The organism is Bittarella sp. HCP28S3_D9, assembly GCF_052065655.1.
Classification (GTDB): domain Bacteria; phylum Bacillota; class Clostridia; order Oscillospirales; family Ruminococcaceae; genus Bittarella; species Bittarella massiliensis.
Genome location: NZ_JBQHTP010000003.1, coordinates 114099 through 206088, shown reverse-complemented (window position 1 = coordinate 206088; position 91990 = coordinate 114099). Strand labels below are relative to the sequence as shown.

At 64.0% G+C, this 91990-nt stretch carries 86 protein-coding genes and 1 pseudogene (1 of these 87 running past the window's edge); 35 read left to right on the top strand and 52 right to left on the bottom strand.

Annotation, left to right across the window (positions count from 1 at the left end):
* Together ACTNAU_RS03745 and ACTNAU_RS03740 are read right to left on the bottom strand one after the other, a co-directional pair.
* Nucleotides 1–1841 (bottom strand): hypothetical protein (locus tag ACTNAU_RS03745; RefSeq protein ID WP_441097578.1); only part of this gene is annotated, 1841 nt, incomplete at its 3' end.
* A 256-nt stretch (nucleotides 1842–2097) separates the two neighbouring features.
* The gene (locus tag ACTNAU_RS03740; RefSeq protein ID WP_441097577.1) at nucleotides 2098–2598 is read right to left on the bottom strand and encodes a hypothetical protein; all 501 of its coding nucleotides are present in this window, start codon (nucleotides 2596–2598) and stop codon (nucleotides 2098–2100) included.
* Here ACTNAU_RS03740 and ACTNAU_RS03735 point away from each other — a divergent pair.
* From ACTNAU_RS03735 to ACTNAU_RS03720, 4 genes are all read left to right on the top strand, one after another.
* The gene (locus ACTNAU_RS03735) at nucleotides 2575–3750 is read left to right on the top strand and encodes an RNA polymerase sigma factor (protein ID WP_441097576.1); all 1176 of its coding nucleotides are present in this window, start codon (nucleotides 2575–2577) and stop codon (nucleotides 3748–3750) included. The two genes, ACTNAU_RS03740 and ACTNAU_RS03735, sit on opposite strands and share 24 nt — an antisense overlap.
* Nucleotides 3751–3909: 159 nt before the next feature.
* Entirely contained in the window at nucleotides 3910–4839 is a 930-nt protein-coding gene (locus tag ACTNAU_RS03730; protein WP_441097575.1) for a DUF1848 domain-containing protein, read from the top strand.
* A gap of 247 nt (nucleotides 4840–5086) precedes the next feature.
* Nucleotides 5087–6055 carry a nucleoside hydrolase gene (locus tag ACTNAU_RS03725; RefSeq protein ID WP_441097574.1) on the top strand — a complete coding sequence of 323 codons (969 nt, stop codon included), beginning with the start codon at nucleotides 5087–5089 and terminating at the stop codon, nucleotides 6053–6055.
* Nucleotides 6056–6073: 18 nt separating this feature from the next.
* The gene (locus ACTNAU_RS03720; RefSeq protein WP_441097572.1) at nucleotides 6074–7018 is read left to right on the top strand and encodes a nucleoside hydrolase; all 945 of its coding nucleotides are present in this window, start codon (nucleotides 6074–6076) and stop codon (nucleotides 7016–7018) included.
* A gap of 78 nt (nucleotides 7019–7096) precedes the next feature.
* Here the strand turns inward: ACTNAU_RS03720 and ACTNAU_RS03715 are convergent, their stop codons facing one another.
* The 10 genes and pseudogenes from ACTNAU_RS03715 to nifJ (ACTNAU_RS03670) form a co-directional block, all read right to left on the bottom strand.
* Nucleotides 7097–7447, bottom strand: a complete 351-nt coding sequence (locus ACTNAU_RS03715; RefSeq protein WP_256135458.1) for a DsrE family protein — start codon at nucleotides 7445–7447, stop codon at nucleotides 7097–7099.
* A 456-nt stretch (nucleotides 7448–7903) separates the two neighbouring features.
* On the bottom strand, nucleotides 7904–10213 hold the full coding sequence (locus ACTNAU_RS03710) for a vitamin B12-dependent ribonucleotide reductase (protein WP_243164325.1): 2310 nt from the start codon (nucleotides 10211–10213) through the stop codon (nucleotides 7904–7906).
* Between the two features lie 587 nt (nucleotides 10214–10800).
* Nucleotides 10801–12195, bottom strand: a complete 1395-nt coding sequence (gltA, locus tag ACTNAU_RS03705; RefSeq protein WP_441097585.1) for an NADPH-dependent glutamate synthase — start codon at nucleotides 12193–12195, stop codon at nucleotides 10801–10803.
* Between the two features lie 2 nt (nucleotides 12196–12197).
* Nucleotides 12198–13040, bottom strand: a complete 843-nt coding sequence (locus tag ACTNAU_RS03700; protein WP_021660107.1) for a sulfide/dihydroorotate dehydrogenase-like FAD/NAD-binding protein — start codon at nucleotides 13038–13040, stop codon at nucleotides 12198–12200.
* 208 nt (nucleotides 13041–13248) lie between these two features.
* Nucleotides 13249–14439 carry an iron-containing alcohol dehydrogenase gene (locus ACTNAU_RS03695; RefSeq protein WP_216400628.1) on the bottom strand — a complete coding sequence of 397 codons (1191 nt, stop codon included), beginning with the start codon at nucleotides 14437–14439 and terminating at the stop codon, nucleotides 13249–13251.
* Between the two features lie 232 nt (nucleotides 14440–14671).
* Nucleotides 14672–15595, bottom strand: coding sequence for a LysR family transcriptional regulator (locus ACTNAU_RS03690; protein WP_256135455.1), 924 nt, complete (start codon nucleotides 15593–15595; stop codon nucleotides 14672–14674).
* A gap of 177 nt (nucleotides 15596–15772) precedes the next feature.
* Nucleotides 15773–16015, bottom strand: a pseudogene (locus ACTNAU_RS03685) (DUF6514 family protein); the annotation flags it as partial.
* Nucleotides 15960–16211: a helix-turn-helix transcriptional regulator gene (locus ACTNAU_RS03680; protein ID WP_368044584.1), complete on the bottom strand. Its 252-nt coding sequence runs from the start codon at nucleotides 16209–16211 to the stop codon at nucleotides 15960–15962. The pseudogene ACTNAU_RS03685 and the gene ACTNAU_RS03680, both read right to left, overlap by 56 nt.
* Nucleotides 16212–16620: 409 nt before the next feature.
* Nucleotides 16621–20166, bottom strand: a complete 3546-nt coding sequence (nifJ, locus tag ACTNAU_RS03675; RefSeq protein WP_441097571.1) for a pyruvate:ferredoxin (flavodoxin) oxidoreductase — start codon at nucleotides 20164–20166, stop codon at nucleotides 16621–16623.
* Nucleotides 20167–21487: 1321 nt separating this feature from the next.
* Nucleotides 21488–25033, bottom strand: a complete 3546-nt coding sequence (gene nifJ, locus ACTNAU_RS03670; RefSeq protein WP_185915352.1) for a pyruvate:ferredoxin (flavodoxin) oxidoreductase — start codon at nucleotides 25031–25033, stop codon at nucleotides 21488–21490.
* Nucleotides 25034–25047: 14 nt separating this feature from the next.
* Here nifJ (ACTNAU_RS03670) and ACTNAU_RS03665 point away from each other — a divergent pair, with 14 nt between their 5' ends.
* The 3 genes from ACTNAU_RS03665 (at nucleotide 25048) to ACTNAU_RS03655 (ending at nucleotide 27371) form a co-directional block, all read left to right on the top strand.
* A complete protein-coding gene (locus ACTNAU_RS03665) occupies nucleotides 25048–25260 on the top strand; it encodes a hypothetical protein (protein ID WP_441097570.1) in 213 nt (70 codons plus the stop codon).
* A 315-nt stretch (nucleotides 25261–25575) separates the two neighbouring features.
* The gene (locus ACTNAU_RS03660; protein WP_441097569.1) at nucleotides 25576–26931 is read left to right on the top strand and encodes a hemolysin family protein; all 1356 of its coding nucleotides are present in this window, start codon (nucleotides 25576–25578) and stop codon (nucleotides 26929–26931) included.
* A 14-nt stretch (nucleotides 26932–26945) separates the two neighbouring features.
* Nucleotides 26946–27371 (top strand): acyl-CoA thioesterase, encoded by a 426-nt coding sequence (locus ACTNAU_RS03655; protein WP_256135452.1) that lies wholly within the window; start codon nucleotides 26946–26948, stop codon nucleotides 27369–27371.
* Nucleotides 27372–27459: 88 nt separating this feature from the next.
* Here the strand turns inward: ACTNAU_RS03655 and ACTNAU_RS03650 are convergent, their stop codons facing one another.
* Nucleotides 27460–27993 carry a methylated-DNA--[protein]-cysteine S-methyltransferase gene (locus ACTNAU_RS03650; protein ID WP_441097568.1) on the bottom strand — a complete coding sequence of 178 codons (534 nt, stop codon included), beginning with the start codon at nucleotides 27991–27993 and terminating at the stop codon, nucleotides 27460–27462.
* A 361-nt stretch (nucleotides 27994–28354) separates the two neighbouring features.
* Between ACTNAU_RS03650 and ACTNAU_RS03645 the strand changes: the two genes are divergently transcribed.
* From ACTNAU_RS03645 to ACTNAU_RS03635, 3 genes are all read left to right on the top strand, one after another.
* Nucleotides 28355–29878 (top strand): hypothetical protein, encoded by a 1524-nt coding sequence (locus ACTNAU_RS03645; protein WP_441097567.1) that lies wholly within the window; start codon nucleotides 28355–28357, stop codon nucleotides 29876–29878.
* Between the two features lie 139 nt (nucleotides 29879–30017).
* Nucleotides 30018–30545 (top strand): GNAT family N-acetyltransferase, encoded by a 528-nt coding sequence (locus ACTNAU_RS03640; RefSeq protein ID WP_216400636.1) that lies wholly within the window; start codon nucleotides 30018–30020, stop codon nucleotides 30543–30545.
* Entirely contained in the window at nucleotides 30529–31332 is an 804-nt protein-coding gene (locus ACTNAU_RS03635) for a GNAT family N-acetyltransferase (RefSeq protein WP_441097566.1), read from the top strand. The genes ACTNAU_RS03640 and ACTNAU_RS03635 overlap by 17 nt, the downstream gene beginning before the upstream one ends.
* A gap of 50 nt (nucleotides 31333–31382) precedes the next feature.
* On the opposite strand, the gene ACTNAU_RS03630 is transcribed toward ACTNAU_RS03635, so the two are convergent.
* Both ACTNAU_RS03630 and ACTNAU_RS03625 read right to left on the bottom strand, forming a co-directional pair.
* Nucleotides 31383–32909, bottom strand: coding sequence for an FGGY-family carbohydrate kinase (locus ACTNAU_RS03630; RefSeq protein ID WP_441097565.1), 1527 nt, complete (start codon nucleotides 32907–32909; stop codon nucleotides 31383–31385).
* A gap of 106 nt (nucleotides 32910–33015) precedes the next feature.
* Nucleotides 33016–33876 (bottom strand): BtpA/SgcQ family protein, encoded by an 861-nt coding sequence (locus ACTNAU_RS03625; RefSeq protein WP_441097564.1) that lies wholly within the window; start codon nucleotides 33874–33876, stop codon nucleotides 33016–33018.
* A 245-nt stretch (nucleotides 33877–34121) separates the two neighbouring features.
* Between ACTNAU_RS03625 and ACTNAU_RS03620 the strand changes: the two genes are divergently transcribed.
* Complete coding sequence (locus tag ACTNAU_RS03620) at nucleotides 34122–35231, top strand: M42 family metallopeptidase (RefSeq protein ID WP_441097563.1); 1110 nt, start codon at nucleotides 34122–34124, stop codon at nucleotides 35229–35231.
* Between the two features lie 83 nt (nucleotides 35232–35314).
* On the opposite strand, the gene ACTNAU_RS03615 is transcribed toward ACTNAU_RS03620, so the two are convergent.
* The 11 genes from ACTNAU_RS03615 to ACTNAU_RS03565 form a co-directional block, all read right to left on the bottom strand.
* Complete coding sequence (locus tag ACTNAU_RS03615) at nucleotides 35315–36232, bottom strand: hypothetical protein (protein ID WP_441097562.1); 918 nt, start codon at nucleotides 36230–36232, stop codon at nucleotides 35315–35317.
* Between the two features lie 5 nt (nucleotides 36233–36237).
* Nucleotides 36238–36945, bottom strand: a complete 708-nt coding sequence (locus ACTNAU_RS03610; protein ID WP_441097561.1) for a hypothetical protein — start codon at nucleotides 36943–36945, stop codon at nucleotides 36238–36240.
* 24 nt (nucleotides 36946–36969) lie between these two features.
* On the bottom strand, nucleotides 36970–37653 hold the full coding sequence (locus ACTNAU_RS03605; protein WP_185915362.1) for a hypothetical protein: 684 nt from the start codon (nucleotides 37651–37653) through the stop codon (nucleotides 36970–36972).
* Nucleotides 37650–38147 (bottom strand): signal peptidase I, encoded by a 498-nt coding sequence (locus ACTNAU_RS03600; RefSeq protein WP_441097560.1) that lies wholly within the window; start codon nucleotides 38145–38147, stop codon nucleotides 37650–37652. The genes ACTNAU_RS03605 and ACTNAU_RS03600 overlap by 4 nt, the downstream gene beginning before the upstream one ends.
* Before the next feature lie 69 nt (nucleotides 38148–38216).
* Nucleotides 38217–38918: a SipW-dependent-type signal peptide-containing protein gene (locus ACTNAU_RS03595; protein WP_216400644.1), complete on the bottom strand. Its 702-nt coding sequence runs from the start codon at nucleotides 38916–38918 to the stop codon at nucleotides 38217–38219.
* Between the two features lie 41 nt (nucleotides 38919–38959).
* Complete coding sequence (locus ACTNAU_RS03590; protein WP_441097559.1) at nucleotides 38960–39571, bottom strand: hypothetical protein; 612 nt, start codon at nucleotides 39569–39571, stop codon at nucleotides 38960–38962.
* 77 nt (nucleotides 39572–39648) lie between these two features.
* Nucleotides 39649–40167 carry a signal peptidase I gene (locus tag ACTNAU_RS03585; RefSeq protein WP_185915365.1) on the bottom strand — a complete coding sequence of 173 codons (519 nt, stop codon included), beginning with the start codon at nucleotides 40165–40167 and terminating at the stop codon, nucleotides 39649–39651.
* 19 nt (nucleotides 40168–40186) lie between these two features.
* The gene (locus tag ACTNAU_RS03580; protein ID WP_256135441.1) at nucleotides 40187–40774 is read right to left on the bottom strand and encodes a hypothetical protein; all 588 of its coding nucleotides are present in this window, start codon (nucleotides 40772–40774) and stop codon (nucleotides 40187–40189) included.
* Nucleotides 40775–40792: 18 nt separating this feature from the next.
* The gene (locus tag ACTNAU_RS03575; RefSeq protein ID WP_441097558.1) at nucleotides 40793–43474 is read right to left on the bottom strand and encodes a DUF7601 domain-containing protein; all 2682 of its coding nucleotides are present in this window, start codon (nucleotides 43472–43474) and stop codon (nucleotides 40793–40795) included.
* Between the two features lie 52 nt (nucleotides 43475–43526).
* Complete coding sequence (locus ACTNAU_RS03570) at nucleotides 43527–43754, bottom strand: hypothetical protein (protein WP_185915685.1); 228 nt, start codon at nucleotides 43752–43754, stop codon at nucleotides 43527–43529.
* Nucleotides 43755–44164: 410 nt separating this feature from the next.
* Entirely contained in the window at nucleotides 44165–45397 is a 1233-nt protein-coding gene (locus ACTNAU_RS03565) for an AfsR/SARP family transcriptional regulator (RefSeq protein WP_441097557.1), read from the bottom strand.
* A 269-nt stretch (nucleotides 45398–45666) separates the two neighbouring features.
* Between ACTNAU_RS03565 and ACTNAU_RS03560 the strand changes: the two genes are divergently transcribed.
* Nucleotides 45667–45912 (top strand): hypothetical protein, encoded by a 246-nt coding sequence (locus ACTNAU_RS03560; protein ID WP_441097556.1) that lies wholly within the window; start codon nucleotides 45667–45669, stop codon nucleotides 45910–45912.
* Here ACTNAU_RS03560 and ACTNAU_RS03555 read toward each other — a convergent pair.
* The 5 genes from ACTNAU_RS03555 to ACTNAU_RS03535 all read right to left on the bottom strand — a co-directional run bounded on the left by ACTNAU_RS03555 (nucleotide 45909) and on the right by ACTNAU_RS03535 (nucleotide 49812).
* The gene (locus ACTNAU_RS03555) at nucleotides 45909–46634 is read right to left on the bottom strand and encodes a PHP domain-containing protein (RefSeq protein ID WP_441097555.1); all 726 of its coding nucleotides are present in this window, start codon (nucleotides 46632–46634) and stop codon (nucleotides 45909–45911) included. The two genes, ACTNAU_RS03560 and ACTNAU_RS03555, sit on opposite strands and share 4 nt — an antisense overlap.
* Nucleotides 46634–46972, bottom strand: a complete 339-nt coding sequence (locus ACTNAU_RS03550) for a hypothetical protein (protein ID WP_441097554.1) — start codon at nucleotides 46970–46972, stop codon at nucleotides 46634–46636. Before ACTNAU_RS03550 ends, ACTNAU_RS03555 begins: the two co-directional genes overlap by 1 nt.
* On the bottom strand, nucleotides 46969–48279 hold the full coding sequence (locus ACTNAU_RS03545) for a [Fe-Fe] hydrogenase large subunit C-terminal domain-containing protein (protein WP_441097553.1): 1311 nt from the start codon (nucleotides 48277–48279) through the stop codon (nucleotides 46969–46971). Before ACTNAU_RS03545 ends, ACTNAU_RS03550 begins: the two co-directional genes overlap by 4 nt.
* Before the next feature lie 56 nt (nucleotides 48280–48335).
* Nucleotides 48336–48758, bottom strand: coding sequence for an ATP-binding protein (locus tag ACTNAU_RS03540; protein ID WP_021659027.1), 423 nt, complete (start codon nucleotides 48756–48758; stop codon nucleotides 48336–48338).
* Between the two features lie 703 nt (nucleotides 48759–49461).
* Nucleotides 49462–49812, bottom strand: coding sequence for a DRTGG domain-containing protein (locus ACTNAU_RS03535; protein ID WP_044992276.1), 351 nt, complete (start codon nucleotides 49810–49812; stop codon nucleotides 49462–49464).
* A gap of 308 nt (nucleotides 49813–50120) precedes the next feature.
* On the opposite strand from ACTNAU_RS03535, the gene ACTNAU_RS03530 reads away from it, so the two are divergent.
* The 7 genes from ACTNAU_RS03530 to ACTNAU_RS03500 all read left to right on the top strand — a co-directional run bounded on the left by ACTNAU_RS03530 (nucleotide 50121) and on the right by ACTNAU_RS03500 (nucleotide 57119).
* Nucleotides 50121–50621 carry an NADH-quinone oxidoreductase subunit NuoE family protein gene (locus ACTNAU_RS03530; protein WP_185915371.1) on the top strand — a complete coding sequence of 167 codons (501 nt, stop codon included), beginning with the start codon at nucleotides 50121–50123 and terminating at the stop codon, nucleotides 50619–50621.
* A 1-nt stretch (nucleotide 50622) separates the two neighbouring features.
* Nucleotides 50623–51177: an ATP-binding protein gene (locus ACTNAU_RS03525; RefSeq protein WP_021659023.1), complete on the top strand. Its 555-nt coding sequence runs from the start codon at nucleotides 50623–50625 to the stop codon at nucleotides 51175–51177.
* The gene (locus ACTNAU_RS03520; protein ID WP_021659022.1) at nucleotides 51174–51548 is read left to right on the top strand and encodes a (2Fe-2S) ferredoxin domain-containing protein; all 375 of its coding nucleotides are present in this window, start codon (nucleotides 51174–51176) and stop codon (nucleotides 51546–51548) included. Before ACTNAU_RS03525 ends, ACTNAU_RS03520 begins: the two co-directional genes overlap by 4 nt.
* A gap of 17 nt (nucleotides 51549–51565) precedes the next feature.
* The gene (gene nuoF / locus ACTNAU_RS03515; protein ID WP_059003068.1) at nucleotides 51566–53353 is read left to right on the top strand and encodes an NADH-quinone oxidoreductase subunit NuoF; all 1788 of its coding nucleotides are present in this window, start codon (nucleotides 51566–51568) and stop codon (nucleotides 53351–53353) included.
* Nucleotides 53354–53371: 18 nt separating this feature from the next.
* A complete protein-coding gene (locus ACTNAU_RS03510) occupies nucleotides 53372–55108 on the top strand; it encodes an NADH-dependent [FeFe] hydrogenase, group A6 (RefSeq protein ID WP_185915373.1) in 1737 nt (578 codons plus the stop codon).
* A 337-nt stretch (nucleotides 55109–55445) separates the two neighbouring features.
* Nucleotides 55446–55646, top strand: a complete 201-nt coding sequence (locus tag ACTNAU_RS03505; protein ID WP_441097552.1) for a hypothetical protein — start codon at nucleotides 55446–55448, stop codon at nucleotides 55644–55646.
* 213 nt (nucleotides 55647–55859) lie between these two features.
* Nucleotides 55860–57119, top strand: coding sequence for an MDR family MFS transporter (locus ACTNAU_RS03500; RefSeq protein ID WP_441097551.1), 1260 nt, complete (start codon nucleotides 55860–55862; stop codon nucleotides 57117–57119).
* 148 nt (nucleotides 57120–57267) lie between these two features.
* On the opposite strand, the gene ACTNAU_RS03495 is transcribed toward ACTNAU_RS03500, so the two are convergent.
* The gene (locus ACTNAU_RS03495) at nucleotides 57268–57810 is read right to left on the bottom strand and encodes a hypothetical protein (RefSeq protein WP_441097550.1); all 543 of its coding nucleotides are present in this window, start codon (nucleotides 57808–57810) and stop codon (nucleotides 57268–57270) included.
* Nucleotides 57811–57914: 104 nt separating this feature from the next.
* On the opposite strand from ACTNAU_RS03495, the gene ACTNAU_RS03490 reads away from it, so the two are divergent.
* Nucleotides 57915–58601 (top strand): Crp/Fnr family transcriptional regulator, encoded by a 687-nt coding sequence (locus ACTNAU_RS03490; RefSeq protein WP_441097549.1) that lies wholly within the window; start codon nucleotides 57915–57917, stop codon nucleotides 58599–58601.
* 165 nt (nucleotides 58602–58766) lie between these two features.
* Here ACTNAU_RS03490 and ACTNAU_RS03485 read toward each other — a convergent pair whose 3' ends face one another.
* Nucleotides 58767–59480 (bottom strand): tRNA 2-thiocytidine biosynthesis TtcA family protein, encoded by a 714-nt coding sequence (locus tag ACTNAU_RS03485; RefSeq protein WP_216400655.1) that lies wholly within the window; start codon nucleotides 59478–59480, stop codon nucleotides 58767–58769.
* Nucleotides 59481–60106: 626 nt separating this feature from the next.
* Here ACTNAU_RS03485 and rplM point away from each other — a divergent pair.
* The 3 genes from rplM to ACTNAU_RS03470 all read left to right on the top strand — a co-directional run bounded on the left by rplM (nucleotide 60107) and on the right by ACTNAU_RS03470 (nucleotide 62488).
* A complete protein-coding gene (gene rplM, locus ACTNAU_RS03480; RefSeq protein WP_044992274.1) occupies nucleotides 60107–60535 on the top strand; it encodes a 50S ribosomal protein L13 in 429 nt (142 codons plus the stop codon).
* 17 nt (nucleotides 60536–60552) lie between these two features.
* Nucleotides 60553–60954, top strand: coding sequence for a 30S ribosomal protein S9 (gene rpsI, locus ACTNAU_RS03475; RefSeq protein WP_021659011.1), 402 nt, complete (start codon nucleotides 60553–60555; stop codon nucleotides 60952–60954).
* Between the two features lie 481 nt (nucleotides 60955–61435).
* Nucleotides 61436–62488 carry a ubiquitin-like domain-containing protein gene (locus ACTNAU_RS03470; RefSeq protein ID WP_441097548.1) on the top strand — a complete coding sequence of 351 codons (1053 nt, stop codon included), beginning with the start codon at nucleotides 61436–61438 and terminating at the stop codon, nucleotides 62486–62488.
* Nucleotides 62489–62611: 123 nt separating this feature from the next.
* Here the strand turns inward: ACTNAU_RS03470 and ACTNAU_RS03465 are convergent, their stop codons facing one another.
* Both ACTNAU_RS03465 and ACTNAU_RS03460 read right to left on the bottom strand, forming a co-directional pair.
* Entirely contained in the window at nucleotides 62612–63316 is a 705-nt protein-coding gene (locus ACTNAU_RS03465) for an ATP-binding cassette domain-containing protein (RefSeq protein ID WP_441097547.1), read from the bottom strand.
* Nucleotides 63317–63385: 69 nt separating this feature from the next.
* Nucleotides 63386–64498, bottom strand: coding sequence for a DUF3048 domain-containing protein (locus ACTNAU_RS03460; protein WP_185915381.1), 1113 nt, complete (start codon nucleotides 64496–64498; stop codon nucleotides 63386–63388).
* Nucleotides 64499–64723: 225 nt separating this feature from the next.
* Between ACTNAU_RS03460 and ACTNAU_RS03455 the strand changes: the two genes are divergently transcribed.
* Both ACTNAU_RS03455 and ACTNAU_RS03450 read left to right on the top strand, forming a co-directional pair.
* Nucleotides 64724–65452: an ABC transporter ATP-binding protein gene (locus ACTNAU_RS03455; protein ID WP_185915382.1), complete on the top strand. Its 729-nt coding sequence runs from the start codon at nucleotides 64724–64726 to the stop codon at nucleotides 65450–65452.
* On the top strand, nucleotides 65449–66774 hold the full coding sequence (locus ACTNAU_RS03450) for an ABC transporter permease (protein WP_441097546.1): 1326 nt from the start codon (nucleotides 65449–65451) through the stop codon (nucleotides 66772–66774). Before ACTNAU_RS03455 ends, ACTNAU_RS03450 begins: the two co-directional genes overlap by 4 nt.
* A 73-nt stretch (nucleotides 66775–66847) precedes the next feature.
* On the opposite strand, the gene ACTNAU_RS03445 is transcribed toward ACTNAU_RS03450, so the two are convergent.
* Nucleotides 66848–67837: a 3-oxoacyl-ACP synthase III family protein gene (locus ACTNAU_RS03445; RefSeq protein ID WP_216400659.1), complete on the bottom strand. Its 990-nt coding sequence runs from the start codon at nucleotides 67835–67837 to the stop codon at nucleotides 66848–66850.
* Between the two features lie 35 nt (nucleotides 67838–67872).
* Nucleotides 67873–68706 carry a phosphatase PAP2 family protein gene (locus ACTNAU_RS03440; protein WP_441097545.1) on the bottom strand — a complete coding sequence of 278 codons (834 nt, stop codon included), beginning with the start codon at nucleotides 68704–68706 and terminating at the stop codon, nucleotides 67873–67875.
* 399 nt (nucleotides 68707–69105) lie between these two features.
* Between ACTNAU_RS03440 and ACTNAU_RS03435 the strand changes: the two genes are divergently transcribed.
* The 3 genes from ACTNAU_RS03435 (at nucleotide 69106) to ACTNAU_RS03425 (ending at nucleotide 71079) form a co-directional block, all read left to right on the top strand.
* Nucleotides 69106–70245: an iron-containing alcohol dehydrogenase gene (locus ACTNAU_RS03435; protein WP_441097583.1), complete on the top strand. Its 1140-nt coding sequence runs from the start codon at nucleotides 69106–69108 to the stop codon at nucleotides 70243–70245.
* Between the two features lie 176 nt (nucleotides 70246–70421).
* The gene (locus tag ACTNAU_RS03430; RefSeq protein ID WP_441097544.1) at nucleotides 70422–70685 is read left to right on the top strand and encodes a helix-turn-helix transcriptional regulator; all 264 of its coding nucleotides are present in this window, start codon (nucleotides 70422–70424) and stop codon (nucleotides 70683–70685) included.
* Entirely contained in the window at nucleotides 70675–71079 is a 405-nt protein-coding gene (locus ACTNAU_RS03425) for a hypothetical protein (protein ID WP_441097543.1), read from the top strand. Before ACTNAU_RS03430 ends, ACTNAU_RS03425 begins: the two co-directional genes overlap by 11 nt.
* Nucleotides 71080–71406: 327 nt before the next feature.
* On the opposite strand, the gene ACTNAU_RS03420 is transcribed toward ACTNAU_RS03425, so the two are convergent.
* Nucleotides 71407–72159: a MerR family transcriptional regulator gene (locus tag ACTNAU_RS03420; RefSeq protein ID WP_441097542.1), complete on the bottom strand. Its 753-nt coding sequence runs from the start codon at nucleotides 72157–72159 to the stop codon at nucleotides 71407–71409.
* A 217-nt stretch (nucleotides 72160–72376) separates the two neighbouring features.
* On the opposite strand from ACTNAU_RS03420, the gene ACTNAU_RS03415 reads away from it, so the two are divergent.
* A complete protein-coding gene (locus tag ACTNAU_RS03415; RefSeq protein ID WP_441097541.1) occupies nucleotides 72377–73525 on the top strand; it encodes a diguanylate cyclase domain-containing protein in 1149 nt (382 codons plus the stop codon).
* Between the two features lie 56 nt (nucleotides 73526–73581).
* Here the strand turns inward: ACTNAU_RS03415 and aspS are convergent, their stop codons facing one another.
* The 13 genes from aspS to ACTNAU_RS03350 all read right to left on the bottom strand — a co-directional run bounded on the left by aspS (nucleotide 73582) and on the right by ACTNAU_RS03350 (nucleotide 87926).
* Nucleotides 73582–75366 carry an aspartate--tRNA ligase gene (aspS, locus tag ACTNAU_RS03410; protein WP_441097540.1) on the bottom strand — a complete coding sequence of 595 codons (1785 nt, stop codon included), beginning with the start codon at nucleotides 75364–75366 and terminating at the stop codon, nucleotides 73582–73584.
* Nucleotides 75367–75378: 12 nt separating this feature from the next.
* A complete protein-coding gene (gene hisS, locus ACTNAU_RS03405; protein ID WP_441097582.1) occupies nucleotides 75379–76635 on the bottom strand; it encodes a histidine--tRNA ligase in 1257 nt (418 codons plus the stop codon).
* A 395-nt stretch (nucleotides 76636–77030) separates the two neighbouring features.
* On the bottom strand, nucleotides 77031–77432 hold the full coding sequence (locus ACTNAU_RS03400; protein WP_185915391.1) for a methylglyoxal synthase: 402 nt from the start codon (nucleotides 77430–77432) through the stop codon (nucleotides 77031–77033).
* A 26-nt stretch (nucleotides 77433–77458) separates the two neighbouring features.
* Nucleotides 77459–78190 (bottom strand): nucleotide-binding protein, encoded by a 732-nt coding sequence (locus ACTNAU_RS03395; protein WP_185915392.1) that lies wholly within the window; start codon nucleotides 78188–78190, stop codon nucleotides 77459–77461.
* A 147-nt stretch (nucleotides 78191–78337) separates the two neighbouring features.
* Nucleotides 78338–80419, bottom strand: a complete 2082-nt coding sequence (locus tag ACTNAU_RS03390; RefSeq protein ID WP_185915393.1) for a penicillin-binding transpeptidase domain-containing protein — start codon at nucleotides 80417–80419, stop codon at nucleotides 78338–78340.
* Nucleotides 80420–80461: 42 nt separating this feature from the next.
* Nucleotides 80462–80980, bottom strand: a complete 519-nt coding sequence (locus ACTNAU_RS03385; RefSeq protein WP_441097539.1) for a hypothetical protein — start codon at nucleotides 80978–80980, stop codon at nucleotides 80462–80464.
* A 60-nt stretch (nucleotides 80981–81040) separates the two neighbouring features.
* On the bottom strand, nucleotides 81041–81868 hold the full coding sequence (mreC, locus tag ACTNAU_RS03380) for a rod shape-determining protein MreC (protein WP_185915395.1): 828 nt from the start codon (nucleotides 81866–81868) through the stop codon (nucleotides 81041–81043).
* A 160-nt stretch (nucleotides 81869–82028) separates the two neighbouring features.
* Nucleotides 82029–83048: a rod shape-determining protein gene (locus ACTNAU_RS03375; protein ID WP_441097538.1), complete on the bottom strand. Its 1020-nt coding sequence runs from the start codon at nucleotides 83046–83048 to the stop codon at nucleotides 82029–82031.
* A gap of 242 nt (nucleotides 83049–83290) precedes the next feature.
* Nucleotides 83291–83875, bottom strand: coding sequence for a Maf family protein (locus ACTNAU_RS03370; protein WP_441097537.1), 585 nt, complete (start codon nucleotides 83873–83875; stop codon nucleotides 83291–83293).
* 24 nt (nucleotides 83876–83899) lie between these two features.
* Nucleotides 83900–84349 carry a dUTP diphosphatase gene (dut, locus tag ACTNAU_RS03365; protein ID WP_441097536.1) on the bottom strand — a complete coding sequence of 150 codons (450 nt, stop codon included), beginning with the start codon at nucleotides 84347–84349 and terminating at the stop codon, nucleotides 83900–83902.
* 28 nt (nucleotides 84350–84377) lie between these two features.
* Nucleotides 84378–86489 carry a DUF3656 domain-containing U32 family peptidase gene (locus tag ACTNAU_RS03360; protein WP_441097535.1) on the bottom strand — a complete coding sequence of 704 codons (2112 nt, stop codon included), beginning with the start codon at nucleotides 86487–86489 and terminating at the stop codon, nucleotides 84378–84380.
* Nucleotides 86489–86833 carry a cell division protein ZapA gene (locus ACTNAU_RS03355; protein WP_059003115.1) on the bottom strand — a complete coding sequence of 115 codons (345 nt, stop codon included), beginning with the start codon at nucleotides 86831–86833 and terminating at the stop codon, nucleotides 86489–86491. Before ACTNAU_RS03355 ends, ACTNAU_RS03360 begins: the two co-directional genes overlap by 1 nt.
* 190 nt (nucleotides 86834–87023) lie before the next feature.
* Nucleotides 87024–87926 carry a M14 family zinc carboxypeptidase gene (locus ACTNAU_RS03350; RefSeq protein WP_059003117.1) on the bottom strand — a complete coding sequence of 301 codons (903 nt, stop codon included), beginning with the start codon at nucleotides 87924–87926 and terminating at the stop codon, nucleotides 87024–87026.
* Between the two features lie 98 nt (nucleotides 87927–88024).
* Between ACTNAU_RS03350 and ACTNAU_RS03345 the strand changes: the two genes are divergently transcribed.
* The 3 genes from ACTNAU_RS03345 to ACTNAU_RS03335 all read left to right on the top strand — a co-directional run bounded on the left by ACTNAU_RS03345 (nucleotide 88025) and on the right by ACTNAU_RS03335 (nucleotide 89751).
* Nucleotides 88025–88576: an NUDIX domain-containing protein gene (locus ACTNAU_RS03345; protein WP_441097534.1), complete on the top strand. Its 552-nt coding sequence runs from the start codon at nucleotides 88025–88027 to the stop codon at nucleotides 88574–88576.
* A complete protein-coding gene (locus tag ACTNAU_RS03340) occupies nucleotides 88573–89244 on the top strand; it encodes a hypothetical protein (RefSeq protein ID WP_185915401.1) in 672 nt (223 codons plus the stop codon). Before ACTNAU_RS03345 ends, ACTNAU_RS03340 begins: the two co-directional genes overlap by 4 nt.
* A 348-nt stretch (nucleotides 89245–89592) precedes the next feature.
* Complete coding sequence (locus ACTNAU_RS03335) at nucleotides 89593–89751, top strand: hypothetical protein (RefSeq protein WP_441097533.1); 159 nt, start codon at nucleotides 89593–89595, stop codon at nucleotides 89749–89751.
* Nucleotides 89752–90289: 538 nt separating this feature from the next.
* Here the strand turns inward: ACTNAU_RS03335 and ACTNAU_RS03330 are convergent.
* On the bottom strand, nucleotides 90290–90670 hold the full coding sequence (locus ACTNAU_RS03330; RefSeq protein ID WP_185915403.1) for a RidA family protein: 381 nt from the start codon (nucleotides 90668–90670) through the stop codon (nucleotides 90290–90292).
* A gap of 100 nt (nucleotides 90671–90770) precedes the next feature.
* Between ACTNAU_RS03330 and ACTNAU_RS03325 the strand changes: the two genes are divergently transcribed.
* The 3 genes in view from ACTNAU_RS03325 to deoD (ACTNAU_RS03315) are tightly spaced (at most 28 nt apart) and all read left to right on the top strand, a layout consistent with a single transcriptional unit that may run on beyond the window.
* Nucleotides 90771–91283, top strand: a complete 513-nt coding sequence (locus ACTNAU_RS03325; protein WP_441097587.1) for a hypothetical protein — start codon at nucleotides 90771–90773, stop codon at nucleotides 91281–91283.
* Nucleotides 91255–91959: a purine-nucleoside phosphorylase gene (deoD, locus tag ACTNAU_RS03320; protein ID WP_044991917.1), complete on the top strand. Its 705-nt coding sequence runs from the start codon at nucleotides 91255–91257 to the stop codon at nucleotides 91957–91959. Before ACTNAU_RS03325 ends, deoD (ACTNAU_RS03320) begins: the two co-directional genes overlap by 29 nt.
* A 28-nt stretch (nucleotides 91960–91987) precedes the next feature.
* Nucleotides 91988–91990: the 5' end (the start) of a purine-nucleoside phosphorylase gene (deoD, locus tag ACTNAU_RS03315; protein WP_185915404.1), read on the top strand. The gene runs 702 nt beyond the window's last position; the window shows 3 of its 705 coding nt (coding positions 1–3); its start codon is at nucleotides 91988–91990; the stop codon falls past the right edge of the window.

Genomic DNA, 91990 nt, shown 5'->3' with positions numbered 1-91990 from the left:
CTGTCTTTGTAGACGGCCTTCACCGGCCCCTCTGGGTCGTCCGGGTCGATGGGGTCCACCTCCGGCTCGGGCAGGGGCGCGTCTGGGTCGACGGGGTCCACCTGGGGCGGGCGGGCCTTGACCAGCCGGTAGTGGAGGATGATCTCGGTGGTGTTGCCGTCCCCGTCGGTGAGGGTGTAGAAGATGTCCACCCCGCCGGGCTTGGTGGTGTCCAAATACTGATTCTGGGCGGTGATATCTGTCCCCTTGCTGTCCTTCACCACCACCTGGGCGGTACAGCCGGCGGGCACAGCGTAGCGGTAGGCCAGCATCCCGTCCACCACTGCGCGGTCAAAGCTGCCGCCGTAGAGGGGCGGATTGACAGAGATGACCTCGGTCACCGTCTCCTCGATGGTGCGGTGGAGAAGGCCGGTCTCCGGGTCGAGGGCGGGCTCCTCCCCCTCCGGCACCGGCTCCCCGCCCGGGTCAAGGGGCGGGCCCACCGGCGGGGTGTCCGGATTTTCGGGCCGCTCCACCACCGGCGGCTCACTTACCTGCACCGCCAGCGGCTGGCTGCGGTTGCCCGCCGCATCCTCCACCAGATAGATGCCGTTTTGGGTGGCGGTGTAGGTCTGGCTGCTGTCGCCCGACTGGTTGCCCGCGGCCCCGGTCAGGGGGAAGGTCTTCACCGGGGCAAACTGGCCGTCCGTCCCCTTTCGGTACAGCCGCCATACCCCCGACAGCCCATCGGCTGCCGTAAGGACACCTGTGTCCTGGTCAAAAGACAGGGTGGGGGCGATCTTGTCGATCTTCACCAGGTCGTTTACCTTGGTGGAGACGGCGCCGGTGCTGGTGTCCTTGGCCTGGTAGGTGGTGGGGCTGTAGATCTGCTCCTGGTCATAGAGCTGGCTCTCCCGGTCCGCCAGGGTGACGGCGGAGCCGGTCTGGGGGGTGATGGTGAACTGGTCGAAGTCCCCGGCGAAAAACTGCACCGTCACGTCGTCTTTGTTCCAGCCGTTTTCGTTGGCTTTGGGCAGCCGGGTGTAGTGGTAGTCGCTGCCGGGGGCCTGGGTGTTCGAGGCGGGGTCGTCCGGGTCCAGCGGCTCCAGGGGCCGCTCGTTGAGGAGGGTCTTGCCCATATAATCCTTGTTTTGGAAGACATCGTCCTCCAACATCTGGCCCAACTTCACCGCCTGGCCGTTGCTCTCGGTGACCTTGACATAGTAGACCACCTTGTACTCGGTGTTCCCCACCATGGTCAGGGGGATGCCGCCGCTGCCGTTGATTGCCTGGCCGACTTTGGTGCCATTGACGGTCACCGGGTAGGTGCTGTCGTTGAGAAAGCTGATGCCCTGGGTGGGGTAGTTTTGGGCGTCGTCCGAGTTCTTGAGGTGCAGGTTGAAGGTCTGTCCGATACAACTGCTGCTCTTGTTTTTGATGACCGATTCCACCCGCAAGACCGTGCCCGGAGCGACCACCGCATTCGGTGTGACCACCGTGTTGCTCTTTCCGTCGTAGAGAATCATATTGACCAACTGGGGGTCAAAATCGTTGTATTGAAATGCGTCAAAGGAGGCCGACATCTGCAGGTTATCGGGCATATCGTTGGTCATGGCAGGGTCCCAGCCGATACTGCCGAGAAAACCCAGGTAGAATGAAGTACCCCCCATGGTGGATTCCATTGTTTGGCGAAACGGCGTTTCCTGAATGGAGTTGCCCCCCACAGTGAACGTTATGGTGTCGCTGGAATAGTCGTATGAGCAGGAGATGCTTTCGCTGTTGGAATTGAGATACCAAGCGGACAGCGATTTTTGGTGTAGCGGCAGATTGTTGCCACTGGTGGGCATATAGTCGCTCATCATGGTGGCCGTCGAAGTATTAAACCCGCGGTGAAAGCGGAACCAGAAATACGGTTTTGTATCACACGGCCCGGGTTTGGAATTGAAAGAAAAGCCACAAGTATAGGCAAAATACCGATTGGAGGGGTCTTGATAGGGAGCGGAGGTGTAATATGTGCCCTCGAGGGTCCAGTCACAGAGGAGAGAGACCTTTTGCTTGCTCTGGATCCCTCCCCAACTCAGGTAGTTTCCGCCGTCTGACCCATAGTAAGAGGAGGAGCTATTTCGCCCAAAAATGATGTTGCTCCCGTTGAATGCCGCCGGACTGCCGCAGCACTGGTGAATATTGAAAATCTTGCTGTAATCGGTGGTCCCTATCGACCGCAGGGGACCCTCGCCCGCCGCTACGCCGGTTACGGCCCCTCGAGGTATCGCGGCCAGTGCGATCACCGCCGCCAGCAGCAGTGCGGATATGCGAATGGATACCCGCCTCTTTTTCTGTCTCATAAAATATACCTCCCTTTATTTGGCACCTTGCACAGTGCAGTTCAATCCTCATCGGCAAAAGTGTGTACAGCTCTACAAATAAAATCCTACTCAAAAGGGTAAGGGTCGCCACCCCAAAAAGTCTGTCATCTTTTTTGGAAATATTTATTTCTCCCAAACATTCGACAAAAAATGCTAAAATACCATTAGATGATACCGCATATTTGCTGTTAAAAGAAGCCCCTTTTGACAGGAAAAAGGAGGAAATTTTGTGCAGCTTTTGCCCCACCAGCAATTGGGAAAGCTCCTCGTGCGCGCCCAACAGGGCGACAGCGCCGCTTTTGACGCCCTCTACCGCGCCACCGCCCCGGTTCAAATGAGCCAGATCTGTCTGTATATGGGCACCTCGCAAGGGGGGGAGGACCTCTTGCAAGAGGTCTACCTCACCCTCTGGAAGCACCTGCCCGAGATCCAGCGCCCCGAAGCGCTGGTGGCCTACCTCAACCGCACCACCTACCACCTCTGCCAAAACCAGCGCCGCCTGCAGGGGCGGCGACAGGCCATTGCCCCCCAATACGCCCTGCGGGAGGACGACCTCCCACCCGCCGAGGACCCGGCCGCCCAAAAGGACTGGGAGATATCTCTGCAAGTGGCCCTGAAAACCCTCTCCCCCGCCCAGAGGCGGGCGGTGGAGCTGCGCTATTTTCAGGGAAAGACCATTCGGGAAATCTGCGAGGAGACCCACCAGTCCGCCAGCACGGTGCACCGCCTTCTCCGGGCGGCGCTGGAAAAACTCCGCCTGACGGTGTTGCCGGCAGTGGTGCCCGTCCTGGCGCTGCCCCATACAGGTGCTTTGCCCGCTGCCGTCGCCCCCCGGAGGCCCCGCCCCGCGCGCCGGGTGGGGGTCGGGGCGGCCGTCACCTGCGCGGCGGCGGTGGCGGCTGTCTCACTGGCTGCCGTGCCGGTGGAGATCGCTGGGGTGGAGGTGGGGACGGAGCCCGCACGGGAGCAGACGATCTCTGTTCGGGTCGAGAGCTCCCTCCCCCTGCGGCAACTCGCCCTCACCGGCCCCGAGGGGGAGGCTGTGGCCCTGGTGAGGGACGGCAAACACTACCGGGGAACGGTCACCCGCAATGGCCTCTACCTGCTCACTGCGGTGGGGGTCACCGGTGCGCGGGCGGAAGAGACCTTTTCGGTGAAGGAGGTGGACCGGGAGGGCCCCGCCCTCGCCCAGTGCCGGCAGGAGGGGGAGTACACCTGGCTGGTGATGGAGGACCCGGCGGGGGTGGCCTCCCTGGTCTGCGGGGAGGAGGGGGCAGAGTATGCCCCCCTCCGGCGGGAGGGGGACGCCTTTGCCTTCTCCCTCCCCGCTGGGAACCACCGCATCCGGGCGGAAGACCGGCTGGGCAACCGCTCCAGCGGCACCGTCGCGGTGGAGGAGCGGTAAAGCGTTCCCCCTCTTTTCTAAAAAAGGAGACTGTTTTCTGTTTTTTCTGGCAAAAGCGCTGGCATCTGTTCCCTTTTTTGCGGTACAATGGGGGTAGAAAATAAACGTTTTGCCGTCGCGGGCTTTTTCCCGCCGCCGGCCGTCAGGAGGTGCAGAGCCGTGATCGTCAGCGCCAGCCGCCGCACCGATATTCCCTGCTATTACAGCCGCTGGTTCATCAACCGCATCAAGGCCGGCTCGGTCTGGGTGCGAAACCCCTTTCACCCCCGCCAAATCAGCGAGATCTCCCTCTCCCCTCAGGTGGTGGACGGGGTGGTGTTTTGGAGCAAAAACCCCGCCCCCCTCCTCCCTTTGTTGGGGCAGGTGCCCTACCCCTTCTACTTTCAGTTCACCCTCACCCCCTACGGCAGGGATCTGGAGCCCGGCCTCCCCGAAAAGCGGCAGCTCATCGACCTGTTTTGGCAGCTCTCCCGGGCCACCTCCCCCAAACAGGTGGTCTGGCGCTACGACCCCATCCTCATAAGCCCCACCTACACGGTGGCCTACCACCTGCGCTCCTTTGACGCCATGGCCCGCCGGCTGGCCGGGGCCGCCGACAGCTGTGTCATCAGCTTTCTCGACTCCTATCAAAAGACCGGCCGCGCCGGCCGCGACCTGGGGCTGCGGGCCCCCAACCGGGCAGAAATCGAGCAGCTGGCCCCCGCTTTTTCGGAGACGGCCGCCGCCTGCGGCTTTGCCCTCTCCACCTGCTGCGAGAGCGTCGACCTCTCCCAATGGGGCATCTCCCACGGCCGCTGTGTGGACGCGGGTCGACTGACCGCCATCTCCGGCATCCCCCTGCGCCACCTGCCCGACCGGGGACAGCGCCCCGGCTGCGGCTGCTGTGAGAGCGTGGATGTGGGCGTCTACGACAGCTGCCTGAACGGCTGCCGCTACTGTTACGCCGGCGGGGGCGGCCAGTCGGCCCTGCGCCGGTACGAGCGCTACGACGAGTACAGCCCCCTGCTCTGCTCCTCCCTTGCCCCGGGCGACCAGGTCGCCAAGAGGGAGGCCGTCTCGCTGGTAGACGACCAGCTGCGGTTTTTCTGACGCCCGACAGCGGGCGCTCTGCCCGCCGTTTTGCCCTGAAACACATCCTTTCAGCCGGCCCGAATGGGTCGGCTCTTTTTATGGTCATTCGCTTTTTCGCGATAACAGGGCAAAGTTTAGCCCCTGGAAATTGTTCACATCTCACAGAAAAAGGGGGAAAACTTCTATTTGCCAACCCCCGGGGGGTAGAGTACAATGATTTTGTAATATGCGGATCTATGTGCAAAACGCCGTATCAAAATAGAAGATGGAGGTATCCGAAGTCATGGAAAACACCAAGAAAATCCCCATTATCATCGACTGTGACCCCGGCATTGACGACGCCATCGCCATCATGCTGGCCCACTCCACCCAGAAGTTCGACATCCTGGGCATCACCCCGGTGGCCGGCAATGTCGAGGCCAAACACACCCGGCGCAACGCCCGCGACCTGTCCGAGTACCTGGGCATCAACTGCCCGGTGGCCTACGGGGCCGAGAAGCCCCTCCTCTCCTACGACATCTATCGCCCCGCCTCCGGCACCCACGGCGTCAACGGCCTGGGCCCGGTCACCCTGCCCCCGGCCAAAAACCCGGTCTACCCCAAGCCCGCCTGGGACTTTATCTATGAAAAGGCAGTCGAGTGCAAGGGCGAACTGGTCATCGTCGCCACCGGCCCCCTGACCAACATCGCCATCGCCCTCCTCAAATACCCCGAGCTGCCCAAGATGATAGGGGGCTTTTACATCATGGGCGGGTCCACCACCACCGGCAACGCCAATCCCACGGCCGAGTTCAACATCCTGGTGGATGTGCACGCCGCCGACATCGTCTTCAAATCCGGCCTGTTGGTCAACATGGCCGGCCTCAACGTCACCCTCAAAACCGGCCTGCCCCTGGACTTTCTGGCCGAGCTCTCCCAGATGGAGAGCCGGGTCAGCGACGTGCTCGCCGGGCTGGTGGAGGGCTACAAGGACGTCAAGCCCGACCGCAACGGCAAACTCTCCAGCATCATCCACGACGCCATCCCCTTCCTGATGCTCATCGACCCCGACATGGTCACCTACAAGCCCTGCCACATCGACATGGAGTGCCAGAGCAAGATGGGCGGCTACGGCGCCACCCTGCCCAACTACGTCATCAGCGAAGAGGCCCCCCACAACTGCAACGACATCCAGGACGTGGATATGGAGAAGTACATGCAGCTGTGCGTGGACATGGTCAAATTCTACAAATAAACGGGAGGGAAAACGAACATGAGCAAGATTCCTGTCATCATTGATTGCGATCCGGGCCACGACGACTTTATCGCCCTGGCCCTGGCCCTGGCCAGCGACAAGCTGGACGTCAAGGGCATTGTCACCGTCGCCGGCAACCAGACGCTGGAGAAGGTCACCGTCAACGCCCTCAAGGCCGTTGAGCTGATGGGCCGCACCGACGTGCCGGTGGTGGCCGGCAGCGCCAAACCCATGCGCAAGGCCCATGTGCCGGTGCCCCAGGTGCACGGCGAGTCGGGGCTGGACGGCCCCTCTCTCCCCGACCCCACCACCCAGGTGCTGGACAAAAACTTCGTCGATTTCTACGCCGACATCCTGCGCGAGAGCAGCGAGAAGGTCACCATCCTCGCCGTCGGCCCCCTGACCAACATCGCCACCCTCTTTTACTGCCACCCCGAGCTGGTGGAAAAGGTGGCCGCCATCAACGTCATGGGCGGGGCCAACCGCGCCGTCGACTTTAAGGACTACCCCTGCAAGGGGGCCGAGTTCAATATCTGGCAGGACGCCGAGAGCGCCCACTACGTCTTTGATTTAGACGTGCCGGTGACCATGTTCGGCCTGGACATGACCTACCAGACCTGCGTCACCCCGGCCGAGTTTGAGCGCTTTGCCGCCGAGGGCGGCAAGGTTGGGAAGGTGGTCTCCCAGCTGCTGACCTTCTTCTACCGCTGCCAGGAGAAAAACGGCATGAAGGCCTGCCCCATCCACGACGCCTGCCCGGTGGCCTACACCATCGCCCCCGAGATGTTCCAGGTGGAGCACCGCGACATCACCGTCGAGTACGAGGGCGAGCACACCTACGGCTTTACCTACGTGGACATGCGGGTCTACAAGGAGCCCGGCAAGAAAAACTACTGGTGCGTCTCCACCGACCGCGACGCCTTTGTCGAGATGCTCATCAAGGCCTGCAAGTCCTACGACTAGGAGAGACGGGCGCTGTACTCAAAGAAAAAAGAGAGCCGCCGGACCGAAGTCCGGCGGCTCTCTGCCGTATATGTAGCCCTAGGGGCGAATGTAGGCGTATCCCTCGCTCTGCCTGCGGGTCAGTTCCAGAGCTGTTGACAGCACCACCACCGCGTAGGAGGGGATGTCTTTGTTCCCCAGTCCCAGGTGACGGAGGGTGTTTTGGCTGACCGCCACATTGACCCCCCGCTTTACCAGGTCCTGCAGGGCGGTCCGTATCGGCTCCCCCGTCTCGTCGTGCAGGTTCAGCGGGGTGACAGCCGGTCCGTTGACCATGAACTCAATGACAATGTCGGTCTTGGTGTCCTTCCCGTAGTTGAGCATGTGGATGGCATTTTTGATTGCCAGTTCCCACTTGGACCCGTCGCTCACATGAAAAATCGTGCGCATACTTTCCTCCTGACCCAATCGATGGATGGCTTCTATCTTTAAGATATATGAACAATATGTCTGTATTTGTGTTATATAGTGAATAATATATAAACACTATTTTTAAATTTTTGTTTTTCAACAGGGTTTTCCACAGGTGTTGAAAACTGCCCTGTTGGGTGTTTGGGGAAAATGGAGAAAAGGGGAAAAAGCCCATGAAAAAAGCGTTTTGACAGCGCGATGAGTCGAAAAGAGAGAAGGCATTTTCAGGGCGTTTGGCAAGAAATCCACATTGGCTATGTGGAAAAGGTTGAAAACCCGGCGTCCCTTGTCCAATTACAGGGAAAAGCGGCCTGCGCACCGATTTCTCGAGTGCGCGGGCCGCTTTTCTTTTGCAGAGGTTTTCTCCCCGCCGTCAGAGGGGGGAAAGGGGCGAAGTTGCCATCACAGCTTCTCCGGCGGTGAAATGCCGCGGCATCAGCCGCACTTGGAGAAGCCGCAGTTGCGGCAGGTTACGCAGCCGCCCTCATGCTCCAGGGCGCTGCCGCACTCGGGGCAGGTGCGCAGGGCGTGGGTGGGCAGGTGGTAGCCGATCCAGGCCTTTTCGGCGTGGGGGGTCTCGGTGCGCTTGGCGGGGGCCTCCGGGTGCCGGGTGGAGCTGGGGATGGTGGCCCCCTGCTCCGCGCCGCCGCTCTTCAAGAAGTCGTCCACCTTCTTGACGATCTTGGCGATGGCGTCCGGGCAGGAGGTGCAGCTCATCCCCTGCTGGCGGATGGTGGAGGGGCAGCGGATCCCCTTGAGCTGGTCGATGATCTCGTCCGCCGAGATGCCGGAGCGCAGGGCGATGGAGGTGAGGCGCGCGGTGGCCTCCGACTGGCTGGGGCAGCCCCCCGCCTTGCCGGTGTTGGTGAATACCTCCACGATCCCCTCTTTGTCGTAGTTGACGGTGATGTAGAGGTTGCCGCAGCCGATCTTCATCCGCTCGGTGAAGCCGTTGACCACCTCCGGCCGGGGCCGGGGCCCGATTTGACGGGTGGGCAGGGCGGGGACCTCCTCCTCTTTGGAGCCGTCGTTGACCTTGCCGATGTTGAGCACCTGGCTGTCCCGGCTGCCGTCGCGGTAGATGGTCACGCCCTTGCAGCCCAGGCGGTAGGCCAGCATGTACACCTGGGAGACGTCCTCCAAAGTGGCGGTGTGGCCGAAGTTGACCGTCTTGGAGACGGCGTTGTCGGTGTACTCCTGGAAGGCGGCCTGCATCTTCACGTGGTATTCAGGGGTCACGTCGTGGGCGCAGACAAACACCCGGCGGATGTCCTCGGGGATCTCCTCGATGTGGGCGATGGTCCCCTCCTTGGAGATGCGCCGCATCAGCTCGTCGGAGTAGAGGCCCCGCTCCTCCAGCAGCTGCTTGAGCACCGGGTTGACCTCGATGAGCTCGGTCCCGTCCATCACGTTGCGGATAAAGACATAGGCGAAGACCGGCTCCACCCCCGAAGAGCACCCGGCGATGATGGAGAGGGTGCCGGTGGGGGCGATGGTGGTGACGGTGCCGTTGCGGCGGGCCGCCCCGTCTTTGAGGATGCTCTCTTCAAACAGGGGGAAAGCGCCCCGCTGTTTGGCCAGCTCCTCGCTGGCCTCGTGCCCCACCCGGTTGATGAAGGACATGATCTCCCGGGCGGCCTCTACCCCCTCGTCGGAGTTGTAGGAGATGCCCCGCAGCAGCAGCATGTCGGCAAAGCCCATCACCCCCAGGCCGATCTTGCGGGTGGCCTTGGTGGTCTCGTCGATCTTGTCCAGGGGGTACTTGTTCACGTCGATGACGTTGTCCAAAAAGTGGACGGCGGTGCGCACCGTCTTCTCGAGCTTCTCCCAGTCCACCTCACAGCCGTTTTTGTCTTTGCCCTGTTTGAGCATCTTCACCAGGTTGATGGAGCCCAGGTTGCAGCTCTCGTAGGGCAGCAGGGGCTGTTCACCGCAGGGGTTGGTGCTCTCGATCGGCCCCTGGCCGGGGACCACGTTGTCCCGGTTGAGCCGGTCCAGGAAGATGATGCCGGGCTCGCCGTTTCTCCAGGCGCCCTCCACGATCTTGTCGTAGACCATCTTCGCCCCCAGGGAGCCCACCACCTTTTTGGTGGAGGGGTCGACCAGGTCGTACTCGCCGTCGGCGATCACCGCGGCCATAAACTCCTCGGTGATGCCCACGCTGATGTTGAAGTTGGTGATGTCGGCGTTGTTCTTCTTGCAGTCGATGAACTCCAGGATGTCCGGGTGGTCCACCCGCAAGATCCCCATGTTGGCCCCCCGCCGGGTGCCGCCCTGCTTCACCGCCTCGGTGGCCATGTTGAACACCCGCATAAAGCTGATGGGGCCGCTGGCCACCCCGCCGGTGGACTTGACGGCGCTGCCGCAGGGGCGCAGCCGGGAGAAGGAGAAGCCGGTGCCGCCGCCCGACTTGTGGATCAGGGCCGCCTGCTTCACCGCCTCGAAGATGTCCTCCATCGAGTCGGCCACCGGCAGCACAAAGCAGGCCGACAGCTGGCCCAGGGGGCGCCCGGCGTTCATCAGGGTGGGGGAGTTGGGCAGGAACTCCAGGTTGGTCATCGCCTCGTAGAATTCCTTTTCCAGCGCCTCGGTGGAGGCGCCGCCGGTATAGGGCTTGTCCGCGCCGGCGATGGAGCCGGCCACCCGGTGAAACAGGCCCTCCACCGTCTCGGTCACCTTCCCGCTCTCGTCGCGTATCAAATACCGCCGCTCCAGGACGGTCTCTGCGTTCTTTGAAACTGGCATCTCGCTTCTCTCCTCTTTTTTCGATCCGGGGCTTTGCCGCCCCGCAGAAAACCGCCGGCCGGCCATAACACCATATATTGTATCACTGCTGGGGTACAGGGGCAATATCTGTTACCGATCTGGCGGTCCGAAAAACAGAGAAGATTCTCTCCCCCTTTTGTGCAGAAGGGAAAATATCCAGTTTCCAATATTTTCTTGACCGGTTTTGCCCGCGGGTGAGGATGGGAAAGAGAGACAGGGCCGCGCCGGTTTGGGCGGGCCGGTGGCGGCGAGGAGGGCGCAAGGGAGGGCAGAAGGGGTGGAGAGAAGCGATGGAAGGGGGTGGCGAGGAGGCGTTCCGGCAAACCCGGTCCCGCGCGGCGTGGGGGTCTCCCCTGAACTGCCCGCCCAACTTCGCCTGTCAATGGCCCGGGGGGGAGGAGAGGCCGCTGGGGGAGAAAGGGGCGCGCTTCCGGCGGCTCCCCTCCAGCCTCTTTTCTCAAAAAGCGCCCTCCCCCCCCCTCTCTGCCCCCTTTTGCGGCAAAAAGAGAGGGCGCGGCCTCCTCTCCCAGGAAGTCGCGCCCTCTCCTATTTTTTGCAGGAGAAACTCAGCTGTTTTTCCCCTGTATGTACTCGTCAATGGCGGTGGCGGCCTTTTTGCCCGCCCCCATGGCCAGGATGACGGTGGCCGCACCGGTCACCGCGTCGCCCCCGGCGTAGACCCCCTCGCGGGAGGTGAGGCCGGTCTCCTCGTCGGCGATGATGCCGCCCCACTTCTGGGTCTCCAGCCCTGCGGTGGTGGACTTGATCAGCGGGTTGGGGGAGGTGCCGATGGCCATGATCACGCAGTCCACGTCCAGCACGAACTCCGAGCCCTCTTTTACCACCGGGCGGCGGCGGCCCGACTCGTCGGGCTCGCCAAGCTCCATCTCCACGCACTCGATGCCGCCCACCAGCTTGTTCTCGTCGGGCAGGATCCGCACCGGGTTGCACAGCAGCTTGAAGATGATGCCCTCTTCCTTGGCGTGCTCCACCTCTTCGCGGCGGGCGGGCAGCTCCACCTCAGAGCGGCGGTAGACGATGTAGACCTCTTCGGCGCCCAGCCGCTTGGCGCAGCGGGCCGCGTCCATGGCCACGTTGCCGCCGCCCACCACGGCCACCTTTTTGGCGTGCTCGATGGGGGTGTCGGCCCCCTCTTTGTAGGCCTTCATCAGGTTGACCCGGGTCAAGAACTCGTTGGCCGAGTAGACCCCCTTCAGGTTTTCCCCGGGGATGCGCATGAACCGGGGCAGCCCCGCGCCCGAGCCGATGAAGACCGACTCGAAGCCCTGCTCGAACAGCTCGTCGATGGAGAGCACCTTGCCGATGACCATGTTGGTCTCCACCTTGCAGCCCAGGGCCTTCAGGCCGTCGATCTCCTTTTGCACGATGGCCTTGGGCAGCCGGAACTCGGGGATGCCGTAGACCAGCACCCCGCCGGCCAGGTGGAGGGCCTCGAACACGGTCACGTCATAGCCCTTTTTCACCAGGTCGCCGGCGCAGGTCAGGCCCGAGGGGCCCGAGCCGATGACGGCCACCTTGTGCCCGTTGGGGGCGGGGCGCTGGGGCGCCTCTGCGCTGTGGCTGTTGTGCCAGTCGGCCACAAACCGCTCCAACCGGCCAATGGCCACCGGCTCCCCCTTGATGCCCCGCACGCATTTCCCCTCGCACTGGGTCTCCTGGGGGCAGACCCGGCCGCAGACGGCGGGGAGGGAGCTCTGCCGGGCGATCACCTGGTAGGCCCCCTCAAAATCCCGCTCCTTCACCTTGTCGATGAAGGCGGGGATGTCGATGGCCACCGGGCAGCCGCCCACGCAGGGGGCGTTTTTGCAGTGCAGGCAGCGATTGGCCTCGTCCACGGCCTGCTCCTCGGTGTAGCCCAGGGCCACCTCCAAGAAGTTTTTGTTGCGCACGTCGGGCGCCTGGGAGGGCATTTCATTTTTCTTTAAAGACATGTTGGGCACGGTCACTGCACCTCCTTGGCAAACAGGTTGCAGGTCTCTTCCCGGGCCTGCTTCTCAAAATCGCGGTACATGCTCGAGCGCTCGATGGCCTCGTCAAAGTCCACCAGGTGGCCGTCAAAGTCGGGCCCGTCCACGCAGGCGAACTTGGTCTCGCCGCCCACCGTCAGCCGGCAGCCGCCGCACATCCCGGTGCCGTCGATCATGATGGGGTTCATGCTCACCACCGTCTTGATGCCGTAGCCTTTGGTGAGGGCGGCGACGAACTTCATCATCACCAGGGGGCCGATGGCGATGACCTCGTCATACTGCTCCCCGCTCTCGATGAGCTCTTTCAGGGCGTCGGTCACCAGCCCCTTGCGGCCGCTGGAGCCGTCGTCGGTCATGATGACCAGCTTGTCGCTGACCGCCTCGAACTCCTCCTGCAAAATCACCAGGTCGGTGTTGCGAAAGCCCACCACCGAGTGGACCTCCGCCCCCTGCTGGTGCAGTTTCTTGGCGATCGGGTAGGCGATGGCGCAGCCCACCCCGCCGCCGATGACGGCGACCTTGTGCAGCCCGTCGGTGTGGGAGGGGGTGCCCAGGGGGCCCACAAAGTCCTGCAGGCACTCGCCCTCTTCCAGGTGGTTCAGCTTTTCGGTGGTGGCCCCCACGATCTGAAAGATGATGGTGACCGTCCCCTTTTCGCGGTCGTAGTCGGCGACCGTCAGGGGGATGCGCTCCCCTTCGGCGTCCACCCGCAGGATGATGAACTGGCCCGGCTGGGCCTTTTTCGCCACCAGCGGCGCGTCGATCTCCATCCGGGTGACGGTGGGGTTGAGCACCTCTTTTTTGACAATTTTGTACATAGGTGTGTCGCTGCTCCTTTCGCGGGCCCCGGCAGTTGGCCGGGCGCGGCAGATTGGTTGGCTCTTCTCACTTCTAATACTATACACGATATCGGCAAAAAAACAAGGTGCGGCCCTCTGAGGCAGCAGGCGAGGGGGACTTTTGCCAAGCCCCCCTCGCGCCAGCGCGCGCCCCGCCGAGGGGCCGCCCTTTTTCTGTGTGCAGTTGTTAGAAGTCGATCTCCAAATCGTAGTAGCAGGCCTTCAGCAGCTTCTCCATCTCCTCCTGGGTGGGGATGCGGGGGTTGGACCCGGTGCAGGCGTCGCTGATGGCCAGGGCCGCCACGTCGGCCAGCTTGTCGTTAAACTCCTTCTCGTCGATGATGCCGCCCTCGTAGTCCTTGATGCAGGTGGGGATGTTCAGAGAGGCGTTCATGGCCTTCAGCTCGGCGATCAGGGCGTCGGTCAGGGCGCAGTCGCTCTCCCCCTGCAGGCCGATGAAGCGGGCGATCTCGGCGTAGCGGGCGCAGGCCTCGGGGTTTTTGGCGTTGTACTTGATGACCTTGGGCAGGTACATGGCGTTGGCGCAGCCGTGGACGATGTGGCCGCCGCTGTAGGCCGCACCGGTCTTGTGGGCCATGGAGTGGACGATCCCCAGCAGGGCGTTGGAGAAGGCCATCCCGGCCAGGCACTGGGCGTCGTGCATCCGATCGCGGGCTTCCATGTCGCCGTCGTAGGACTTTTTCAGGTCCTCGTGGATCATCTTGATGGCGTGCAGGGCCAGGGGGTCGGTGTAGTTGCAGTGCAGGGTGGAGACGTAGGCCTCAATGGCGTGGGTCATGGCGTCCATCCCGGTGTGGGCGGTCAACTTCTGGGGCATGGTCTCGGCCAGATCCGGGTCGACGATGGCCACGTCGGGGGTGATGTTGAAGTCGGCCAGGGGGTATTTGATCCCCTTCTGGTAGTCGGTGATGACGGCGAAGGCGGTCACCTCAGTGGCGGTGCCGGAGGTGGAGGGAATGGCGCAGAAATGCGCTTTCTGCCGCAGGGTGGGGAAGGAGAAGGGGGTGATCAGGTCCTCGAAGGTGATCTCGGGGTACTCGTAAAAGGCCCACATGGCCTTGGCGGCGTCGATGGGGGAACCGCCGCCCATGGCGACGATCCAGTCGGGCTCAAACTCCCGCATCATGGCGGCGCCCTTCATCACCGTCTCCACCGAGGGGTCGGGCTCGACGCCCTCAAAGAGCTTGACCTCCATCCCGGCCTCGTTCAGGTAGGAGACCGCCCTGTCCAAAAAGCCGAAGCGCTTCATGGAGCCGCCGCCGACCACGACGATGGCCTTGTTTCCCTTCAGGTTTTTCAGCTCTTCCAGAGCGCCTTTTCCGTGATACAGGTCCCGGGGCAGTGTAAACCGTGCCATAAAAAATACCTCCTTGAAATAGGTGGATCAAATTGGTTGGTTAAAAGCAAGGAAGAGGGGTGGCCAGGGGTGATGGCCTGCTCCCGGCCGCCCCTTTCTCGCTTCGTTAATAGTTTAACACTCCGCCCCTCAAATGGGAAATGAATTCGTGGCATGGCGGTATGCCTTCCGGTGCATAGGCCCGGGGTGCAAAAAGGCCCCGGCGCGCTCCGCCGAGGCCTGTCTCTCTTTTTCAGTGGTATTCGGTCTCCCCCAGCTCCCGGATGGTGGCGGTGAGCTTGGCGATAAAGGCGCGGTCCAACTCGCTGAAGCGGTAGCCCTTGGCGTAGACGATCAGGTCCTTGTAGCGCTCACTCTTGCGGTGGCAGCGCCGCTGCACCAGGCGGCAGCGGGACAGCACATCCTGGGGGACGGGGGAGGCCCAGATGTAGGAGGAGGGGACGGCCTGCAGCAGGTCAAACTGGCTCCCCCGCTCGTAGAGGGCGATCCGCCGCGCGGGGAGGGGCTCCCCCTCCCTTCCCGCCGACCGGACGGCGGTGGGGTGGCTCAAGTCCCCGTGTTCCAGCAGGATGGAGGAGGCCAGATCCCGCTCGTAGATGGTCTCCTGCCGGGCCAGCGGGTGGTCCTGGGAGAGGAGGAGCAGGGGTTCAAACTCCCAGAGGAGGTGGTGCTGCAGTTCCCGCTCGTAGAGCAGGCGGAGAAAGTACTGCTCCTGCTCCGGCGAGGTGCGCAGGATGCCCAGCCGGTAGTCCCGCCCCGCCACACAGCCGACGGCGTCCAGGGAACCGGTCTCTTTGAAGTCGATCTCCATCCCCCCGGTGCTCCCCAGGGAGTGGACGAACTTGGTGAAGGCGTGGGTGATATAGCTGGCCCGGGGCACTGCTACGCTAAAGGAGATGCGCTCGGTCTCCCCCGGGCGGTAGCGGGCCTCCAACTGGTCCACCTGTTCCAAAATCGAGCGGGCCCGCTCCAAGAAATCGGCCCCCTGCTTGGTGGGGAGCAGCCCTTTGGGGGTGCGCTTGAAGATGGCCATCCCCAGGTCGGCCTCCAACTTTTTCACGGCTTTGCTCAAGTTGGGCTGGGTGGTGTAGAGGTTGTCGGCTGCCTGGGTCATGGAGCCGGTCTTCTCCACCTCGAGCGCATAGCGAAGATGCAGCAGGTTCAGTCAAATCGCCCCCTTCCAGCAGATCGTCTTACCCTACCAGTATACCACAGCCGCCCCGATTTTCACCCGCGTGGGGCCGATATTTTTCCCCGATTTGCCGCTGTGCCCCCGCGCAGAAAATAAAAAGACCCCGGCAGAACCTGCCAGGGAAAGGGAGAGATCGGCCGGTCAGGAGATGGCGTCGAGCACGACGTCATACAGATGACAGGGGTACAGCTGCAACTGGGTGCAGAGCGCGGCCAACTGCTCGACGAACGCCTGCTCACAGGAGACGTCCGAGACAAAGGCCACCTCCTCGCTCCCACTGGAAGAGACCTTCATCGCCCGGATGCCGTAGCCGGTGTAGGGACCGATTTCACAGTGTTGTAGGGTCTCTTTGACCACTGCGTACTGGAACACGCAAACCCACCTCCTCCCGGAACACCTCGACGTCGAGTTGCAAAAACAGAATCAGCCGAAGCAGGATTTCAGAGTTGGGAAGGGCGATCCCCTTTTCAATTTTTTGGTACCACCGCACAGAGATGCAAACGGCCTCTGCGACCTGCGCCTGGGTGAGGCGTCGCTCGCTGCGGGCGTGCAGGATTTGGGTCGAAAAGGCAGATTTCAAAGACAAAACGACGACCTCCCCTATAAAGGAAGTTTATATTTGTTTTTCCGCCTTTACCACGAACTATGCGTTCACCTTGTGAGAAGTGTGCTTTTCCCCTTTCGCCCGTTTTAAGAAATGATGTAATCTGTCTAGCAGGTTTTGTCGAATGGTGTCAAAATAAGCTCTACCGCACTTCTGGTGGAAAAGAATACCCGGCGGGAAAACCCAAAGCCCCTTCCCTTTTATTGTACTTGATGGGTGGAGAAAAGAGACGCGCTCTCAACATATAGAACAGAAAATGTCGAGATACGATCAAGAAAAAAAGGGGAACAATAAATTTTTTTTATTGTAGTCTGGCCTCTGTTTTCTCCCAAAAGCAGAGGGAGCTGCGCCGGTCAGCGCAGCTCCCTCTGTCGGGAAAGACGGTTTAGTTTTTGGGCGCATAGAGCTCTCGCAGCCCCAGCAGGCGGCGGTATTTCTCCCCGGCGGCTGCCCCGGCCCGCTCAAACAGGGCCTCCGCCCGCTCGGGAAAGACTTTTTGCAGGGCAGTGTAGCGGATCTCCCCCTCCAAAAAGTCGCGGTAGGTGAGGGTCGGCTCCTTGCTGTCGAGCGCGAAGGGGTTCTCCCCCGCCGCCCGCCGGCGGGGGTCAAAGCGAAACAGCTGCCAGTACCCGGTCTCCACCGCCCGCTTGATTTCGCTCTGGGCGTTCACCAGCCCGCCCTTGATGCCGTGGCTGATACAGGGGGCGTAGCAGATGACCAGCGAGGGGCCGGGGTAACTCTCCGCCTCCACCAGGGCCTTGACGCACTGGTTGTAGTCGGCCCCCATCCCCACCTGGGCCACGTAGACGCTGCCGTAGCTCATGGCCATGGCCGCCAGATCCTTTTTCTGGGCCTCTTTTCCAGCGGCGGCAAACTGGGCCACCGCCCCGGTGGGGGTCGCCTTGGAGGCCTGGCCGCCGGTGTTGGAATAGACCTCGGTGTCAAAGACCAGCACATTTACATCCGCGCCGGAGGCCAGCAGGTGGTCCAGCCCCCCGAAGCCGATGTCGTAGGCCCAGCCGTCGCCGCCAAAGGCCCAGCAGGACTTTTTGCCCAGAAAATCCCCCTCGGCCAAAATGGCCTTGGCCAGTTCGCTCTCCTCCCCCTGCAGGGCCTTTTGCAGGGCGCGGGCCGCGGCCGCGTTTTCCGCCCCCTGCTCCAGGGTGGACAGATAGCGCTCGCAGGCCTCTGCCAGCGGTCCGGCGGCCTGCTGCCGCAACTGCTCCACCCGGCTGATCTGGCGGCGGCGCACCGTGTCCAGGGCCAGGTAGATGCCGTAGCCGAATTCGGCGTTGTCCTCAAAGAGGGAGTTGGCCCAGGCCGGGCCCCGCCCCTCCTCGGTCACGGTGTAGGGGGTGGCGGGATAGCTGCCGCCCCAGATGGAGGAGCAGCCGGTGGCATTGGCGATCACCATCCGCTCCCCGAAGAGCTGGGTCACCAGCTTGGCGTAGGGGGTCTCCCCACAGCCGCCACAGGCCCCCGAAAACTCCAGCAGAGGGCGCCGGAACTGGCTGCCCTTGACGGTGGTGGGCTTAAACTTCTCCAGCACCTCCGGCTTGGGGGACAGCTCCTGCCCGTAGTCGAAATAGGGCTGCTTTTCCCGCTGGCTGTCCAGGGGGCGCATCACCAGCGCCTTCTCCCCCTTTTTGCCGGGGCAGACGTTGGCGCAGGAGCCGCAGCCGGTGCAGTCCAGCTGGGAGATGGTCACCGCAAAGGAGAGCCCCGGCATCCCCGTCATGGGCACCGCCTCCATCCCCTCGGGGGCCGCTTCCAGCTCCTGGGTGCTCATCACCGCCGGGCGGATGACGGCGTGGGGGCAGACGTAGGAGCAGAAGTTGCACTGGATGCAGTTTTCCGGCACCCAGGTGGAGACGTCCACCGCGATCCCCCGCTTTTCAAAGGCGGCCGACCCCTGAGGCAGGGCGCCGTCCTCCCGTCCGAAGAAGGCCGACACCGGCAGGGAATCCCCCCGCTGGGCGGCAATGGGGTCTTGGATGTCCCGCAGGTAGCGCTCCATCTCCGCCCCGGCGTGGTGGCTGTTTTGGTCCCTCTCCTCCCCTGCGGCCTGTGCCCAGTGGGCGGGAACCTCGACGCGGCGCACCGCAGCAAAGCCCTGGTCGATGGCCGCCTGGTTCATGGCCACCACCTGTTCCCCCTTGCGGCCGTATGAGGCCTCGGCAGCGGCCTTCATGTAGCCGATGGCCTCCTCGGCGGGGATGATTTCGGTCAGCTTGAAAAAGGCCGCCTGCAGGATGGTGTTGATCCGCCCCCCTAGGCCGATTTCCCGGGCGATCTTCACCCCGTCGATGGTGTAGAGGGCGATGTTGTGCGCGGCCATATACCGCCGGTCGGCGGCGGGCAGGTGGCGCTCCAACTCCTCGGGGCCCCAGCTGCAGTTGAGGAGGAAGGTCCCCCCATCCGCCAGGTCCTCCACCATGGGGTAGCGGCCCAGGTAGGCGGGGTTGTGGCAGGCCACAAAATCCGCCTTGCGCACCAGATAGGTGGACTTGATGGGCGCCTTGCCGAAGCGCAGGTTGGAGATGGTCAGCCCGCCCGATTTCTTGGAGTCGTAGCTGAAATAGGCCTGCACCCGCAGGTCGGTGTGGTCGCCGATGATTTTGATGGCATTTTTGTTGGCCCCCACCGTCCCGTCGGAGCCCAGCCCCCAGAACTTGCAGTTGACCGTCCCCTGGGGAGTGGTGTCGGGCAGTTCGATCTCCCGGAGGGAGAGGTGGGTCACGTCGTCCTCAATGCCGATGGTGAAGCGGGGCTTTTCCCCCCGCTTGCCGTTGGCGAACACGGCGGCGATCTGCCCGGGGGTGGTGTCCTTGGAGCCCAGGCCGTAGCGCCCCGAGTAGAGGGGGATGTGGGCAAAGGGGCTTTCCCGCAGGGCGGCGGCCACGTCCAGCCAGAGGGGCTCCCCCACCGAACCGGGCTCCTTGGTGCGGTCCAGCACCGAAATGGCCTTCACCGTCTCCGGGATGGCTGCCACCAGCCGGTCGGGGCAGAAGGGGCGGTAGAGCCGCACCTTCACCACCCCGGTCTTTTCCCCCTGGGCGTTCAGGTAGTCCACCGTCTCCTCGGCGGTGTCGCAGACCGAGCCCATGGCCACGATGACCTGCTCGGCGTCAGGGGCGCCGTAGTAGTCAAAGAGGTGGTAGTCGGTGCCCGCGGCCCGGTTGACCTTTTCCATCTGCGCCTCCACCACCTGGGGGAAGGCGTCGTAAAAGGGGTTGGACGCCTCCCTGTTTTGGAAGAAGACGTCGGGGTTCTGGGCGCTTCCCCGCAGCACCGGCCGCTCGGGGTTGAGGGCCCGGCGGCGAAAGGCGTCCACCGCCTCCCAGTCCACCATCTCCCGCAGGGTCTCCCGCTCCCAGACGGCCACCTTCTGGATCTCGTGGGAGGTGCGAAACCCGTCAAAGAAGTGGATCACCGGCACCCGCCCGGCAATGGCCGAGAGGTGGGCCACCGCCGCCAGGTCCATCACCTCCTGGGGGTTCTGGGCGCAGAGCATGGCCGCCCCGGTCTGGCGGCAGGCGTAGATGTCCGAGTGGTCGCCGAAGATGGAGAGGGCGTGGCTGGCCACCGCCCGGGCAGACACGTGGATCACCCCCGGCAGCAGTTCTCCCGCCATCTTGTAGAGGTTGGGCAGCATCAGCAGCAGCCCCTGGGAGGCGGTGTAGGTGGCCGTCAGTGCCCCCGCCGCCAGGGAGCCGTGCACCGCCCCGGCGGCGCCCCCCTCTGCCTGCATCTCCACCACCCGCACCGGCTGGTCAAAAAAGTTCTCCCGCCCCTCGGCGGCCCAGCGGTCGGTCACCTCCGCCATGGGTGACGAGGGGGTGATGGGGTAGATGGCCGCCACCTCAGTAAAGGGGTAGGCCGCATAGGCCGCGGCGGTGTTCCCGTCCATGGTCATGGTTTTTCTCGCCATATTGGTTCCTCCTTTTGCGGGCCGCACCCTTTGGGGTGTGGCTCTCTTCTAATAGGGAGGATGGCCGTTTTGCCCCCCGTTCAGACCGGCGGGGAGGAAAAAATGCGCCGTTCCGCCTTCCCTGTCTTACTCCGCCTTATCCCGGCTTGGCCGGTGGGCTCTTTTCTCTCTAAGCCCCGCGTTCCCTCCTTTTAAATTGCTCTCTTTTTCTTCTAGTCTGCTTACTTCTTTTCTGGCCTGCTCTCCTCTCATCACTCCCTCCCCTTCCCCGGGCTGCTCTCCTCATTCCCGGCCTGTTTTCCTATTTTTCGGGTTGCTCCTGTCGCCCTCGGCTCGCTTTCGCGCTCTTTCGCCTGTCCTCCTCCTCTCCGGCTCGCCCTCCTCTTCCCCAACTCGCGCCCCCTTCTGCCGCTCTTTCCTTGAGCATCCGCCCCGCAAAGGGAGGGCTCCCGTCCAAAGGGCATAAATATTTGCAGAAAAAGAGGGCTGACACCGACGTCCCCAAAGAGAGAACATCGCCTCCCCAGCTCTGCGCCGTTTTGGGAAAAGGGGGAGGCGAACGGAAACGTGCGCCCTTACAAAAATCACGGGTTCATCAACTGGGCACTGGCGGTTGCCAACAGAGACGCGGCATTTTGCCTTTAACAATACAGCGCGGAGAGGGGGACGGAGAATGTACACTTGTAGGCTCTATTTTGGCAAAGAGGAAAGAGAAGACTTTGCAGGGATTCCTGCTGTCGAGCCGCGCCAGGATGAACAGGCAGAGGATTGCCTCTGCTGTGCCCTCTTTCCATGTGCGCGCCCTGTGAGCATTCAACCTTGCAAAAGCGAGCCTCGTCCGCCGGCGGCGCGGGAATGGTGACCCCCATCTCGCCGCCGCCCTTTGCTTTTTAAGAGGAGATTTTATTCGGGGGAATTTCGACGTCTCTGGTTGCCACCTTTTTTGCGGCAGTCCTTGGCGGGGCAGAGGAGTTTCAAAGGGCGAGGAGGAGGCCAGGCAAGTCTCCTGTATTCGGGTGTGCGGGAGCACTTCTTCGGCAGGCGCTGTGATCCAGGCCATAGCGGAACTGGGCGTGGAAAATCGCTGGCGCGCCTTCTAATACTGGGGGGAGCGAACGCGCGCCCTATTCCGAGCGGCTGGGCAGCCAGGCGGTGCCGGCGGGAGGAGAAAAGCTGTCGGCAGAGGAGCGCCGGGAGCTGGAGGGCTTTCTCGCCGCCGTCGCCCGGGAGCAGTGCCCCCCTCTGCCCCGCCCACTGGCACAAAAAGAGAGCTGCCTCTCGGCAGCTCTCTTTTTTAGCAGTCTATGTAGCTTTGGTGAGCCTACTCGGCCTCGTACATCTTCTGCAGGTTCAGCAGGTGGTTGTACCGCTTGATGGCGTTCTCCGCGGCCTCTTCAAACAGCTTCTCGGCGCGCTCGGGGAAGGAGCGGGTCAGGGAGGAGTAACGGGCCTCGTTCATGATGAACTCCTTGTAATCGGTGGTCGGGGCCTTGCTGTCCAGGATGAAGGGGTTCTTGCCCTGCTCTTTGAGAGCGGGGTTGAAGCGGAACATGTTCCAGTAGCCGCAGTCCACAGCCTTCTTCATCTCGGCCTGGCAGTTGACCATGCCACCCTTGATGGAGTGCATCTCGCAGGGGGCGTAGCCGATGACCAGCGAGGGGCCGGGGTAAGCCTCGGCCTCGGCCAGGGCTTTGATGGTCTGGTTCATGTCGGCGCCCATGGCGATCTGCGCCACGTAGATGTAGCCGTAGGACATGGCGATCTCCGCCAGGCTCTTCTTGGCGATGGCCTTGCCGGCAGCGGCAAACTGGGCCACCTGGCCGATCTGAGAGGCCTTGGAGGCCTGGCCGCCGGTGTTGGAGTAGACCTCGGTGTCGAACACCATGATGTTGATGTCCTCACCGGAAGCCAGCACGTGGTCAACGCCGCCGAAGCCGATGTCGTAGGCCCAGCCGTCGCCGCCAAAGGCCCAAACCGACTTCTTGGCCAGGTACTCTTTCTTCTTCAGGATGTCCTGGCAGTCGGGGCAGGTGGGGTGTTTCTCCAGCTCGGCGATCAGGGCGGCGGTAGCGGCCTTGTTGGCCTTGCCGTTGTCCTTGCTGTCCAGGTAAGCCTTGGCAGCGGCCTTGAAGCCCTCGTCCTCGCTGTTGGCAGCCATCTCGGCGACCTTGGCGATCAGGCTCTCGCGGATGGCCTTCTGGCCCAGGTAGAGGCCAAAGCCGTGCTCGGCATTGTCCTCAAACAGGGAGTTGGCCCAGGCGGGACCGTGCCCCTCTTTGTTCACGGTGTAGGGGGAGGTGGCAGCGGGGCCGCCCCAGATGGAGGAACAGCCGGTGGCGTTGGAGATGTACATCCGGTCGCCAAACAGCTGGGTGATCAGGCGGGCGTAAGAGGTCTCGGCACAGCCGGCGCAGGAGCCGGAGAACTCCAGCAGCGGTTTCTCGAACTGGCTGCCCTTGACGGTCTCGGCAGCGGGCATGCCCTCTTTCTTGCCGACTTTCTCCACCAGGTAGTCAAACACAGGCTGCTGGTCGATCTGGCTCTCCTGAGCGACCATGGTCAGGGCTTTCTCCTTGGCCGGGCAGACGCCGACACAGACGCCACAGCCCATGCAGTCCATGGGGGAGACGGACATGGTGAACTGGTAGTTCTCCATTCCCTTGCCGACCATCTTGGCGCTCTTGAGCCCGGCGGGAGCGGCTTTCACCTCATCCTCGTTCAGGGCGAAGGGGCGGATGGTGGCGTGGGGGCAGACATAGGCGCAGCGGTTGCACTGAATGCACTTGTCCGCATCCCACTGGGGAACGGTCACGGCCACGCCGCGTTTCTCGTAGGCGGAAGCGCCCTGCTCGAAGGTGCCGTCGGCGTGCTCCACGAAGGCGGAGACCGGCAGGCTGTCGCCGTCCATCTTGCCAACGGGCTGGAGGATGTTCTTCACCATGTTGACCAGCTTGCCGTTGGTGCCGGCGAGAACGGTCTCGTCCACCGCGTCGGCGGCGTCGGCCCAGTCGGCGGGCACGTCGATCTTCACGTAGTAGTCAAACCCGGCGTCGATGGCGTCGTGGTTCATCTTAACGATGGCCTCGCCCTTCTTGGAGAAGCTGCGGGTGGCGGCGTCCTTCATGTAGGTGATGGCGTCCTCTTTGGGCAGAACGCCGGCCAGGGCGAAGAAGGCCGACTGCAGGATGGTGTTGGTGCGCTTGCCCAGCCCGATCTCAATGGCCTTGTCGATGGCGTTGATGGTGTAGAGCTGGATGTTGTTCTTGGCGATGTAGCGCTTGGCCTCGGCGGGCATGTGCTGGTTGAGCTCGTCGAAGTCCCACTGGCAGTTGATCAGGAAGACGCCGCCGGGCTTCACGTCCCGCACCATCTTGTAGCCCTTGATGACGTAGGAGGGGTTGTGGCAGGCCACAAAGTCGGCCTTGTTGATGTAGTAGGGGCTCTTGATGGGCTTGTCGCCGAAGCGCAGGTGGGAGATGGTCACGCCGCCGGTCTTCTTGGAGTCGTACTGGAAGTACGCCTGCACGTATTTGTCGGTGTGGTCGCCGATGATCTTGATGGAGTTCTTGTTGGCGCCGACGGTGCCGTCGCCGCCCAGACCCCAGAACTTGCACTCGATGGTGCCCTCAGCCGCGGTGTTGGGGGCCTCGTGCTCGGGCAGGGACAGGTGGGTCACATCGTCGTTGATGCCGATGGTGAAGCGGGCCTTGGGGGCGTCCTTGGACAGCTCCTCATAGACGGCGAAGACGCTGGCCGGGGTGGTGTCCTTGGAGCCCAGACCGTAGCGGCCGCCGACGATGGTGGCCTTGCGGCCGGCCTCGGCCATGGCGCTCATGACGTCCAGGTGCAGGGGCTCGGCGTAGGCGCCGGGCTCTTTGGTGCGGTCGAGAACGGCGATCTTGGTCGCGGTCTCGGGGATGGCGGCCAGCAGGTGCTTGGCGGAGAAGGGCCGGTAGAGGCGGACCTTTACCAGGCCGACCTTCTCGCCCTTGGCGCAGAGGTAGTCGATGACCTCTTCCGCCACGTCGCAGATGGAGCCCATGGCGATGATGACGCGCTCGGCAGCGGGGTCGCCGTAGTAGTCGAACAGGTGGTAGTTGGTGCCCAGCTTCTCGTTGACCTTGCCCATGTACTCCTCGACCACCTCGGGGATGGCGTCGTAGTAGCTGTTGCAGGCCTCGCGGTGCTGGAAGAAGATGTCGCCGTTCTCGTGGGAACCGCGCATGGTGGGATGCTCGGGGTTGAGGGCGCGCTGGCGGAAGGCGGCCACGGCGTCCATGTCCACCATGTCCTTCAGGTCCTCGTAGTCCCAGATGGCGATCTTCTGGATCTCATGGGAGGTGCGGAACCCGTCAAAGAAGTTGATGAAGGGGACCCGGCCCTTGATGGCGGCCAGATGGGCGACAGCGCCCAGGTCCATGACCTCCTGGGGGTTGGTCTCGGCCAGCATGGCAAACCCGGTCTGGCGGCAGGCGTAGACGTCGGAGTGGTCGCCGAAGATGTTCAGCGCGTGGGACGCCACGGTGCGGGCAGACACGTGGAAGACGGCGGGCAGCAGCTCGCCGGCGATCTTGTACATGTTGGGGATCATCAGCAGCAGGCCCTGCGAGGCGGTGTAGGTGGTGGTCAGCGCACCCGCGTTCAGCGAGCCGTGCACGGTGCCGGAAGCGCCGGCCTCCGACTGCATCTCAACGACCTTGACGGTGTCGCCGAAGATGTTCTTCTGGCCCTGGGCAGACCACTGGTCAACGTAGTCGGCCATGGGGCTGGACGGGGTGATGGGGTAAATGCCAGCCACTTCTGTGAACGCATAGGACACATACGCGGCGGCATTGTTGCCGTCCATGGTCTTCATTTTTCTTGCCATTGTGTTTCCTCCTTTTGATTAAAGAGAACCTCTTTGCTTGCTGGGGCACGCCCGCTGGGCCGCCCGGCCCGGACAAGTGCGCAGATGCGCTGCGCCCGGCCCTGGCCCCTCGCAAAGGCGCAAAAGAGCGCGACGAAAAGGCCGGAGAAGGCCTTCTTCTGCGGAAGCTATTGTTTTGGCGGGCAAAAGAAGGGGAATTTTCTCCCCTCTTTACTTCAAAATTCTAACACGTTTATCCCCTATTGTAAAGGAAAAGCGGGACAAATCTTCCCCCCGGCGGAAAAAGAAAATTCCACCTGTGGGGCGGCGGGACAGGCTTTTTTCCCGGCGCTCGCCCCCGTTTGACAAGGGCGGCCGATGCCGGTATGATAAAAGATATATATCTTGCCAAAAATGCTCTCGCTCCCCCCTTTTTTGCCGCGGCGAAAAATCCACACAAATTGAGAGGGAGCCCGCCCCGCCGCGCGAAAGGGGGCGGGGAAACGCGATCACCGCCCCGGCGGGCTACCGCCGAGGGCGCTCATAGAGGAGGATAAAACAGAATGGACCCTGACGGGACTTGTTGGCTATTTCTCGCCCTTGGCTGTGCGCTGGGGGCGGCCCTGCTCACCGCCTTTTACCACGGCGCCCTCGCCGACTGGGATGACCGGCTGCGCAAACAGACCGACCTCACCGGCGCCGACGCGGCCCTGGCCCGGCTGATGCGCGCCCCCCACCGGACGGAGGCGGCGGTGCTCACCGGCACCCTGGCCCTGGGCTTTGGGGGGCTGCTGGCCGCCCTGGCCGCCGCCCGCCCCGCCCAGCGGGCGCTGGAGGCAGTGACCGGTGGCGGGGCCTGGTTTGCCCCGGTCTGGCTGCTGGGGGCCGCCCTTGTCTGGAGCGCCCTCTTCGCCGCCCTCTGCCGCTTCTTCCCCGCCGCCCTGGGGCAGCGGTACAGCCGCGCCTGCGCCAGGGGGTTGCTGCCGGTCTACCGGCTGCTCTCGCTGCTGGCCCTCCCCCTGGGGCTGTTGGCCGCCGGTCTGGGGCGGGCCCTGGCCGCCCTCTTTGGCGCCAGGACCCCCAAGGGGGCCGAGACGGTCACCGAAGAGGAGATTTTGATGATGGTGGACGAGGGGGGCGAGACCGGGGTCATCGAGCAGAGCCAGAAGGACATGATCGCCAACATCTTCGAGTTTGACGACACCACCGCCGAGGACATCATGACCCACCGCACCGAAATCGAGGCGGTGGAGCGGACGGCCACCGTTCACGACCTGGTGGAGGCGGCCATTCGCTCCGGTTTTTCCCGCATCCCCGTCTACGACGGCGACCTGGACAACATCGTCGGGGTGGTGATGGTCAAGGACCTGCTCCCCCTGGTCGAGAAAAACGACGCCGCCGGGCAGCGGGCCGCCGACTATGTCCGCCCGGTGCCCTACGTGCCCGGCTCGGTCAAGTGCCGCGACCTCTTTCAGTCCCTCACCCAAAAACACGCCCAGCTGGCCATCGTGGTGGACGAGTACGGCGGCACCGCCGGGCTGGTCTCGATGGAGGACATCCTGGAGTCGATCGTCGGCAACATCCAGGACGAGTACGACCGCGAGGAGGAGGAGATCCGCCGGGAGGGGGAGGACGCCTACCTGGTGGACGGCTCCACCGATCTCGACGACCTCTGCGAGGAGCTGGGCATCGAGATCGACTACGACGACTCGCTCTACGACACGGTGGCGGGCTTTCTCACCGACCGGCTGGGCTTCATCCCCGACGACGGGGAGACCCCCTTTGTCGACTGCGGGGGCTACCACTTCCAGGTGGCCCGGGTCGAGGAGCGGCGCATCGCCCTGGTGCGCATCACCCGCCTTCCCCCCGAGGGGGAGGCGGGCGGAGGGCCGGCCGGCGCCCCTGCCGGCCAACAGTAGAGGAGGAGTTGCCTGTGCGCTATCGCACCCAAATCGCCGTTCGCTACGCCGAGACCGACCGGATGGGCATTGCCCACCACTCGGTCTACCCCATCTGGTATGAGCAAGCCCGCAGCGAGTTTGTGGCCGCCCTGGGCCTCCCCTACTCCCAGATGGAGGAGGAGGGGGTCCTCACCCCCTTGAGCGCCCTGGAGTGCCACTTCAAGGGCAGTTGCACCTACGAGGACCGCCTCTGTGTCGAGGTCTGGGTCGAACGCCTGACCCCGGCCCGGGTGGTCTTTGCCTACCAGATTTTTAAGGAGGGGGAGGAGCGGCCCATCAACACCGGCAGCACCACCCACGGCTGGACCGGGCCCGACCTGCGCCCCCTCAATTTAAAAAAGCGCCGGCCGGACATCTACCAGCTCGTCCTCTCCGCCATGGAGGGGGAAGAGGGCTGACCGGCCGGCAGACCAGCGCGCAAAAGGGCGGGGCATATCGGAAGATATGCCCCGCCTTTTTTTTGTGCCCGCCCGGAAGGGGCCGCCGTCACAGCGCCGTCCCCCTTTTGGGGAGGAAGAGCCCGCCCATCTCCACCCCCTCCAGGGCCAACAGGGCCGCCTTTTTGGCGATGCCGCCGGCGTACCCCGTCAGGCTGCCATCCCGGCCCACCACCCGGTGACAGGGGATGATGAGGGAGATGGGGTTGTGCCCCACCGCGCCCCCCACCGCCTGGGCGGACATCCGCTCCCGCCCCTGAGCGCGGGCGAGGGCGGCGGCAAGCTCCCCATAGGTGGCGATCTGGCCGCGGGGGATCTGCAGCAATATGTCCCACACCGCCAGGCGGAAGGGCGAGCCGCTGGGGGCCAGGGGCGGAGTGAAGCCCGGAACGCCCCCCTGAAAATACTGGTCGAGCCACCGCCGGGTCTCCTCAAAGACTGGCAGCTCCCGCGGCCGGTGCTCGGCGGCCAGGGTCGCGGCAAAATATTTTCCCCCGTCGAACCAGAGGCCGCAGAGGTGTTCCCCATCGCTTGACAGGGTGATCCCCCCGAGGGGGGATCGATAGGTGGCGGTGTACTGCATAAAGGCCCCTCTCCCAATAGGTGTTTGCGGTGCGATACCCTATTTTACCACATTTTCTCGAGGAGGTCCTTCTCCTTTTCTTTTCTTCTCCCCCTCTTCTTTTCCCACCCGGTCGAGGGGCCTCACAACTGAAAAAACGGCTGTTTTTGGAAGGTTTTTGTCCCATTACGGCGGAAAAAACAGAAAAAATAAGAACAAATTGTGCACAAAACGTGAATATATGTTAAAATAAGGGCAATGAACCCCCTTTCTGCCCGGGAAAACATCACCCTTCGCAGGGCGGGGGCCGAAAGAAAATCAATTTGTTCGGCTGACGGGACCGCCCCGGCGGCCGCTCCCACGCAAGGAGGACATTTTGCAGATGGAAAAATTGAAAAAGTATCTGACGCCGAAGGCCACCGGTTGGCTGGCCATCGGCATGGGCGGCGGCGCTCTGCTCTGCTGGATCGCCCTGGGCATCGTCTACGGCAGCATCAAGAGCTACTTTACCAGCTTTGGCGCAAACGAAAAGGGCTTGGGCCTCATGGTGATCCTGCTGTTGGTGCTGATGGTGGCCTTCTTTATCTCCCTGCTGGCCACCCTCGTGTCCGGCGCGGGCAATGGCATCCGCCTGTTTGCCTGGAAGGACCGCCGCCCCTTCACCATTGCCGCCTTTGCCGTGGCCTGCCTGAACCTGCTCTTTCTCTGCTTCAATTTCCGGGTCATCGGGTTCTGCTTCAGCCTCTTCTCCGGCAATGTCTACGGGGCTTTGGGCAGCGGCGCCAGCCTGATCACCACCCTTTCGCTGCGGCTGGGACTGCTGCAGTTCGGCATGTTCCTGCAGATCGCCCTCGCCGGCTACCAGGTGTTTTTGATGGTCTGGGCGAAGAAGCACCCGGCTGCCGCCCAGGGCTCCAGCGCCGTCGGCGAGATGCCGGCTGCCGCTGCTGCCGGCGCTGTGGCGGGCGCGCCTGTCCCCCCGCAGGGCGGGTACACCGTTCCCCAGGGCGGGTACGCCCCGGCTCCCCAGGCGCCCAAGGGCGAGGGGCTGAAGAAATTTAAAGAATTCGCTAAGAGCAAAGCCGGCAAGCTCACCTTTATCGGGGTGGCGGCGGCGCTGGTCCTCCTCATCGGCGGGGGCATCGCCATCTCGATCCTCACCCAGACCCGGCTGGACCTGGTCTCCAACGTGGAGTACACCCTGGAGGGCGAGTCGGGGGACGCCTACATCCTGCTCGACCGCGCCAATGTGGACTACGACTACAACGACAGCGACGTGGCCAACTTCGTATCCTCCATCAGCTACCAGTTTGAGCCCAGCGACGGCCTGAAAAACGGCGACAAGGTGGTCGTGCGGGCAGTCTACTCCAAAGAGACCGCCAAGCGGATGCGCATCAAAATCAAGGAAGACGTGCGCGAAATCGAGATCACCGGCCTGACCGAGCGCTACGACAGCGCCGCCAGCATCCCCGCCGAGACGGTGAGCGCCGCCAAGAACCAGGCGGAGTCGCTCCTCTCCTCCAAGAAGAGCTCGATCCTCAGCAGCGCCTACGGCTTCTCCTACAAAAAGGACAAAACCATCGCCGGGCAGAAGCTGGTGGGCTCCTACTTCGTCCACGACGAGCCGGGCAGCTACTCCGACGACGAGATCGTGCTGGTTTACGCCATCACCGTCAAGGGTCAGCAGCAGACCTCCTACTACCCCGAGGAGGAGTTTGAGGACATCGAGAAGGTCTACTACTACATGGTGAAGGTCGGCCCCATCAACGACCAGTTCTCGGCCACCGACGCCAGCGTGAGTGGGTCCAACATCTCCTACCGGGTGGAGAGCGACCAGGAGGTCGCCGCCTATGTCAAGAGCAACTTCAGCAGCTACGACAAGGTAGAGGCTCTGCCGGTCCAGTAGGCGAAAAAAGAGAGCATTCCCAGAGGGGGGCGGCCGGTGCCAACCGACTGCCTCCCTCTCTTTGCACCGCCGAGCAAGGGGGGATTTCCCCTGCCTGTGGTATAGTGAAAAAACAAGAAGGAAAGAGGAGGCGCGAGAGATGGATTGGAAGATCGTCAAGGGGCGGGAAGAACAGGTGAAGGAGATCGCCGCCCTCTACGCCAGGACCATCGACGCCCTGGTGGAGGGGGTCAACTACACCGGCTGGCAGCGGGGCGGGTACCCCGGCGAGGGGACCGCCCGCGAGGGAGTCGCCGCCGGGACCCTCTACGTCGCCCAAAAAGAGGGGGTGATCGGGGGGACCGTCATCCTCAACCACCTCTACGAGGGGGCCTATGAAAAGGGCGAGTGGGCTGTCGACTGCCCCTACAGCGAGGTTTTTTGCGTCCACACCCTGGTGGTGGACCCGGCCTGCCGGGGGCAGGGGATCGCCTCTGCCCTGCTGGACTTCGCCGCCGCGGAGGGCCGCCGGGCGGGGATGCGGGCGCTGCGGCTGGACGTCTTTGAAGAAAATGCGCCGGCCATCGCCCTCTACGAAAAGAAGGGGTTTGAGCGCCGCACCCGGGTGGACCTGGGGCTGGGCATCCCGGGGCTCAAGTGGTTTTACCTCTGTGAAAAGCTGCTTTGAGGAGGGGGAGCGGGTGACCAATGAACAGATTTACCAGACGGCCCTGCGCCAGTCGGCCATCGACTGCAGCTGCCGGCCGGAGGACTTTTTGTCGGGGGAGAACCGGATCGTCCCCTCCCGTCCCCACGAGAGGGCGCGGCGGTACCTCACCCTCCCCTTCTCCTGCAACCTGGTCTCCTACGGGGGCGGGGTGGTGGCCTCGGTCAGCGGCGGGTTGGAGGGGCTGGTGGCCGATTACCTGAACCGGTTTGACCCCGTCCACTGCTTTGAGCCCCCCAACCTGTACGTCTTGAACGACGCCCTGGCGCCCCACGGGCAGCAAATCTGCTTTATGGCCGAGTACTTTCTCCCCGACCTGCGGGCGCTGCGGCCCCTCCCCTCCCCCCTGCCCACCCGGCTGTTGGGGCCGGAGGAGTTGGCCCCCCTCTACCTGCCCCGGTGGAGCAACGCCCTCTGCGAAAAGCGGCGGGAGCTGGACGTGTTGGCGGTGGGGGCCTACGACGGGGCGGAACTGGTGGGGCTGGCCGGCTGCTCGGCCGACTGCGAGGAGATGTGGCAGATCGGCATCGACGTGCTGCCCGGCTACCGCCGCCGGGGGATCGCCGCCGCCCTCACCAGCCGGCTGGCGGCAGAGACCCTGCAGCGGGGCAAGGTGCCCTTTTACTGCGCGGCGTGGTCGAACATCCGCTCGGTGAGAAACGCCATCAAGAGCGGGTTTCGCCCCGCCTGGGTGGAGATGACCGCCCGGGAGCGCGCCTTTGTGGAGGCGTGCAACGGCAACCCATGACAAAAAGAGCGCCGGCTTTTTAGCCGGCGCTCTCGCTCCTTCTGTGGGGTTTACTGGCCGTCTGCCGCCAGGGCGGTGGTGTCGTGCATCCAGTCCTTTAACTGGGGGTAGAGCTTGCGGTACTGCTCGAAAAACGCCTGGTAGCGGGCGTGGCGCGCGGGGTCGGGGAGGATCCGCTTTTCCATCGCCACCATGGCCTCCGAGGCGGTGGGCAGGTCGGGGTACGCCCCTAGCCCCACCGCCGCGCAGATGGCCGAACCCAGGCAGGAGGCCTGTTTGTCCCGGGGGACGAGGATCTCCACGTTGCTGATGTCGGCGTGGATCTGCAAGAAGAGGTCGCTCTGGGCGGTGCCGCCGCTGATGTGCAGCCGCTCCACCGCAAAGCCGTTCTCCCGCAGCTGGCAGAGGAGGTTTTCGGTGCCGTAGGCGATCCCCTCCAACAGGGCGCGGTAGAGGTGGGCCCGGGTGTGGTGGAGGGAGAAGCCGTAGACCAGCCCCCGCACGTTCCCGTCCAGGTAGGGGTGCTGGTTGCCCTGCCAGTAATCCAGGGCGATGAGGCCGCCGCTGCCGATGGGCAGGTCCTTTGCCTCCCGGTCCAGCAGGGCGTAGACCGACTCGCCGCTCTCCTCGCAGCGGGCGCTCAAGTCCTTGCAGAACTCGCCGATGAACCACTTGAGGATAGAGCCGGAGCTGACCTGGCCCCGGTAGGCGGTGTAGTAGCCCTCGATGAGGTTGTCCGGCCCGGCGTTGACGGTGGCCTCGCCGAAGGGGGGCGGGTCGGGGGTGAGGACCATGGCCAGGTTGGAGGAGCCGGTGATCAGCGCCACCTGGCCGGGGCGGCAGGCGCCCATCCCCAGAATGCCGATGGAGGCGTCGATCCCCCCCTGGCAGACCAGGGTGCCAGGGCAGAGACCCAACTGGGTCGCCGCCTCCTCGGTGAGCCCGCCGATGGGCTGCCCCACCCGAAAGACGCGTTTGTAGGGGAATTTGTCCAGGGCGTCGGCCAGGCCGATGGCCCGGTAGAAATTCCGGTGAAAGTCCCCCAGCCGGGCGTCGTACCCCCAGTTGCAGCTGCAGTTGACGTTGATGCTCCACAGGCCGGTGAGGCGGTAGGTCATCCAGTCCTGGTACTCGCAGAAGACCTGGGCCCCCTCGTAGTGTTCGGGCTCGTTCTCCTTGAGCCAGAGCAGCTTGGAGGGCATCCACTCGGGGGAGAGGTTTTCCCCCGTCAGCGCGCGGATGCGCTCGGCCTGGGGGGCGCTGCGCACGTCCATCCAGATCAGGCAGTCGCGCACCGGGGTGCCGTCGCGCTGGCAGAGGAGGACGCTGCAGTTGGTGGTGTCCACCCCCAGCGCGGCGATCTGCCGGGGGGAGATGCCGCTTTTCTGCAGCGCCTCCCCCACCGACTGCACCAGCGCCCGCCACCAGTCGGCGGGGGCCTGGTCGGCCCAGCCGGGGTGGAGGTGGGCGGTGGGATAGGGCGTGCTGGCAAAGCAGGCGGGGTTCCCCTGCAGGTCGTAGATGCCCACCCGCATCCCCCCGGTGCCCCCGTCGATGCCCATGACGTACTGTTTCATCAAAGTCCCCCTTTCGCAAGCCCGCCGTGACGCGCGGGCAGAGACCAAAAGGGCCGGCGGCGAACAGCACCTTAGCCGCGGGCCACTTGCGCGCAGGAAGCGAGCTCTATTTCCGGAATGCCTTGACTGTATTCATAAAGTCGACCACCCGGTCGTAGTCGGTGAAGTTGTCAAACTTCCCGTCCTTTTTAAAGGTGGTCCCCACCACCGCGCCGTCGGCGATGGAGAGCTGGGTCTCGATGGTCTCTTTCTTGCAGCCGGTGTTGCAGAAGACCGGGGTGTCGGACAGGGCGTCCTTCACCTTTTTGAGCACCTGGGTGTCGGTGGACTCGCCCGCGGTGAGGCCGGAGACCAATATGGCGTCGGGCTTGTCGTTAAAATTGGTGGAGCGGGCGATGTCGACGATGTCCCGGTCCCCCAGGTAGGCGGCGGCCTCGGGGAAGATGTTGAAGAGGAGTTTGACCTTCCCCCTCAGCCCCAGGTTGCGGTGGTGGCGGACGATTTCGCCGGTGTTGGTGTTCCACAGCCCCAGGTCGCCGGCGTAGACGCCGGACATGACCTCCCGCACAAAGCAGGCGCCGGTGGCGGCGGCCAGGTCGAGGGAGGCGAAGGGGTCCCACAGCATGTTGACCCCAAAGGGGATGTGGATGTCCTTTTTCAGCTCGCCGATGACCCGGGCCATGGCGGCGGTGGTGGCGGGTTTGACGGTGGTCAGGTAGGGCAGGGAGAACTCGTTGGAGAACATGACCGCGTCAACGCCGCCCTCCTGCAGGGCCAGGAAGTCCTCCCGGGCGCGCTCGACGACCCAGTCCATCCCCTTTTCCTCGTCGAAATAGGGGTCGCCCGGCAGGGCGCGGACATGGCACATGGCGATGATCGGCTTTTCGGTGGAAAACAGCTCTTTGACCCAGGACATGAAACTCCTCCTCACAGACAGGCCCCGCAGGGCGTTTGGTTGATTTGTCATTTATTATACTCCTGTAAAAAAGCGGGCGAAACCCTTTTACTGCCTATCAAATCGACGAAATTGCAGGAACAAAAGGCAGCAACTTTCACAGTCTCGGGGAAAAAGAGAGCAAGCGGCCGATTTGTCGAGATTTTGGCCCCGCAATTGGGAATGTTGAAAAAAGAAAACAGGGCAATTGCAAACTGGCGCCAGTTTAGTATAATGGGAGCAGAACCGGCCACGCGAGACTTGAAAGGGGTGCGCACATGCTTGACAAACAAGAGATGAAACCGATCCTGCGGGAGTTCATGGAGACCCCCCGCCTCTCCGGCTTCGAGGGGCCGATGGCCCGCCGCTTCTGCGAGGAGATGAAAAAATACACCGACTCGGTGCAGATCGACCGGCTGGGCAACGCCATCGCCACCTTCCCCGGCACCGACCCCCAAGCGCCCAGCGCCATGGTCCTCTCCCACCTGGACACCATCGGCTTTATCCTTACCCGCATCGACGAGGGGGGCTTTCTCTTCTTCGATCGGATGGGCGGGGTGCCGGAAAAGGTGCTCCCCGGCATCGCCGTCGAGGTGGGGGACGAGGACGGGGGCTTTCACCACGGCATCATCGGCTGCCGGGCCTACCACATCCAGAGCCCCGAGCAAAAGAGCAAGGTCGACCCCATCGGCAACCTCTTCATCGACATCGGCGCCAAGAGCCGGCAGGAGGTGCTGGCGATGGGCATTCAGGTGGGCTGCCCCGCTATCTACGCCCCCCGCTACATCGAGCTGGTGGGCGACCGGATCGCCGGCTCCTACATCGATGCGGCGGCCGGGCTGACCAACCTGGTGCAGATCGCCTCGGCCCTGGCCGAGCAGCCGGCCCGCGCCACCGTCCACCTGGTGGGCACCGTCTGGGAGGAGTTTTCGGCCCGGGGGGCGATGATGGCGGCCCGCACCGTCAAGACCGACCTGGCCTTTTCCCTGCTGGGGCCGGGGGCGGCCGACACTCCCGACCAGCGCGGGGCGGTGAGCAACGTGGCCATGGGCGGCGGCCCCGGGGTCACCCTCTTCAACTTCCACGGAAAAGGGACCCTCAACGGGAACATCGCCCACCGCGGCCTGCTGAAACTGCTGCGGGAGGCGGGCGAGGAGACCGGCATTCCCATCCAGCGGCACGCCGCAAGGGGCGCCCTCTCGGACACCGCCTACCTGCAGTTGGAGGGCGAGGGCATCCCCTGCATCGACCTGGGGGCGCCCGACCGCTACAGCCACTCCCCCATGGAGACGGTGGACCTGGGCGATCTGGAGCAGGTGGGCCGTTTGGTGAGCGCCGCCCTCTACCGGTTGGACAGGGACTTTGACCTGGGCAGATACCCCGTTTGACCCCCTGCAGAGACAGACAAAAAGAGCGCCCGAACGCGGCATTGCCGGTGTTCGGGCGCTCTCTTTTTTGCAAAGGGGTCTTGCTACTGCGCGGCGTCTTTGCGCCCGCGGCGCTTGAAAATCAAGACGACGGCCAGGGTGGTCAGGGCGATGGCACCCACGCCGATCCCCGCGATCGCCACGGGGGAGAGATGGCTGCCGCCAGGGTTCTGGGCCTCGGGGACCTCGGGGTCGGGGATATTCTCCCCCTGGGTCTCATCGCCGGGTCTGGGGGTCAGCGGGGTCTCCTCCTCGGGGATCTCCTCCCCCTCGGGGGCGGCGGGGGTGGTGTCTGGCGTGGTGCCCGGCGTTGTCCCCGGGGTGGTGCCCGGCACCTGCTGGTACTGGGGCACCTCTTCGGTTACGGTGTTGGTGTGCACCACCGAATCGTAGTAGAAGGTGAGGACGTTGGCGCTGCTGTCGGCGCCGATGGTCAGGGTCTGGCTGGCTGCCAGGGCGGTGAACTCGGCCACGGTGGGGGCGCTGAAGGTGACGGTGGCCGCGTTGCTGGCCACCCCCTGCAGGGCGGGGGCCACCTCGGCGCCGGTCTCCCGGTCGACAAAGCGGACGGTGTAGCCGTAGGTGTCGCCCTGCTTGGTCAGCCCATAGCTGGCCACGGTGGTGATGTCGCCGGTGGCCGACTGTCCGTTCTGGTAACCGGGGGCGGCGTCGAGCACCTCATAGCGGGTCTCGGTCAGCTGGATCTCGCTGGGGTTGGGGGCGTCGGGCAGGGCGGCCCCGACCGGCACCAGGATGGAGAGGCTGCCGGTGGCCTTGCTGAGCTGGTAGGAATAGCCGGTGGCCTCGATTTTTTGCAGGTAGCTCTGGGAGAACCGCCCGTACTCGCCGGGGCGGAAGGTCACCACATAGCCCTTGTTGCCGGCGGCGTGAACGGGCAGCGCCATCAGCGACAGCAGAAAGGCCAGCGCCAGGGTGCAGAGCCGCTTGGTCAGGTTGCGCATCTCGTTCACTCCTCTTCTCTGTGTTTCTTTTTCAGGATGATCAGCAGCGGCAGGGCGATGATGGCGGCCGCTGCCAGCAGAAAGATGGGGGCGTAGTCGCCGGTGAAGATGGTTTCGCCCGGCACCCGGTTGACCACCGTCTCGGTCTGGGGGGTCACCTCGGCGGCCTGGAAGGTGAACTGGATCAGCCCTTCACTGGCCTGGTAGGGGTTGCCCAGCGAAGCCGCGTCTGGGAGGAGGGAGAGGGTCACTTCGGCCCGCTCCCCCGCCTTTAGGGTGGCCACCAGGCGGTAGCCCTCCAGCTGGCTGTTGAGCTCTTTTAACTCCTGGCTGTCGCGGCCGCCCACCAGCGCGCCGGTGGTCTCGCCGGTGGCGGGGTCGTAGCCGTAGAGGACGCTGGTGGTCTCGCCGCTCTTGCAGGTGAGGCGGACGGTGTACCCCGCCCCGGCGGCGCCGGCCTTCTCAAGGGTGTTGAGAACGTCGGTCTTCATGTAGAAGTTGGCGGTCGCCCCGCTCTTGTTTTCGAGCAGGAGGGTGTCGCTTGCCTCCACCCCCGGAAGGATGGAGGAGAAGCCGCTCATCTGACCGGTGCAGACCAGCGCGTCGCCGGTGTAGGCGACTTCGCCGCGCTCGGCGGCAAAGCCGGTCGCCGGCGCAGCCACGGCCAGAAGCAGGGAGAGGATAAGGCTCACTGCGCCCATTCGTTTTTTCATCTCTTGTCACCTGTCTTTCTGCCGTTACTGCTCAATGGCTGTGATGTTGCCGCTCTCGTCCAGCTGGGCCAAAACGCCCCAGCTGGTGAGGATGCCCTTCTGGTTGACATCGCCGTGCGCGGCCCCGGCGAACTGGACGCCCTCGGCCACTGCCTCTAAGCGGATGGTCTTGTCGGTGTACTCGTTGCCCAGCGCGGCGTCCACCGCGAGGGACTGGAGAAGGTCCTCGCTCGCCTCCTGGGGGGAGATGGGGCGGCGGAAATAGAAGGTCTGGGTCTCCCCGCTGGAGAAGGGGGGATCCGACTCCAGCCAGCCGCTGTCGGCCGGTGCGCTCACCTGGATGGCCGAGCCGTCCAAATCGGTGCGCTTGCCCTTCCCTTCGCCCTCTTCGTCTGCCCAGTACTTGGTCACTGTGACCCGCACGTAGGCAGCCACCGAGCCGGTGTTTTGCACGCTGTACACCCCGGCTTTGCCGGTGGCGTCTGCCAGGGCGACGGTGTCGCCGGGCATCACCGGCTGGCTCAACTGGTACTCGGCGGCCGGGGATCGGGTCTGGCCGTCGGCCCAGCCGATCTGCAGGGTGGTGGCGGCCAAGGGGGCGCCCACTGCCCGGTCGCCTTCGATCTGGCCGGCGGCCAGAGAGCCGCCGACGGCGGTTGCCGCAACCAGGACCAGCGCCGCACCCATCAGCAAAAATCTCTTTTTCACTTGAAACGCTCCCTCTTCTTGATCTTGTCTGCAAATGCCCACAGCAGGCACGCCAGGGCGAAGATTGCGATGCAGACCGCGATGCCGCCGACGGAGTGTAAAGCCGTGGAGACGGCGCCTAAAAGCGGAATGGAAAACAGGACTTCACCGGTCACCCGGCCGTAGGCGACCGGGGTCACGTCGGGCTGCGCGTTGGCGTCGCCCTTGGTAATGATCTCCCTTTTCTGGGTGTCGTTTTGCACCACCCGGTGCACCTCCACCAGTTCGGTGGCGCTGCCCAGGGAAAAGGTGATGATCGCCCCTTCTTTAAGCCCTTCCGGTGCGCAGGGCTTGGTGTAGATGGCGCTGCCCACCGGAAGGGTCGGCACCATGCTGGGGGTGAGGACCGAGTAGACCTGAAAGCCCAGCAGCCGGGGCAAAACCAGGGGAAGGGTGAGAAGGGAGAGGCCAATCAGCAGCGCCGCTGCCGTGGCGCTGAGAACCTTTGCCTTCACGGCCTTCCCTCCTCTCTCACTTCAATTGGTTTGCTCTGCCCATCCGCGGGGACGGGGCAAAGGGTGGAACTAGTTGAACAGGCCCTGGAGTTGGATCGCCGCGGTGTTGGCGGCGGGGGTGAGGCTGGGGGCCTCCAGGTTCTTTTGCTGCACGGCGGCGGCCGAGACATTCAGGGAGAAACCGGCCTGGGCGTAGTTGTTGTCCCACGCCTCGCCGGGGATGGCGAAGTGCTCAAACAGGGTCACCTGGTTGGCGGGGTTGACGGTCTCGCCGGCGGCGGGGGCGGTGTAGCTGACGGCCTCTTTGTAGTAGCAGAGGAGGGCGTCGCCGTCCCGGCTGACGATCCACTTGTCGGTGTCGATTTCAGCGGCGACCAGGTCCAGCAGCTGGCTGCTCACCGACGCGCTGTTGATGTTGGCGTCTTGGCTGTTCGGGACCTCGGCCTGGGCGGTCACCCGAATGGCCAGGTAACAGGGCTGCGAGCCCTCCTCCACGGTGGCGCCCACCGTCTTGCTGATCAGGTCGCCGGGCATGATGTCGACATAGCCCAGGCCTTTGCCCTCGTTGTCGTTCACGGCGGTGACCATCTCTTTGCCGTCCACCGTGCCGGCGGGCGAGGCGTCGACGATGCCGATGTCCACCTTGCCGGTGGTGAAGACGTTGTCGCGCTGGGCGGTGGTGTCAGTGAAGTAGGCCAGGGTCCCCCCCACGGCAATAACGGCGACCAGCAGCAGGCTGGCAGCGGCAATCAGTGCATTTTTGCGTTTCATCATTCAAACCCCTTTGCTGTTTTGGTGTGGTTGGCCTGGCGTTAGGCCAGGGTGAAGTTGGTGCCGGCCTTGGCGTTGAGGGCGGTCAGGGCCAGGGCGCTGGTGGTGTCGTTGCCGCTCATCCCCTCGGACTGGATGCCGTAGGCGTAGAGGGAGATGGAGGGAATGCTGGCGGGCTTTTCGCTGTAGTTGGCAAAGGTGACCTTGTTGAAGACAGGGGTCAGATCGCCGGTGGCCTTGACGGACTTGTTGTACTTGTAGATGCCGTTGACGCCATCTTCTTTGGTGATTTTGGTCCAGTTGGCTGTGTCGATGTTCAGGCTCATCAGATCGTCGTCCGCCCCGCTGATGATCACAAAGATGTCAGCGCCGGTGGTGGGGACGGTGTCGACCGAGACAAACGGGTCTTTGGGGACGACCTTGTTGGGGTAGATGTCCTTGTAGGTGTTGGCCTTGACCTCGTCGGTGCCCAGCTGGTTGGTGTTCTGAATGTAGTTGTGCTCGTTGAGGTCGATGGCGAGTCCGTCGCTGGCGGAGAAGGCGTTTTCCACCTTGTTGGTGGTGCTGACGAAGTAGGCCAGAGTGGCGCCGATGGCGACCACGGCGACCAGGGCCAGAGAGAGGGTCATGACGAGGATGTTTTTCTTTTTCATATTCGGTTGCTCCTTTTCAAGTTGGCGTTGAAACGGTTTATGTGAGGGGCGCTGGGGCCCCGCGTTCCGATAGGGGATCAGGCGTCGCCCGATTTGGGGGCGCCTGCCTTCTCCGCCTCCCCCGCGGCGATGATGGCGGGGACGAAGTTGAGAAGGATGATGAGGATGACCAGGCCGCAGGCGGCAAAGATGCCGGTGGGGGTCTTGATGCCGGTGGTGAGATAGCCCAGCAGGGGGAGGTGGAAGGCGGCCCGGCCGAACACCTGGGAAAAGGCGATCTCCCCGTCAGGGGCGTCGTTGGCGTCCCCCTGGGTCACCAGGGTGCGGGCCTCGCTGTCCACGCTGAGGACCCGGTGGGTGACGTAGGTGTTGCCGTCGGGCAGCAGGTAGGTGCAGACGTCGCCGGCCTGCAGTTGAGACGCCTCGGTGGGCTTGACACAGACGATGCTGCCCACCGGGATGGCCGGCTCCATGCTGCCGCTGAGGACGGCCATCTCCCGGTAGCCGAGCAGCATGGGGATCAGGATGGCCAGTGCCACCGCCGCCAGGGCGGCCAGCAGCAGGGCGGAGAGGGTGTTGCAGATTTTTTTTGCCATCGGTCTTCTCCCCCGCGCCCTAGAACAGGGCCGCGATGGCGGGCAGGGAGGTCAGGCCGCCGGGCTCTGCGAGGACGCTCTCCTGGTAGATGGTGACCGAAAAGCCGGTCTGCTCCAGAAAGTCGCTTAAAGTCTTGGGCTGCCCCTCGTCCCCGTAGAGGTCTTTGCCGATTTTCACGCTGTACATCAGCGGCGGGGTGGCGCTTCCGGCGGGGAGGGGGGCACAGTAGTAGAAAAAGCCCGATTTCGAGGTGTCGCCGCTCACCCGGCCCCAGTCGGTGCGGTTGATCTCGATGTAGACCTTGCTCTCATCTTCCATCGAGCTGCCCTTGGGGACAAACAGGAGATCGCTCTCGGCCACACCGGAGACCATGATCCGCGCCCGCACATAGGCGGGGGACTTGCCGGTGTTGGCAATGGACACCGTCTTGTTGCCCAGGGAGTCGTCCTCCTCGATCACGGTGCTCATGTCGGCAGGAGAGAAGCGGTTGGTGACAGCGCCGGTGCCCGACGCCTCATAGGCCAAAGTCGAGCCGATGCCAAAGACCAACGCCGCTGTCAGAAGGGAGAGCAGCAGTTTTTTGCGGTTTTTCCAAAACGCCTTCATGGGTTTCTCCTTTCTGCACTAGTTCTCGTCTCGTTCGTCGGGGGAGGGGACCAGGTCGTCCTGCTTGGGGACGATAAAGACCAGTTTCCCGTCCTCCACCTTGAAGACGTTGCGGGTGGCGCTGCTGTCGGTGGGGATGTCTCCGCCGCTGTACCGGTTTTGGAAGGTCACCTCTCGGTCGAGGGCGGCGGCGTTATACTGCTGGCAGCCGCCGTCGTCAAAGCCGATGCAGACGGTGGCGGCGGCGCCGCTGTGGGCAAAGTGGCCGGGGTCATCGGCGGCGATGTCGGCCAGGGTGTAGTTGAGGTTTTCCAGCTCTTCCACCCGGTAGCTGCCGATGGGAAGGGCGATCTCGGCCACCAGCTGGCGGCCGTTGCCGGCGGCGTTTCTCATGTCGATGTGGTAGTAGTGGACCACGCCGTCCCCGCCAGTGAGTTTGAAGCTAAAGACGGGGTCGCCCTTCTCCAACTTCACCTGGTCGAGCTGTTTGTAGATGCGCAGGGTGCCGTGGTTTTGCCGGTAGCTGTTGACCAGGGTGAGGGTGGCGGGTTTGCCGGGGCGAAGGGTGACGGTGGCGTTCGAGGAGTCGACGCTCGCGTCGTATCCCTCCACCTCCTCCCCTGTCTCGGAGAGGGTGTACTGCCCGGGCAGCAGCTGCTGGGTGTAGGTGAAGGTGTTGCCGTCCCAGCGGCCGCTGGGGTTGTCGCTCTTGACGGTGAAGGCGGGCTCGCCGCTGGCGTCGGTGACCACAAAGGTCAGGCGGGACTGGAGGTTCGCCAACTCTTGGGCGCTCAAATCCCCTTCAATCACCTTGCGGATGGTGAGGTCGGCCTTTTTCAGCTGGTTGGTGACGGTGACGGCGCTGACCCGCTCGGTCTGCACCACCCCTTCGGGGATCTTGCCGGCGCCCTTGCCGTCGGTGTCGGTGGAGGTGGCGTTCTTGACCTGGTACTGGGGGGCCAGGTAGTTGTCTCCAGGGGAGACCTCCACCACCTGGAAGCTGCTGCCCCAGACGACCCCGGGGATGACCGCCTTTTCGTCGGCCTTCAGGGGGATGATGCCGTTGGACGTGCTCTTCTTCACCCCGCTGTCCAAATCGAGGCTGCTGTCCTCCCGGCTCATCAGGTAGTACTCGCCCACATAGGCCTTGCCGCCGATCTGCACCTGCATGTCAAAGCTCTCGTCGGAGGGCGCGCCCTGCATCACCTTTTCCACCGAGAGGTTGTAGAGGTTTTGCACCAGGCAGCGGTTTTCAAAGGTGACGGCGGGGTTTTCCTCCACCACCAGGTCCTCTGACTGGTAGACCTGGGTGGAGCCGTCGGGCCCCTCCGCCTTGGCGGTGGTGCTGTTGACGATGACCTCGTACTTGTCGGAGTAGGCGCCGATCTCGCTGGCGCGGTAGACGGTGTTTGCCTTGATGTTGTCGGCCAGGGCGGCGTACTGCCCGTGTTTGAGGGTGAAGGTGCCGTCGCTGGTGGTCCCCTCCCGCACCTTCTGGGCGCTGCCGTTTACATCGGTGTAGACGGTGTAGCTGCCGGTGTAAGGGGCGTAACTGTCGCCGTTTTTCAGCTCGACTTTAAACTGGAAGTCGGCGTCGGCGAAGTCGGCCATGTTGGTCTCGGTGATCTGCTTGCGCACCAGGATGGTCTCGTCGGGGATGGACTGGAGGTTGAACTTGATGCGGCAGTTGGAGCCGCCGGCGCCCCGCTCCATGTAGTAGTAGCGGAAGGAGTGGGAGCTGTAGTTCTGAAATACCCAGTTGCCGTTTTTCTTGACGAAGTTTTTGTCCACATAGTCCTGGCCCTTGGCCTCTCTCATAATTTCGTAGAGGCTCTTGGTGACCACCCGGTTTCCACCCCTACTGGTGTAGACGTGGTCGATGGCGACCTGCCCGGTGGCGAAGTTGATGGAGCCGCTCATGGCGTCGTGGATGCCGCCCATGTCCAGCACCAAAACCCCGTCGATGTAGATCCAGACGTCGTCGTCGCCGGTGAACTCAAAGACCATGTCCCGGCTGCCGATCTTGCCGTTTTTCGGCTGCATGAAGTTGAAGTCCATGGAGAGGCCGAAGTGGTAGTTGGCGTTGCTGTTCAGCGTCTGGCTGTTTTTCAGGTCGTTGAGGGGCAGGAACTTGGGGGTGGAGGGAGCGGTGTCCCCCGGCTTGTAGGGGGTCCTATAGACCTTAAAGTTCTTGTCGTTATTGTCCACGATGGTGGCGAAGTTCTTGGCCGCATCGTAGATGTAGTAACCCTCGCCGTCCTGGTAGAACAGGTGGTTGAGCCCGGTGCGGGCCGAGACCATCCCCTCGCCGTCATTGACGGCCTTGGGGCTAAACAGGTAGCTCAAGCTGGTGCCGTTGACCAGGCGGGGGTAGGCGGTGTTGCTGTTTTGCATGGTGGGCTGCACCACCCCTTGGATCACACCGCGGCCGCTCTTCCAGCCGTTCCAGAGTTTTCTGCCGTCGATGTGGGTGGCATTGGAGCCGACAAAGGAGAGGTAGTTGTCGTATTCGTTGGCCTCGGTGCCGTTGTAATCAAATAAGTTGAGGTGGATCCCCCGCGAGGCGCTGTCCACGGTTTGGATGGTGTCCAGAGAAGGACCGTCGCCGGGGGCGGCCAGAGCGGTGGCGGGCGCCAGATTTGCCAGCATGGCGGTGGCGAGCGCCGCGCTGAGTAAACGGCTGAACAGTTTGCGTTTCATCATTGCTGCCTCCTAAAGGGATGGTGTAGATGGGGCCTTTGGAACGCCGGCTTCAGGAAAAGGCGGCGGAGGGCTTGTCGCTGGGGGGAGAGGTCTCTTCCAGGGCACTGTCCATCAGTTTGATCAGCTCCAGCGCGCTGCGGAAGTGGCTCTGCTTGCCCTCTTCCAGCCAGGTGACGGTTCCCTGCCAGGTGGCGTTTTGCCGGTAGGTGACCTGAACGGTAAAGGTGGCGCGGCCCCCAGCGTGCTCGGACAACCTCTCGATCGGCTGTCTGTCCATACGTGTGTTCCCCCTTTTTGCCGGCCGGGGGGAGAAGCTGCGGGCGAGCAGCCCCGGCTGCGGGTAATTCCAGGTGTCAAAAAGTGATTCTGCGGCGAGGAGCAACTGCTCTGCGCCCGCAAACAAAATGGGGGTGGGCGCGTACCGGTGGTAGAGTCGGCCGCGAAAGGTGCCGCTGCCCACAGCGTCCACGCAGATGCGGATGGCATTTTTTGCGCGGCTGATGTCTGGTGCGGGCATTTCCCCTCTCCCCTTTCTATCTGTATGGTTTTACCATAGCAGCGGCAGGTCAAAAAACGGTTAAAATACAGGGAAAATCGGGGTGACATTTTTCGACCCTTCACCGGCGACAAGGCGACAAAAAGCGCCCCCGCGCACAGGGCGCGGGGGCGCAGAAGGGGCTAAAGAGACTATTTCCAGCCCGGGTCGGCGCCCATCATCTGGGTGCAGCCGGGGCTGCCCACGGGGGTGGATTTGTAGTGGAGAACGACGCCCCTGACCCGTTCGGGTGCGCTTTGAAAGCGGGCGTCGATGCGGTCGCTGATGAGGGTGCAGTTTTCGCGGGTGAGCCCCAGCAGCAGGATGAGGAAGCGCCCGGCGCAGGGCTGGGTGTAGGCGTCCCCCCGCCGCAGGGCGTTTTGAATGGCCGCGCTCACCTGGGGGATGGCCTTTTCCAGGCGGCCCCTATCCCCCAGGGGCTGGCCCTGCCGGTCGGTGAGCCAGCAGAGCATCAAGTAGGCCGACTGGCCGCTGCGCTCGAGCATCCGCCCGACGGCCCGGTAGGTGTCGATAAAGCTGGGAAAGGGGCAGTAGTAGGCCCCGTGGGCGGCGGTGTCCTCGGCGAGGACCGTCTGCAGCTGCTCCATCGAGACCGCCCGCTCAGGGGCCACCTGCTCGATCTTGCGCAGCGCGTCGATGAGCTGTTCTGACGGCTTGACGCCGAAGGTCTCCTCCAGACGGGTGGCGGTCTCCTCGTAGACGTCCTTGGCCTCCTGATAGCGCTCCAGCGCCAGCAGACTTTCGATGCGCAGGGCGTCCCACTCCTCCTGCGGGCAGAGGGCCGAGGCGCGGGTGGCCACCGTCAGCACCTGGGCGTCCTCCCCCTTCGCCCGCAGCAAGTCGGTGAGGGCGCGCACACAGCGGGCGTAGAGCTCCCGGCAGTGGACTGCCACCGCCACCGCCCACTCCTCCCCCTGCAGGTGGGGCAGAAAGTCGCCGGTGTAAAGGGCGCAGGCCCGCCGCAGGGCCTCCTCCCGCCCGGGGCCGGTCTCGGCCAGGGCCGCAGCGGCCTGCCGGTAAAAGCAGTCCACGTCCACCTCGGTGGGCAGGCTGCTCTGCCAGCGGTAGCTGCCGCCGGAAAACTGGATGGTGGTCCCCGGCAGCCCCGCCTGGGCCAGCCGTTTGCGCAGGTTGCTGATGGTGACTTTTAAGTTGTTGGCCGGGTCGGTCACCCGCTCGTCTCGACCGTAGAGCCGGTCCATCAGCACGGCGCGCGAAAGGCCGTGCTCCCGGTCGTACAGAAGCATCTGCAGCGCCTGCATGGCGCGGGTGTTGTTGTTTCGCTCCAACTTGAGGGTGGTTTCCCCGAAGCGAATGGAAAACTGCCCCAACATGGTGACTGTCAGGCACTTTGAAGGTTCCATTGCCATCTGTCCTCCTTGCCGCAATTTGCGCTCCCGCCGGCCGGGAACGGCTGCCAGTGGCGATCCCAGCGGTGACAGGGCAAGACCCATCCCGCCGCTGGGCAAAACGACTGCACAGCGATCTTTAAAGAGATATAGAGTGAACGCGAGAAAAATGCGCTTTCTGTAAAATTACACCCGCCCGAACGCACGGCAAAAGGGCTGGAAAGGCGGGTCTTCACGGGGCCGTACAGCGCCGCCCTTTCCGAACAGCACTGCCGACCCGCTGTGTGCAAGCTGGCTTTTTTGTTGCACAGGCACAAAAAACAGGTCGAAAAGAAAAGGCGTACTCTATTTTCATTATAGAGAAAAAATCCCGAAAGAAAAGCCCTGGCGGGGAATTTTCTTTCGGGAAAAATTCGGCCTATTTTTTTAAGCGGGCAAAAAAACGGCGCAGCCATGCGGTTTTTTCTCGCTTTTTACCCCGTGAAGTATCACGAAAGGCGGACTATAAACGCCTGCTTGTGACCAGTTAACCACAGGCGGTTTCCAGCAGGGAGCGGATCTCGCCGGGCAGGTACTCCCCCTGCGGGGGGTCCTTGATGTCCTTGAGGTAGTGGGCGTCGGAATTGGTGATGGCCTTGATGTCGGTGGGCACCAGCCCGTCGGCGATCATCTGCCCCGCCCGCTCGATGCGGGCGAATTCGCCGATGGAAAAGCCCATGTCCCCGCTCATGATCCCCAGGTTGCTCACCAGGCTGTTGGCGCCCTTGTCCAGGTGGGCGGGCCAGCAGACCCCGCCCCCTGCCGCCACCCGCTGGGGCACCTGGGAGAGGGGGATGGAGCAGGCGTTGATGAGCAGTTTGTCCACCCGGCCGACGACCTGGTCCTCGGTGTCCATCACCAGCTGGTCGCCGAAGATGGCGGGGTCGTTTTGGATGGGGGGCAGGGCGGCATAGACCTCCTCCCCAAAGGCGAGGGCGGCCTCAAGGGTGGGAAAGAGGCAGACCACGTGCACCTCTTCCGCGGTGCAGAGCTCCATCCCCGGCAGCACCGGTATCTGGTAAAACCGCCCGGCCTCCAGGGCGGCCGGGCAGTTGAGGGAGCTGTTGTGGTCGGTGAGGGCGATGAAGTCGAGCCCCAGGGCCTTGGCCATCCCCACCAGGGTGGCGGGGGTCATCTCGTTGTCCCCGCAGGGGGAGAGACAGCTGTGCAGGTGCAGGTCGTACTTGTAGGCGGGGGCGGAGAAGCGGCCCATCAGAGACCGCCGCCCAGCTGCTCCACCAGCCGGGCCGCCTCGTAGACGGGCAGTTCGGTCCGAAACAGGGCGATCCCCTGTTGGCGGGCCCGCTCCACCGCGGCGGGGTCGAAGGCCATCCCCTCGGCCAGGAGGATGCAGGCGGCATCGGCCAGGGTGGCCACCGCCACCGCGTTGACGTTGCCCATGACGGTGACCCAGCAGTCGCCGGCCTTGGCGCGCCCCATCACCAAACTCAACAGGTCGCAGCAGTAAATGCCCTCCACCGGCCGCTCCTCCCCCCCGCAGACCGGGGAGAAAGAGGGGCAGGACAGCAGTTCTTGGGTGGTCAGTTTCACGAGTGGTCCTCCTTTCTAAAGGGGAGGGGGACGAAGCTCTTCATCTCGCCGCTCTCGAGCTCCTCCAATTCCTCCCGCATCCGGAAGATGCAGTCGCCCTCCTGGGCGAAGCCCCGCACCACGTCCTCGGCAAAGGCCCGGCAGGAGGGGGCCCCGCAGGAGCCGCAGTCCAGCCCCGGGAGGGAGGCGGCGAAGGCCTCGATCTTTTCCATCTTCTCCAGGGCCACCGAGAAGTCGGGGTCCAGCCGCATCACCGGCTCGTAGGTGAGCTCCTTCTCCCAGCGGAAGCTGTCGGGGATGGGGGTGGTGAGCCGGTTGCAGGCCACCGGCAGGTACTTGCGCAGCCGGGCCAGCTTGGTCTTGGCCACATAGGGGTTTTCCACCGTGAGGACCCCGCCCACGCAGCCGCCGGAACAGGCGTTGAGCTCGACGAAGTCCAGGCGGTCGAACTTCTCGTCCTCCATGTCCTCCAGCACCCGGATGACGTTTTCGATGCCGTCGGCGGCCAGGTAGCTGTCCGAGAGGAGGGCCGAGGCCTCCCCCCCGCTGCTGCCCCAACCCACCCCGATGCGGCCGGTGGAGATGACAGAGGGATTGCCCTCCTCGGTCATCTGCTCCAGCAGGGCCGGGTAGAGGTCCTTGACGGCCAGCACGTAGTCCACCGCGCTGCGCTCCACCCCGATGGGGGACTTGGAGGCGGTGACCTTGGCCGGGCAGGGGGAGATAAAGGCGGTGCAGATCTCCTCCTCGGGGATGCCGGTCTTTTCCGACGCCTCCCGCTTGGCCATCCGCGCGGCCACCTCCACCGGGGCGTTGAGGGGGAGCACATGGCTGACGAGCTGGGGAAAGCGCACCCGGATGAGCCGCGTCACCGCCGGACAGGCCGAGGAGATGACCGGCTTTTTGATGTCGCCGTACTTCATGATCCGCCGGGTGGCGTCGCTGACGAGCTCGGCGGCGCGGGAGACCTCGAACATCCCGTCAAAGCCCAGGCGCAGCAGGGCGCCAGCCACAATGTCCATGTCGCTCAAGTTGTTGAACTGGGCGAACAGGGCCGGCGGCGGCAGGGCGATCTTGTACTTGTAAGGGGCGCTTTGCAGCGCGGAGAGCGAGTCATAGGTGGCCTGTTTGGCGTGGTGCGGGCAGATGCGGATGCACTCGCCGCAGTCGATACACTGCTCCTTGATGATGTGGGCCTTTCCCTTGTGCACCCGGATGGCTTCGGTGGGACAGCGCTTGATGCAGTTGATGCACCCGCGGCACTTCTCCGGGTCCAGGGAGACCGAATGGTAGAACGCTTCGGCCATGAAGGCGCCTCCTCTCCTGATGTGCTGAATCGGCAAAACGAATCGCGGGCAGGGGGTCAGATCCGCACCGTCATGTAGACGGTGGTGCCCACCCCCAGCTCGGTGTCGATGTGGATGTCGTCGGTGTACTTTTTCATGTTGGGCAGCCCCATGCCGGCGCCGAACCCCAGGTTGCGCACCTCGTCCGGGGCGGTGGAGTACCCCTCGGTCATGGCCAGCTCCACGTTGGGGATGCCGGGGCCGGTGTCGGCCAGGATCATCTGGATGTGGTCGGGCTCCACCGTGACGGTGACCGTCCCCCCGTGGGCGTGAATGACCATGTTGATCTCGCCCTCGTACATGGCGATGGCCACCTTGCGAATGGCCTCGGGGTCCACCCCCAGGGCCTTGAGTTTTTTCTTCACGTCGGAAGAGGCCTCTCCCGCCCGGGTGAAGTCGTCCCCCGGCACGTCGTAGTGAAGGGTCAGCAGTGCTGCCATGTCCGTGTACCTCTCTTGTCGTCATAATAGCCGCCGCTGGCGGGCGTGCGGCAGATGCGCCGCTGGCCGGCAGGAGGACCTGCCGGCTGGATAAAAGCTGTGAAAGTAGGGCCGCCTCTCCTCGCTGGGGGGGCGGAGAGGGATTGTGCGGGAGCCGGTGAAAAGCCGGTTGAGCCTTCACACCGCCTCCTATCCCGGAGGGCAATTTTTGCAGGCGGGAAATCGGGGCCGGTGCCGCGATGGCGGCAGGCGTGGCGACTGCCCCGCCAGGGGCCGGTTTCAGGGAGCCGGGGGAAAGCCGATCAGGCTTTCACGCCGCCTCCCAGCCCAGCGGACGATTTTTGCAGGCCAGAAACCGGGGCCGGTGCCGCGATGGCGGCGGGCGTGGCGATTGCCCCGCCAGGGGCCGGTTTCAAGGGGCCGGGGGAAAGCCGGTTGGGCCTTCGTGCCGCCTCCTATCCCGGAGGGCGATTTTTGCAGGCCAGAAACCGGGGCCGGTGCCGCGATGGCGGCAGGCGTGGCGACTGCCCCGCCAGGAGCCGGTTTCGGGGAGCCGGGGGGAAAGCCGTCTGGGCTTTCACGCCGCCGCCCAGCCCAGAGGACGATTTTTGCAGGCGGGAAATCGAGTCCGGTGCCGCGATGGCGGCGGGCGTGGCGACTGCCCCGCCAGGAGCCGGTTTCAGGGAGCCGGAGGGAAAGCCGTCTAGGCTTTCACACCGCCGCCCAGCCCGGCCGCGTACAGTTTGCCGCAGGCGGTGAACATCCGCTCCGGGGTGGAGAGCAGGGCGATCTCCCGCTGCTGGGCCAGGGCGATCATGGCGCTGTCGGGCACCTTTCCCCGCACGAAGACGACGCAGACCATGTCCATCATCTCGGCGGTGCGGATCACCTGGGGGTTGACGAGCCCGGTGAGGAGGACCGACTGGTTTTTGACGAAGGCCAGCACATCGCTCATCATGTCGCTGCCGCAGGCGGTCTGTACCTCGTGGTCGCGCCACTCCTCCCCGCAGATAAAATCGGCGTTTAATATGGTTTGAATCTCGGCAATGGTCAAGGCTGTTCCCTCCCTGTAAAAGGGCGGAGGCCCGGTTCCCCTCCCCCGGAGGAGGGGGCGCGCCGCCCGCTTGGTACCTTCTATGATAAGCCATTGCGCGCCAATTTGGAAACGGATTCTTATCAGCAAAACAACCAAATTCCATTTTAAAAATTGATGGTTCCGTCAAAAATTCAGAAAATTGCCAGGATTTGCCGGTTTTGGTGGATTTGAAACCGGGAGTTTGCTATAATTTTTAGAGCTAATGGTCTGCGCCAGACGGTGCATTTACCAATTCTTTTGGGGATCATTCATAGGAGGTACGATTGATGGCCAACAAAATTTCGCCGGTGCCGTTTAGCGGCACCAAAGAACAGGAGCAAAAGCTGCTGGAAGTCATCGCCGCCCACAAGGACACCCAGGGCGCGCTGATCTCGGTTCTCCAGCAGGCGCAGGATATCTACGGATACCTGCCCATTGAAGTGCAGAAGATCATCGCCGAGAAGATGGGCGTGCCGCTGGAAGAGGTCTACGGCGTTGTCTCCTTTTACGCACAGTTCTCGCTCAACCCCAAAGGCAAATACAAGATTTCTGTCTGCCTGGGCACCGCCTGCTACGTCAAGGGCTCGGGCGACGTGTTCGACAGACTCAGTCGCACCCTGGGCATCTCCTCCGGCGAGTGCACCCCCGACGGCCGCTTCTCACTGGAGGCCTGCCGCTGCGTGGGCGCCTGCGGTCTGGCCCCGGTCATGACCGTCAACGACGAGGTGTACGGCCGCCTGGTGCCCGACGACATCGACGGCATCATCGCCGACTACCAGAACCGGTAAGGTGCAGGAGCTCTCCCTCAACATCCTCGACATCGCCCAGAACTCCATCAAGGCCGGGGCCACCCTGGTGCGCATTGAAATCGAGATTGACCGGGCGAAAAACGGGATGCGCATTGCCGTCATCGACAACGGCTGCGGAATGGATGAGGCCACGCTCGAGCGGGTCGTCGACCCCTTTTACACCACCCGCACCACCCGCAAGGTGGGGCTGGGCGTCCCCTTTTTCAAGATGGCCAGCGAGATGGCGGGGGGGCAGTTCTCCATCCGCTCCGCCCCCGGCGAGGGGACGGCGGTGGAGGCCACCTTTCAGTGGGACAATGTGGACCGCATGCCCCTGGGCGACATGGCCGCCACCTACTGCAGCTTGGTGATGGTGTCCGAGGGGACCGACTTTGTCTACACCCACACGGTGGACGGCCGCTCCTTTACGGCCGACAGCCGGGAGTTTCGGGCCGTGTTGGAGGGGGTCCCCCTCTCGACACCGGACGTACAGGCGTTTATACGGGACTATATCCGTGAGAATACGGAAGAGATAAGCGGAGGTGCTTACGAATGAAAAGTTTAGCGGAACTGCAGGCCATCAAAGAGAAGATGAAGGGCAGCATCGGTCTGCGCGAAGAGGATAAAAACTGCAAGCGGATCGTGGTCGGGATGGCCACCTGCGGCATTGCTGCGGGCGCCCGCCCAGTGCTCACCGCCTTTGCCGACGAGGTGGCCAAGCGCGGCCTCACCCAGGACGTGATGGTCTCCCAGACCGGCTGCATCGGCATCTGCCAGTACGAGCCGGTGGTGGAGGTCTTTGTCCCCGGCGAACAGAAGGTCACCTATGTGAAGATGACGGCTGAGAAGGCGGCCCGCGTGGTGGAAGAGCACATCGTGGGCGGCAACGTGGTCAAGGAATACACCATCGGCGCCAACGCGAAATAAGTGAGGAGGAAAGAAGGATGTTTCGTTCCCAAGTTCTAATCTGCGGGGGTACTGGGTGCACCTCCTCCGGCAGCGATGAGATCAGCAAAGTATTTGAGCAGGAGGTCGCCAAGGCCGACTTGCAAGACGAGGTGAAGATCGTCCGCACCGGCTGTTTCGGCCTGTGCGCCCTGGGCCCCATCGTCATCATCTACCCCGAGGGCTCCTTTTACAGCCGGGTCCAGGTCTCCGACGTGGCCGAGATCGTGGAAGAGCACCTGCTCAAGGGCCGCCCGGTCCAGCGGCTGCTCTACGACGAGACCGTGACCGACACCGGGGTCATCTCCCTCAACGACACCAACTTCTACAAACAGCAAAAGCGGGTGGCCCTGCGCAACTGCGGCGTCATCAACCCCGAGAACATCGAAGAGTACATCGCCATGGACGGCTACCAGGCGCTGGGCAAGGCCCTCACCGAGATGACCCCCGAACAGGTCATCGAGGAGATCAAGCGCTCCGGCCTGCGGGGCCGCGGCGGCGCCGGCTTCCCCACCGGCAGAAAGTGGGAGCTGGCCGCCATGTACCACGCCGACCAGAAATACGTGGCCTGCAACGCCGACGAGGGCGACCCGGGCGCGTTCATGGACCGCTCGGTGCTGGAGGGCGACCCCCATGCCCTGCTGGAGGCCATGGCCATCGCCGCCTACGCCACCGGGGCCGACCACGGCTTCATCTATGTGCGGGCCGAGTACCCCATCGCCGTCAAGCGGCTGCAGATCGCCATCGACCAGGCCCGCGAGTACGGCCTGCTGGGCGAGAACATCTTCGGCACCGACTTCTGCTTTGATCTGGAGATCCGCCTGGGCGCCGGCGCCTTTGTCTGCGGCGAGGAGACCGCGCTGATGCGCTCGGTCGAGGGCAAGCGCGGCGAGCCCCGCCCCCGTCCCCCCTTCCCGGCGCAAAAGGGCATCTTCGACAAGCCCACCCTCCTCAACAACGTTGAGACCTACGCCAACGTGGCCCAGATCATCCTCAACGGGGCCGACTGGTTCGCCTCCATGGGGACCGAGCGCTCCAAGGGCACCAAGGTCTTCGCCCTGGGCGGCAAGATCAACAACACCGGCCTGGTGGAAGTCCCCATGGGCACCACCCTGCGCACCATCGTCGAGGAGATTGGCGGCGGCATCCCCGGCGGCAAGAAGTTCAAGGCCGCCCAGACCGGCGGTCCCTCCGGCGGCTGCATCCCCGCCCAGCACTTCGACGTGGCCATCGACTACGACAACCTGATCGAGATCGGCTCGATGATGGGCTCCGGCGGGTTGATCGTCATGGACGAGGACACCTGCATGGTGGACATCGCCAAGTTCTTCCTGGAGTTCACGGTGGACGAATCCTGCGGCAAGTGCACCCCCTGCCGGGTGGGCACCAAGCGGCTGCTGGAGATGCTGACCAAGATCACCAAGGGCCAGGCCACCATGGAGGACCTGGACAAGATCGAGGAGCTCTGCTACTACATAAAGGACAACGCCCTCTGCGGCCTGGGGCAGACCGCCCCCAACCCGGTGCTCTCCACCCTGCGCTACTTCCGGGATGAGTACGTGGCCCACATCGTGGACAAAAAGTGCCCCGCCGGCGTCTGCAAAGCCCTCCTCACCTACACCATCGACCCCGAGAAGTGCAAAGGCTGCACCCTCTGCGCCCGCAACTGCCCGGCCGACGCCATCACCGGCTCGGTCAAGCAGCCCCACGTCATCGACCCGCAGAAGTGCTTGAAGTGCGGCGCTTGCATCGAGAAGTGCAAATTCGGCGCCATTTCGATTCAGTAGTGAAGGAGTGTGCAAACAGTGGAAAACGTGAACATTAAAATCAACGGCATGCCCCTGTCGGTGCCGAAAGACGCCACCGTTTTGGAAGCCTGCCGCCTCGCCGGCATCCAGGTGCCGACCCTGTGCTACCTCAAGGAGATCAACGAGATCGGCGCCTGCCGCATCTGCGTGGTGGAAGTCAAGGGCGCCCGCACCCTGGTCGCCTCCTGCTGCGCCCCGGTCAACGAGGGGATGGAGGTCTACACCAACACCCCCAAGGTGCTGGATTCCCGCAAAAAGACCCTGCAGCTGATCCTCTCGACCCACAAGCGCGCCTGCCTGTCCTGCGTGCGCAGCGGCAACTGCGAACTGCAGAAGCTGGCCAAGGACCTGGGCGTGGAGGACGAGAGCTACTACGACGGCGAGAACGTCGAGTACGACATCGACGACTCGGCCGCCCACATGTACCGCGACAACTCCAAGTGCATCCTCTGCCGCCGCTGCGTGGCCGCCTGCCAGATGCAGAAAGTCGGGGTCATCGGCCCCAACGACCGCGGCTTCGACAGCCACATCGGCTGTGCCTTTGACCTGAACCTGGGCGACACCGCCTGCATCTCCTGCGGGCAGTGCATCGTGGCCTGCCCCACCGGCGCCATCGCCGAGAAGGACCAGACCGACCTGGTCTGGCAGGCCCTGGCCGACCCCGAAAAGACCGTCATCGTCAACACCGCCCCCTCCATCCGCGCCACCCTGGGCGAGGCCTTTGGGATGCCCATCGGCACCAACGTGGAGGGCAAGATGGTGGCCGCCCTGCGCCGCCTGGGCTTTGATCGGGTCTTTGACACCGACTTCTCCGCCGACCTGACCATCATGGAAGAGGCCCACGAGTTCCTCGACCGGGTGAAAAACGGCGGCAAACTGCCCCTGATCACCTCCTGCTCCCCCGGCTGGATCAAGTTCTGCGAGCACTACTACCCCGAGATGATCGAGAACCTGTCCTCCTGCAAATCCCCCCAGCAGATGTTCGGCGCCATCACCAAGACCTGGTACGCCGAGAAGGAGGGGCTGGACCCGAAGAACATCTTTGTGGTGAGCATCATGCCCTGCACCGCCAAAAAGTTTGAGGTGGGCCGGGACAACCAGGCCGCGGCGGGGGTCCCCGACGTGGACGTGGCCCTCACCACCCGCGAGCTGGCCCGGATGATCGAGCGCGCCGGCCTCAATTTCACCCTGCTGCCCGACGAGGCGTTTGACAACCCCCTGGGCGAATCCACCGGCGCCGGCGTCATCTTTGGCGCCACCGGCGGCGTGATGGAGGCGGCCCTGCGCACCGCAGTGGAGACCCTGACCGGCGAGGAGCTGGCCGACGTGGCCTTTAAAGAGGTCCGCGGCACCCAGGGCATCAAAGAGGCCACCTACCACGTGGCCGGGATGGACATCAACGTGGCGGTCGCCTCGGGCACCAAGAACGCCGACGAGCTGCTGAAAAAGGTGCAGTCGGGCGAGAAGCAGTACCACTTCATCGAGATCATGGGCTGCCCCGGCGGCTGTGTCAACGGCGGCGGTCAGCCGGTACAGCACGCCTCGGTCCGCAACAATGTGGACCTGAAGGCCCTGCGCGCCAAGGCCCTCTACGACGCCGACGAGGCCAAGACCATCCGCAAATCCCACGACAACCCGGTCATCAAAGAGGTCTACGAGACCTACCTGGGCGAGCCGGGCAGCGAGAAGGCCCACCACATCCTGCACACCACCTACGTAAAGCGCGGGCTGTAAGCAAAAGAGAAGAAGCGACGAGAGGGCGTCCCCACCGAGGGCGCCCTCTTTTGCCGCCTCCTGTGCAAAAGGGGAAAGGAGGTGGAGTGCACAACCAAAACGGGTTTGTCAAAAGGGGGGCACAGTGCTATACTGGTGACAGTATTTTGGCCCCGGCCCCCGGGGCGACAACTGTGAGAAAGGGCGGTATCCCGCTATGAATCAGCAATTTTCCCCTGCCGATGTCAATCAGACCAAGAGCCTGGCCTGGATGTCCTACCTGGGTGTTCTCTTCTTTGTGCCGCTGCTGGTGTACCAGTAGTCGCCCTACACCAAGTTTCACGTCAACCAAGGGCTGGTGCTCTTTATCGTCGAGGTGGGGAGCGGCATCCTGCAAAGGGTGTTTCACTTTATCCCCCTGGTGCGAATCTTTTCCGGCCTCGCCCTGGGCATCGTGGGGATCTTCACTCTGGTGCTCTCCATCATGGGGATCATCTACGCCGCCCAGGGGCAGGCCAGAGAGCTGCCGCTGGTGGGGCAGATCCACATCATTAAATAGAAAAACCGAACAAGAGGGCCCCGGCGCAATTGCCGGGGCCCTCTCTTTTTTTCTGTTTTGCCCCGCCTTTTCCGCAGACAGCACTTTCTCCACATCTTATATTAAAAATAATACAGGATTTGTGGCTTCTGCATCTGGGAGAAGAGACAATCTTGTGCTATAATTGATACAAGTTTAGAGGGGCAGAGAGCGTCCAAAAAGGGAGTGGAAACAGTGGGTGAAAAGCGGTACAAGATCGTGGTTTTGCTGATGCACGCCAACACCTTGGTGATGGGCATCGGCTTTTTTATGCTGATCCCCATTCTCAACAACTACCTGGTCAACGGGTTGGGGATGGCGACGGCCATGGTGGGCTATATCACCGGGGTGCGGTTTTTGGGGCAGGACCTGACCAGCATCTTTCTGGGGGCGGTGGGCGACAAGATCGGCTGCAAGCGGGCCATGGTCATCGGCGCCGCCATCCGAATGTTCGGCCTCCTCCTCTGCGGGTTCATGAGCGACTTTTGGGGTTTTTTTCTGTCCAGCTTCTTTGTGGGGCTGGGGGGCGCGCTGTTTGTCCCCTCCTGCTACTCCTACTACGACCTGCTGGCAAACGACCAAAACCGCACCGCCCTCTTCTCCATGCGGGAGATGCTCAACAACTGCGGCAACATCGTCGGCCCCGCCGTGGGCACCTTTTTGATGGTGATGGGCTTCCGCTGGGTCTGCATCGTCTCGGCCGGGGTCTTTGCCCTGACCATCGCCCTGTCGATCTTTCTTCTCCCCGACCTGAAGGCCGATGGGAAAAACGGGGCTGCCCCCGCCCAGACCAGCGCCATGGAGACGGTGCGCACCTGCCTGAAAAACAAGACCTACATCCTCTTTTTGCTGATCACGGCCATCACCACCGGCCTCATGAGCCAGAAGGACCTGACCATCCCCACCCGCATCAAGGCCATCGACCCCAGCTACGCCTATGCGGGCTTTATCTACACCCTGGCCTCGGTCGTCGGGGTGGCGGTGCAACTGCCCTTGGTCAAGTGGTGCAAGCAGCACCTGCACGCCAACGAGTCGCTGGCCCTGGCCAACATCCTCTACGGGGTGGGGCTTGCGATCATGGGGTTCGTGCCCGCCCTCCCCGCCCTCTACGCGGGGACGGTCATCTTCACCCTGGGGCAGATGATTTACCAGCCGGTGCGGAATATGCAGGTGACCGACTTCGCCGAGCCGGGAAAGGTGGGGGCCTACTACGGCTTTCAGGGCACGTCGCTAGCGGCGGGCACAGTGCTGGGGAACTTTCTCTCGGGGTACCTCTACGACCTGGCGGAGAACCCTGCCCTGCGCCACCTGCCCTGGGTGGTCTGGTGCACCCTGGCGGCGGTGGCCTGTGTGCTGTTTTGGAAGTTTCTCAGGGGAATGCCCACCCGAGACCTGCCCATCTACCGCACAAGGGCGGCAAAAGCCCCTTCTCTAAAAGAGGCGGAGGAGGGCTGAGGGCTGAAGGCCAAGGGCCGGGGAGAAAAGAGCGAGGGTCAAGGGAGCGGGGAGCGGGGCTGCATGTCTGCGGGACCCTCCCCTTTTGGGTGGCGGGGCCCCCGTCGGGAGATGGGGCCCCGCCGCTTTTTTATAGGGGTGCGTCGGGTCAGCTGCGCGAGGGCGGCTCGGGAACGGCCCGGCGCAGAACGGGAAAGAGGGCCACCGCTGCCGCCCCACCCACCAGGGCGGTCACCAGTTGGGGCAGGGAGAAGAGGGCGGAGACCGCTGCCGCCTGTTGGGGCGGCAGCTTCAGGAGGATGGGGATGGCGAACTGCACGATGCCCAGATAGAGGGTGGCTGTCTTGGCGGGCGCGGCGAGGAGAGCGGCCCCACCCAGTGCGAGCCAGCCCTGCCCCCAACTGTGAACGACTGCCCGCCAGACAAAGATCAACACCAGATTGCCGAGGGCAATAAAGGGGATGAGGGCCCACAGGGGGCCGATGCCGAGAAATTTGGCCACTGCCGGGGAGAGTAGGCCCACCGCCGCAGCGGCGGGAAGGTCCAGAAAGAGGGCGGCGAGGATCAGCAGCAGGTTGACCACCGAGCCGGTGACCAGGGTGTTGCCGAAGGGCAGGGTGGCGGCCTGCAGGGCCACCAACAGGGCGGTGAATAGGGCGGTTCGGGTGATGCGGGTAACGGCTTTGTCCATCAAAAGTACCTCCAAATGGTTGTGGGTCTGTCCTTTTTGGGCCCATTGTACTACAATAGAGAATAAAGATATGTTGCACATGCAACGAAAGGGAGCGGTAACAGATGGAGGTCGCACTGGCGGAGACCGAACTGTTTGCGGGGGTCGATGAGGGGGAGCTCGCCGCCCTCCTGCAGGGGGTGGGGGCGATTCCCCGGAGCTACCCGGCGGGGGCGCAGATTTTGGGCGAGGGGGAGGCGGTCTCCTCCTTTGGGCTGCTGCTGTCGGGGCGGGCCCAGGCGGTGAAGGGGGACGCCCAGGGCCGGTCGGTCATCCTGGCGCTGCTAAAACCGGGGGACGCGATCGGCATCCTCCTGGCGGCCAGGCCGGGAAGGCCGAGTCCGGTGACGGTGCGGGTCACCGAGGGGGCGGGGGTGCTCCACCTCCCCTTTGAGGGGCTGATTGCTGGCTGCCAAAGGGGCTGTCCCGGCGCGGACAGGCTGCTGCGCAACTACGTGGGGATCGCTGCGGAGAAGGGGCTGCTGCTCCACGAGCGGATCGACTGCCTGCTCCGCCCCACGGTGCGGGAGAAGGTGCTGGCCTACCTGCGCCGGGAGACAGCGCGGGCGGGACGCAGTGCCGTCGCCCTGCCCCTGGACCGGGCGGCCATGGCCGACTACCTGCACGTGGAGCGCAGCGCCCTCTCCCGAGAGCTGTCGAGGATGCGGCGGGACGGACTGATCGATTTTTGCAAAAACCGATTTCAACTCCTCGAAGCCGAGGGAGAGGACGGCCCCCTTTCCTATATATAGGAGGAGAGAGGGCGGCGTCTGGAGAGGGAGTTTTCGGGCGCCCCCCTTTCCCTCACGAAAAAAGAGCAAAAAAGAAGAGCCCTGCGGCAGAGACTGCCCGCAGGGCTCTAAAGACAAAAAATAATACAAAAAGTATAAATAGATGAAGATATTGTAAATGGGAAATCAAAATCCGTCCAGATGGGCCCGACAGATGGCGCCGAAGATGCGGTCTTTAAATCCGTGGTCCAGCCGCTCCTGCTGGCGGATGTACTCCTTCATCCGCTCGCGGTTGGTGTGGCCGTCCACCGGGCAGCTGCTCTTGACCACCGGGAAGTCCAGCCGCCGCGCCGCCGAGCTCACCAGAAATTCATCGGCCAGCACCAGGGGGCGGATGACGGTGAGGTCTTTGCGGGAGAGATAGGTCACCGGCTGAAAACAGCCCAGCCGCCCCTCGTTGAAGAGGTTCATAAAAAAGGTCTCCACCGCGTCGTCCTTGTGGTGGCCCAGGGCCACCTTGTTGCAGCCGGCGGCCTTGGCCGCGTCGTGGAGGGAGCCGCGCCGCATCCGCGCGCAGAGGGAGCAGGGGTTTTTCTCCTGCCGCACGTTGAAGATGATGTCCCCGATCTCGGTGCGCTTGACCTGGTACTCTACCCCCAGTGCGCGGCAGAAGGCTTCGACCCTGCCCCAGTCGGGGGTGGGGACTTTGGGGTTGCCCATGTCGATGGTGATCCCCATCACCCGGTAGTCGATGCCGATGTAATCGCGCAGCCCGGCCAACCCGGCCAGCAGGGCCAGCGAGTCCTTGCCGCCGGACACCCCGACAGCCACCCGGTCGCCGTCGGACAGCATCCCGTAATCCTGAATGGCCTTGCGCATTGCCCCCATGAGTTTTTGCATGAGCGCTCCCTCCCCTGTGTCGGTCTGCCGGTGTGGGAAGGCGGTGCTCCTCCCCTGCGGGCGCTTCCTATTATAAGGCCTGGGGCGCGATTTTCCTAGTGCTTTTTTTACCTCCCACTGCGGCGAGAGAGAGGGGCTGGACACATCCCCCCAAGGGGGGCTGTCCGGCGGGCGGCGCGGGAAAGGGACGGCCGCCTGCCGCTGCGGCCACTGTGCTTCCCGCCCGGAGAAGACCTGCCCGGCAGCAGGCCGCTCCACTGGCGCTGCCCTACCGCCGGGCCTTCGCGTGTCCCCTCGCCCCACCGCCGCGTCGAGGGGCGTCTGTGGCATAGGGGTGCAAAGAGGCCATGCGCTGCGGGGTGGCCGGCAGTCCCCCTCCAACGGGGCAGGCAGGGGCGCGATTCTCCATCCCACCAGCTCTCAAAGTGAAATGGAGGTTTCGCAATCGAGAGGATGAGGGAGGATAAGGGCGAAAACAGAAGGTGCACAGATGCAGATTGAAAAAATCGAATTTTGGTGTTGACAGCGCCGGTGCGGGTGGCTATAATGATACTTGCACGTTTGTGTAACCGGCCAACTGGCCATTTCATACAAGCGAATGAAACCAAAATTCAGGAGGAAAGACCATGTCTACTACCATGCCGAAACCCGCCGAGATCACCCGCAAATGGTATGTAATCGACGCGGCTGGCAAACCGATGGGCCGCACCGCTGCCATTGCCGCCAACCTGCTCAGAGGGAAGAACAAAGTCACCTTTGCCCCCCATGTCGATTGCGGCGACCACGTGATCATCATCAACAGCGACAAAGCGATCCTCACCGGCAACAAGCTGGACCAGAAGTTCTACCGCCACCACAGCGGCTGGGTCGGCGGCCTGAAAGAGGTCAACTACCGCACCTTCATGAAGGCCCACTCTGACCGCGCCATGACCCTGGCGGTCAAGGGGATGGTTCCCGACACCACCATCGGCCGCGCGGCCATGACCCGTCTGCGCGTCTACAAGGGCGACGCACACAAGCACCAGTCTCAGAAGCCTGAAGCTTACAACGGTTAACAAGGAGGAACGCATCCATGTACGATAAAACTCCCTACTACTACGGCACCGGCAGAAGAAAGAATTCGGTTGCGAGAGTGCGCGTCTACGACAACGGCACCGGCAAGATCACCATCAACGGCCGCGACATCGACGACTACTTTGGTCTGGAGACCCTGAAGGTCATCGTGAAGCAGCCCCTGGCCCTCACCGGCCTGGAAGGCAAGTTTGACATCGTCTGCACCGTCTCCGGCGGCGGCGTTTCCGGCCAGGCTGGCGCCATCCGCCACGGCCTGTCCCGCGCCCTCCTCCTGTTCGACGCCGAGCTGCGCGGCGACCTGAAGAAGGCCGGGTTCCTGACCCGCGACCCCAGAATGAAAGAGCGCAAGAAGTACGGCCTCAAAGCCGCCCGTCGCGCTCCCCAGTTCTCCAAGAGATAGTTTTTTCTCCGCTCTTCAAACAGCACAGGCAGATTGCCTGTGCTGTTTTTTTGCGCCTTTTTGGCAGCGTGTAAATGAATAAGTATTCCCTATATATGAATGCAAACGGGACGAACAGAGAAGTAGAAAACAAAATGTACTATAAATACGAAAATATCCTGTTAGGATAATTAGAGAGGGGCAAAAGGGAGGGACAGGCTTTCAAAAGGGCGGAAAAACTGTTCGACAGAAACCAGTCTGTTTTTTTAAAATGGCTTAACAATCGCGTTTTTGCGCTAAATGTTACAAAATGGTTACAGCGAAAAACGGACCATGGCAGAGGAAACGAGAATGATTGGGGGGCTAAATGGGAATCCTTCCAGGTAAGGAGATTTTTCCTTCAGAAACGGCCCAAAGCCCGGTTTGACTGGGAAATTGGCCATCGGGTATACTAGGACGTACTTTGGCAAAGGAAGCAATTTGCTTTGGTAAAGGAGAATCTATGATACAGAATGCACGAATGATTATAAAGCGGGTGGGCCAGAGCAGCCGGGCGCTGTTCTGCGCCAGCCTTCTGTTGGCGCTGTTGATCGTCTCGACCTTCGTCACCGCGCAGACCGACGTGGTCTTGGTATCGGACAGCAGCCGCACCACCGCCGTCCTCTGTGTGGGCAGCGCCCCCGAGTCGATCCTGCAAAAGCAGGGCATCTCGGTGGGGCCCGGCGACCTGGTGACCGCCAAGTCCCACGCCGCAGGGGGGCTGCAGAAGATCACTATCCAAAGGGCGTTCCCGGTGGCGGTGCAGGTCGAGGGCGGCGAGACGGTGGTCTGGACCACCGAGGCCACCGTCCGCAGCGTGTTGGAGACCGCCGGCATCCCCCTGGGAGAGGAGGACGTGGTCGTCCCCGCCCGGAGCGAGCTGGTGGAGGAGGGGGCGATCATCGCCATCTCCCGGGTGACCTATGCCGAGGCCCAGCACACCGAAGAGGTGCCCTACGGCACCCAATACGAGGAGACCTCTCTCCTGGGGCCGGGGCGCACCCAGCTGCAGTCAGAGGGGCGAAACGGGGAGAAGTTGGTCACCACCCGCACCCGCCTGGTGGACGGGACGCCTGAGGGCGAGCCCCAGGTGGTGGCCGAGGAGGTCACGGTGGAGCCGGTGGACGAGGTGGTGCTCAAGGGCAAGGAGCGGGCGATGGTCTCGACCCTGCGCTTTGGCGACGTGCCCATCGGCGACGACGGCATCCCCCTCTCCTACTCCCGGGTGATGAAGGGGGCCATCACCACCGGCTACAGCGTCAAGCCCGGCCAGGGAACGGCCAGCGGGCGCAAGCCGGTGCCCGGCATCGTCGCGGTGGACCCCTCCAAGATCCCCTATGGGACGCGGATGTACATCGTCTCCAGCGACGGCTCCTTTGTCTACGGGTACGCCATTGCCGGCGAGACCGGTTCGGCCATGAAGGAGGGGCGGGTGGACTTCGACCTGCTCTACGCCACCTATGCCCAGAGCTGCGCCCACGGCAAGCGGGCGCTGGACGTCTACTTTTTGGACTGAGTGAAACAATGACAGGGGGCGCGCCCAGCCGGTTCGGCGGGCGCGCCCCCTGCCTTTGCGCCCGGCGGCTGCGCGCAAAAAAAGGGCCGTCAGGCCCTTTTTATATCGGTGTTTGGCGGCCGATCAGGCCAGCCGGGTGCCGCGCTGTAAGGGGGTGGCGATGTCCCCCACCAGCCGTCCCCCCTGCAGCAGGAGCTGCCGGGGGGCGCAGGCGGCCAGCTGCTGGTCGCGGGTGAAGAGGACGATGGAGAGCCCCTCTCTCCCCAGCTGGCGGAGAACGGCCCCCACGTCGGTGTGGGCGTCGGTGTGGCTCTCCCCCGGCTCCTCCACCAGCAGCAGGGACGGTTCGGCGGCGATGGCCCGGGCGATGACGGCCCGCCGCAGCTGGCTGTCGTTCAGGCTGTCCGGCAGGCTGCCGGCGCGCCCCTCAAGCCCGACTTTGGCGAGGGCGCGCAGGGCCATCTCCCGCCGCCGGGCGGTGGGGATGCCCCGGCTCATCAGGGGGTGGGAGACATCCTCCAACAGGCTGGCCCCCTTTTCCAGGGGGGCCCACTGCAGGGCAAATCCCATCTGCCCCCGCAGCCGGGCCAGGCAGCACTCCCCCATCCGGGTCACCTCTTCCCCCCGGAACTGGTAGCGGCCGTGGGTGGGGGCCTCCAGCCCGCCCAAGATGTCCAGCAGGGCGGATTTGCCGGAGCCGGCCTCTCCCAGCACGGCGGTGAAAGACCCCTCTTCCAGGGCAAAATTGACGTCCCAGAGGGCGCGGACCTCCCGGGGGCCGCAGCCGTAGATTTTGGTCAGGTGGTTGACAGAAAGCAAACGGGACATACCATCTCTCCTTTTTTTCTTTGGAGATAGTATGCCCCGCTCTCCCCCGCGCAACGGGGAGAGGCACAATTATTCTGCCGCGGAGGAGGCCCCAGAGGAGGTGGCTTCGGGCTCCTCTGTCTTGCCGGGAGCGATGTCGAGGGAGGACTCGTTTTTGTCGCTGACGACGGCCACATAGGTCTTGCCGGCGTTGAGGGTCAGGGGCGAGCCGTCCTCTTTGGTAAAGGTGAGGGGGTCGCTGACCCCTCCCTTTTTCCACCGGATGGGCTCGTACTGGCCGCGGGTGAAGTAGTAGCCCGTCCCGCTGTCCAGGTCCACGTCCACATGGCCGATCTGGTCGACGACCCGGATGGAGGTGTAGAGGAGCAGGGCGTTGTCAAAGGAGAGGGTCTCGCCGGTGGCGGCGTCGATGTGGGGCTGGCCGAACTGGTACTTTTCGTACCTGCAGGTGGCGGCGTTGTAGCGCAGGGTGTCGCTGACATACCCCGAGAAGGGGAAGGAGACCTCGTCGGCCTTGCCGTAGCTGGGGGCGTAGAGCTCGCCGCTGAACTTGGACTGCTCGCAGAAGGAGAAGCCGCAGCGGGGCGCGCCCGAGAGACTGATGGACTTTTTGTCCAGCCCCTTTTGGATGAGTTCGCCCGAGGTGAAGGTGCAGTGCTCCCGCGAGTAGGTCTTGTGCCGCACCTCGTCAAAGGAGAAGGCCACGGTGGAGAGGGCCATCCCGTCCACCGTCTTGATGCCGTTTTTCTGCAGCAGGGCGTCGGCCTGAGTGCTGGTGCCGTAGTGGATGAGGGTGGCGTCGTGGCCGGTGGCCAACTCGATGTAGACGGGCCGGGCCGAGCGCACCGAGCCGATTTTGGGCACCTGCCGCGCATCGGAGTAGATGGCCAGCAGCCGGGTGATCCCCCCCTCGGCCACCACCTCGTAGAGGATGTCGGCCTGTGCCAGCCCGTACTGGGGCAGGGCGGCCTTCAGGTTGTTGATCATCACCCCCACCGGCCGGTGGGTGGCGGCGTAGTCGTCGTCGACGCGCAGCCCGGTGAGGGGGTTGGTCGGCCGCAGGTCGACCTGGGCGGAGGAGATGGAGCCGCCCGTGGCGACCGCGCTCTCGTCCTTGTTGCAGCCGGCGAAAAGACCCAGGGCCAGAAGGCAGGCCAGGGCTGTGCAGAGTGCCTTTTTCATTCTTGTTTCCTCCAAATGTGAAGTTTGGTGGCTCTATTATACGCCCATCCCCCGCCCTTTGCAAAAAAATGAGAAAAAGAGGGATTAAAGGGGAGAAATGACCAGTGCTGAAGGTGGCGCCGCAGGGGGCAGATATGCTATACTGTCTCTACATCCGCAGATGGAAGCCGCCAAGGCGGCCATTGCATGTTTGCCCCACTGGGGAGAAGAGAAGAAGGAGAGCGTATGGAGAAGACACTAGAAGTGCGCCAACTGCGAAAGCGGTACGGCCAGGTAGAGGCGGTCAAGGGCATCAGCTTTGACGTGGGCAAGGGCGAGGTCTTTGCCCTCATCGGCCCCAACGGGGCCGGCAAGACCACCACCATTCGGATGATTGCCACCCTGCTGACCCCCACTGACGGGGACGCGGTGGTGGCCGGACACAGCCTGCGCGCCGAGCCGGAGAAGGTGCGGGAGTCCATCACCTACCTGCCCGACGAGGCGGGGGCCTACAAGTCCATGACCGGGATGGAGTACCTCAAGTTCATGGCGGGGCTGTTTGTGGCCGACCGAGAGCGGGCCAAGGCCTGCGTCGAGTACGCGGTGGAGCGCTGTGGCCTGGGCGAGCGGCTGGGCGACAAGATCGGCACCTATTCCCGGGGAATGACCCGCAAACTGCTCCTCTCCCGGGCGGTGATGACCCGCCCGTCCCTGGCCATCCTCGACGAGCCCACCAGCGGGTTGGACATCATCAACGCCCTGGAGATCCGGCGGATGATCAAGGGGCTGGCCGCCGAGGGGATGAGCTTCCTCCTCTCCAGCCACAACATGTTGGAGATCGAGTTCCTCTCCGACCGGGTGGGGATCATCGACAAGGGCATCCTCCACGTCACCGGCAACTGCGAGGAATTGTTGGAGCGCTATCAGGCGCAAAATCTGGAAGAGGTATTTGAGAGGGCGGTGAGCGGCCGATGAGAAAGTTTTGGATCCTTTTGAAAAAAGAGCTGCGGGAGATGATCACCCTGCAGTCGGTCCTCTCCATCGTCCTCTGCGCGGGCATCTTTGTGCTGCTGGGCAACTTTATGGGCTCGGTCACCGAGGAGGCCGCCAAAAACGCGGGCGAGGTGGCCGTCATCGACCTGGACGACAGCGAGCTGACCCGGTCGCTGCTGGGCGGGCTCGAGCAGTCGGGCTTTGTGGTGCACCGCACCACAAAGGCCTATGAAAACCCCATCGACTACGCCCGGGAACTGGGCCGGCAGAGCGCCATCGTCATCCCCGAGGGGTTTGGCGCGGGGATCCTGGCCGAAAAGCCGGTGGCCCAGAAGATCCAGCTGTACAGCGAGATCAAGAGTGCGGCCATCACCGCCAACATCTCCGCGGGGGTGGACAGCCAGGTGGTGCAGCAGCTGGGGTCGATCCTCTCCCGCACCCTGGTGGAGAAGGCGGGCATCGCCGACCCGGGCCCCATTTTGGAGCCGGTGCAGGCAGAGGACTACACCGCCGTGGGGGAACACACCCAGCAGGTGCCGGCGAGCACGGTGTCCGGCTTTCTCAGCAGCCAGACCATGATGGTCCCCATCATCGTCTTTTTGCTGCTGATGTTCGCCTCGCAGATGGTGGTCTCCACCATCGTCAACGAGAAAAATGACAAGACCCTGGAGACCCTCCTCTCGGCCCCCATCAAGCGCACCAGCATCCTCTCCTCCAAGATGATCGCCGCGGGGCTGGTCTCCCTCCTCAACGCGGCGGTGTTCATGGTGGGCTATTCGGGCTACATGGGCAAGCTGATGGGGGGCAGCGGCCAGAACGCCGCCGGCGAGGTGCTAAAGGCCCTGGGCCTCTCCCTCTCCACCGGGCAGTACCTCCTCATCGGGGTGCAGCTGTTCGCCACCATCCTCACGGCGCTGACCATCTCCATCCTCCTGGGCTCCCTGGCGCAGGACATCAAGGCGGCCCAGACGGCCATCATGCCGGTGATGGTGATGGTGATGATCCCCTACTTCATCTGCCTGCTGGCCGATGTCAACGGGCTGCCCACGGTGGCGCGGTTCCTGGTCTACGCCATCCCCTTCACCCACACCTTCATGGCCATCCCCAACATGATGTTTGGCAATTACCCCCTCTTCTTCTTTGGGCTGGGGTATCAGGTGGTCTTCTTCGCAGTCTGCATGTTCCTGGCTGTGCGCCTCTTTTCCAGCGACAAGATCCTCACCGCCAAGCTGCAGTTTGGCAAGAAAAAGAGCGCGGGCAAGAAACCCGCCTTCGCCGCCCTCGGAAAAAAGAGCGGCCGCTAAAAATCGCCGTAGGCGACAAAAAAGGGCGCTGGACCGTCTGGTCCAGCGCCCTTTTTGCGCGGGAGAGAGGGGGCTACCACTCCAACAGGCAGCCGGCGTAGACCAGCCCGCCGCCAAAGCCCACCAGGCAGATCTTGTCCCCCCGCTTGAGGAGCCCCTCCCTGCTGGCCTCGGCCAGGCAGATGGGGATGCAGGCGCTGGACATGTTGCCGTAGCGGTCGATGTTCAGGTAGAAGCGCTCGAAGGGCAGCCCCAGGTTCTGGGCCGCCGTCTCGAGGATGCGCCGGTTGGCCTGGTGGGGAAAGACCCAGTCCAGCTGTTCCAGCGGCAGCCCCGCCCTCTCGCAGACGGTCTTGACGCAGAGGGGGAGGACGCGGGTGGAGAACTTGTAGACCTCCCGCCCGTTCATGTGCAGGGCATGGCCCGCCGACGGGCCCCAGCCGTCGCCCAGGGGGTCAAAGGGCTGCTGGCGGAAGGGGCTGGCAGGGGCGACGCCCCGGGCAAAGAGATGGCGGCCGCCGCTGGGGTCCGACCCGGCAAAGCTCTCGTAGAGGCCGTCGGCGGCCCGCAGGACCACCGCCCCGGCCCCGTCGCCAAAGAGGACGCAGGTGCCGCGGTCGGAAAAGTCGGTCAGCTTGGTGAGCATCTCGCTGGAAACCACCAGCGCACAGCGGTATTGGCCGCCGGCCAGGTAGTGCTGGGCCAGGTCGACGGCGGCCACAAACCCGGCGCAGGCGGAGTTGACGTCCAGACAGAAGGGGCTGTCGAGCCCCAGCTCCCCCGCCACCAGGCAGGCGGTGGAGGGGGTGAGGTAGTCGCCGGTGACGGTGGAGCAGACCACCAGGTCGATTTCGGCGGGTGCGACCCCGGCGTCCTCCACCGCCTCTCTGGCGGCGCAGGCCGCCATCTGCCAGGTGGCCTTTTCGGTCTCGACCCGGCGGGTCTTGATGCCGGTGCGGGTGGTGATCCACTCGTCGCTGGTGTCCACGATCTGCGCCAGGTCGTCGTTGGTGACCACCCGGTCGGGCAGGTATTTTCCGGTGCCGATGATTTGAATTCCCATGTTGATCGTCCTTTCCGGTCAGTTGTTTTGGCGGTCTAAAGACTCATTTTTTTGAAGAGCAGGGGGATGAAGCCGACGGCGGCAAAGACCATCGTGCCGTAGCGCAGGGCGCCCCCCACGGCCGTCTGGGGCAGGACCAGGGAGAGCCCCCAGTCCAGCAGCCAGAGGAGCAGGGCCCCCAACAGGACCCGCGCCAGCTTTTTGAGTAGGGAGGTCTCGCAGGTGAAGCGGACGGCCGCGTCCTCAAACCAGGCGCCGGCGGCCAGCCCCACAAAGGCGCCGGTGAGCTTGTAAAACGCGGCGCTCCCCTTGGTGGGCCAGGCCAGCAAAAAGAGGGCCGCGGCCGCCACTGTAAAGAGGAGCCAGGGGCGCTTGGTGGTGATGAAGAGCCGGTAGCAGACTTCGGACACCAGCATCGCCAGCAGGAAGCCGGCCACCACGTCGGTGGGCCAGTGCAGCCCCAGGTAGAGCCGGGAGAGGGCCACCGCCACCCCGATCACCACCGCCACCGCCAGCATGGACTTCTGCTTGACGAATTTGTAGATGGAGTAGAGCAGGGTGGCGGCCCCCTGGGTGTGGCCGCTGGGCATAGAGGAGCCGCCGGCAGTCTGGGTGCGCAGGCTGCGGATCCCCGGCTGACCGATGGGCCGCCCCCGGCCGACAAGGGCCTTGACTCCGGCGTTTACCCCCTGGGAGGTGAGGCTGGAAAAGGCCAAAAAGAGCCCCATCTTCTTGTTGTAGCAGTAGTAGATGACCAGGATGGGCACCAGAATGGCCACCGGTTCCCCCAAAACGGTGATGGCGAGGAAGACGTTGTCCAGCAGCGGGGTGGCAAAGCGCTGGATAAAGTGCAGGATCGACAGTTCCAAAAGCGGTTCCCCTTTTCAAAAACAGACTGCTATTATGATACCACAGGGGCGGGGGCTTTTCAAAAAAAGAAAGGGGAAAGATCTGCTCTTTCCCAAATTTCCCCTTTCTGCGCCGGGGGATGTGGTATAATGGCCACAAAGTGGCGATCATGCCGGGGTGGCCGCGCAGGTGCGCAAACGCCGTTTGCTCCCTGCCTCATGCCAAATCCCGCTGCGCGCTCGGCGCTTGTGGCATAGTGGCCACAGTACAGCCGTTATGCCGAAACGGCCGGGCGTCGGATGGATGGGCCGCGGTTGTCCCTGTCCGGCGGTCCGATTTTACCTTGCGATACAATGGCCGCGAATGACCGCGCCGCCGCTCCAGGGCGGTGCGCGCGGCGAGGGGAGGAATCTGCTGTGATGCGTTCGGTGAATTTTTACATGCCGGTCCAGGTGTATTTTGAGAGCGGGTGCGTGCTGCTGCACTCCCAGCAGCTGGCGTCGCTGGGGGACAGGGCGCTGCTGGTCACCGGCAGGAGCGGAGCGGTCAAGAGCGGCGCCCTGGAGGACGTGTGCACCGCCCTGAAGATGCACCGGGTGGAGTGGGAGGTCTTTTCCCAGGTGGGGGAAAACCCCCTTGTCTCCACCTGCAAGCGGGCGGGCGAGGCGGCCCGGGCCTTTGGCGCCGACTTTGTGGTGGGGATCGGGGGCGGTTCGGCCATGGATGCGGCCAAGGCGGCGGCGGTCTTTGCCGCCAACCCCCAACTGGACGAGAGCGCCCTCTACGACAGGGAGTGGCAGGCCCCCGCCCTGCCGGTGGTCTGCGTCCCCACCACCGCCGGCACCTCCAGCGAGCTGGACCAGACGGCGGTGCTGACCATCGACGAGATCGGCCGCAAGCAGAGTGTCGGGCGGGAGGACACCTTCCCCCGCCTGGCCCTCATCGACCCCAAGTACACCTATTCCCTCCCCTACCGGCAGACCGTCTCCACGGCGGTGGACGCCTTCTGCCACGGGGTGGAGAGCTATTTTGCCCAGAATGCCGACGGGGTGAGCCGGATGTTCGCCCTGCGGGGGATCGAGCTGCTCTACGAGGGGCTCTGCCGTCTGGCCGACGCCTGGGAGGACAGCGTCCGGGGCGCGGCGGTGGAGATCCAGCCCCAGCTGCGCGACCAGATCAGCGAGGGCTGCCTCTGTGCCGGGTTCTCCCTCAACCGCTGCGGCACCTGTTTCCCCCACCGGCTGGGCTATCTGCTCACCGAGCGTTACGGCGTCCCCCACGGAACGGCGTCGGGCGCTTTTCTGCCGGCCTTTATCCAGCGGGCCAAGAGCTGTTCGCGGGAGCTGTTCCGCCCCTTCTTAAAGGCCCTGGGCGAGCCGGACGAGCGGGCGGTCTGCCGGCTTTTGCAGCGGTTTTGCCGCACCGGCTGCACCATGACGGCGCAGGAGGTGGAGGGCTGCCGCAGCCGCTTCGAGGCGGTCTCCAACTTTCACCGCACCCCCGGCGGCTACACGGCCGACGAGGCGGTGGAACTGCTCCGGGCCATGTTTGTCAAATAGCAGCTGTCCTTTGGGGCCGGGCGAAATCGCCCGGCTTTTTTTGCGCCTCCCGGCGGACAGCCGCGCAAAAAAAGAACGAAAAAAGGAAGAATTCGTAGAAAATGTAAAACGGGCGTTGTGGACGGAGGGGGGACGGGGCGTTATAATGGGGCAAACGAACAGAGGGGGAAAGCCGGATGGCAGAGAAGAAGACGGCGCGGGAGCCGGGGTGTTTTGGCAAGAATTTGGCGGTGATCCGCGCAGCGCTGCACCTGTCGCAGGAGCAGCTGGGGGAAAAGGTGGGTCTCTCCCGCCAACAGGTTTACCGCTATGAGCAGGGATTGGCCTTTGAACCGCTGCACTCGACGGTGGAGAGGGTGGCGTACTTTGCCGGTGTGAGTCAGGAGCAGCTGACCCACGCCCTTTTGCGGGAGGGGGATATCCATGTCGATGGCAGGTGAGATCCGGCGGGCCGCCCGCCATGTGTACGCCGACGGCCAGGCGCACGAAAACGCCGAGGTCAGGGACGAACTGGCCCGGCGGGGGTTTCCTGTGCCGTCGGACAGCGCGGCCCTGCGCTCGGTGCTGCACCAGATGAAGGGGCAGGGGGAGATCGAGCTGTTGCGGCCGGGAGTCTACCGCCTCGCCGCCGCAATGGAGGGGGACGAGACAGCGCCCGTCACCCCCTTCTCCCTGGAGGAGCTGGCGGCGGAAAAACGGCGGCTGGAGCGGACCATCCAGGAAATCAAGGCCTTTGACTGGCTGCGCTGCAGCGACGCCGAGCTGCAGCGAGCGCGGGAGAAGGCGACCCTGCTGCGGCAGATGGCCGACCTCCTCCGGCGCGCGGACCTGTAAGGCAGACGCCCCGGCAAAGCCGGGGGCCGGAGAAAACCCTGGAAAGACATGATATCGACGGCCTCTCAAGGGGCACTGAGAATTTTCCCACCTGTACCACCTGCCCCACGGCCCGCAAACGGGCTATTGCGCACTGAGAAAACGCTTTGTTCATGTAAATTTCCATTCATTCCAAGCCTCGCTTGCTGCTTGGATCCAAAGTTCCTTTGCACCCGCCGACTTACTCGAGGGCTGTCGGCTGTCGTTTCGCGAAAGGATATCAAGGGAGAAAGAGAGGGTGCTTCGCACAGTGGCGGAGCGCCCTCTCTTATCTAGGCAATCCAGCGGCTACCGGCTTTTGGCGGCGATGCACCGGGTCACAAAAGTGGCGGTGCCTGCGCCGGCTTTGTCCATGCTCTCGGCAAAGCGGGGATCGGCGGCGTACATCTCCCCCAGGCCGGCCAGTATCTCGTCGGTGCAGGGGTAGTAGTGCGCGGTGATAAAGTCCTGCCAGCGCTGCACCGCGGCGGCGGCCTCCGGGCTGTCTGGGGCGGCGCCCTCTGCCATCAGGCGGGAGAAGGCGGCGAAAATCTCCTCCATCTCCGCTGTGAGGGCGGCCCAGTCGTCGGGGGTGTAGGCGGCGGTGCGCCGCTGGCTCTCCCGGTAGGCATCGGTGTCGCCCCAGCGGGCGCGGGCTTCCTCGCGATAGGCCTCTTTGGCCCGATCGATTTTGTCCATTGAAAATTCCTCCAAATTGAGGGAGGCGTCCCCCTCCACCGCCCGGTCCAGCAGGGCCAGCAGCCCGTCCAGCCGCTGCCGCTTGAGCAGCAGCAGTTCCCGCTGGCGGCGCATGGCCTCCTTTCGGTCGTAGGCGGGGTGATCCAGAATGGCGGCGATCTCGCTGAGGGGAAAGTCCAGCTCCCGCAAAAAGAGGATCTCCTGCAGCCGCTCCCGCTCGGCCCGGCCGTAGAGCCGGTAGCCCGCCTCGGTCTTCTGGCCGGGGCGCAGCAGGCCGATGCGGTCGTAGTGGTGCAGCGCGCGCGCCGTGATTCCCGCCTGCCGGGCCACCTGGGCCACCGTCCACAGGGTCTCGTCCTCCATCCCAGATATGCCTCCTCTTTGCTGTTCTGTCTCGACCGGTCTGACTTTAGCATACCCTATGACGTAGGGGCAAGGTCAAGGGGGCAGCGAAAATTTTTGCAAAAACATTTTTGCATCGGCGGGGTGGATTGCGCGGCGGTGGACAGCGGCGGTATAATGGTAAAATAAAAGGGCTTCGGGGCAATTGCCTGGGAGCGGCGAAAGGGGGGGAGAACCAGTGAAGATCGACTGCAGCATTGCCCTGGACATTCTGTCCATGGCCAACCTCTTCATCCTGCTGTTTGGCCTGCGTGGGAGAGAGCGGAGCGACAGGGCCGGCCGCGCCTACTTCCAGATCATTTTGCTGGTATTGGCCTTTTTGTCCCTGGACGTCGCCTATCTGGCCCTCTACGGCCGCCCCTGGGCCCGCGCCGCCATTGCCGCGGTCAAAAGCGCCTACTTTGTGGTAAATGCCGCCATTGTCTGGACCTGGGCGCGCTTTGTGCTGCACACCCTCTTCCCCGGCGCGGCGGGCGGGCACTCCGCCCTCTACACCGCCCTCTTTGCCGCGGACGCGGCCATCGTCCTGGTCAACTGTGTTTGCGGGTGGATGTTCTCCATTTCAGAGGAGGGCACCATCGTCATCGGCTATGTGGCGATGTGGGTGTTCACCCTCTTCAACTACCTCTCCACCGCCGCGGTGATGCTGCTCCTCTATAAAAACCGCAACTGGGTCAAGCGGGAGACCCTTCTCCCCTTTCTTCTCTTCCCCGTCCTCCCCCTCTGCGCGGAACTGGTGCAGATCGCCGTTCGGAGCGTCTCCCTCATCTGCACCTACGCCCTCTCCACCCTCATGCTCTACCAGGTCTCCCAGGGCAGCTTGATCTACACCGACGCCCTCACCGGCCTGGGCAACCGACGGCTGCTGGACGAATACCTGGGCCGCTGGTTTGACGGCGCCGGTTCGGGGAAGGTCTGCGGGGTGATGATCGACTTAGATGGGCTCAAGGACATCAACGACACCCGCGGGCACCTGTGCGGCGACCAGATGCTGGTGCGGATGGCAGAGGTCATCCGCCGGAGTGAGCGCAAGGGGATGGTGGCCACCCGGTACGGGGGCGACGAGTTTGTGGTGGTCTGGCGGGATGGGGAGGAGCGGATAGGCGACCTGCTCCGCCGGCTGGAACAGGCCCGAACGGCCCTCAACGGCCAGTCGTCCGGCGAGGGCGGGCAGCTCTCCTTCAGCACCGGCTCCCTCTGCTGCGAAAGGGGCGGATTGAACGTTGCAGACTTCTTGCGCCGGCTGGACGGGGAGATGTACCGGGGCAAAAACGCCAAAAAACAGGGGGTCTCCCCTTCTGCTGCCGATCCCCCCTGCCCCCAATAAAACAAAAGCAAAAAGAGTGCCGAAGACCGGCACTCTTTTTTGGTTGCAATGGGGATTTATTCGGGCTGCACCAGGGCGATGGAGAGCTCCTCCAACTGGCTGGGGTCCACCGCGTCGGGGGCGCCGCTCATCAGCTCGCTGGCATTTTGCACCTTGGGGAAGGCGATGACGTCGCGGATGGAGGACTTGCCCAGCATCAGCATCACCAGCCGGTCGAGGCCGTAGGCCATGCCGCCGTGGGGGGGGACGCCGTAGGAGAAGGCGTCGATGAGGAAGCCGAAGCGGCGGTGCGCCTCCTCCTCGGTGAAGCCCAGGGCCGCAAACATCCGGTCCTGCAGCGCGGGGTCGGAGATGCGGATGGAGCCGCCGCCCACCTCGCAGCCGTTGAGCACCATGTCGTAGGCGCGGGCCCGGGCGTGGGCGGGGTCGCTCTCGATCTTGTCCACGTCCTCCAAAGCGGGGGCGGTGAAGGGGTGGTGCTTGGCCACGTAGCGGTCCTCCTCCTCGCTGTACTCGAAGAGGGGGAAGTCGGTGACCCAGAGGAAGTCAAAGCGCTCGGGGTCGATGAGGCCGTGTTTCTCGGCCAGTTCGCAGCGCAGGGCGCCCAGGGCGGTCTGCACCGTCTCCTCGCTCTGGTCGGCCACCACCAGCAGCACGTCGCCGGGCTGCAGATCGGCCGCCTGGCGGACAGCCGCCACCTCCTCCTCGGTGAGGAACTTCTCAAAGCTGGAACTGGCGGTGCCGTCCTCCCCCAGCCGGGTGAAGGCGAGGCCCTTGGCCCGATAGGTCTTGACAAAGTCGGTCAGCTTGTCGATCTGCTTGCGGCTCAGTTCGCCGTAGAGGCCCTTGGCGTTGATGGCCATCACCCGGCCGCCGGCCTCCAGTGCGCCGGAGAAGACCTTGAAGGTGCAGTCCTTCAGCGCCCCGCCCAAATCGCACAGCTCCATCCCAAAGCGGGTGTCGGGCTTGTCGCTGCCAAAGCGCTCCATGGCCTCGCGGTAGGGCATCCGCAGGAAGGGGGTCGGGATGTCCCGGCCCAGGATCTCCCGAAAGACGTACTTCATAAAGCCCTCGTTGACCGACATGACGTCGTCCTCCTCGACAAAGGACATCTCCAAATCGATCTGGGTAAACTCGGGCTGCCGGTCGGCCCGCAGGTCCTCATCCCGGAAGCACTTGACCACCTGCATGTAGCGGTCAAAGCCCGAGAGCATCAGCAGCTGCTTGTACATCTGGGGGGACTGGGGCAGGGCGTAAAAGGCGCCGGGGTGCACCCGGCTGGGCACCAGGTAGTCCCGCGCCCCCTCGGGGGTGGACTTGATGAGCATGGGGGTCTCGATCTCCAAAAAGTCGTTGCGGTCAAAGTAGTCCCGCGCGGCCTTGACGATCTTGTGGCGGGCCAGCAGGGGGGCCATCACCTCAGGGCGGCGCAGGTCCAGGTAGCGGTAGCGCAGCCGCACCTCGTCCTTGACGTTGATGGAGTCGTTGATTTCAAAGGGCGGGGTCTTGGCCTTGGCCAGCACCCGCAGCTCGGTGACGTAGATCTCGATGTCGCCGTTTTTCAGGTCGGGGTTCTTGCTCTCCCGCTCCCGCACGGTGCCGGTGACGGCCAGCACAAACTCCGCCCGGGCGGAGAAGGCCTTTTCAAAGATGTCGCGGTCGGTGCCGTCGTCAAAGGCCAGCTGGACGATACCGGTGCGGTCGCGCAGGTCGATAAAGATCAGGTTGCCCAGGTCTCTCTGTTTCTGCACCCAGCCGCAGACTTTTGCCTGCTGGCCGATCTGGGCGGCGGTGACTTCGCCGCAGTAACTGGTCCTCTTAAAGCCGTGAATGGTCTCCATCAGCAATTCCTCCTATTTTTCACACAGCAGGGCGGACAGGGCCTCCAGGGTGGTCTCCTCCACCTGGCCGTCGTCCATCCGCTTCAGTTTGATCTGCCCGGTCTTGACCTCGTCGTCCCCCAACACCACCGTGTAGCGGGCGCCCAGCTTGTCGGCGTACTTCATCTGCGCCTTCAGGCTGCGGCCCTGCACGTCGCTCTCGGCGTGCAGCCCGGCCCGGCGCAGTCGCAGAGCCAGTTTCTGCGCCTCCACCGAGGCGCCCTGGCCGATGGAGGCCAGGAAGATGTCGCAGGCGGGGGGCGCGCCCAGGGAGGCGCCGTCCTGCTCCATCACCGCCAGCAGCCGCTGCAGCCCCACCGCAAAGCCGATGGCCGGGGTGGAGGGGCCGCCCAGGGTCTCCAGCAGGCCGTCGTAGCGGCCGCCGCCGCAGACGGTGCCCTGGGCGCCGATGGAGGTGGAGACAAACTCAAAGACCGTCTTGGTGTAGTAGTCCAGCCCGCGGACGATCTGGGGGTTGACGGTGAAGGGGATGCCCATGGCCGTCAGCCGCTCCTTGAGGGAGGCGAAGTGGTCGGCGCACTCGTCGCAGAGGTTGTCGATTCCCAGCGGCGCGCCCTTGGCCACCTCTTTGCAGCTGTCGTTTTTGCAGTCGAGGATGCGCAGGGGGTTTTTCTCCAGCCGCTCCCGGCAGGTGGGACAGAGGGAGTCGATGTGCTGGGCGAAATAGGCCCGCAGCTTTTCGTGGTAGGCGGGCCGGCAGTGGGGGCAGCCGATGGAGTTGAGCTCCAGGGCGATGTCGGAGATGCTCAGGGTGGTGAAGATGTCGGCCACCAGGGCGATCACCTCGGCGTCCACCGCCGGGTCCTGGCTGCCGAACACCTCGGCCCCGAACTGGCGAAACTCGCGGAAGCGGCCCGCCTGGGGCTTTTCGTAGCGAAAACAGCTGATGAGATAGCTCAGTTTCAGGGGCAGGGGGTTGTTGAGCAGGCCGTGTTCCAGCACGCAGCGGGCGACCCCGGCGGTCCCCTCCGGCCGCAGGGTGATGGAGCGCCCCCCCTTGTCAGTGAAGGTGTACATCTCCTTTTGTACGATGTCGGTGGTGTCGCCCACCCCCCGGTCGAAGAGGCCGGTGTGCTCAAAGGTGGGAGTGCGCACTTCCGAAAAGCCGTAGCGGCGGGCCAGGTCCATCAGCTTGCCCTCGATGAAGTGCCACTTGTAACTCTCCTGTGGCAGCACGTCCTGGGTGCCGCGGGGGGCGGTGGTGATCAGTTTTGCCATGTTGGTTTCCTTCCTTTCTCTCGGGCGGTTTGATGGGGGCGAACAAAAATAAAAAGAACCCCATCCCCAAAGGGACGAGGTTCGTACTCGCGGTGCCACCCTTGTTGGAGGGGACGCTGTGCGCCCTCTCCCACTCAAGACCCGGTAACGGGGGTCAAACGGGACCCCCTCTCGCCGCGGGCGATTGCGGGGGACCGGCTCCCAGGACGTCGTTCAGCGCGGCGGCCCGGTCCCCCTTGCAGCCGATGGGGGGACTCTCTCGGCGGGCGTGATCGCGCCTACTGCTCCTGTTCGCAGCCATTTTTCTGTCGGTTTTCAGTATAATCCAAACCCCGCAAAAGCACAAGGCCCCGGGGCAAAAAAAGCGGTCTCTCGGCGGGAAAAGCCTATTTGGGGTTGACGATGTTGCGCCAATCCAAGTCGCCCCGGTCCAGGCCGTGGATCAGCACCTCGGCGGTGGCCATGTTGGTGGCGACCGGGATGTTGTGCACGTCGCAGAGCCGGAAGAGGTTGTCGTCCCCCTCCCTGTTCTTGCGCTGGGTGATGGAGTCGCGGAAGAACAGCACCAGGTCGATCTCGTTGGAGGCGACCAGCGCCGCGATCTGCTGCTGGCCCCCCTGGGCCCCGGCCAGATACTTTTGGATGGGCAGGCCGGTGGCCTCTGCCACCAGGCGGCCGGTGGTGCCGGTGGCGCAGATGTTGTGGCGGCTCAAGATTCCGCAGTAGGCGATACAGAACTGAACCATCAGTTCTTTTTTGGAGTCGTTGGCGATGAGCGCTATGTTCAAAGTAGACCCTCCCGTCTAATTATTCTCTACTGTACTGCCAGGGGAACCTGCTCCCCCTCCAACCGCCTGGCGATGTTTGCAAAGGCGGTGGCGGCTTCCCCTTCCGGCAGGGCGCGGCCGGACACGGCCGCCAGGTGCAGGGCGGTGCTCTCGGGCAACACCCCCAACAGCCGGGCCCCCACGGTGTCGATGACCTCGTCCAGGTCGGAGATGGGGCCCCGCGCCACGGCCTTGGCGTCCACCCGGTTGATGATGAGGCGGCGGCGGGTGATGCCCGCCTCTGCCAGCAGGTCGCAGACCACACCCCCGTCCCGCGCGGAAATGGGGTCGGGGGTGGCGACGATCAGCGCCGAGCGGGCGGCGGTACAGCCCACCTTGAAGCCGTAGCCGATGCCTGCGGGCGCGTCCAAAAAGGTGTAGTCGTAAAACCGGTCCAGCCCCTGGCAGAGCCAGGCCAGCCGGTGGGGCTCGATGCGGTCCTCCGGGGAGAAGGGGGCGCAGAGAAGTTGCAGGTTTTTGCAGAGGGGGGAGGAGACGATGGCCTCGCTGGGCTTGACCCGGCCGGCCGTCACGTCCCCCAGGTGGTAGACCGTCTGCTCGGAGATGCCGGCGATCACGTCCAAAGAGCGCAGACCGGTGTCCAGCTCGATGATGAGGACCTTTCGCCCCCGCAGGGCGAGGGTCAACCCGGTGTAAAACGAGACGGTGGATTTCCCCACCCCGCCCTTGCCGGAGGTGACCAGCATCAGTTCTCCCATCGCTTCCCTGTCCTTTTTGCCTTAAAATTATGGCTTTTGCCCAATTTTTTCAAGAAAAGCCCTATTAGCATTGTAGCATAGCGAAATTGGTTCCGTCAAATTTTTCTGCGCGCCCCCTGGAAAAGGGGACCGCCTGCCAAACCCCGGTCAGCCCTGGGGCTGCTGGGTGTCGGCGGTAGGGGCCTCCTCCTGCCCGCTGTCGGCGGCGCTTTCCTCCTGCGGGGGGAAGAAGTAGGCGTTCATGATGTCCCGCGCCAGGGTGGGCAGATAGACGCTGTCGCCGCCGTGCTCGATGATGATGCAGACGGCGATTTCGGGGTCGCCCACCGGCCCGAAGCAGATGAACACGGCGTTGGGGCTGCCGCCGGGCACCTGGGGGGTGCCGGTCTTGGCGCCCACCGTGTAGGTGTAGTTGGCAAAGCCGGAGCGGCCGCTGCCCACCCTCGCCACGGCCACCATCCCGGCCTCAACGGCGGCAAAGTCCTCCTCTGAGACGTCCACCTTGGTGGACTGAACGGGGGTCTCGTAGACCGTTTCGCTGCCGTCGTGCCGCTCAATGCTCTTGACCACGTGGGGGGTGTAGTGGGTGCCGTGGTTGGCGATGGTGGCGGCGTAGTTGGCCAGCTGCAGCGGGGTGACGGTGGTGTAGCCCTGGCCGATGCCGGCCTGGATCACGTCGCCCGGGCCCCACTTCTCGGTGGGGTTGAGCTGGGATTTGACGTCGGGGCTGGAGATCTGGCCGGAGGATTCGGCCAACTCGACCCCGGTCTTGACCCCCAGGCCCAGCTGGTTGGCGATCTTGCCGATGGGGTCGATCCCCACCCGGCGGGCCACGTCGTAAAAGTAGATGTTGCAGGAGACCTGCAGCGCCCTCGTCAGGCTGATGTTCCCGTGGGTGCCGAGGCACTGGGGCTGGTAGTCGCTGTAGTAGGTGTAGGTGTGCCCGCAGTAGACGGTGGAGGAGGGGGTGATGATCCCCTCGCTGAGCCCTGCCAGGGCCACCGCGGGCTTGAAGACCGAGCCGGGGGTGTAGGTGCCCTTAAAGGCCCGGTTGTAGAGAGGGCGGCGGCTGTCCTCCAGCAGTTCGGTGTAGTTTTTTTGAAAGGTGTTCACGTCGTAGGTGGGGGAGTTGACGGCCGCCAGGATCTCGCCGGTGCGGGTGTCGATGACCACGGCGGTGCCGGCGTTGGCGTCCCGCCCCTTGTCCACCCCCTTGGTGGCGGCGATCTCCTTGATTTTGGCGTCCAGCAATTCCTGCACGGTGGCCTGCAGCCGGGCGTCGATGGTAAGGCGGACGGTGTTGCCGGCCACCGGCTGCTGCACCTCCTCCACCGAGAGGATGTTGCCCTGTTTGTCACGGGAGACCTGAGTTTTGCCCGGGGTGCCCTTTAAATAGGATTCGTAGAGCTTTTCAATGCCGTCTTTGCCCACGGTGGCGTTGAGCTTGTACCCCTGCTGGGAGAGCTCGGTGTACTCCTCGGCGGAGATGGGGCCGATGTAGCCCAGCAGGTGGGGGGCCAGGGTGCCGCCCGGGTATTCCCGCACCGTGTCCTCGACGATGTCCACCCCGGGGTAGGTGACGTTTTTCTCCTGCACCATGGTGACGGTGGTCATGGACACGTCCTCGGCAAAGGTGTAGGGGGTGCCGTTGGAGTAGCCCCGCTCCACCATCTCGTAGCGCACCCCGGCGATCTTGCGGGCGGTGGCCCGGTCGTACTCCTGCAGGTCGTAGGTGTCGATGAGTTTGTCCATCACGTTCTCGGCGGTGGCGTAGACGTTGAGGTTGTTCTGCCGCTTGACCTTGGCGATGGTGGCCTCCACCTTCTCCTCGGAGGGTTCATCCTCCCCGTCGGGCACCTGGTAGGGGGCAAAGGCGAAGGGCTCGGTGAGGGTGATGGGGAGGGTGTCGTTCCAGCTGTCGCCGTTTTGCTCCAAGATCTCGATCATGGCGAGGATGGTGGCGTTGAGCTGGTCGGCGGGCAGGTAGAGGCGGTTGAACTGCACGTTGAAGCACATGCGGTTGCGCGCCAAGGCCACGCCGTTGCGGTCGACGATCTCCCCCCGCGCCGCCTCGGTGGTGTTGGTGTAGACCGAGGTGGAGCGGTTGAGCTCGGCGTACTCCGCCCCCTTGACGATCTGGGTCTTAAACAGGGAGACCGAAAAGAGCCCCCCCACGAGAAGAATGAGGATGGCCAGGTAAAAGAGACGGTTTTTCAGCAGGTTTCGCAAGGAAGGTCCCTCCTTTTGGCGCGCCCGGCGGGCAGGCGGGGCTTACTCCTCCACGGCGTAGCGGCGGGCGATCCGCCGGGCCAGCCAGAAGAGGGGCGGGCAGTAGACCAGGGTGTACCCGGCCATGGGCAGCAGGGTGTGCAGCAGCAGGTAGAGGCTGCCCCCCTGGTAGAAGATCAAGAAGTTGAAGAGGTAGTCCAGCCCCACCGCCACCAGCAGGGCGACGGCGCAGGCGAGGGTGAAGTTGACGGTGTTCTGCCGGATCCAGAAGAGGAAGCAGAAGCTGACCGCCACGCAGAGGACGCAGAGGATGATCCCGAAAAAGCCCGAGATGCGGGAGGCGGACAGGTCCCACATCAACCCGGCCAGGGTGCCGAAGATGGCGCCCGCCAGCTCGTTTTCGAGGACGGCCACCGCCAGGCAGACCGGCACTACCAGCACCGGCTGGATGGAGCCGATGGCCAGCAGCCCCGGTGTGGTCTGCACGATGTAGCAGAAAAAGAGCAGCAGGGCGTAAAAGAGCCACTTGAGAAAGCGCTCTTTCCCCTTTTTGGTGGGCATCTCTCGCCCCCCTTTCCCTTCACAAATCGGTGTTCTTGCAGGCGGTTTTGCCCGGCGGCATCAGTAGGCTTTGACCACCATCACCGAGGTCACCTCCGACGCGTTCACCGCCGGCTGCACCACCGCGTATTTGGAGATGCCGGAGGACTCCATCTGCACCTCCAGCACGGTGCCGATGAGCAGGTCGGCCGGATAGGTGCCCCCCAAATCGGAACTCATCACCAGCTCGCCCGCCTTCACCTCCGAGGTGGGGGCCAGGTAGCGCAGCTTGGTCTTCCCCTCCTGGGCGAGGGCCACGTCCCCCTCCACCATGCCGGGGTCCCGGCTGGCGGTGGCGGTGGCCCCCACCTTGAAGGCCGGGTCCAGCAGGGTGGTGACCACCGCGTAGTTGGGCCCCACCTCGCTGATGATCCCCACCATCCCCGCCTGGGTGATGACCGGGTCCTGCAGGGCAATGCCCTGGTCGCTGCCCCGATCGATTTTAAAGGAGTAGAAGCGGCTGCCGGAATCCCGGGCGATGACGCTGGCCGCCTCCATCTCAAAGGTGGGGTGCGCCTCCTGGATCTGCAGCATCTCCCGATAGGTCTCGTTCTCGCTCTTGTAGCGGTCCAGGTCGGCCAGCTGCCCCTGCAGCTGGCGCACCTGTTGCTGCAGCTGGGTGTTCTCCTCCAGCAGCTCGTCGGCCAGGGTCAGCCGGTCAAAGAAGCCGCCGAACCAGCCGGTCACCGCAGAGGAGACGGCCTGAAAGGGGGTGGAGACAAAGCCGATGGCCTTGCTCGCCACCGAGCTGAGGGTGCCGCTGTAAGCGGCCTGGATCATAAAGCCCAACAGAAGGGCCAAAACGCAGAGGATTACCTTGAAGCGGGTGGTCTTGAAGAAGTCACGCATGGCCTTCCCTCCTACCGACAGGTTGTGGAAAACGGTCTAAAATAGGCGGGCCGACGGCGGGCGCTCGTCGCCCTGGCCGCCATTTCCCGCCTATCCGTTTACATGGGTTGCCGGATCGCCGATCCGTGGCGGCCCCTTCCCTCAAAGGGGGCGCGCCCGATCAGTAGCTGCTGTCGCCGTCGTCGGACAGCACTTCTTTGAGCAGATCCAGGTTTTCCAGCACCTTGCCGGTCCCCTCGGCCACGCAGTCCAGGGGGTTCTCGGCAATGTGCACCGGCATCCCGGTCTCCCGGGTCACCAGTTCGTCCAGCCCCCGCAGCAGCGCGCCGCCGCCGGTCAGGGTGATGCCGTGGTCGATGATGTCAGAGGCCAACTCGGGAGGGGTCTTTTCCAGGGTGGTCTTGATGGCGTCCACCACCTCCTGCAGGGGGGCGGCCAGGGCCTCGCGCACCTCTTTGGCGCTCAGGGAGATGTTCTTGGGCAGCCCGTCGGCCAGGTCGCGGCCCTTGATCTCCACCTCGCCCTCGCCCTCGTAGGAGGAGGCCGAGCCGATCTCGATTTTGATCATCTCGGCGGTGCGCTCGCCGATGAGCAGGTTGTAGGCCCGCTTGACGTAGTTGATGATGGAGGAGTCGAACTCGTCCCCGCCCACCCGGACGGATTTGGCCGAGACGATGCCCCCCAGGGAGATGACGGCCACCTCGCTGGTGCCGCCGCCGATGTCCACCACCATGCTGCCTATGGCCTCGGCCACGGGCAGCCCGCCGCCGAGGGCGCCCGCCATGGGCTCCTCGATCACCGACACCTGCTTGGCGCCGGCCTTGAGGGCGGCTTCCCGCACGGCGCGGCGCTCCACTGCGGTGACCCCGGAGGGGATGCAGATGATGATGCGGGGGCGGGCGAACATCTTGCCGTTAAAGACCTTTTTGATGAAGATCTGCAGCATGCTGGTGGTGATGTCAAAGTCGGCGATGACGCCGTCTTTGAGGGGGCGCACGGCCACAATGGAGCCGGGGGTCCGGCCGATGACGTCTTTGGCCTCCTGCCCGACGAAGCGGACGGTGTCGGTCTTTTTGTCCACGGCGACCACCGAGGGCTCCCGCATGATGATCCCCTTGCCCCGCATGAAGACGAGGGTGTTGGCGGTGCCCAGGTCGATGCCGATATCGCGTGAAAACATGGAAATACCCCTTTCAAAGCGCGCGCCGAAGAGTGCGGGCGAGCGCCTGATGTTGTCAAAAAAATTGGTTCCCCCTGCCAAAATGCAGGCAGGCCATATCTTTTCCTATTATAAACGCTGGCCGGGCAAACCTCAACTGGATTTTATGAAGATTTTCCAACAATTTGGCCCTGCCGGCCCCTTTTTCCCAGAGAGAATGCCCCGGTTGGGTAGCCGGCAAGCGGCCGGGGGCAAAAATCTGCTTATTTTGGCGCAGGCAGCTCCTGCAGCGCCTGGCAGAGGTGAGCCACCGGCAGCCCCAGCACGGTGAAGTAGTCCCCCTCCACCCGCTGGCAAAAGGCCGCCGCCGCCCCCTGGATGCCGTAGGCCCCGGCCTTGTCAAAGGGCTCGCCGGTGGCCAGGTAGCGCTCGATCTCCCAGTCGGCCAGGGGGCGGAAGGTCACCCGGCAGCTCTCCACAAACGAGCGGCCCTCCCCCTGTTGCAGCAGGCAGACCCCGGTGTGCACCCAGTGGTCCCGCCCCGAGAGGGCGCGCAGCATGGCGCGGGCCCCCTCCTCGCCGTGGGGTTTGCCCAGGGCCCTGCCGTCGAGGTCCACCAGGGTGTCGCAGCCCAAGACGGTGTGGCCGCCCCCCAGCTCGTCCAGCACCGCCTGGGCCTTGATGCGGGCCAGGTGGGCCACCGCCTCCCGCGGGGGCATGGGGCGGGGCAGGGTCTCGTCGGCCCCGCTGACGCGGATGACAAAGTCGTCAGTGATCAGGTGCAGGTACTCCTGCCGCCGGGGCGAGGAGGAGGCCAGCACCAGGTGCAGGTGTTTGCAGTCGTACATCCCGTTTCCCCCTCTCACAGCGCCCTAGCGCTTTCCGGTGGAGCCGAAGCGCCCCTCGCCCCGGCCGGTGGCCGCCAGCTCCTCCACCTCCTGGATGGAGGGGGTGAAGATGGGGGTCAGCACCAGCTGGGCGATGCGGTCCCCGTGGCGGACGGTGTAGGGGGCGTCAAAGGTGTTTTGCAGCGAGACCAGCAGCTCACCGGTGTAGTCGGCGTCGATGACCCCCACGCAGTTGGTGGGCACCACCCCGTGGCGGACGGCCAGCCCGCTGCGGGCGTAGATGAGCCCCACCATCTGGCCGTGGGGCATCCCCACGGCGATCCCGGTGGGGAAGATGTGGGCCTGGCCGGGCGCAAGGGTGATCTCCCCCTCCTCGGGCAGGCAGGCGCACAGGTCGTACCCGGCGCTGGATTCGGTGGCGCGGCGGGGGAGGTTTGCCCCCTCCCGCAGCCGTTTGATCTGCAACTTGTCCAATGGCTTCTCTCCTCGCTTGTGGCGGGCGCTAGACCGCCCGGAAATAGAGCCCCCGGGTGTACCCGCCCTGGGGGGTGCTGCGCTGCCCGGCGGCGTAGCGGCGGATGGTGGGGGCGATCTCCCCCGGGGCCTCGACGGTGAACCAGAGCAGCTCGCTGTCGGCCAGGGCCAGGGCGTCCCGCCGGTCGCCCATGTCCAGGGGAAGGCAGTTGAGCAACTGCGACCAGCCCCCCTGGCACAGCAGGGGGAAGAGGCGGCCGGTGCGGTCCACCACCCCGCCGGTCCGGCGGCAGGCGGCGCAGCCGCCCCGGTTTTGCAGGGGGCAGGCCCGCAGGTTCATCACCGGCAGCCGCCCGTAGCCCAGGGCCCGCAGAAAGACCGCCTGGGGGAACTGGGCGATCTCGGCGGCCTGCACCTCAGGCGAGAGGGTCGCCCGCACGGCCCCCATCTCCTGCAGGGCGAGGGCGGCGGGGCCGGAAAAACAGCTAAGCCCCGGACCGGCCGTCACCTCTGCCCCGCAGCCGCGCAGCAGTTCCAGGTGGGCCAGGTTGTCCCCCTCGACCCGGGGCAGGCCCCGGGCCGCCCAGCGGCGGGCCCGCTGGGCCACCTCCCCCTCGCCGGTGAAGAGGAGCCGGGGCAGGCAGCCGGTGAGTTTGGGCAGCAGCTCGTCCAGAAAGGGGGCCAGCCGCCGGTCCTCCAGCGCCCGCAGGGGGAGGAGGATCTCGTCCAGCAGGGGCCAGGCCTCCCTCGCCCCCAACAGCTGCTCCACCGCCTCGAACCGGGCGGCCAACTGCCGCCGGGCCGGGCGCCCCCTGTGGCAGGCGGACAGGTCCACCGGGCACTCCCGCCGCGCGGGAGCTGGGGCGGCGCAGCGCTCGGCCAGCTCCCCGTAGACCTGCCGGCGCAGGGCGTTGCAGGCCGAGACGGGGACAAAGAGCCCCTCCTCCACCTCGCAGCTGCCCTCGGCCAGGGAAAAGGGGGTGTCGCCGGTCTTTTCCAGGCAGCGCAGCAGGGCCTCGCGCCCGGTGGGCTTGGCCCTCGCCTCCTGGGCGGGGATCGAGCCCTGGGCCTGCGCCTCCCCACAGCGGGCAATCAGGGTGAGCCCCTCCCCCCGGCGCAGGGTGAAGCGGGCGCGCAGGGGCAGCTTGTCCCCCCGCTCCCGCCGGGGGAAGAGGGGTTCGGCCGCCAGCCGGGAGAGGGCCTTTTGGCTGGCCCTGGCGTCGGCCTCCCGCCGGTGGCCGAACATCTGCGGCCCGATGGCGCCGGTCAGGTAGCCGTCGGTGAACCCGCTGCGGGAGAAGAGGTCTTGCAGCAGGGCCTTGTCGTACCCCTGCCCCGCCCGGGCGCGCCAGACGGCGGCGGTGACCTGCCCCACGTACTCCGGCCGCTTGAGCCGCCCCTCGATCTTCACCGAGGCGACCCCCAGCGCCTGTAGCTGGGGGAGGTGGTCGATGCCGCAGAGATCCTTCAGGCTCAAATCGTAGCGGTCGCCGGCCCCGCCGGGGAGGGCGGCTGCCTCCTCCGGCGAGGAGACGGCGCAGAAGGGCAGCCGGCAGGTGCCCGCGCAGTCCCCCCGGTTGCCCGAGCGCCCGCCGATGACGGCGCTCATCAGGCACTGGCCCGAAACCGACATGCACAGCGCCCCGTGGATAAAGACCTCCAGCTCCAGCGCCCCCTCCCGGGCGATGGCGGCGATTTCCTTTAAAGAGAGTTCCCGCGCCAGGATGGCGCGGGAAAACCCCAGCCGCGCCAACTGCCGCGCCCCGGCCGGGGAGTGGATGCTCATCTGGGTGGAGCCGTGCAGGGGCAGGTCGGGGAAGGCCCAGCGCACCAGGGAGACGAGCCCCAGGTCCTGCACGATGAGGGCGTCGATCCCCGCTCGGTGGGCCTGGCGCACTACCTCCAGCGCCCGGGGCAGCTCGCTCTGGCGCAGCAGGGTGTTCAGGGCCAGATAGACCTTGACCCCCCGCCCGTGGCAGTCGTCCACCGTGCGGCCCAGCTCCTCCTCGTCAAAGTTCTGGGCGCCGCTGCGGGCGCTAAACTGCTTGGCCCCCAGGTAGATGGCGTCGGCCCCGTTGAGGATGGCCGCCCGGGCCTGGGCGGGCCCCCCGGCGGGGGCGAGGATCTCGATGGGCGCCATCACTGGATGTCCAGCCGGGTCTTGAGGGAGGCGATCTCCCGCTTGAGCCGCTCGATCTCCCGCTTCTGCTCCTCGCACTCGATGCGGGCCTTGGCCGCATCCTCCAAATAGTCCTTGATCTGCAGCCGCATGTTGTCGGTGCTCTCCTGGGCCTTGACGCTCTCGTCCAGGTGGTCCAGCGCCGCCAGCACCGCGGCGGTCATCACCGAGATGCGGGGGTTTTGCGCCATCATCTTCTTCAGCTCGGCGTCCAGCTTCCGGGCCAGGTTCAGCACGTACTCCTCGTCCTCGTTCCCGGCGATCACGTAGTCAATGCCGCAGATGGTGATTTTGACTTTGTTCATTGCCCGTCTCCTCCTTGTTGCGCGTCCCTGTATGGCGGGGTGTCGCTGTGCCTTTTTCTTTTCCCCGCAACGGCAAAAATGCCATGACAGATTGAATCGGACCCAGACAAAATGGGTCGAACCTATCATAGCACAGTTTGCCGCAGATGTGTGAAGTTTTTGCAAAGGGAGAGGGGGCAAAAATGCCCGCCTAGGCGATGGAGAGGACGGCCAGCATCGGCCCCAATTTTTGATAGGCCCCCTCAAAGCCGTCCAGGGGCAGTGGGTTCTCCCCCAGCCCCACTTCCAGGGTGTAGCCGGGGCGGCCGGTCTCCTGAATAAACCAGTCCTTGAACCCGGCGTGGGAGGCGGTCCCCCCCGGCTGGGCCACCCGGTAGCCCCCCACCGAGGCCAGCATCTGGGCGACGAGGGCGCTCTGCTTGGGGGTGCGGGGGCCGTACTGGTAGTAGATCTCCTCCCCCTGGCTGTGCAGGGCCACCACCTGCCGCGGGGCGTAGAGGCGGCAGAAGTCGGCCAGGGCCCGGGTCTCCGGCTCGGAAAAGGGGAAGGGGCCGCCGTACTTGGTGGGCCCCGGCAGGTAGATGCCGGTCTGCTCCACCTGGCGGCGGGCGATGTCGAAGCCGGCATCGAAGTTGTGGTTGAGGTCCACCCCCCGGGCGTTGGCCTGCCAGTGGCTCAAGTCCCCGCCGCAGTGGGCGAAGACAAAGGTGCGCAGGGGGCCGGCGGTGTCCACGCCCCCCACCCAGAGCTCCAGCCCGTCGGGGTTGAGGCAGGGGATGAAGAGGAGCCCCCGCTCCCCGATGGCCTTGCCCATGGGGGTGTCGTAGGGGAAGGTGCCGCTCTCCAAACTCTCAAGCACCTCTTCGCAGAAGCGGAAGCACCCCAGTACCCCGTAGTACTCGGTGGCGTGGGTGCCGCCCACAATGCAGGTGGCGCTCTGCAGGTTGCCCACCCCGATGGCGTAGATTTCCCGCCCCAGCCAACTGCGGCCGATGGAGAACACCTTGGCGGCCGGGTAGCGGATGGCGATCCTGGCAAACCGGGCCATGGTTGTGGTATACTGTGGATATTCCTTGTAAAACAGGTCGGTCATGACGTCACCTCCCTGCAGTATATGCGCCCTCTGGGCGCAACTTGCCCGGCGGGGGGCGGCTGGCCGCCGAGCTCGATGCGCGATGGAGGGATTGTCCCATGAAATTAAACGAGACGACCGCGGCCCAAAACACGGTGTTTTCCGGCCGCATCATCACCGTCTGCGACGACGAGGTGGTGCTGGAAAACGGCAAGCGCACCCGGCGGGAGGTGGTCTACCACCACGGCGGGGTCTGCGTGGTCCCCTTTGACGGGGAGAACACCTATCTGGTGCGGCAGTTCCGCTACCCCTACAAAGAGGTGGTGCGGGAGTCCCCGGCCGGCAAGTTGGAGCCGGGCGAGGACCCGCTGGAGTGCGGCAAGCGGGAACTGGAGGAGGAGCTGGGGGCGGTGGCCGGACGCTACACCGACTTGGGCCGCTTCTACCCCTCCCCCGGCTACACGTCGGAGGTGATCCACCTCTACCTGGCGGAGGAGCTCTCCTTCACCCAGCAAAACCTGGACGAGGACGAGTTCTTGGAGGTGGAGAAACTCCCCCTGCGCCGGGCGGCGGAGCAGATCCTCTCGGGCGAACTGGTGGACGGCAAGACCCAGGCGGCCGTCCTCAAGGCCGCGGCCCTGCGGGGACTTTTGGGGGAGGGCGGCCGATGAACTGGCTGGACAAGCTGGAGCGCAAGGCCGGCCGCTTCTGCATCCCCCGGCTGATGTGGTACCTCTCCGGGCTGATGCTGGTGGTCTTTCTCATCGACCTGCTGCTGCCCCAGGTCGGCTTTTCGGGCTACCTGGTCTTTGACCGGGCACTGATTTTACAGGGGCAGGCCTGGCGGCTGGTGAGCTTCCTCATCGTCCCCCAGGGAAACACCGTCTGGATCCTCTTGAGCCTCTACTTCTACTGCGTCCTCAGCGACGGGCTGGAAGCCTGCTGGGGCAGCTTCAAGTTCAACGTCTTTTACCTGGTGGGGGCGGTGGGGGCCATCCTCTCGGGGATGATCACCGGCCTGGGGTGGAGCGCCTACCTCAACATGTCCATCTTCCTGGCCTTTGCCCTGGTCTACCCCGAGTACGAGGTCAACCTCTTCTTCCTCCTCCCCATCAAGGTGAAGTACCTGGGCTTTTTGGGGGCGTTTTACTACTGCATCGCCCTCATCGGCGGCAGTTGGTCGACCCGGCTGTCCATCGTCATGGCCTTTTTGAACCTCATCCTCTTTTTCGGGGGGGACTTCTGGGGCCGCATCAAAAGCCGCTGGAAATACCGGGAGAGCCGCAGGGCCTTTCGCCAGTACCAGCAAAACCGGCAGCGGGGCCCCTGGGGACAGTAGGGCGGCTGCCGACGGATCGAGAGCGGAAAAGGGGGACACAGGGATGAACGGTGCTGTACAGAACAGAAAAGGGGACCTGACACGGCGGGTTTTTCTCCTCTTGGCGGGGTGGCTCGTCGCCGTGGCGATGGTGGGGGCGCTTTTGCACTCCGCCCCTACGCCATTCCCGGGAGCCGGGTCGTCAAGTGGATCGCATTGCACCTCCACTGTGCCCTCCTCGTCTCCGCCCTTTCTCGGGCCGTGTCCAGGGGGAGAGGGGCGGTGGCAATGCCTCCTCGCCCTCCCCCCGCTGACAGGGTATCTGGGGTCGTTTACCGAGCGGGCAAACACCCCCCTCCTCGCCCCCTGATGTCCTTTCACAGCGCGCTGCTGCTGGCAAGGCCGATCTGGCTCTGGTTTTCGGCCTGCGCGCGGGGGAGCTGTTGGCAGGCCCCCGCAAAGGGGAGGGTCATCGCCCTGGTTGCCCTGGTGCGGGGCTGTGCAGCCGTCGCCTTTGCCCGGGCCTGACGGCCGCCTTTTCCCGGCAGAGCCGCTTCCCCCTGTGGGGGGTGTAGCTGGCCCGCCCCGGCCTTCCAGTCTCCGGCTTTTTGGGCGGGGTGAGCGGCCGTCTGCTCTCCCAGGTGCTCTGCGAAAAGGCCGGTGCGGGCTGTGGCCGCCATCGCGCTCGCCTGTGCACTGTTGTCGCTGAGCGGGCAGACGCAGGACGCCGCCCTGGCGCGCCTCCTCTTTGGCGGCTGGTATCTCTTTCTCTAGCGCCGCCGCAATCAAAACCACTGGGGGAACGGCCGGTATGCACCAGCCCTAAAGGGCGTGAAACAGGGCTGGTCCCTCAAGGGGCGTCGGAATTTTTTGTCGCACTACACGCGCTGCCACCAGTAGACTGGCAATTTAGAATACCGCTTCGTGTCATCTTTACACCTTCTGCACCCTTCCTTTCAGGGGGCTTTCTGCGAAAGCAGGTTGCCTTCCCCGGCAAAACGGGGGGCGCTGGAGTTGCAAAGAAAAAAGCCCCCGCCTCAAGGCGGGGGCTTTTTTTGCACGTGGGTCAGCCGCGCACGGCGACAGCTTCAATTTCCACCAGGCCGCCCTTGGGCAGGGCGGCCACCGCCACGCAGGAGCGGGCGGGGAAGGCCCCGTCGAAGTACTTGGCGTAGACCTCGTTGACCGCGGCAAAGTTGCCCATGTCGGTCAAAAAGATGGTGGTCTTGACCAGGTTGGCGGTGCTCATCCCCTCGGCGGCGAGGATGGCGCAGAGGTTTTTCAGCGAGCACTCGGCCTGCTCGGCCACCCCGGCGGGCATCTCCCCGGTCTGCATGTCGATGCCCAGCTGGCCGGAGATGTAGAGGCTCTCCCCCGCCATGACGGCCTGCACGTAGGGCCCGATGGGGGCCGGCGCCTGTTCGGTGAGTACGGTTTTGCGCTCCATAACGATTCTCCCTTTCTCTTCTGGCGCCGGCCGGCAGCCGGTCGCCCGTCTCGCCCGGGCCCCGGGGGCAGGGGCTCTTCCCCTCTCCGCCGCGGCGCCGGTGTCTAAAAAAAGTATAGCAAAAATTGCCCTTCAGGGAAAGGACGGCCGTCCATGTGGAGAGAATTTTTTCTGCAAAAAGGGCCAAAAGGGAGAGGGAGAATTTGTGCATGCGGTTGCGTTTTTGAATCTTCTGGGAGAAGTGCATAAATTTAAAAGGGGATTGTTATGGAAAGGCACAAATCGCCCCATGGAAACAAAACTTCTCTTAACAAACGCCGGCAAATGTTGTATCATACACAGTAGGATGTTGTACCAATCCAGACAGTCGTGTGGAAGCGTTTTGCGCGGCTTTCCGCCCCTTTTTATGCCCTTTGCGGGCCGAAAAGAGCGCCCCTTGCTAGCCGGGGGCCGGCGGGCCGGAAAACGGGTGCACCACCGGGTAAACGGTCTGCTGCCCAGGGGGGATCTGCCCTTCCGGGGGCTTGTTGCCGTTTGGGAAAAAACAAACCGCAAAGGGAGGAAAACAATCAATGGAGATGAAGATTACACCGCATATCAATCCAAAAGCTGAGATCGCGCCCCGCATTCTTCTGCCTGGCGATCCGCTCCGGGCGAAATACATCGCCGAAAACATGCTCGAGAACGCCGAGCAGTTCAACGAGGTCCGTGGGGCCCTGGGCTTCACCGGCACCTACAAGGGCGAGAAAGTCTCGGTCATGGGCACCGGCATGGGCATGCCCCAGGTCTCCATCTATGTCACCGAGCTGATGAAATTCTACGGCGTCAAGACCCTCATCCGCATCGGCACCTGCGGCGGCATGCTGCCCGATATGCAGCTGATGGACCTGATCCTGGGCACCGGCGCCTGCACCACCAGCGGCATCAACCGCCACATCTTCAACGGCGATTTTGCTCCCACTGCCGATTTTGAGCTGCTCAACAAGGCCTACGAGATCGCCAAGGAGAGAGAGATCAAGACCTACACCGGCCTGATTCTGTCCAGCGACATGTTCTACGGCGAGAACAAAAAAGAGGATTCCGAGATGTGGAAGAAGTACGGCGTGATTGCCGGCGAGATGGAGGGCGCCGCCCTGTACACCATCGCCGCCAAGTACCGCTGCAGAGCCCTGACTATGCTGTCGGTCAGCGATGGCCCGTTCATCGACAGAGACCTGACCTACGAAGAGAAAGAGAAGGGCCTCAAGAATATGTTCGAGGTCGCCCTCGACACCGCTATCGCGTTTTAAGACAACATAAAAAGGGAGGAATTCGATTATG

Excerpts from the sequence above, each read along its gene's own strand:
- ACTNAU_RS03720 (WP_441097572.1), top strand. The coding sequence starts at position 6,074 with ATGAGCAAGATTCCTGTCATCATTGATTGCGATCCGGGCCACGACGAC.
- ACTNAU_RS03450 (WP_441097546.1), top strand. The coding sequence starts at position 65,449 with ATGAGAAAGTTTTGGATCCTTTTGAAAAAAGAGCTGCGGGAGATGATC.
- ACTNAU_RS03565 (WP_441097557.1), bottom strand. The coding sequence starts at position 45,397 with ATGGAACCTTCAAAGTGCCTGACAGTCACCATGTTGGGGCAGTTTTCC.
- ACTNAU_RS03350 (WP_059003117.1), bottom strand. The coding sequence starts at position 87,926 with ATGACCGACCTGTTTTACAAGGAATATCCACAGTATACCACAACCATG.
- ACTNAU_RS03490 (WP_441097549.1), top strand. The coding sequence starts at position 57,915 with ATGGAGGTCGCACTGGCGGAGACCGAACTGTTTGCGGGGGTCGATGAG.
- ACTNAU_RS03630 (WP_441097565.1), bottom strand. The coding sequence starts at position 32,909 with ATGAAACAGTACGTCATGGGCATCGACGGGGGCACCGGGGGGATGCGG.
- ACTNAU_RS03465 (WP_441097547.1), bottom strand. The coding sequence starts at position 63,316 with ATGTCCCGTTTGCTTTCTGTCAACCACCTGACCAAAATCTACGGCTGC.
- ACTNAU_RS03345 (WP_441097534.1), top strand. The coding sequence starts at position 88,025 with ATGAAATTAAACGAGACGACCGCGGCCCAAAACACGGTGTTTTCCGGC.
- ACTNAU_RS03395 (WP_185915392.1), bottom strand. The coding sequence starts at position 78,190 with ATGGGAGAACTGATGCTGGTCACCTCCGGCAAGGGCGGGGTGGGGAAA.
- ACTNAU_RS03640 (WP_216400636.1), top strand. The coding sequence starts at position 30,018 with ATGGATTGGAAGATCGTCAAGGGGCGGGAAGAACAGGTGAAGGAGATC.
- ACTNAU_RS03445 (WP_216400659.1), bottom strand. The coding sequence starts at position 67,837 with ATGGGAATTCAAATCATCGGCACCGGAAAATACCTGCCCGACCGGGTG.
- ACTNAU_RS03545 (WP_441097553.1), bottom strand. The coding sequence starts at position 48,279 with ATGGCCGAAGCGTTCTACCATTCGGTCTCCCTGGACCCGGAGAAGTGC.
- ACTNAU_RS03340 (WP_185915401.1), top strand. The coding sequence starts at position 88,573 with ATGAACTGGCTGGACAAGCTGGAGCGCAAGGCCGGCCGCTTCTGCATC.
- ACTNAU_RS03625 (WP_441097564.1), bottom strand. The coding sequence starts at position 33,876 with ATGACAAATCAACCAAACGCCCTGCGGGGCCTGTCTGTGAGGAGGAGT.
- ACTNAU_RS03620 (WP_441097563.1), top strand. The coding sequence starts at position 34,122 with ATGCTTGACAAACAAGAGATGAAACCGATCCTGCGGGAGTTCATGGAG.
- ACTNAU_RS03590 (WP_441097559.1), bottom strand. The coding sequence starts at position 39,571 with ATGAAAAAGAAAAACATCCTCGTCATGACCCTCTCTCTGGCCCTGGTC.
- rpsI (WP_021659011.1), top strand. The coding sequence starts at position 60,553 with ATGTACGATAAAACTCCCTACTACTACGGCACCGGCAGAAGAAAGAAT.
- ACTNAU_RS03580 (WP_256135441.1), bottom strand. The coding sequence starts at position 40,774 with ATGAAGGCGTTTTGGAAAAACCGCAAAAAACTGCTGCTCTCCCTTCTG.
- ACTNAU_RS03435 (WP_441097583.1), top strand. The coding sequence starts at position 69,106 with ATGCGTTCGGTGAATTTTTACATGCCGGTCCAGGTGTATTTTGAGAGC.
- ACTNAU_RS03330 (WP_185915403.1), bottom strand. The coding sequence starts at position 90,670 with ATGGAGCGCAAAACCGTACTCACCGAACAGGCGCCGGCCCCCATCGGG.
- ACTNAU_RS03360 (WP_441097535.1), bottom strand. The coding sequence starts at position 86,489 with ATGGCGCCCATCGAGATCCTCGCCCCCGCCGGGGGGCCCGCCCAGGCC.
- ACTNAU_RS03375 (WP_441097538.1), bottom strand. The coding sequence starts at position 83,048 with ATGTTTTCACGCGATATCGGCATCGACCTGGGCACCGCCAACACCCTC.
- ACTNAU_RS03335 (WP_441097533.1), top strand. The coding sequence starts at position 89,593 with ATGTCCTTTCACAGCGCGCTGCTGCTGGCAAGGCCGATCTGGCTCTGG.
- ACTNAU_RS03485 (WP_216400655.1), bottom strand. The coding sequence starts at position 59,480 with ATGCAAAAACTCATGGGGGCAATGCGCAAGGCCATTCAGGATTACGGG.
- ACTNAU_RS03715 (WP_256135458.1), bottom strand. The coding sequence starts at position 7,447 with ATGCGCACGATTTTTCATGTGAGCGACGGGTCCAAGTGGGAACTGGCA.
- ACTNAU_RS03650 (WP_441097568.1), bottom strand. The coding sequence starts at position 27,993 with ATGCAGTACACCGCCACCTATCGATCCCCCCTCGGGGGGATCACCCTG.
- ACTNAU_RS03370 (WP_441097537.1), bottom strand. The coding sequence starts at position 83,875 with ATGTACGACTGCAAACACCTGCACCTGGTGCTGGCCTCCTCCTCGCCC.
- mreC (WP_185915395.1), bottom strand. The coding sequence starts at position 81,868 with ATGCGTGACTTCTTCAAGACCACCCGCTTCAAGGTAATCCTCTGCGTT.
- nifJ (WP_441097571.1), bottom strand. The coding sequence starts at position 20,166 with ATGGCGAGAAAAACCATGACCATGGACGGGAACACCGCCGCGGCCTAT.
- ACTNAU_RS03430 (WP_441097544.1), top strand. The coding sequence starts at position 70,422 with ATGGCAGAGAAGAAGACGGCGCGGGAGCCGGGGTGTTTTGGCAAGAAT.
- ACTNAU_RS03495 (WP_441097550.1), bottom strand. The coding sequence starts at position 57,810 with ATGGACAAAGCCGTTACCCGCATCACCCGAACCGCCCTATTCACCGCC.
- ACTNAU_RS03585 (WP_185915365.1), bottom strand. The coding sequence starts at position 40,167 with ATGGCAAAAAAAATCTGCAACACCCTCTCCGCCCTGCTGCTGGCCGCC.
- aspS (WP_441097540.1), bottom strand. The coding sequence starts at position 75,366 with ATGGAGACCATTCACGGCTTTAAGAGGACCAGTTACTGCGGCGAAGTC.
- ACTNAU_RS03470 (WP_441097548.1), top strand. The coding sequence starts at position 61,436 with ATGATACAGAATGCACGAATGATTATAAAGCGGGTGGGCCAGAGCAGC.
- ACTNAU_RS03420 (WP_441097542.1), bottom strand. The coding sequence starts at position 72,159 with ATGGAGGACGAGACCCTGTGGACGGTGGCCCAGGTGGCCCGGCAGGCG.
- nuoF (WP_059003068.1), top strand. The coding sequence starts at position 51,566 with ATGTTTCGTTCCCAAGTTCTAATCTGCGGGGGTACTGGGTGCACCTCC.
- ACTNAU_RS03710 (WP_243164325.1), bottom strand. The coding sequence starts at position 10,213 with ATGCCAGTTTCAAAGAACGCAGAGACCGTCCTGGAGCGGCGGTATTTG.
- ACTNAU_RS03660 (WP_441097569.1), top strand. The coding sequence starts at position 25,576 with ATGGACCCTGACGGGACTTGTTGGCTATTTCTCGCCCTTGGCTGTGCG.
- ACTNAU_RS03645 (WP_441097567.1), top strand. The coding sequence starts at position 28,355 with ATGGAAAAATTGAAAAAGTATCTGACGCCGAAGGCCACCGGTTGGCTG.
- nifJ (WP_185915352.1), bottom strand. The coding sequence starts at position 25,033 with ATGGCAAGAAAAATGAAGACCATGGACGGCAACAATGCCGCCGCGTAT.
- ACTNAU_RS03725 (WP_441097574.1), top strand. The coding sequence starts at position 5,087 with ATGGAGGTATCCGAAGTCATGGAAAACACCAAGAAAATCCCCATTATC.
- ACTNAU_RS03385 (WP_441097539.1), bottom strand. The coding sequence starts at position 80,980 with ATGCCCACCAAAAAGGGGAAAGAGCGCTTTCTCAAGTGGCTCTTTTAC.
- ACTNAU_RS03575 (WP_441097558.1), bottom strand. The coding sequence starts at position 43,474 with ATGAAACGCAAACTGTTCAGCCGTTTACTCAGCGCGGCGCTCGCCACC.
- ACTNAU_RS03425 (WP_441097543.1), top strand. The coding sequence starts at position 70,675 with ATGGCAGGTGAGATCCGGCGGGCCGCCCGCCATGTGTACGCCGACGGC.
- ACTNAU_RS03695 (WP_216400628.1), bottom strand. The coding sequence starts at position 14,439 with ATGGCACGGTTTACACTGCCCCGGGACCTGTATCACGGAAAAGGCGCT.
- ACTNAU_RS03355 (WP_059003115.1), bottom strand. The coding sequence starts at position 86,833 with ATGAACAAAGTCAAAATCACCATCTGCGGCATTGACTACGTGATCGCC.
- ACTNAU_RS03595 (WP_216400644.1), bottom strand. The coding sequence starts at position 38,918 with ATGAAACGCAAAAATGCACTGATTGCCGCTGCCAGCCTGCTGCTGGTC.
- ACTNAU_RS03530 (WP_185915371.1), top strand. The coding sequence starts at position 50,121 with ATGGCCAACAAAATTTCGCCGGTGCCGTTTAGCGGCACCAAAGAACAG.
- ACTNAU_RS03700 (WP_021660107.1), bottom strand. The coding sequence starts at position 13,040 with ATGTACAAAATTGTCAAAAAAGAGGTGCTCAACCCCACCGTCACCCGG.
- ACTNAU_RS03555 (WP_441097555.1), bottom strand. The coding sequence starts at position 46,634 with ATGGGCCGCTTCTCCGCCCCCGCCTACAAGTACGACCTGCACCTGCAC.
- ACTNAU_RS03615 (WP_441097562.1), bottom strand. The coding sequence starts at position 36,232 with ATGCGCAACCTGACCAAGCGGCTCTGCACCCTGGCGCTGGCCTTTCTG.
- rplM (WP_044992274.1), top strand. The coding sequence starts at position 60,107 with ATGTCTACTACCATGCCGAAACCCGCCGAGATCACCCGCAAATGGTAT.
- ACTNAU_RS03455 (WP_185915382.1), top strand. The coding sequence starts at position 64,724 with ATGGAGAAGACACTAGAAGTGCGCCAACTGCGAAAGCGGTACGGCCAG.
- ACTNAU_RS03540 (WP_021659027.1), bottom strand. The coding sequence starts at position 48,758 with ATGGCAGCACTGCTGACCCTTCACTACGACGTGCCGGGGGACGACTTC.
- ACTNAU_RS03460 (WP_185915381.1), bottom strand. The coding sequence starts at position 64,498 with ATGAAAAAGGCACTCTGCACAGCCCTGGCCTGCCTTCTGGCCCTGGGT.
- ACTNAU_RS03610 (WP_441097561.1), bottom strand. The coding sequence starts at position 36,945 with ATGAAAAAACGAATGGGCGCAGTGAGCCTTATCCTCTCCCTGCTTCTG.
- ACTNAU_RS03570 (WP_185915685.1), bottom strand. The coding sequence starts at position 43,754 with ATGGACAGACAGCCGATCGAGAGGTTGTCCGAGCACGCTGGGGGCCGC.
- ACTNAU_RS03520 (WP_021659022.1), top strand. The coding sequence starts at position 51,174 with ATGAAAAGTTTAGCGGAACTGCAGGCCATCAAAGAGAAGATGAAGGGC.